This window comes from Hymenobacter nitidus, from assembly GCF_020447315.1.
Classification (GTDB): domain Bacteria; phylum Bacteroidota; class Bacteroidia; order Cytophagales; family Hymenobacteraceae; genus Hymenobacter; species Hymenobacter nitidus.
The window spans coordinates 1-112,903 of the sequence record NZ_JAJADQ010000008.1 but is presented as its reverse complement, the minus strand read 5'-3'; the positions used below and the strand labels follow the sequence as shown (position 1 = coordinate 112,903).

Below are 112,903 nucleotides of genomic sequence, written 5' to 3'. Positions count from 1 at the left end.
CCAGCACCGAGAGCAGCGCATCGGTATTGAAGCGCTGGTGAGCCTGCAAAGTGCCGCGCAGAAACTGCGTGTACTGCGTCACGAGCAGGGAGGCGCCGGTGAGGGCCAGCAGCGTAAGCGTGTGGCCCCGGTAGCCCAGCAGCCAGCCGCTGCCCACCATCAGCCCCATAAACAGCACCGAGAGCCAGCCCTTCAGCGGCAGCAGCGTGGGAAAGTACTCCGTCAGAAAATCCGGATTGGCCGCTACCCGCTTGGTCGTCAGCTGGGTGGTACCCAGGTCCGACACCGAGGCCACAATCAGCGTCCAGTTGAGTAACGCCGTGAAGGTGCCAAACACCGCGTGGCCCAGCCGGTCCTGCACCAGGTTTTCCACTACCACCCAGCCGGGCTTTACCAGCAGATTGAGCAGCACGACGAAGCTGATATTTCCAAAAAACTTTTTGATACGGCCTGGGCGTAGGTGGGGGCCAAAATTAAGTAAAAACCCGGGGGCCGGCCCATAATTACGGCAAAGCTTTGCGGCAGCCCGGTTTTCGGCCGTTACCCCAGGCACATTTCACCCGCCGGGCAGCAGTTTGCAGGCCGGGCGCTTTTCGTAGCCGGCGCCGCCTGCGGCCCTATTCAATGCGCGGAATTTGAAGTAGCTTTGCCCCCAATGCAGTTGGCCGAAAAACGGCCGAAACTGTGCCCGTTGTCCTTTTACTTGTTGCATGTCATCCCGCTCCTATTCGCTACTGGGCCTCTGGCCCGTTGTTAACCGCTGGAAATATCTCGTTGCCGGGGCCGCAGCATTGGCGCTCATTATCAGTGTGATTGTCAGCCTGATGATGCCGAATATCTATAAGTCCACGGCCGTGTTCTACCCCACCAACCCCAACACCACCGACCCCGACCGGATTGTGTCGGACGGGGGCAAGCTGGAGCTGGGCGGCCGGGCCGAAGACCTGGACCGGGTCATTACCATCGGCGAGTCGCAGACGCTGGCCGAGTTGATTATCAAGCGCTTCGACCTGCACAAGCACTACAAAACCGGCAAGGCCGGCGACGACCTGGCCGACCAGGCCGCCCTGGATGAGTTCAACGGCAACTTCACCATCGTGCACAACGACCGGGATGCTATTGAGGTGAACTTCCTCGACCGAGACAAGATACTGGCCGCCCGCGTGGCCAACGCTATTGTGGCCGCCATCGACTCGATTAACCAGCAGCTGACCTTCGAAAACCGCCGTACCATCATCAACCTCTACCAGGGCCGCAAGGAGTTTCTGGAACGTGAATACAGCGCCGCCCACGACAGCCTGCTGGCAGGCCGCCGCCGCTACGGCATCTACGGCATGGAAAACGAGTCGCGCTACCTGGGCCGGGCCATTATTGAAACCGAAACCAAGCTGCGCCAGGCCGAAGGCGAAGGCAACACGAGCAAGGCCGCCGGCTTGCGCAAGGCCCTGCGCGGCCTCACCCAGGCCGACGGCGGCAACTTCCTGAACCTGGAAAACTACGTGAAGGGCACCGACCGCATGGCCACCGTGTACGCCCGCTTTGCCGACATTCAGGGACGCCTGATTGGGGCCCGCAACGCCTACGAAACTGCCAAGCTGGGTATCAGCGGCAAGATTTCGTCGATTTACAGCGTGCAGAAAGCCTTTCCGGCAACCAAGAAAACCGCGCCCGTGCGCTGGCTGATTGTGGTGTCGTCGGTAGTCGTTACGCTGGCGCTGTCCATCATTTTCATCACGCTGCTGGAGCTGTACCGCGGCAACCTGAGCGTCGGCCGCCCCGGCTCCGAGCCCCAGTATTAACCTCCTCATGGCCGCTACTACCCTGCTGGCGCGCCTGCGCCCCCGCGACCCGGCCCAACGCCTGTACGTAGCTTTCATTGGGCTTCTGCTGGTCAGCGGCACGGCGGCGGCCCTGCTGGAGGCGCCCCTGTGGCTGGCGCTGCCCGTGGCGGGCCTGGGCGTGGGCGTGCTACTGGTCGACTGGCGCTGGGTGTATTACGCCCTGTTGCTGACGCTGGCTTTCTCGCGGGAAATCCCCTTGCCCGGCGGCCTGAGCATGGACGTGCCTTCCGAGCCGCTGATGCTGATTCTGCTCGTGTGCTTCGGGGTGAGTGCCCTGCTGGGCCGCACGGGCGTGCCACTCCATATCTGGCGGCACCCGCTGGTTATCATCATCGGCCTGGCCCTGCTGTGGTCCACGGTATCGACGCTGTTTTCGGTCAGTACCGTCAAGTCGGTGAAGTATCTGCTGGCCAAAACCTGGTACATCGTGCCCTTTGTCTTTGTCACGGTGTCCATCGTGCGGCGCCCCGCCGACGTGTGGCGGCTGGTGGCTTTCTACGTGGCCGGGGCGGCGGCTACGGTGGTGTATACCACGCTGCGCCACGCTACCAAGGGGCTGAGCTTTGATTCCATCAACTGGGCCATTCAGCCGTTCTACATCAACCACGTGATATACGCGGTGGTGCAGGCCCTACTGATTCCCTACGTATTCTACGCCGCCCGCGACGCGCAGGGCACCCGGCGTCTGCTCTGGCGCATTGCCCTGGGCGTGCTGCTGTTCGGGGTGCTGTTTTCCTACACCCGCGCCTCCATGGCCTCTTTGCCCATTGCCGGCCTGTTTTACCTGGCCCTGCGGTTGCGGCTCACCCGCGTTATTCTGGCCGTGGCGGCTATTGTCACGACTATGGGGGCCACGTATTACATGCACAACAACAACTACATGCTGTATGCGCCGGATTTTGAGAAGACGGTCTTCAACGGGCACAACTTCGAAAAGCACCTGGAGGCCACCTACAAGCTGCAGGACGTATCGGGCATGGAGCGGGTGTACCGCTGGGTAGCCGCCGCGCGCATGATCAGCGAAAAGCCCGTAACGGGCAGCGGCCCCAGCACCTTCTATCCCGAGTATAAGAAGTACACGGTCAAGAGCTTCCGTACCTACGTGAGTGACAACCCGGAGAAGTCGACCACCCACAACTACTTCCTGCTACAGCTGGCCGAGCAGGGCTTTCCGGGCTTTCTGCTCTTCGCGGTGCTTTTCGGTACGGCCCTCGTCACGGTCGAGAATCTCTATCACCGTAGCCGCTCGCCCCAGAACCGGCGCGTGGTGCTGGCCGCGGGCCTTTCCCTGGTCGTCATCATCTTCCACCTGCTGCTCAACGAACTGGTAGAAGTCGACAAAGTAGGTTCCTTCTTCTACATTGCCCTGGCCCTGCTCATGCGCGCCGAAGGCTGGATTGCGGAGGAAAAGGTGAGTTAGCGAGTTTGTTGTTCTATTCCTCCCGTCATACGCGTACGAAGCCGTCCTGCCTTTGACACGTTTTCACGACTCACTAAATTACTAACTCGCTAACTTACTTAAACCGGCAGCTGAGGATGGTGATGTCGTCGGCGAACTGGTTTTTGGTAACGCTGAATTCCTCGATTTCGCGGAGCATTTCCTTGTGCAGGGCCGTCAGGGGCAGGTAGCGGTTGCGGGTCATTAGCCGGATGAGGCCTTCCTCGCCGTACTCGGCCCCGGCTTCGTTGAACACTTCGGTCAGGCCGTCGGTGTAGCTGAGCAGCAAAGAATGCGGGGGCATCTGGGTTTCGCCGACGGTGAGCATGGGCAGCTTTTCCATGATACCCAGCATGACGGTGCCTTCCTTCAGGTACTGAATCGGGCCCGAATCGGGTATCAGAATCGGGTCGTTGTGACCGGCATTGACGTACTGCAGGTGGCGCGTGGTGCGGTTGTAGATGCCAAAGAACACGGTGATGAACTTCTCCCCGCCCGAGTTGCGGAACAGCAGGTGGTTGAGCTCGTGCACAATGGTGGCCAGCTCCACGTTCTGCCGCAGCAGGGTGCGCAGGCCGGCCTGGAAGTTCGACATCAGCAGCGATGCCGGCACGCCCTTGCCGCTCACGTCGGCCACGCAGAACAGAAACCGCTCCTTGTCGATGCTGACCACGTCGTAATAGTCGCCGCCGATGGCGGTGTGGGGCACGTAGCTGGCGTGCACGGCCACCTGCTCGTCGTTGGGCAGCTTGCTGGGAAAGAGCAGGTTCTGCACTTCCTGGGCAATTTCGATTTCCTTGCGCATGGCGGCCGCCGAAATCCGCTGGCGGTTCAGGCGGCGGTTTTCAATGGCCCCGATGAGGATGTTGCTCAGCGTTTCCAGAAACTTATTAGCCTCGTCGTTGGCATAGTCTTCCTGCACGCTGCCGATCATCACGTAGGCCGACACGGTATCCTGGTGGCCCACCGGAATGATGGTTTCGAGCTTCTGCCACTCCGGGCCGAGCGGCAGGCTGGCTACCGGGTAGGGGCCCGACAGGCAGGTGTCGATAATTTCGTCGGGCAGCTCAATCTTGCGAAAATCAGCCAGCTGGTGGCCGAAGGAAACCATGCACTGCCACTGGCCCTCATCCTTGACGTAGAGCACCATGCGCCGGATATTCAGCTGGCCGAGCAGGGTAAACTGGAAGATCTTGTAGAGTGTATCCTCGGTCGTATCCTGGTTAATGGCCTGCGTGATTTCCAGCAGCGCACTGAGCTCCTGCTTTTTCAGCAGCAGCATCTTGCGCAGGCTCAGCACATCGGGATGAACGTGGTTCGAATCAGGCATTTCAGTTGGTTTTTGGTAATTGGTTTCTGGTTTTTGGTTGTGAGGATTCTGACATGAGCCAAAAACCAGAACCAATTACCAAAAACCACTCAGCTTTCCAGCGGGGTTTTAGGGTCGTAAGCGTCGCGCAGGCCGTTGCCGAGCAGGTTGAAGCTGAGCACCAGCAAACTGATGGCCAGCCCCGGCAGCAGCGTCAGCCACAGGCCGGCCTCAGTGCCCAGCAGCTGAAAGCCTTCGTTCACCATCAGCCCCCACGAGGGAGCCGGCGGCTGCACGCCCAGACCCAGAAAGCTCAGGCCGGCTTCCAGCAATATTGCTGCCGCAAAGTTACTGGTTGCAATAACTATCAGCGGGCCGGTCATATTGGGCAGCAGGTGGCGGGCAATCAGGCGGCTCTGGGGCAGCCCCAGCACGCGTCCGGCCTCCACGAAGGTTTTTTCGCGCAGGCTCAGCATTTGGCCCCGCACCACGCGGGCCACATCCACCCACATGGTGAGGCCCACGGCCACAAATGACGTCCAGACGCCCTTGCTGTCGAGGGCCAGGGAAATGGCAATGACGAGCATAATGCCCGGAATGCTCCACACCACGGTCATCACGCCCATCAGCAGACTATCGACCCAGCCGCCCACGTAGCCGGCCACGGCCCCGATAAGCATGCCCAGAGCCAGAGAAATAAGCACCGCCACCAAGCCGATACCCAGCGAGATGCGCGTGCCCAGCAGTAGGCGGCTCAGCGTGTCGCGCCCGGCCTTGTCAGTGCCCAGCCAGTAGGTGCGCTTGATAATCCGCTCCTGCTCCACTACGCGGCGTAGCTCGGCCACCGAACCCGTTTGGCCCGCTACTTCCGCCAGTGAGTAACGCTGGGGCGCATCGGCCAGGGCGCTGTGGTTCTGGTAAGGCTGAATCAGGACCGAGTCGCCGACGCCCCGGTAGCCCCCGATGGGAGACTCCTCAAACCGGTTTCCGCGGCCCTGCCACCAGGTGCGCCAGATATTGTCGGGAGCGGTGGGGGCTTGCTGCAGGGGCCGGCGCAGAATGGTGGCCGTGAAGCCGGGCGGCTCCTTTTGCAGCTGCACCAGGCTGTTGTTGGCGTCGGGCGAGTTGTCGGGCAGCACCCAGTAGCCCAGCAGCGCCACCAGGGTGCAGAGCACAATAAAGCCCAGCCCCAGCATGGCGGGGCGGTTCTGGAGCAGGCGCTGGCGCACGTAGTAGCCCGGCGGCCGGGCCGGCGGCGCGGCGGCCGTAGCGCGAGAAGGGGCAGCGGTGGCCACCTTTAGCGGCTGTTGTGGGCCAGCAGGCCGGGCTTGGTGGCCAGGAAGTAACAGTCGCGGACCAGGGCGCCGAAGGAAGTGATTTCGTAGGCCAGCTCGGTATCCGGATCGGGGTAGAAGCACTTGATGTAGTCCTGCTCCAGCAGCAGGCGCAGGTTGCGCTCCAACTCAGAGGCGGGCAGCTTGGTTTTCTCGCTCAGGGTTGAGAAGGGAGCAACGAAGTAAAGCTCGTCGAGAATATCGTATTCGGTGTCGGTCACGGGGCAGCGGGGCAGGTGAAGAAAACAAATGTAACTCCGTGCGGCGGGAAAGGGAAATGCGGGCGCAGGTTCGGCGAGCGGATAAGCACACTGCCTCAACTAGCATGCAGCATTAGTGAGCCGTTGGAGCATAAGCAACAGATGGGGCCCGATCTGTCGTCGCCTCAATGTAGGCTACAATACTCTTGATTTGCTTATCCGATAATTGGAAGCTGGGCATCTGTTGCTTCTGATACTTATTAAAGATTTTCACACCGTACTCATCACCATTAGCTACCATTTTGCTGGAATTCTTCACCCACGGAATGATCCAAGCAATAGGCCGCCGCTCGGTGATACCCATTAGCGCCGGGCCCACGACAACATCCCGCAGGGCGTGGCACTGAGCGCAATTCTGTGTGAACAATGCTTGTCCGGCCTGAATTACGGCTACTTGGGAGGAATCACCACTTAATGGAACCTGTAGGGCTTGCTGTAGAGCCAGTGAGTCGGCAACGGAGGTGTCCATCACACCACACCCAGTTACTCCTAGCTCATCCGAATAAGTCTCTTGCTGCTTATTCAGGGGCACAATGGAAATCAGGCCGGCCGCACTCAGCAGCAAACTGCCAATAGCCACTACAATAGCCAGCATACACACGGGCAACATCCAGGCAAAGTCGTACTTACGCATCGGGTTGGCGGCTCATCGAGCCCATTATTTTACCAGATAAGTACGCCCAGGAATAACGGAGAAACAACTGATTACACCCTGTTTTAGGGAGTATTTCTGTCGTAGCTTGGCCGGTTTTTTTCCGCCTCCGGCCAGGGCAGCCGCGGGGCCCCAACGGCCTGCAGAGCTACCTGTTTTGTCAGAAAATCCCGGGCGGCCTGCAATTCGGGCCGGGCGGAGCCGGTGGGTTGGGTAAAGGAGAGCAAATGGCGGTAGTAGCGCCGGGCTTTGGCCTGGTTGCCACTTTCCTCAGCAGCCCGGCCGGCCCCGTACACGCCGTTGAAGCGGTTGGGATGCTTGCGCAGGCTGGCTTCGTAGGCAACTAGGGCGTTGGCCGGTTGGCGCAGGGCCAGCAGCATATCACCCAGCAGCTCGCGGGCCGGCAGCAGCTCACTGGGCGTCACAGGGTGCTTTTCGGTGGCGTCTTCCTGCTCGGCGGCCTGGGTCATGAGCGTCAGCGCCTCCTGGTTTTTTCCCTGCATCAGCTTTATCCAGGCCTGGCCGGTGGTCAGTTGAACAGCTACCTGCCGGGCTTTGTAGTCGTCCTTCTGCCGCACTAATTCGTCGTGCAGACGGGTCAGCTCCCGGAGTTCGGCCTCGGCCCCGGGCTGGTCGGCGGTACGGGCCGCGCCCAGCAGGCGGGTAAAGTGCAGCATAGCCGCCTGCCACGGATACTGGGGCCACGGGAAGTCGGCTGCGTGGCTTTGCAGGCGGGCGGCGTCGGGCCACTGCTTGTTTTCCAGTACGTAGCGCGCCGGAATAGCGGCAAAGGCGTAGGCTACCTTAAAGTTGACGGGCGACACCGTGCGGATGGTTTTCAGATACTCCCACTGCTGCCGGGCCCGGGCGTTGTCGCCGATTTGCAGGTAAGCATAAGTGAGGTAGTCGAGGCCGTGCAGCTCCTCATCCCAGTGGCCTTCGATTCCCGCCTGCTCGGCATAGCACTGCGCCGACGACACCGACGCCAGATTGGAGGCAATGCACTCCTGCCACATGCCCAGCCGGGTGAAAATATGGGAGGGCATGTGCAGGGCGTGGGCCGAAGATGGGGCCAGAGAAGCATACTGCCGTGCCGCCGGCACGGCCAAAGAAGCCAGCGTGGGCGTGTCGTAGGCGTGAATGAGGTAGTGCACCACCCCCGGATGCGCCGGGTTGCCAGCATAGAGGGCCGAGAGAATAGTGCCGGCCTTTTTTTGCCGGGCATACGTGGTATCGGTGGGCGAAGCAGCGGCCGTCAGGGCCAGGGCATACAGTACGGTGGCTTCCGTATCGGTGGGGTATTTGGCGGCCAACTTTTGCATGGCCTGCTCGAAGCGCAGACACCGGGTCGGGTGGGCGACGGTGGCCCAATCCTGGTAGAACGCAGTCAGGGCGGCTACGTAATCGGCTTCGCGTGGCGAGGAAGCCGGCAGGGTCTGGGCCAGCTTCAGGGCGGCGGCACCCTTGCGCAGCTCGGGTTCGGCAGGTGGCGTCCAGAGCGGATGGAAATTGCTCATGGCCACGCCCCAGTAGGCCATGCGGCAATCGGGCTGGCGGTAGAGAATGGCGGCAAAAACCTTTTCGGCCTCGTCATACTCAAAGGAATGCAGCAGCTTGAGCCCAAGGTTGAAATCGGCCTGGGTGGTGGCGCCGCACGACACGGGAAACTGCACCGAACCCAGCTTGGGCTCGGCGGGCCCGCAGCTCAGGCGCCGGCCCGCTTTCAGGCTCAGCTCGTTCAGGGCCTTGCGGGAGGGCACCGCTTTTTTCTCGGTGCAGCCCCAGCCCAGCCCCAACAAGAGCAGGGAGAGCACCGGCCGGCATAGCACAAGCAGGATTTTCATGATCGAACCTCGCAAAGGTGAAAAGATCATTCGCCCAGCCCCAGCGCCTCTTATTTTACCGCCACACTGCCGGGTCTTTCCCTGAAAATACGAAAATCTCAGGTCGTAACCGCGCGCTCTTTCCAAGTGTAGCGCCCCCGCAGCCCCAGCAGCCCGGTGGCCAAAGCATACGGCGCGTAGAGCACCTGCAGCAGCGCCACCCACCACAGCCACTGCCGCCGCCCCAGAAACCGCAGCACCAGCATCAGAAACCAGCTATCGGCCACCAGCTTCACAGCCCAGGCCGCCAGCACCCAGGGCCAGAGCGCCGGCCAGGCCACCATCAGCACCACCCCCAGAAACAGCGCCACGTTGGCTCCCAGCACCAGCAAGGCCAGCTGTTGCGAGGCCGCGTGCTGGTAGTGCCGCCACTTGCTGGCCCAGCGCACCCGCTGCGTGAGCAGGGCTCCAACCGTGGCTGGCGCTGCCGTGGAGACAATAGCGGCCGGGTTTTTCAGGAAGCGGATGCTGCCGGGAAAGGCCGCGTGCAGCTTGTGGAGCAGAAATTCGTCGTCGCCGCTGGCCAGGTGCTCGTTGCCGGCAAAGCCCCGCACGGCGGCAAAGGCGTCGCGGCGGTACGCCAGGTTGGCCCCGTTGCACATGGTAGGACTTTGCAGCCCGATACCGGCGGCCCCCACTCCTATCAGCCCCGCGAATTCGAGACCCATCAGGTGCTGCCAGGGCGTAGCAGGGCCGGTGAGCAGCACCGGGCCGCTGATGAAGCGGGCTTCAGGATCGGTGGAAACCACGGCGGCGTAGCTGCGCAGCCAGTCGGGGCCGAAGCGGCAGTCGGCGTCGGTGCAAACCACCCAGGGGGCGCGGGCGTGGTACAAAGCCGCCTGCAGCGCCGCTTTTTTACCGGTGCCCGCACCGGGCTGCTCCCTGAGCGACACCAGCCGCAGGGGAAACGGGCTGCTAGCCGCCGCGGCCACGATTTCGGTCGTGGCGTCGGTAGAATGGTCATCCACAATAAGCACCTCGAAGGAACCAGCTGGCAGCGTTTGCCGCGCCAGATCGGCCAGCAAGTGGGGCAGATTGGCGGCCTCATTACGGGCCGCTATCAAGACCGAAAACTGCGGACTACCGGCCTGAATGGACGCGGCAGTCAGCGGCACGGTGGGCAGCCGCGCCCAGGCCCGATGAAAAGCCACCATGCGCACCGCGTACAGGAGCGGCAGCGCCAGCAGCGCTATTCCGACCCACGCGCTGCTCATAGCGAAGCCGGTGTTGCGGCAGCCTTCTTGCGAAACACCTTCAGGCGCAGCACAAACAGCAAACCGGCGGCGCTGGGCAGGGCAATATTGAGCACCCACAAACTCAGGCTGGCGCTCAGCACCGGCAGCACGGGTTCCTGCAGCAGGCCAAACAGGTGGGTGGCCGACAGCTCCCGCACGCCCACGTCGGCCAGGGCATTGAGCGAGGGCACCAACGACTTCATCAGAAAGGTGCCGGCAATGGCGGCCAGCCCCGGCCCGATAGGCGGCGAGGCGCCATACGCCCACAGCAACAGGCCAAACTGGGCGCAGAACACCGCGTAGCGCAGCATCGACAGGGCCAGAATGGCGTGCAGGGCGTGGGCCGGGTAAGTGGGCATAACGGCTAGAAACCGCCGGAACCGCCGCAGGGGCCTGACGACCGTTAGGGCCGAGAGCAGCAGGCGGGAGCGGTAGAGGGGCAGAATCACGCCGGCATTCAGCAGCAGCGTCGCCACCACCAGGCCCAGACCGGTAGCCGGAAAGTCCTGCAGGTAAAACGTGAGCAGGAAGTAGAGCAAGCCCACCGTGCCAGCTACAACGGTAGCCACCAGTTGGCAGTAGCGCCCCAGAAATACCGCGCCCAGCGCATCGAGCCGGCGACTTTTCAGCTCCATGATGCGGCCGGCGTAGTCGCCCACGCGGTTGGGCGTCACGAAGCCCAGGGTGAGGCCCACCAGCACGGCCCGGAAGCAGCGCCGGAACGAAACCGGCTCGAGGTGCCGGGCCAGACGCCACCACTTCCAGGCTTCCAGGCCCCAGTTGACGGGTACCAGGGCCAGGGCCGCCAGCACCGGCCCGCGGCCCGAGCCGCTGAGCGTGGAGCTAAGCAGCTGCCGCCAGGCCGCGGCCGTAGCCGCGTCGGCAAAAACGGAGTGGTAGAGCAGGCCCAGCGTAAGCCCGGTGATGAGCAGCTTGCCCCCCACCACCAGCCCGCGCCGGCCGGGCGCAGGTTGTTCCGGCTTTTGGACGTAGTTTTGTAAGTTGGGCGGGGGCAAAATGGCGGCGCATTGATTAGCTTCGGCAAGTTACCGACGAAAATTCAACGGAACTCCACTTCCCTTCTTCGTCCCCGCGCTTCGTCTGTCTATGCTTCTTTCCTCTGCCTCCTCCCCCACCGACCTGCTGCCCAAGATTATTATGGGCGTAGACCCCGGCACCCAGATTATGGGCTACGCCGTCATTGAGGTGACCGGCTCCCGGGTGACGGTGCTGCGCTACGACGTAATCGACATGAAGAAGCTGGGCACCAACCACGCCCTCAAGCTTAAGAAGATTTTCGAGCGGATGCTGGAGCTGATTGACGAGTTTTTGCCCGACGAGCTGGCCATCGAAGCCCCGTTTTTTGGCGTGAACGTGCAGAGTATGCTCAAGCTGGGCCGGGCCCAGGGCGTGGCCATTGCCGCCTGCCTGTCGCGCCAGATTCCCTACGTGGAGTACGCGCCCACCAAGGTAAAGCAGGCTGTCACGGGCTCGGGCTCGGCCAGCAAGGAGCAGGTCGCCAAAATGCTGCGCCAAACCCTGAAGCTGCCGCCCATTGAAGAAGCGCCCAAGTTTCTGGATGCCACCGACGCCCTGGCCGTGGCCATGTGCCATCACTACCAGAAGGGCAACAACGTGAAGGCCGGCACCAAGAGCTGGGACAAGTTCCTCACCGACAACCCCGAGCGGATGGCCAGCGCCTCGGGCACCAAAAAAGCCCCGGCCAAGGCCAAGGCGAAGTAGCGCCTGGCGTGGCTTACTAGGCAAGCCAGGCGCTACTGCCAGTACACGGCAAAAAAGACCACCGTCAGGTACGTCCAGAGCAGCACAAAGCCGGTGTGCACGGCGGTTTCGAACCGCTTGCCCCGCCACAGTTCGGCCGAGTAGCCCACGAACTGCACCACCAGCCGCACCAGCCAGAAGATGCCGAAGCCCAGGGCTATAGTTTGCCCCAGCGGCGTACCCACCAGATCGGGCGCGCAGAGCAGGCACAGCAGGCCCATGAGCAACACCACCAAGGCAATAAAGAGGGTGTGCACGTACACCATTTGCCGGTTAATCAGGCTCAGGGTCTGCAGCTCGCCGCGCCAGTTAAAGTAGCGCGGAAAGCCCGCGTGCAGCAAGGCCAGCGGAATTAGCAGGCCACCAATGATTCTAAGCTGAGTCTCCATTTACTTCGAGCATAAAGGCGGATACAAACGGGGTAATTTTCTGTTCCTGCTCCACCCGAAAGCCGGCCTGGGCAAATACCCGCAGCCAGGTGCGACGGGAATAGAAATGCAGAAAGCCCACGGTATACGCCAAAAAGTTGGCCGAATCGCGCAGGTGCTCCACCACCACCACGCGGCCCCGGGGCTGCACCACCCGGCGCACTTCCCGAAAGAAAGCCACCCGCTGCGCCTGCGCACGGATTTCGTGGGCCGAGAGCAGCACCAGCACGCAGTCGATGCTACGGGTGGGCAGCGGCAGGTCCTGGGGCTGCACCGCCACCGTGCCCGGAAATGGTGGGTAAGCCGCCCGGGCCCGGCGAATGGAAGCTTCAGTGTGCAGCCGGGGGTCGTAAAAATCGAATACCCGCAGCTCGGCGCCGGCAAAGTGCTGGCCCAGCAGCCGGCTGGTTTCGTCGAAGCCAGCGTGAATGTTCAGCACTTGCCGGGCCGCTGGCGCAGGTGGTTCCAGCCAGCCAAAGCGGTACAGATCGGAGTAGTCGTACACGTAGTACGAGGCCAGCAACGAGGCGCTGAGGGGCAGGGCCGCCAGCGCCAGCAGCCCCCACGCGTACGGCTGCCAAGCGGCGGGAGCCGCTGCGGCCAGCAATGCCAGCAGCAGCAGCCCGCCCGCGGCCGCGGCGTAGAAGGGCCAGTTGAACCGCACCACATTCCCGACGCCTTCCAGGGGCTTCCTCACGCGGGCCATGTTTCCATTCGTCCTTTCTTCCAGCTGTAGGGAATATCCGTCATGGTAAAGGCACTGGCCAGGCGACACTCCCGAAACCCCAGCCCCCGCAAAAAGCCCACCTCAGCTGAGTGCACCCGCACGGGCCGGGGCTGCCAGTCCTCCCGCACCCCCTCCACAATCACGACCTGGCGCGTGGCGGGCGCGTAGGAAAAGGTGAAGGGCAACGGGCCTGCAAACCGCCGCGCCTGCTGCCAGCTCCCAAACGGCGACCCGTCGGGCAGGGCCGGCTCATCGGCGGGCAGTAGTTTCACCTGAATGTTTAGGGCGGCTTTTTCGGAGCGAAAGGCGAGCTGGCCGGCGGCTACGGTTTGCTGGATGTCGATGGTGCGGTAGGCGTAGCTGGTAAACAGGTTGCCCAGCCACTGCATCTTGCGCTTGTCGGTGTCCGAGCCCAGAATAAAGAGCCCGCGCAGCCGCTTGCCGGCCGGGGTGGTATAGCGCACAAACACCCGGTAGCCGATCAGGAAGAAGTTGTGGCCCAGCCAGGCCGGCAGCCCCTGGGGCCGCAGCTCCCGGGTTTGAACCAGCGCCACGGCCACAAAGCCCCAGGTATCGTCCAGGGTATCCAGCGTGAGGCACTCCGGCAGCAGGGACTGCAGCTCGGCTACGGGCACGGCAAACGTGAGCACCGTAGTGCGGCTCAGCCGGGCCTCGACGCCGAAAGGATGATGCGCAAGCCAGGCTGCCATAGGTAAAAATTAGTGGGAACGGGCAACAGGGGCCGACTGCCCGAAGCCGTAATAGTACAGCACCAGGACAAATAAGCTGGCGAAAACGGCATTAAACTGGTGCCACAGCAGCAAATCGGCGGCCAGCAGAAACTCCAACGCGTTCATGCTCATCACCAGCCCAATCTGGGTGACTACGCTCAGCCGCTGCCGGTACCCGCTCAGTACCCAGATAGCCACGCCGATTTCGCCCAGCCCGATTAGCCAGGTAAGGGGCGCGGCGTAGGTGGGGCCCAGAATGCGGGCCACAATGGTTTCGTGGCGGGGCACTAGGTGCAGCACTTTGCACAGGAGCCCGTTTGCCAGCCACACCCCGGCTATGGCGTAGCGCAGCCCGGCCCGGAGCCAGCCGGCCGATTTCATTGGTTGCCCAGCTCGATTTCACCCTTCAGATACGTCACGGCGTAACCGCTCATCAGGGCCCGGTCGCCGCGCAGCTCGCACCACAGGTCGCCGCCCCGGGCTGATACCTGGCGGGCGCGCAGCTTGGTTTTGCCTAGGCGCGCGGCCCAGAACGGAATCAGGGAGGCATGGGCCGAGCCGGTCACCGGGTCTTCGGGCACGCCCACGCGAGGGGCGAAAAACCGCGACACGAAGTCGATACCGTTGGAGCCGGGGGCGGTAGCAATAACACCTACGTACTCCAGGGCCGCTATTTTAGCCATATCCGGGTGCAGGGCCAGCACTTCGGCTTCCGAATTGAACAGGGCCACCAGGTCGCGGGAGGCCAGCACTTCCAACGGAGTAGCCCGCAGCGCGTCGAGCAGGCCGGTGGGGTGCGTTTCCAGAACCTGCGGGGGCCGGGAGGGAAAATCGAGGGTGAAACGGCCGTCGGCGGCGTGGCGCACGCGCAACGGGCCGCTTTTGGAGTGGAAGGTTATTTCCTCGCCCTGAAAGTTGAGGTGGCGAAACAAGACGTGGGCCGAGGCCAGGGTGGCGTGGCCGCAGAGGTCAATTTCGGCGGTGGGCGTAAACCAGCGGATTTCGTAGTCGGAGCCTTGCCGGGGCACGAAGTAGGCGGTTTCGGCCAGGTTGTTTTCGGCCGCTATGGCCTGCATGGTTTCGTCGGGCAGCCACTCGGTGAGCGGGCACACGGCGGCGGGGTTGCCGGCAAAGACTTTGTCGGTGAAAGCGTCGATTTGGTAGAGCGGAAGCAGCATGAGGAGCGCGAAAAAATGGAGTGGCCGCTAAAGGTAGAAGAAGAACTGGAGGAAGATGTGCCGCCAAGCCGCAGAATTTGCGGTTTTCAGCGTTAGGCAGCCGGCCAGAAATATTTCCACCCCCACGCAACGCTTGGCCGGGCCGGCTGGTCATGGGGGCAGAAAGCAGCTGCTCCCTTCTTTACCTCTCCTATTTGTCCCTGGCCTTTTGCGCCTGCATGCCGCACCTCGACGACATTTTGCAAGGCTGCAAGCGCGGCAACCCCAGCTCCCAACGGGCACTCTACGACCTGCTGGCCTACCGGCTGCTGGGCGTGTGCCTGCGCTACTGCCCCTCCCGGGCCGAAGCCGAAGATGCGTTGCAGAACACGTTCGTCAAGATTTTTACCCGCCTCGACCAGTACCGCGGGCAGGGCCCGTTCGAAGCCTGGGCCCGCCGCATTGCCGTGACAACGGCCCTGAACGCCTACCAGCAGCACCGCCAGCGGGGGCCGCAGGTGGAAGCTGATGAGGCCCACGACCTGACCCACCCCGACGGCACGCCCTTCGACCAGCTCTCGGCCGACGACCTGGTGCGCCTGATTAATACCCTGCCCGTGGGCTACCGCACGGTGCTGAACCTCTACGCCGTGGAAGGCTACACGCACGCCGAAATCGGGGCGCTGCTGGGCATTTCGGAGGGCACCAGCAAGTCGCAGCTTTCCAGGGCGCGCCACCTGCTGGAGCAGCGCCTGCTGGCCAACGACCGAATTCAACTCAACTAACGATGACCGAGCACGAATCAGAAGACCTCTACCAGGAGCTGCGGCGTAAGCTGGCCGACTACGGCAGCCAGCCCTCGGAAGAGGTGTGGGCCGGCATCCGGCAGCAGCTGCCGGCCATGCCCGTGGTGGTACCGGCGCGCCGCAGCCGGCGGGTGCTGTGGCGCAGCGTGGCAGCGTTGGTGCTGGTTGGCCTGGCGGTATTCTTAACGGTACTGGGCACCCGGCAGGGGCGCCGGTCCGGCCAGGCTCAGCAGCCGCTGACTCAGCGCGCAACCCAGCCGAAAAGCGCCGCAACAGCTTCCGCAGCAAGCCCGGTAGCGGCCACAGCTTCCTCCCGGCCTTCCGCAACTACATATCCCACCGCCCCAACAGTCACCACTGCCACGCCAGCACCACTTTCAAGGGCTAAAAACAACGCTTCGGCATCCACCACCTCAACCACTACCACAAACGCTCAGGCACCATCGGTACCGGCCGCTACTGGCCCGGCCCGTCGCTCAACAGTACCGACAGGAGCCGAAACCGTTGGCAATCAAAAGAGCGTTACCCGCCGGAATCTGGCTTCGGCACCCCGGCCGGCGGTGGCCGGCGCCTTGTCTGCGGAAGGTACACTTGCCGCTCATTCAGCCCGCCGCCAGTCCCTGCGAAACGGCACTTCTCAGCCCGAACTGCCTTTCCCCAGCTCTCCGCGCCGTACGCAGGAAACGTTGCATCAGCAAGAGCAAGCGGTCCGCCGCACTGCCGACCCAGCCCTTTCCCCGGGCGCAGAACCGGCTTCGGTAGCGTGGGGCAACGGTGACGCGGAAGGGCGCATTACGGCCCCGAACCTGCCTGGCAGCCCGGCCGCTTTTGCCGAAGCGGCTACTGTTGCGGCCCGCCAACCGCCGCCGGGCACTGCACCAGCTACTGCCAACACCACACCAACAGTACCCAGCAGTGCGACCAGCCCACAACCGGCTTTCACCTCTACGCTGAACTTGCGCGCCGTGCAGCCCGCACCCGCGTCGTTTCCCCTGCCCGCTCCCCTGTCGGGTGTGCTCCTAGATTCGACACGGCGCCAGATGGCGGTGGCTGGACGCTGGGCCGTGCAGCTGCTGGCCGGCCCGGCTTACACTTACCGGCAATTGAGCGGCCAACCCGAAACTTCCTCACCCCCGGTGGCGCCGCTGGAACGCGCCGCCGTGGGCTATTCGGCCCAGCTCAGCGGGCAGTACGCGGCCACGCCTCGCCTGGCCCTGAGCCTGGGCGCGGGCTACACCGAGTTTGCGACCCGCCTCAACCTGATTGTGCCGACTTACAAGCCGGAATACACCTCTTTCCGCTACACCAAAATCTTCTTCAACAACGGCCGCTACGACACGCTTCGGGTTTCGGACTCAACCATGACGATGCGGCGCGACAGTAGCCGCCTGGTGCGGCAGCGCGACACGTACCGCTTCCTGACCGTGCCCGTGCAGGTGCAGTACCGATTGGGCACCACGGGGCGGTTTTCTTACCAGGCCGTGCTCGGGGCCAGCCTGAACCTGTACGTGGGCGGGCGCACCACCCAAAACGGGGAGGACTGCCGCTGCGAGCAACGCACCTGGGGCCCCAGCGGCAGCCCGTTCCGCGTGGCCAACGTGGGTCTGCTGGCGGGGCTGGGCGTCGAGTACCGCCTCACCGGGCGCTGGCAGCTGCTGGCCCAGCCCACCTTTCACTACTCACTCACACCTGTTTCCCGGTCCAGTGAGGTCTATACCCGCCGCCCCTTCGGCCTGGGCCTGCAAACCGGCGTGCGGCTGCAGCTGCCATAACGCTTCTCTTTCTCACTTTTCACCTTTTTATTCCTATTCCATGAAGAACTATGCCCTGTATTTTCTCCTGCTGCTGACCGGTCTGTTGTCGGCCGGCTGCCAGAAAGACGCCGACCTGCTGGACTGCGAGCCTCCCGTAGTAGCCAGCGCGCTGCAAACCCTGGCCACCAAGCACGGCGTGCCCACCCACAAAGTGAACGTTCCAAACAATCAATACAACGTCATCCGCACTCCTAAGGGAGGAGTCATTGCGTTTAACGACAACTCCTTTGAATTCAAGGACGGACAGGCGCTACCCGCCACCGCGCAGCTAGAGGTCCGCTACCGGGAAATCTATGACAAGGCGGATATGATTCTGAGCGGGACGCCCACCGTGTCCAACGGTCAGCCCATCGAGTCGGCCGGGGAGTTTTATATCAAGGCCTTTTCCAACGGCAAGGAGCTGCGGCAGAAAAAAAACAAGAGCATCTTTATTAATACCCCCGTGCGCCGGGGGCAGACGCTGCCGGGCATGCAGATTTTCTTCGGCACCACCGCGGCCGATGGCAGCTTCAACTGGCTGCTGCCATCGGCTTCCGATACCCAATCCCGGGTATGGACCTCCACTGCCATCGATAGCGCCTTCTACAATCTGACGGTGGCCAACGATACGCTGGGCTGGATCAACTGTGACCGGTTTTTGAACCTGAGCCCGCTGACCAAAGTCGAAGTGACCGTGGCCGGGGCCTTGCCGAGCAATACGCTGGTTTACCTGGTATTCCGCAACCGCAACGCCGTTATGAGCGCCCGCTTCGACCCAGCGGCCAAAACCTTCACGGCCAGCAATATGCCCGAGCAGGAGCCGCTGTCGGTGCTGGTTATTCAGGAAGCTAACGGCAAATATTACTTCGCCCGCCAGGAGGTGACCATAACAACCAATATGCGACTGGCCCCCAGCTTGCAGGAAGTAAGCGAAGCTGACCTGGTGGCCAGAATAAAGGGTTTATGATAGGTTGCTCGTGTCCTATTCGACTAGATTCAGAATATTTATGCAATAGCAGGGGTGGCCGCCAGCAGCGGCCACCTTTTTGCGTTTTGGACCGGGTTAGCCGTGCTGCACCTGCCCGCCAATGACGACGTTGCGCACCGGGTTTTCGCCCAGCCAGTAGGGTATTTCCTGGTAGTCGGCCACATCCAGCACCAGCAGGTCGGCGCGCTTGCCCACTGCCAGGCTCCCGATTTCCGGGGCCAGATTCAGGGCCCAGGCCGCGTTGAGGGTGACGGCGGCAATGGCTTCTTTCGGCGTGAAGCCCATTTTTAGACAGGCCACCGACAAGGCCAGCCAGAGGTTTTTGCTCGGACAGGAGCCGGGGTTGAAGTCGGTGCTGAGGGCCACGGCCACACCCTGCTCGATGAGCTGGCGGCCGGGTGCGTACTTCTCCTGACGCAGAAACAGCGGTACCAGCGGCAGCAGTACGGCCACGGTGGGGGTGGCCGCCACGCCGGCCGCATCGGCGGCGTTGAGGTAGTCGCAGTGGTCGACGCTAATGGCGCCCAACTCGGCGGCCATAGCGCAGCCGCCCAGGTCGTGGAGCTGCTCGGCGTGAATTTTCAGGCCGAAACCCAGCTGCTGGGCCCGTTGCAGGTAGCGGCGCGAGTCGGCCACGCTAAAGGCGCCTTCCTCGCAGAAAATATCCACGAAATCAGCCTCGCCCGCCAGCTCCGGCAGCACTTCCCGGGTTAGAAAGTCGAGGTAATCGGCGGGGCGGCCTTTGTACTCGGGCGGCACCACGTGGGCGCCCAGAAAGGTGGGTACCACCCGCACGGGCTGCTGGCGGCCGGCCTGGCGGGCCACGCGCACCAGGCGCAGCTCAGTTTCCTTGTCGAGGCCGTAGCCGCTCTTGGCTTCCAGGGTGGTGATGCCGTAGCGCCGGAAATCCCGCAGGTGGCGCAGAGCAATGGCCAGCAGCTCGTCTTCCGCGGCGGCCCGGGTGGCGCGCACCGTGCTCAGGATGCCGCCACCCGAAGCCAGAATATCGAGGTAGGACTCGCCCTGCAGCTTGCGCTGAAACTCGTGGGCCCGGTTACCGGCAAAAACCAAGTGCGTATGGCACTCCACCAGCCCCGGCATCACGACTTTACCCGCGGCATCCAGCACTTTGGTTTCGGCCGAAATCTGCGCTTCATCCAGCTCGGCTATGCTGCCCAGCGCCACGATTTTATCGTCCTGGCAGGCCACGAAGGCGTTTTCCAGAATGCGCCAGCCGGCCAGGTGCGGGCCGCGCAGGGGTTGGTCGGTGGGGCCGCCAGCCAGGGTCAGGAGCTGGCCGCAGTTGCGGATGAGCAGGGAGTATGCCACGGAAAGAAGGCGGCCCGGGGTGGAAACAGGACGCGGCGCTAAACTAACTACATAAAAAAAGGATACGCCAGGGGCCGGCGTATCCTTTCCTGGCAAGCCTCGTCACCAGCTTCGTGGTCAGCGTCTTAGGTCCAGTACTGAATTGGGGCGTGGGGAAAGCGGCGCTGCCATTCCGTGAAAAAGAACTGCTTGAGCGTGCGCATATCCTCGGGCTGGTATACGTATTTGGTACCCCCGAACTTGTTACGCTTCACAGCCCGCCCCTCTTCCGCCAAGTCCAAGCTCGTATTGGGATACCACTGCAGCAGCACATCCTTGGAGCCGGGCGTGAAGCGGTGGCTGATCATCTCCACGGTCAGGTCGCAGGCGAAGTCGAGGGTGGCCGCCAGCCTATCGAGCAGGGCCGAGTACTGCTCCCGCCAGTTGGGAATGGGCATGATAGGCGCCAGCACCACGCCCACGGGGTAGCCGCCCCCGCCCAGCTCCCGCGGCAATGCCAGCTGCCGCAGGGCCTGCAAACGCGCCTCAATAGAAGCCGTGCCCCCTTCGAGCCGCCGCGCCACGGGCTCGGCATTCAGGCTGAACCGGGCGCGGGTATGGCCGTTGTGGGGCAGCTCCAGTAGCGAATCAACCTGGTTGTACTTGCTCACAAAGCGCAGCTGGGCCCCTTCGCGGGTGCCGTAGTAGCGGATGCACTCGGCCAGGCTGCCGGTCAGGTGCTCGATGCCTAGCACGTCGGTGTAGCAGCTCACTTCGAAACTGGTACGGCGGCCGGCCTGTTCGTAGGCGGCGGTGCCTTCCAGCAATTTGGGCAGGTTGGCGTAGGCCCGCACCACCGGCGGCCCCGGCAGACTGCCGGCCAAATAGCAGTACTGGCAGTGGGCCGGGCAGCCTTCGGCCAGGTTCATCTGCCAGTCGGCCGAGGGCGGGGTGGGCTGCAGCTTCAGGGCGCTGGGCGGGGCGCACACCACGGCCAGGGTGTTCTTGGCGTTGCGGTAGGTTTCGCGCACGTCGGCGCCGCGCAGGCCGGTCAGGCGGTTGCTTTTCAGCAGCTCGATATCCAGGTTGTGGGCCTCGGCCCGCTGCAGCATCTGCTGGCCGAAGGGCTCGTGGAGGGCATCGGGGGTGAAGAGCACGCGCTTAGGCAGCCACAACCGGGCCGCGTGCGTCAGGGGTTGCGGGGCGGATGTGGGCTGGTCGGTGAGCAGGGTATCGGAGAGGGAAACTAAGGCGCCGGATTCAAGCATCAAGTCAGGTAGCTGGTACGGGAATACAACACCTTTCGGGGGCCATAAAGTCCATCCGCACGCGTTTAAGACAATATTTTACTATCTGAAAATCAACAATTTATCGAGTTACGAACTGATTTCATGTGAAAATCTCACCGGGCCGGGCATCTATTGGAACCGCGGGTTGCATCTACTTTGGAAAGCCGCCGTTTTTAGCTAACCCAGTGTGCGTACTCTGTTGTCTCTGAGCCCAATGAAACTACTTTTCCTCCCTTCCGCCCTGCTCCTGCTCAGCCTCGGGGCCGCCGCCCAGCAGTCGGCGCTGGACGAGATGGTAGCCGCCGAGCGCAGCTTTGCCCAGGCGGCCCGGCAAACCAGCACCAAACAGGCCTTCGTGGCCAGTATGAGTGATTCGGCCATCATGTTCACCAACGGCAAGCCCGAGCTGAGCAAGCCGGCCTGGCAGCAGCGCCCCGAGCAGCCCAATGCGCCCCAGCTGATCTGGGGCCCGGCATTTGCCAGCATGGCCGCTTCGGGCGAGCTGGGCTACACCACCGGCCAGTGGTACATTGAGCAAACCGGCGGGCAGCGCGTGGCCCACGGCCAATTTTTCACGCTCTGGGGCCGGCAGCCCGACGGCCGCTTCCAGTTCCTGCTCGACGTGGGCGTGTCGCACCCAGACCCGGCTTCGTCGGAGCTACCCGCGCAGGTAGCCACGGCCCCACGCCCGGCCCGAACGGGCAAAGTCCGCCCCGCCAGCCTGCCCGCCTTGGACCAGCAGCTGACGGCGGCCGTGGAGAAACAAGGCGTTGCGGCCGGCTACGCCCCGTGGCTGAGCGCCCAGGCGCGGCTGCTGCGCGAAACCCACGCGCCCCTCACTACACCCGCCGCCATTGCCGCCGTGCTGGCCACCGACCCGGCCCGCCGCTTCACCGCCCAGGGCAGCCGCGTAGCCCGCTCCGGCGAGTTGGGCTACACCTACGGCACTTATCTTTCCGTCCAAACCCCAGCCGACCAGGGCGGTTATCTGCACGTGTGGCAACAGGAAGCCCGCGGCTGGCGTTTAGTGGCCGAAGTTCTTACGCCCGCAACGCCGCCTAAGCCCTGAACCGGCCGACTTTGCCTTATTCCCCTTCGTATGAAAGCCCTGTTACTGATTGATATTCAGCCCGATTTTATTCCCGGTGGCGCCCTGGCCGTGCCCGAAGGCGACGCCATCGTGCCCCTGGCCAACGCCCTGCAGCCCCACTTCGACCTGGTAGTAGCTACCCAGGACTGGCACCCGCCCCAGCACAAAAGCTTCGCGGCCAGCCACCCGGGCCGGCAGCCGTTCGAGGAAATTGATCTTAATGGGCTGCGCCAGGTGCTCTGGCCTGTGCATTGCGTGCAGGGCTCGGCCGGCGCGGGTCTGGCCGAAGGGCTGGACACGAACCGCATCGAAACCATCTTCCGCAAGGGCACCGACCCAGAAATCGACAGCTACAGCGGCTTCTACGACAACGGCCACCGCAAATCGACGGGGCTGGCCGAGTACCTGCGCGGCAAGGGCATCCGGCAGGTATACGTGGCGGGGCTGGCCGCCGACTATTGCGTGTATTTCACGGCCAAGGATGCCCTGCAGGCAGGCTTCGACACGTTTCTGATTGAGGATGCCACCCGCCCGATTTCACCCGAGGGCTTCGAGCTGGCCAAAGCCGACCTCCAGCAGCTGGGCGGCCACATCGTGCAGAGCACCAGCCTGCTTGCCTAACCCCGCCCCGGTATGACTTCTCCTCCTCCGCCCCCCGAGGCCCCGCTGATTCTGACCCTGGCCCTGGATGAGCTGACCAGCCGGTTTTTCAACGAGCTGCGCCGGGACCATTTTCCGCCGGCCCGCAACTTTCTGGCGGCTCACCTCACCTTGTTTCACCATCTGCCGGGCACCGAGCGGGCGGCCATCGAGCAGGTGCTGGCTGCTTACGTGCGCAAGCAGCCCTCCTTGGTGCTGCAGGTCAGCGGGGTACAGTTTCTGGGGCAGGGCGTGGCCTACCGCGTGGAAAGTGAGGCCCTTGAAGCCCTGCACCGCGACCTGCAGCAGCAGTGGTGGCCCCAGCTGACACCCCAGGATCAGCAGCGGCGGCGCCCCCACGTGACGGTGCAGAACAAGGTGCAGCCCGAGGTGGCGCGTGCCCTGCACCAGGAGCTGGCCACGGACTTCACGCCGTTTGCTGCCACCGGCACCGGTCTGCAGCTGTGGGCGTACCGCAACGGCCCTTGGGAGTGGCTCCGGGATTTTCCCTTTGCCAGCTGATTAGAACCGCAATATTAGTTTAGTTCTATTCTTTACTTCCGCATCTGGAACGAAGTTTGAGTGCGGCTGCTTGGTCGGCTGCCGGACGCTTTTGGCCAAAGAAAAACCCCGGCTTCACCGAATAACACCGCAGCACGTTTCCGCTAGAAGCCGCATTGAATTTACCCGAACCGTCAATAGCTTTGAGGTTCGCCCGCCCTGAACTACCTCACACTGTGCATGCAACATCTTTATTTTCTTATCGCGGCGGCGCTGCTTACCGGAGCCGCCCGACCTACGGTTGCGCAGTCCAGTAAAACCCGCTCCTCCGCTACTTCCTCAAAACATCCTATTCCGGCCCAGCCGGCGGTTTCGGTAGCTGAGGCCGTGGGCGGCACGGTACTCAGTAGCAGCGGCGAAGTTTTGCCCGGTGCCACGGTATTCATAAAAGGCTCTTTCATCGGCACCAGCACCAATGAGCTGGGCCGGTTCCACCTGCCTGTAGCTTTCGATAAAGGCTCCGTGACGCTGGTGGTAGCTTTCGTGGGCTACGAATCCCAGGAAATCACGCTGAGTGAAGCCGACTATGACCTGGTCGTGACCCTGGCGCCCAGCGCGGCGGCCGTAAATGCCACTGTAATATCGGCCTCGCGGGTAGAGGAAAACATCCTGCGCACGTCCGTTACGATTGATAAAGTATCGGGCCGGCAGATTGAGCGCATTAGCACGCCGGAAGTGCTGGCCGGGCTGGGCCAGCTGCCGGGCGTGGATGTGAACTCGGCCTCGATGCTGTTCACCAGCGTGAGCACCCGGGGCTTCAACACGGCCAAGAGCGAGCGGGTGATTCAGCTGGTCGACTACATGGACACGGCCCTGCCGAGTCTGAACCTGAGCCCGGGCAACCTGGTGGGCATCCCCGAGCTGGACATGGAGAGCATCGAGCTGATTCACGGCCCGGCCTCGGCTTTGTACGGAGCCAACGCCCTGAGCGGGGTCGTGTTGTTCAACAGCAAGGATCCGTTTGTGTATGACGGGCTGAGCGTGCGCCTGCGCGGCGGCCAGCGCGAGCTGCTCGACGGACAACTCCGCTACGCCAAAAAACTGGGTCAAAAGCTGGCGGTGAAATTTAACCTCAGCGGCTTTCAGGCTACCGACTGGGTTGCCCGCAACTTCGAAGCTACTTCGGCCTCCCTGAACCCGCAGGGCTCGCCCCTGGGCTACGACGCGGTAAACCGTTCGGGCGAAATGAGCTTTCAGTTTACGGCCGACCCCAGGCAGCAGCTGCCCGGCGGCACCCACCCCGACCTGTACGGCAAAACGGCGTATATGCCCGGCTTCACGGAGCAGGAGCTTATCGGTCCCGACCAGAAAACCAGGTCTTACCGCCTGCAGGGCGCCGTTTCCTACCTGATTAAGGACGACCTGAAGCTGACGGTGGAAGCCAAGCGCGCCACGGGCACGTCCACGTATCAGAACATCAGCCGCTTTCGGGTGAAAGACTTGGGTACCAACCAGTACCGGGCCGAGCTGAAGAGCAACCGGGGCTTTATCCGGGCCTATTCCACCGAAGACTTCACCGGCAGCAGCTACGAGCTGGCCCAGCTCGGCGCCCTGCTGCTGGGCGCTACGGCCCAGGAAAACAGCCCCTACGGCCCCTTGAGTTATACGCAGCTGTATTTCAGTACCTATAACTCGGCGTATTCGGAGGCCATCCGGCAGCCGGGCACTACGCAGCCCCAGGCCCTGGCCCTGGCCCAGCAGGCCGCCAATGCCACCCAGCTGCAAAGCTCGGACCCACGCTTTGCCACGTTGCGCGCCCAGATTATTGCCGACGACCAGCCCGGCCGCGGCGCCCGGCAGAACTTCAACTCTTTTCTCAACGACATCAGCGCCCAGCGCAGCTTCCGGGTGTCTGACTTCGGCACCGACCTGATTCTGGGCGGGGCCTACCGCGAATACCGCCTGGGTTCGGGCGGCAAGCTGTTCGACGACTTCAACCGGCCGCGCATCCGCAACTACGAGTCTGGGGCCTACGGACAGCTGACCCAGACCTTGCTGAACGAGCACCTGAAGCTGGCCCTGGCCGGCCGCGCCGACTACTTCCAGAACTTCTCCCCGGCGTTGTCGCCCCGCGCGTCGGCCGTGTATTCGTTCGGGGCCGAGCAGCGCCATAACTTCCGGGTTAGCTACGCCGGGGCTTACCGCAGCCCCTCCCAGCTGGAGCAGTACGCCCACTCCGACGTCACCTCGTTTATCGTGCTGGGCAACATCGGCAACGGCTTCCAGGGCTACGGCTTCACCGATGCGGCCGGCAACCCGTACGGCACGCCGGGTATCCCGCTTTCGGCCTTTGCCATGGCGCTGCCCACGCTGAAGCTGGAGCATTCGACCACCGTGGAGGCCGGCTACAAAGGCATGCTACGGCCCCGGCTGTACGCCGACGTGAGCTACTTCCGCAGCGCCTACAACGACTTTATTGGGGGCCAGCCGTTTGCGGGCAACGTGGATGGCAACCGCCCCACGCCGGCCCAGATTGAGGAAGGCCTACCCGGCTTCACGGACCGCACCAAGCCCACACGCATCATCTTTACCTGGTACAACAACGCCCGGCAGGTGCGCACCCAGGGCGCCACGCTGGGCCTGGCTTACCAACTGAGCAAGGCCCTGAACCTGACCGGCAACTACTCGCTCAACGTGCTGGACCGCCGCACCCTACCCGCGGGCTTCCAGACGTTTTTCAACACGCCGCGGCACAAATTCAACCTGGGCGCCCACGGGGTAGTGCTCCACCACCTGACCTACGCCCTGAACTACCGCTGGGCCGAGGGCCACCGCCAGGAACTGCCGTTTGCCACGGGCAACATTGCCAGCTACAGCTCCACCGATGCCTACCTGGGCTACGCCCTGCCCGCGCTGGCTACCACGCTGCAGGCCGGCGTGTCCAATCTGTTCAATGCCAACAACGTGCAGATCATCGGTGGCCCCCAGATTGGCCGGCTGGCTTTCCTGGGACTACTGGTAAATCTGCAATAACAGCCGGTTTTTTGGAACACGCAGCAAAGCCGGAGCAACTCGGAATTCTGGGTTGCTCCGGCTTTGCTGCCACCAGGGTTAGCGGTTGTTTATCAGCTGGAAACGGGCGTCCAGCTCTTGGCGGGAAGCCTGGCGGGCTTCCTCAGAGGTGCCATAGCCCACTTCCTGCTCCCCGTTGGCTAAGCGCTCCATAATGGAGTCGGCAAAGGCATCGACGGGTACGCCGAATGTGTGCAGGCCCGCCCCGCCCAGGTCGGTGTTCACGGCCGGCGGCACGATTTCCAGCACCTGAATCGGGGTGGACTGGGCCAGCTGGTGGCGCAACGACAGCGTGAAGGAGTGCAGAGCCGCTTTGGTGGCGCTGTAGATGGGCGCAAATGCCGCCGGCGCAAACGACAGGCCCGAGGTGACGTTTATAATGGCCGGGTTGGGCTGCTCGCGCAGGTGCGGAGTAAACAGCATGGCCAGGTGAATCGGGGCCTCCAGATTGATAACGATTTCCTGGCGGCGCGCTTCCCAGTCCTCCGCGTCGTCGGCCAGCTGCAGGCGGTTCTGGATGCCGGCGTTGTTGAGCAGCACGTTCACTTGCGGAAATTCTTGTTGCACCCACTGCAGCAGGGCGGTCCGCTCGGCGGCCTGGGCCACGTCGCACACCCGGGTGTGCAGGCCGGGCACTTGGGCCTGGGCTTCGCGCAGCTTGTCTTCGCGCCGCCCCACGACGATAACCTCACTGCCGGCCCGCACAAAACGCTCGGCCAGGGCCAGGCCAATGCCGGAGGCGCCTCCGGTAATCAAAATGGTATTTGCGGCTAGGTTCATACTGCGGAAGTAGTAGCGTGGCTGATTATTTAAACAGACTTCTAGTACCGGCTGCCCGCCCGTTTTGTTGGCCTGGCTCCCAGGTGGCGGGTGTTCAGGCGCTTTTGTAATGGGCGTCTTTCTTGGCAATTTTGCCGAATCATTTCCTGGCTTTTCTTATCCGCCGCCTGCTATTTGCCCCAATGCGCACTCTGTTACTTACGGTTTCCCTCGTCTTTCTCACAACGCTCAGCCAGGCCCAGGCCTTTGAGCCCGGCTTGCTCGTAACCGTCGCCAACGATACCCTGCGGGGTGAAATCGAAAACAGCCACTGGGTGGAAACGCCCACAAAGGTTCGGTTCCGGAACGCACCGGCCGCGGCTGTCACCACCTACGGGCCCGAGCAGCTGCGCCTGTTTCGCCTGACCGGGGGCCGCTACTTCCGCAGTGAGTTGCTGCCCGTGGACCGCACCGCCGAAACCCGCGCCACCTACCTGACCCAGGACAAAGCCCCCGACCAGCGCCCCGAAACCATCTTTGCCGAAGTGCTGGTGGAAGGCCCCGCCCCGCTGCTGCGCCTCGTCACGCCCGGGGCCACTCACTATTTCGTGCGCCGCGAAACCCAGGGCTACATCGAGCTGACCGAGCGCCGCCTGGTGCGGCCAGATGCCCAGGGCCGCCGCACGTACGTGGATGCCAACAACTACCGCAGCCAGCTCGCGGTGTTTTTCAGTGACTGCCCCGCCGCCACCCAGGCTGTTGCTACCGCCAGATTCACTGCTCCCGATCTGGCCGCCGTGGTACAGGCTTACAACCAGAGCTGCTCGGGCACGAAACAGGCCGTAGCCAGCTACCTGACCCCAACTAGGCGCCGCCGCAGCGTGGCCCTGGACGCGGGCGTGCTGGCCGGGGTGCAGCTGAACAGCTACGTGCTGCACCGCCAGGATGAACGCTCGGAGGAAGGCTACTCGCTCGATGGCCTGAACGTGGCCAGCCGCCCCCACCCCATCGGGGGCCTGTATGCCGACCTGTTGTTTGCCAGCCGCACCACCGCCCTGCACGGCGACCTGACGGTGAATACGGTCGGCAAATCGGGGTCGGTGGCGGCCCAGGGCCCTCTGCCCGCTGGCGAGTACCGCTGGAAAGGCATTGTGTACACGGCCCGACTGGGTGTGCGCTACTTCGTGCCCCTGGGCCAGACCACACGGCGCCTGTTCGTGGGCACGGGCCTGGCCCTGGACCTAATGCAAGTGAACGAAACCAGTCTGCGCTACGGCGACGGTCAGCCCCGCACGGGCGCCGGCGGCGTGCAGGTACCCGGCAGCGGCGCTTTTTTGGCGGTAAACAAGGGAAACAACTCCTTCCGGGGCTTCGATGGCGTGGGCAGCTCCCTGCCCTACCTGGAAGTAGGCTTGCGCCAGAACCGCTTTACTACGGCGCTGGATGTGCGCGCCCACTACGCAAACGCGTACCAGGATGAGCTGGCCGTGCAGGAGCCTACCTCCCTCGGCTCCACCGGCGGCTATTATGCGCCCAGCTACACGGGCCGCTTCTGGCTGCTGAATGCCACGGTGGGCTACCGCCTTAGCAAAGCCGACCAACAGCCGGAACGCTAGGCGCTTGGGAGCTTCGGCCGCGGCAGGCCGGGAGTTTTTCGGCAACAAAAGACCCTTTTTTCGCTTTTCGCCGTAGTCAATACCCTTTGCCTACCTCTTTGCTACGTCCCCCCTTATGAATACTACCGCTAACTCAACCGAAAGCACCGTCGATGTTGTGCTCATCGGCGCCGGCATCATGAGTGCCACGCTGGGCATGATGCTCAAGGAGTTACAACCCGATCTGACCATTACCGTGCTGGAGCGCCTGGATGTGGCCGCCGCCGAAAGCTCCGATGCCTGGAATAACGCTGGCACTGGCCACTCGGCCTTCTGCGAGCTGAACTACACGCCCCAGCGCCCCGACGGCTCCATCGACATCAGCAAGGCCATCGGCATTGCCGAGTCGTTCGAGGTATCGAAGCAGTTCTGGACGTTCCTGGCCGAGAAATATGCCGTGAAGGAGCTCCAGCGCTTCATCAACCACATTCCGCACATGAGCTTCGTGTGGGGCCCCGACAACGTGGAGTACCTGCGCAAGCGCCATGCGGCCCTTACCCAGTCGCCCTTGTTCGAGGGCATGGAGTATTCCGAAGACCGTCAGCAGATAGCCCAGTGGATGCCCCTGGTGATGGAAGGCCGCGACCCAAACCAGCAGGTGGCCGCCACCAACATGAGCCTGGGCACCGACGTGAACTTCGGCTCCCTGACTCGCGGCATGTTCTACCTGCTGCAAGAAAAGCCGGGCGTCACGTTCCACTTCAACCACGAAGTCACCAAGCTAAAGCGTCGCGACGACGGCCAGTGGCGCGTGAAAGCCACCGACCGCCTCACGGGCCAGAGCCGGAAAGTAACGGCCAAGTTCGTCTTCATCGGGGCTGGCGGCGGCTCGCTCACCCTGCTCGAAAAGTCGGATATTCCGGAGGGCCATGGCTTCGGCGGCTTCCCCGTGAGCGGGCAGTGGCTGAAGTGCGTCAACCCCGAAGTCATTGCGCGGCATCAGGCCAAAGTGTACGGCAAGGCGGCCGTGGGCTCGCCGCCCATGTCGGTGCCCCACCTCGATTCGCGCATGATTAATGGCCAGCGGGAGCTGCTGTTTGGGCCCTACGCGGGCTTTAGCACCAAGTTCCTGAAAAAAGGCTCATTCCTGGATCTGCCCGCCTCCATCCGGGCCGGCAACCTGCGCCCCATGATTATTGCCGGCCTCAAGAACATTCCGCTCACGCGCTACCTCATCAACCAGGTACGCCAGTCGCCCGAAGACCGCCTGGCCGCCCTGAAGGAGTATTTGCCCAATGCCCGCTCCCAGGACTGGGAGCTGGAAATTGCGGGCCAGCGGGTGCAGGTCATCAAGAAGCACGAGAAGGAAGGCGGCGTGCTGGAGTTCGGTACCGAAGTCGTGAGTGCCGCCGATGGCTCCATTGCGGCCTTGCTCGGGGCTTCGCCGGGCGCTTCCACGGCGGTTTCCATTATGGTTGGCCTCATCCAGAAGTGCTTTCCGGCCCAGGGTGCCTCGCCCGAGTGGCAGGCCCGGTTCAGGGAAATGATTCCTTCCTTCGGCCAAAAGCTCAACGACAACCCCCAGCTGCTGGAGCAGGTGCGCGCCCACACCAGCACTGTGCTCGGCCTCACCGAAACGGCCCCGGCTTCTGGAAATTAGGCTTTTGGTTTTAGTAGCAAAAGCCTCCTGACGCTCTGTCAGGAGGCTTTTCTCGTACTAGACTCTTGGGTAATCAGTGGCTTAGCAATACCACTCCACCCAGTCCTCACGGCTTCACCGCCACCACCGAATACACCAGCGGCACCCGGTTGCCGAGCGGGCCGATGCGGAAGGTGCCGTCGGGCTGGGCGACGGTGTGGGCAAAGCAGTTGTAGGGTGAGAAGTCGTACTCGGCAAAGCTGACGAGCTGCAGGCCCTGGTGCAGCAGGCTACCGAGCACTTCGCCCAGGCCGTGGTTCCAGGTTACGGACTGGTGCACGATGCCGGCCGCAGGGTCGGCGTAGGTGCCCACTTCTGTTTCCTCGATGGGCCCGGCGTTGAAGTAGCTGTATTGCAGGTGCGTAAAGTCGTTGTCGAACATCCACACCAGGGGGTGAAACTCGACGAGCACCAGCCGGCCGCCGGGCCGCAAGTAGCGGTGCACCAGCGCGGCCCAGCGGGCCAGGTCGGGCCACCAGTTCAGCACGCCGTAGGTCATATACACCATATCAAACGGCTCAGTATCGGGCAAATGCTGGGGCAGCGCGTGCACGTCGCAACAGATGAACTCGGCTGGCACACCCAGCTCGGCACTCAGGCTGCGGGCCGCCGCAATAGCCGCATCCGACAAGTCGACGCCGGTAACCTGGGCGCCCAGGCGGGCCAGCGAGAGGCTGTCCTGCCCGAAGTGGCACTGCAGGTGCAGAATCCGCTGCCCGGCCACGTCGCCCAGCTGGGCCAGCTCGATGCCGTTCAACGACGATTTACCCGCTTTGAATGCCTCCACGGCGTAGAAGTCGGAGGCCAGGTGCGGGGCCGTACGGGCGTTCCAGAGGGCGCGGTTCAGGTCGAGGTAATCTGGGCTGGTCGTCATGGCAGCGAGATAAAAGGCGTTTCGAATCAGGATTTTACCGGCAAAAACACCTCCGCCAGCATGCAGCGCGCACTGCCGCCCCCGATGGTTTCGATGGTGGGAATAGGCAGCGGCAGCAGCTCGCAGTAGCGGCCCAGCGTGGTGCGCTGCGCCGGCGTGAGGGCATCGTAAGCGCGCTGCGACATGGCCAGCAGCTCACGGGCCGGACCGGCGGGCTGCAGCGTAAGCATATTGCCGGCAAACTCGCCAACCTGGGCCAGCGAAATAGCCACGATTTCGTGGCCCGTGGCTGTCAGGGAATTCACCACGGTAGCCCGCTCGGCGGCGTCGGTTATGCTGTCGAGGCACACCACGGCGAATTCGGCGCCTATGCACATCATTACGTTGGTGTGGTAAATAAGCTCCCCCTGCGCGTCGTGGGCATGAAAAGCCACGGGCTGATAGCCCAGCCGGGCGGCGGCTTCGGCCAGCAGGCCCGCCTCGGTGCGGGCCGACAGGCAGGCGTAGACGAGGCGGTGCTGGTGGTCGAAAATGAGGCTGCCGGTACCTTCCAGAAACCGGTTCTGCTGCTCGCGGTGCGACAAATCCACGACTTCGCCCAGCTCGAACTCCTGGCTGAGTTGGGCCAGAATATCGGGGCGCCGCTCGGGGCGGCGGTTGGGGGCGCACATGGGGTAGAGCAGCACGCGGCCGTCGGCGTGAAAGGAGCCCCAGTTGTTGGGAAACACCGCGTCGGGCTTGGCGGGCTCCACAGTATCATCGAACACGAGCACCCGCATGCCCCTGGCCCGCAGCTTCTCGACTAGGGCATCAAACTCAGCAAACGCCTTTTCCTGCACCTGCGCGTCGGTCAGGCCGGCTATGGACTGCTGGAAATGGTTGGACGCGGCCGTTTCGGGATTAAATGAGAAGCGGACGGGCCGGACAAGAAAAACGGTGGTGGCAGATTGCATGGGATGGGCAGGGTCAGACACGCGCAAGTAGGCAAATGCCCGGCTGCCAAGCAACGCGGGGCCACATTCAGCCGAAGCAGGCCGAAAACAAAACTACTCCGGCAAAGAAGCGTGCCTCTTTACCGGAGTAGTGTATGGTGGTCGGGCGCCGCTATTTCGCGGCGGGGCCGGGCTTACAGGTAGATAGTATGGATGCCCTCACCCTGGCCTTTGGAGCCCACACCCGACACCGAAGCGTCGATTTTGACCGGGCTGCCCGAGTAGCTGAAGCTGAAGTTGGCCGTGGGCGTTGCCCAGCCGTAGGCCCACGTCAGCTGGGCGTAGGTGGCGCGCAGCACGTAGCGCTGCTGCCGGGCCTGGGCCGAACCGGCCGACATCCAGGCCGAAGCCGTGCCGGAGTTCGTCGTGATTCGGCCGCTGGCGTACAGGATGGTGTGCTTCACGGTGATGTGGCCCCGCTGGCTGCCCCACACCCAGTTAATATCGAAGTTGACGGCCGTGGCCGTGAAGGCCGACGTGGTGACTTTGGCCTGCTCACTGGCCTTTACCGTACCCATTTCATCCTTGATGGTAAACAGGTTAGCCAGGATATTGTCGTACACCAGCCCTTTCTCATTATAGAGGCAGAGCGAGGTAAACTGCTGCCCGTCCCGCTCCCAGATCAGCTCGACCTGGCCCAGACCGGGCTGCACTGTTTTGCTGAGGTAGTCGCTGATGCCGGCCTGCGCGTTGCTGGCGCTGCTACCGGCCTGCCGGGCACTTTCCTGCAGACTCACCAGCTCAAAAGAGGGCGTCTGGGTGCCTTTCCCGGCTTTTTGCAGGTCGCCGTACACCGGAATCACGCTGCCGGCGTCCATGATGCGGGCTTTGGCGGCATCCACTTCCTGGGCGCTCGTCAGCCGGTTGCGAAATGAGTAGGACACCAGCTTCAGGTTCAGCGCGGGGTTCGTGTTGGCAAAGGCAATGGTCGAGTCGAGCTGGCCCTGAATGCGCAGGTTGCCGGCCTGTACCACCGGGTCGAGGCCCCGGACGCTACTGTCCTGCTGAGTGGGCTCGGGCAGGTTGTGCTGCTCTTTCTGGCAGGCACTCAGGGACACGCCGAGCAGGGCTGCCCACAGCAGGGAAGTGGTAGTTGTTCTCATGGGGAATTGGTTGGGAAAAGGATGGAAGAATAAGGAATAATCAAATATGGAACCCAGCCCAATCCCCGGAAAGGAAATATATATCGAAATTATATATATTAAATATTTAATTAATAATATACTTAAATCAATAAACTTATTTAGGTGTCAACCTCCAGACCAGAGCTTTCGGCCCTGCTCCGCTGCTCTTTCCGGCAGTAAACACGCCGCGTTGTGACATGGCTAAACCACTAATGCTGAGCTTTGAACAACACATGGTGGATAACGGGAGCCCATAACGGCCGCTGGCCCACCCCGCCAGGAGATTTCCTACCGGAGTGGGCCAGCGGTACGCGGCGCGAGTCGGGCGGCTTAGAGCTGCTTGACGACCCGCACGCCGCCGTAGGAGTAGCCGTTCACGTTTACCCCTTGCAGCGGGCTGATGGACAGGCCACTGCGGCGGGAGGTTTTGTGCAGCTGCGGCACCACTACGCCCACGGTGGCCCCGATGGCGTAGCCCACCAGATTGTCGGAGAGGAAGTGCTTGCCGGCTTCGAGGCGGTAGTAGCCCACGGCGGCGGGTAGCAGGGCCGCAGCCCCCCACACAAAGGGCTGAGCCGGCGAGTCGGGGTTGTAGTCGTGGAACACCTTGGCCGCGAAGAAAGTGGCGGTGGCGGCGTGGGCCGTGTGGCCGGCAAAAAAGGAGTTGGTGGAAATCTTGCTGCTCCGCTCCCTCTCCGTGCCGTCGGGGCCGTAGAGGAAGGGCCGGTAGCGGTACACGTTGCCCACGGTAGAGGTGAAAATGGCCGCCGTGGTCGACATCGTTTCGAGGTAGAGCACCAGCACCTGACCGTAGTTGCTACGCATGGCGGGGTCGAGGGCCAGCAGGCCCGGGGCCACGGCCAGGGAGCCGTAGCAGAACAGGTCACTGGTGGTCTGGGCCGAAGTGCTGTAGTTGCCGGCCGAAAACCGGTCGAACCCGGGCACGTCGGCTTTCGACAGCGCCGCCTGCTCAGCTTCCGACAGGCCGTCTTTCTGCTGCACCCGGTACAGGCCAAACAGGCTGACGGCGCCCAGCCCCCCAATGATGGGCGCATCGACGGCAAAGCTGGTTTTGTAGGGCGAGCGGGGCGACACCTGGGCCGTAGCAGCCGGGGCAGCGGCAACGCACAAAGAGGCGGAAAGCAAGAGTGGAGTTAGAAACTTCATGGATGAGCTTTGGGGAGAAAGTGAGGCTGAAACGGGCAACCCCAACGCAAGGTTGGCGGCCCGGCCGCAGCTCACCTACCCCTCCCGCCGCCAGACCGCACGAAAGCGGCTGGTGAGCAAGGCCATGGGCTGGCCAATGCACCGCATCAGGATAGCCATGCCGGCCGCGGCGCCCCCTGCCGTGAGCGGCAGCCAAGACACCCCAGACAGCGGCAGCCCAACTAGCTGATACTCCACGCATTGCCGCCAGCCCAACTCCAAAAGCGCCGTTCAGGGGAGATTGCTCTACCGGGGCTCTTCCACCTGAATCCAGGGTCGGACCGCGGCTACGATATCGGAGTTGTTGAACGTAAGCTCAGTATAGGCCGTGGGGCTGGTCTGGATGCGGGTGGTGTAGAAGGTCGTCCAGAAGACCTTTTCGGCCTGCAAAGGTCCCAGCGCCGACCACGGAATCAGCAGGGGCTCATGCCCCACCCGAAACAGAGAAACGGCGGCCAGCCCCAGCCCCTCCGGTGTTACGGCCGCGTCAACGGCTCCGCGGTAGCTGACGACACCCAGCCGCGCCTGCCCCAGCCCGAACCGGGGGCCGGCGGGCAGCTCGGCCACGGCAAAGTGCCGGGCCAGCGGCTGCCAGGCTACCAGGGAAATCAGCTTGACGACCAGGCACCAAAACCCGACAAAGAAGCCGATGCCCACCGGAATCAGCAGCAGATAGTAGTAATTCATGCCTGCTCATACGGCACCTCGTCCGGAAAGTCACGCGCGGGGCCCGGTTCAGCGGCGGTACTCCCGGTGGGCTATGCCGCCGGGGGCACTGCCCATCACCTGCCGGGCCAGCAGCGTCAGGGGCTCGTCGGTGCCACGGGCTACCTCCTGCCGGAAGCTGGCCGCCTCGGCCGCCGTCAGCAGCAGGCACATCTCATACCAGGCGCTGGTGCCGCACACCACCCGCAGGTAATAGCGGCCGGTTTGCTCATCGAGCAGAAAGTCGTACATCCAGTCGGCGTTGCGGTACAGCAGGGTCATGAGGTTCAGGCCAGAGCTGAGGTTAGGGTCCGGGCCGCAAACATACGTCTTGGGTCCGGGCTAACCTTTCAGCCGTGGCGGGGGTACACGTGGTTCACTTGCCCACTGCCGGCGGCTCTGCCGGCGCGGCCGTTGCCATGAAAGAACAAGCTGCTCACCTGCTCTCCCACTTTCCCGACATTTTCACCTCCCTGGGCATTCTGCTGGGTGGACTGGCGCTGGGCTTGGTGGTCAAATATGTTGTTTTTCGGGTGCTACGGGCCTTTGCCCGGCGCGAAGACTCGACCCTGGCCCGCTCCGTGGAGCGGCACCTGAGCCAGGCCAGCGCCGTGTTTTTTCCCGTGCTGGCCGTGTCGCTGCTGCTGCCGCTGGTGCCGCTGCCGCCCAAGCCCTTCGAGGTGCTGCGCCGCTTGGTCGAGTTTGTGCTCATTCTGACTTTCGCCTGGGGCCTGATTAAAACCCTGGACGTGCTGCAGGATTTGGTGCAGCGCCGCTACCCGCTGGGCTCCGACGACAACCTGCGGGTGCGCAAGCTGTTCACCCAGCTGCAGTTTCTTAAGAAGCTGGCCATGTCGCTCATTGCCTTCGTGGCCGTGGGTTTGGTGCTCATGAGCTTCGAAACGGTGCGCCGCCTGGGCACGGGCCTGCTCACCTCGGCCGGTATTGCCAGCGTTATTGTGGGCTTTGCGGCCCAGCGCTCCATCAGCAACCTGCTGGCCGGCTTCCAGATTGCCTTCACCCAACCCATCCGCATCGACGACGTGCTGGTGGTGGAGGGTGAGTGGGGCCGGGTCGAAGAAATCACCTTTACCTACGTGGTGCTCAGCATCTGGGACGAACGGCGCCTGGTGCTGCCGCTCAACTACTTCATCGAAAAGCCCTTCCAGAACTGGACCCGCACCAGTGCCCGCCTCACCGGGGCCGTGCACCTGCAAACCGACTATACCGTGCCCGTGGAGGCCGTGCGGGTTGAGTTGCGCCGCATTCTGGAATCCCACCCGCTCTGGGACAAGCGCGTGGCCGTGCTGCACGTCACCGATGCCAAGGAGCGCACCCTGGAGCTGCGCGCCCTGGTAAGTGCCGCCGATGCGGGCTCGGTGTGGGAGCTGCGCTGCGCCGTGCGCGAGCAGCTGGTTACGTTTCTGCAGCGCAACTACCCCGGCTGCCTGCCCCACACCCGCGTGCTGCTGGCAGGCACGGGCAGCACTACGGTCTAAGTTCCGCTGCCCTGGCTTCTGTCCTGCTTGTCAGCTTCTGTCGGGATTTGCGGCCTCGTCAGCCACGTGTTGAGCACCGTACTACCGGCCCTTATTCGCCCAGGTCCAGCGCGTCTTTTTTCATCCACCCCCGGGTCGTTACTTTTTCCCAGTTAGTGAAAGTGACGTACACGGCCTCGCCCTGCTCCTGGCCCAGCCGCACTTTGTCGCCCCGTACGCAGTGGGCCTTGCGGGGCTGCGCGAGGTCGGGTGAAGCGTAGAAGTAGGACCGGGCCGCCCGCACAACGGCTGCTTGCCCCGCCCCCGCAGAAACCGGGGCCGTAGCCGCCGGCGCGGGGACTTCAGGGTCGTACTCAGCCGGCGCGGGCGCTACCGGCCGACTACGGGCGGGCTGTTCCGGCGCGCTTTCAGTCAGGCCGCTCAGGTCCTGCGCTTTCAGCCAGCCCGTTACGGTGCTGCCCTGCGGGTTCACGAAATTGGTTTTAACGAAGCCGTTGCCTTCGTCCTGGCCGTAGAGCACGTCGCCGCGCCGCAGGTAGCTGCCGCCGGGTTTGGCCTTTTCCGGCGAGTCGTAGAAATACGCCGTTTCGGCCCGCACCCGGTAGCGGCGGCCGGAGCCGGCGGGTATGGCCGCCGCGGCCGCCGCGTTTTCGGCCTCCATCACGCTGGGCCGGCGCGGGGCACTGCCCGGCGACTCGACGCGCAGCTCGGAGCTTTGCCGGCGCGCCTCGTCATCGGAGCAGGAAACCAGGGCAGTTATGCCCAGGGCCAGCAGTAGGACATGCGGCAGAGCTTGCCGGGAAGGTGTCGTTTTTTGACCACCGGTCCAGGCCATTACGGCACGGCCCAGGCGGAACGGGAGGGAATCAGGCGGGTTGGTGAGCATGGGAGTGGTGGGCAAGGCCCGGTTGCTGCTTCTGTCTGGTACGTAGGCCGGCCCGATTCCGGTGGTATTGGCCCCGCTACTACCGGCTTACCGCATAATGATGTGATGCTGAGGGCGGCCCTGGCCACGCAAAGCGCATTCTTACGAGGTGGAAGGCATCGACCACATTAAAATGCTATATCCCGCAGGGGTTAAGTCCTATTAAACTTGTGGCACCAACCCGGCCGTTTCCTACTATTCCGGCCGCGGCCCGGTGCCTTCTCCACTCCTTTCCTACCAGCTATGAAAACATCTCCCTTCTTTCCCTCACCCACAGTAGCCATTATTGGCGGCGGTCCGGCCGGAATTGCCGCCGCCAAGTCGCTGCTCGAAGACGGCCTTACCCCGGTACTGATTGAGCAAAGCAGCGGCCTGGGTGGGCAGTGGAACCAGGGCGCGCCCCACAGCGGCCAGTGGCCCGGCATGCACGCCAACTCCTGCCACATCAAAATGTCGTTTTCGGACCTTGACTACCCGGCCGGCACCCAGATGTTTCCGACCAACCAGGAAGTGCTGGCCTACCTCACCGAGTATGCCCGCCACTACGGCGTACTGCCCCACGTGCGCTTCAACACCCGGGTGGAGATGATCAGCCTGGGCTCCGACGGGCAGTACATCATCCAGACGGTAAACCCGGCCGGGGAGCGGCGCACCGAGTTTTTTACCCGCGTGATTGTGGCCTCGGGCCGCTACAACCAGCCCCGCTACCCCCGCACGCCGGGCCTCGACCAATTCCGGGGCCGGGTGCTGCACTCCTTCGACTACCGGGGCCGGCACGATTTCCGGGGGCAGCGCGTGCTGGTGGTCGGTAACAGCATCAGCGGGCTCGAAATTGCCAGCGACCTGGCCCAAAACGACGACACCACCGTGCTGTCGTCGAGCCGCAAGCCGCGCTACATTGCCCGCAAGATCATGCACGGCCTGCCCACCGACCAGCTGGCCTTCAGCCGTTTCGGAGCCTACATCAACCAGGCCCTGCCCCCGGCCGAAGCCGCCGCCGGGTTGAAGGAGTTGATTCTGAGCGCCGTGGGCAACCCGGCCGACTATGGCGGGCTGCGGCCGGCCGACGACATTCTGGAAGCCGGCGTGTCGCAGTGCCAGGACTACCTCGACCACGTGGCTGCGGGCCGTATCCGCACGCTGCCGGGCGTGCAGGAGTACACGCCCACCGGTGCCGTACTGACCGACGGGCGGGAAGTGCGCGTGGATGTGGTGCTACTAGCCACGGGCTACGACCTGAGCCTGCCCTTCCTGCACGAAGACATCCGCCGGGCCGTTAACGCCAATGAGGAGCATCTCGACCTGCACCACTTCACCTTCCACCCCGCGCTGCCCAATTTCGCCTTTATGGGCCTCTACCAGCAGATCGGCTCCTACTTTGTGACGGCCGAGCTGCAGGCCCGCTGGATTGCGGCCTGCTGGAGTGGGGCCTGCGCCGCGCCCACCGAGGCAGAAATGGCCACCGGCCTGGCCGAGTTCGAGCAGTTCAAGCAGTTTCGGGGCATGGCCACCTGCCAAGAAGTAGCCGAAATGCTGGCGGCTGATATGGGCGTGGCTCCCACCCTGCCCCGCTACCCCGAACTGACTCAGGAGCTGTTTTTCGGGCTGCTGGCTCCGGCTCAGTTCCGCATGGAAGGCCACGGCAAGCGCCCCGACGCCCGCACCCGCTTCGAGCGCAACGCCCGTCACTTCACCGGCGGCCAGCCCACGCCCCTTACCGAGCAGCAGCTGGGCAGCCTGCAGATGCTGGCGACCCGGCTCCCGCACCACTCCCTGCTGCAACAGGTGGTGCAACAGCTGCAGCCCGAGCCCAGCGTGGCGTAAGCTCGGCCCGCCGTGCCCAAACCCAACGCCGAGCCGCCGGACTATATCTGGCGGCTCGGCGTGTTTCCTGGCCAGGTCTGCCTTTATTCGTCTATCCCCGGACTGTTCTGTTGCGCCGGCCGATAACCTTATCCGGCTGAAACTGTACTAGTAGCTGTTGATGAGTGGCCGGAATGAGCCTGCTGCGCAAGAACGCGGGCTGGGCCCGCCGCTACCGACCTATCCACAACCGCTTTACAGACCCTATTTTGGCCGAGCAGAACCCCACGCACCCGCATTCTAACCCAACCGATTCTGCCACTATCGTGCTGGCCGGCGCCACCGGGGCCCTGGGCCTGCTCATTGCCCACCACCTGCGCCAGCGCGGGGCCACGGTGCGGGCCCTGGTGCGCCCAACCGCCAGCACCGGTCCGGAGGCCGAGTCGCTGCGGCTGCAGGGGGCGGAGGTGGTAGCCGTGGATTATAATAACGCCGCCGAGCTAACCAAGGCCTGCCAGGGCGCTTCCTGCGTCGTGTCGACCGTGTCGGGGCTGCGTGCGGTGATTGTGGACACGCAAAAGCGGCTGCTGGCGGCGGCCGTTGCCGCTGGCGTGCCGCGCTTTATTCCTTCCGACTTTTCTATCGACTTCACCCGCCTGCCCGAGGGCTCGAACCGCAACCTCGACCTGCGCCGTGAGTTCCAGCGCCACCTCGACCAGGCGCCCATTCAGGCCACGTCCGTGCTCAACGGTATGTTCTCGGAGCTGCTGAAGGGCACGGCCCCGGTAGTGCTGCCGGGCCCCAAGCGGGTGGTGTACTGGGGCGACGCCGACCAGCCCCTTGACTTCACCACGATGGTAAACACCGCCGAGTTTACGGCTGCTGCCGCCCTGGACCCCACCACGCCCCGCTACCTGCGCGTGGCCGGCGACGTGGCCAGCATCCGGGGGCTGCAGGCGGCGGCCGAGCAGGCCACAGGCCAGCCCTACAAGCTGTTCCGGGTCGGTGGCCTGGGCGCGTTCGGGAAGGTAATTACGGTAACCAAAACCCTGATGCCCGCCTCCGACGACGTGTTTCCACCCTGGCAGGGCATGCAGTACCTGCACAATATGTTCACGGGCCTGCCCAAGCTGAAGTCGCTGGACAACGACCGGTACCCGGAAATCCGGTGGACCAAGGTGCGGGAAGTATTGGCTCCCAGCAGGTAGGTCTGCCCATTGCCCCGGCCCGTATTCAGCCCCGATACGGGCCGGCGGTTGCAAAGACTACCGCAGTTCCACCCCCGGCCACTCTGCTGGCTGGGGCACCGGTGCTGCTACGCCTGGGGGCGGGCCGCCACCGGCCGGATGCCCAGTGCCAGGCGCAGGCAGAGCAACGTGAGCAGCAGCGTGACGGGCGTAAAGACGGCTTTTTCCACGGCGCTGGTCGACAGCAGGTTGCCCACGGTGTTGAGCAGAAACAGCCCGGCCATCAGCCAGAGCGCGATGCGGAGTATCCGCGGATTCAGAGCTACTTTCCAGCGCCCGGCCCAGGCGGCTACCACACCCAGCATCAGCCCGTTCAGCAGGATCGACAGGGTTTCGAATACCAGCATCTGCTCCCGGGTTTGCAGGCGCCCGCCCCACACCATCCCGAACGGAATGACGCCCGTGATAATCAGGCCGTGAAAAAGCACCGTCAAGGCAAAGATGACCAGCAGGCAGGTGGCGGCCAGGCGTTCGGAGAGCAGCTTCACGGCAGGGATAAGAAAGGTGAAATAGGATCAGGCGACAGGGGGCAACTACCGGGTACCAAGGCCCGGCCATTGGGTGCGAAGTAAACGGTTTGGCCGCAAGATAGGCACCGGCGGCCCCCTGCCGCAGTCGGCGTTTGTGGCTCAGACGGGCGGGGTCTGGTGCGCAACCGGCCTGCAGCCTTGGGCGGATTCGTCTTGAAAAGGCTTATTTGCGTACGCTGAACCTGCCGGCCCGGTCCCGGCAAGGTACGACCCGCGCTACTTTCCTATGGACATTCGCCCGCGTGACAACGCTTCTTCCTGGCAGCAAAAGGCTTACCGCGTCATCTTCGAATCGGACACGCGGGCCGGGCAGCTCTTCGATATTGCGCTGCTGATTGCCATTGTGCTGAGCGTGGTAGCCGTGATGCTGGAGAGCGTAACCAGCATCAGTGCCCGCTACGGCTCTATCCTGCGGGCGGTGGAGTGGGTCTTTACGGGCCTGTTCTTGTTCGAATACCTGATGCGCCTGCTGGTGGTGCGCCGCCCCCTGAACTACGCCCTGAGCTGGCTGGGTATCATCGACTTTCTGGCCATCGTGCCCACGCTGGCGGCCCTGGTGCTGGCCGGCAGCCGCTACCTGCTCGTGATTCGGACGCTGCGGCTGTTGCGGGTGTTCCGCATCTTCAAACTGGGCCAGTTTATCGGCGAGGGCGAGTTCATCATCAGCGCCCTGCGGGCCAGCCGCTTCAAGATTCTGGTGTTTCTCAGTTCCGTCGTGACGCTGGCCGTGGTGGTGGGCACACTGATGTACGTGGTGGAAGGTGGGCAAAACGGCTTCACCAGCATTCCCAAAAGCATCTACTGGGCCATCGTGACGATGACGACGGTGGGCTACGGCGACATTTCGCCAGTCACGGTGCTGGGCCAGACGCTGGCATCGGTGCTGATGATTCTGGGCTATGCCATCATTGCCGTACCCACCGGCATCGTGTCGGCCCAGATGGCACTGCCCGCGGGTGGCCGCCCCAGCTACAAGCGGGTCGTGTGCCACGTGTGCCAGGCTACCGACCACCGCGACGATGCCGACTTCTGCTGGCACTGCGGGGAGAAATTGTAGGGCCCCCGCTGTATTTGCCGGGCTCACAGACTGCCCTGCTTACAGGTACGACAGCCACCAGTAGGTATGCCGCTGTTTAAAGCGCTGATACCAGCGGCACGGCCAGTACATAGTCAGCACTACCAGGGCCCACACCAGGTAGGCCCGGGCCAGGCTGGGCCCGTAAGTCGGGGGCCAGTCCTTGACGTCGGCAAACGCGAAGTTCACCGCCCGGCCAAAGGCCAGAGTCGTCCACACCCAGGCGGCGCTGCTGATCAGAGCGAAGTGCAGCACGTAGTAGAAAAATGGCACCTGCCCAAAGGTGCGCAGGATTTGGCTGAGCCGGCCGGCCGCCGTTTCTACCCAACTGAGCACCAGCAGCGCTACGCCCAGGGTCAGGCTCACAAAGAGCAGGGACGGCGGCGACTTGGTAACGTTGAGAAAAGACAGCACCGTGTATAGCAGGCCCCGCGGCTGTTCGCTCCAGGGCCCCGGGTCGCCGTACCAGTTGGTGGCCCGCAGCAGCCCAAACAGCACCAGCAGCCCGGCTCCGACCCAGCGCAGACGACGGTTCCGCTCGGGCAGGGGCAGCTCAAACCACGGCCCTATCAGGTAGCCGGCCAGCATCACGCCCAGCCACGGCCCCACCGAATACGCCACCAGCACGGGCTGCCCCAGCACCGGTAGCACAAACGGCCCGTTGTGCAGCAGTGCCCACCCGGCGTTGGCGGCCGTGATGGGCTGAAAGGGCGGCGCCATATTATGGCCGACCAGAATACCGAATGCCAGGGCCACCAGCAACCAGCGGGGCAGCCAGAGCAGGCCCGCCAGCAGCACCATGCCGGCCCCAATGGCCCAGATTACCAGCAGCAGCGTCAGCTGGTAGCTCCAGGCGAGAATAAAGGTGAGCAACACTACTTCCAGCAGGATCAGCCACAGGCCCCGGGTGAGCAGGAAGCGGCTGACGGCCGGCAGGTTTTGCCGCTTTTGCGCGTACAGATACACGCTGCACCCCGACAACAGCACGAACGTGGGCGCGCAGAAGTGCGTAATCCAGCGCGTGAAAAACAGCAGCGCCGGGACCTGGGCCACATCCTCAGGCCGCACGGGCGTGGCATTCCAGAAGTCGCGGCTATGGTCGAGGGCCATGATAACCATGACCAGGCCCCGCACAACGTCCAGGGCCTGCACGCGGGGCGTAGCGGCGCGGGGCGTAGCGGCAGCAGGAGTAACAGAGGGAAGCATGGACGGCATGGGCAGCAGGTTCGCAGGTAGTCGTTGGTGAAGGCGGGGGCCGGCTCCCGCCCTATTGACTTCCAGGCCGCGGGTATCTGGTTGTAGGTACAGCCCCCGGGCGGCCCCTACTGCTGCGCCGGCTGAAACCAGCGCTGATACGCCGGAGCCACCAGCCGCTGCCACTCCGGGTGGCGCTTCAGGTAGCTGGTCACGAACGGGCACAAGGGAATCAGCTGCTGCTGCTGCCGCTCGACTTCGGCCAGCACTTTTTCCACCAGGGCCGAGCCCACTCCCTGCCCTTCCAGCTGGCCCGGCACTTCGGTGTGGAATAGCACCAGGGCTCCTTCCCGCTCGCCATACTCCATGAAGGCGGTGGCGTGGTTCACGGTCAGCTCGAAGCGGTGGCTGCCGCTGTTGTCGATAAGCGGGAGGTCTTGCAGTTCGGGTTTCATAAAGGCAGGAGCAAGTAAAGTACACACATGGTCTTCCGGCGCGGGCGGGGCTGCCTAAATCTACTGAAGGCTTGGCAAAATAGCGCACCCCTCAATGGGGCCGCCCTATGGGCAGCTCGGGGCTGGCTGAAGAATAGCTCAGGCATCGGGAGCCGGCAGCTGCCAGCCTACTTTCTCGGCCCACAGCGAAGCGGCTTCGTAGAGCAGGTGAAACACGGGCTCCTTTAAGTGCAGGTACCCGTCGATGTTGTCGGGGAATAGCTCGGCGGCGCGGACTTTCAGCAGCTCATACTCGGTGCGGGCTACCTCACTGGCGCGCAGGTAGTCGCGAAACAGCAGAGCGTAGCGGGCATTGAAGTGGCCGGCCTGCCGAATATGCAGGTGCGCAGTACGCTCCCCGCCCGGCTCCCGCATGTAGCGTTTGCCCAGCTCGGCCGAATCGGCGGGCAGAAAATGGTAGACATCCTGGAGCAGAACTTCACCCTGCCGAAAGCCCGCTTGCCGCAGCGTCGGCACGAGGGCCCCGACGGCCAGCAGGTCGGGCACGGTCAGCTGCAGATCCAGCACGTCTTTGGCGCGTAGCCCGGGCACGGCCGTGGAGCCAATGTGGTCGATGCGCAGCACGGCCGGCCCCACCAGCGCCCGGAGGCGACGGGCCAGCACGGCAAACTCGGTGGCCCACTCCGGGCGGTAGGCTACCAGCACCACGGGCTTGCGCTTGTCGAAAGGATTTACGTTGGGCATGAGGTTGTCCGCAAAGTCAGAACTCAAAGGTACGCTCCGACAGGCTCGGCCAAAGTCCCGGGAACCGACCAAGCGGAGCATTGCTTGCACCACCAGGATGAAGCGGCAGCAGGCAGAACGAAAAGCGCCGCCCCGGAATCCGGGACGGCGCGTTGGTTGGCTAGTCGAATAGCCGGCAGGAAGCTGCCGTATTGCGGCTGCGCGGGGCAGCATTCAGCCTGCCCTTCCGAATAGACCATAGGCCCTTTTCAGCCGGAGTTATTGGCTATTTCAGCGAGATGCCCTGGGCGGCCATGGCCTGCTCCTGCTGGGCATGGTTGGCCAGGAACTCGGCGTGCTGGGCCTCGGTGCGCTCGGTACCGAGGCTGGTCAGGTGCTCTTTCACTTGGTCGGCGGGCAAATCGTTGCAGTAGATGGGGCCGCCGGGCTGCTGCCGCCACGACTCGCGCATGGTGCCGCCGTCCACGGCGTCGAAGCCCAGCTCTTCCACCAGGGCCATTACTTTCTGCTTGGCCGCGGCATCGTCGGAGGCCACGGGCAGGCCGATGCGGCCGGGGGTGCCGGCGGGCTGCCCGTTGTTTTCGAGGTGGTCGGCCAGGATGTTGTTGAACACCTTCACCACCGGGCGGCCCAGGTGCTGCTGCACCCAGCCGCTTTCGGTCTGGTCGCCGGTTTCCAGCTCGGGCATCTGGCCGTCGCGCAGCAGCGGGTAGTAGTTGCTCGTATCGATGATGGGCACCTCGGCCGGCACGCCCGCCAGCAGGTCCTGGGGCAGGTCGGGAATGTTCTTGAGCGGAATGGTCACCACGAGTAAGTCGGTGCCGCGCTGGGCGGCTTCCTGGGCCATAACGGCGGTAGCGCCGGTTTTCTGAGCCACGTCCGTCAGCGTCTCGGGACCGCGGGAGTTGGCAATGTAGACCGTATGGCCGAGGCTGGTGAGCCGCACGGCCAGGGCGCTGCCGATGTGGCCGGCGCCAATAATTCCAATGTTCATACTCGGGATAGTTTGCGTGGTTCCAGCGCCGGCAACGTGCCGGTGCAGGTGGTTAAACAGCGCCGGCGGGATTTTGCTTTTTTTGGCGGGGATACGGCCGGGCAACCTGGCCGGTCTCTCACACAAGCGCCCGGCCTCCCCTACTGGGAAACCGGGCGCCGGATAGCTGCAATAGAATAGTACGGATAAAGGAGGTGACGCCAAGCGGGCAGGCCGGGCTAGCGGGCTTCACCGCCGTAGTCTTGGCGGCCGACTGGTGCTGGTTGAAGTACTTCCGGTCGAAGTAGGTGCTGGCCTGTTCGGGGTGCGCATCGAAGGTAAGCCCCAGCTGGCGGTCGTTGCGCGTGAGCTGCCGGGTGAGCAGGTCGGCCTCGAACTTGGTGCCCAGCTCGGCCAGGGCCTTGTCTAAGCGTTCCAGCAGGCCGGGCCACTCGGGGTAGTCGGCCTGGTGGTACTCGGAGGCGCCCTTCGGATAGAAGCGCAGGCGCTGGGCTTCGTCCTTGAGTTTGTAGTGGACGTATTCGCGCCCCTCGCCCGTGAGCCACTTGCGCACGGCTCCGCGGGCGGCCTCCAGCGTCAGTGTCTGGCTTTTGCCGGCGCTGAGGCCCGTACTCACGTCGCTGCGGTAGCCGAAGTACGCCGCGAAGCGGGCCTCGGTAGCGACAATGAGCGTCGCAAAGCGCCCGGCCTCGGCGCCTTGCCGTTGACGGTAATCGTATTCGGATCGATATACTCCGCATTGGCCGACTCGGCAGCGGCTGGAGCTGGCTTGGTGGCCTTGGCGGCCGGCACTTCAGGCGTGGCTGCCTCGGTAGTGGAGGTAGTAGAGCTGCTTTGGCAGGCGGCCAGCAAGAGCAGCGCGGGAACGAAGAAAAAGGATTTCACGAAGAGTAGTAAACGCACCAAAATAAAGGATAAAAAGGGCAGAAACAAGCCCAACAGGCCCGCTCCCGCCCCAGAAATCTGCACGCCGCCCTATTAGGTTGCCCGAATTAACTGTACCTGCGGCTGGCATGCGTAATTTCAAATTCAGCAGGATTCTCCCTATCGTACACCACCGTTACGGTAGCGCCTTCGGAATATCCGGGTATGGCAGAGGCCACTCCGTGGGCCGCCAGTGCTTCAATTGTTTGTCCTTCCTGGGTTACAAACCGCACAATAGGGCGCACGGTAGTGATTCTTCCCCACTGAATCTTATTGCGCACCACGACTCCTTGGACACGTACTCCGTGCGTCTGCATTCTAGCATTGTGCTTTTTGGTGCGCGAGTAAGCCACTACCGCAGCCGTGCCCATGACAACCAGGATGAGGATGGTGAAGGTATCCGGCTGGAATTCCATAGGCTAGTTTGGTATCAAATGAGTTATTCCCGACCCGGAATCTGCACGCCGCGCTCCTGGGCTACCTGCTGGGCCAGCTCGTAGCCCGCGTCGGCGTGGCGGAAGACGCCCATGCCGGGGTCGGTGGTCAGGACACGGCGCAAGCGCTCGGCTTTTTCGGGGGTGCCGGTGGCCACGATGACCATGCCGGAGTGGGTGCTGTTGCCGATGCCCACGCCGCCGCCGTTGTGCAGGCTCACCCAGTCGGCGCCGCTGGCGCAGTTGGCCAGAGCGTTGAGCAGGGGCCAGTCGGCCACGGCGTCGGAGCCGTCCTTCATGCCTTCGGTTTCGCGGTTGGGCGAAGCCACCGAGCCGCAGTCGAGATGGTCGCGGCCGATGACGATGGGGGCCGAGACTTCGCCGCGGGCCACCAGGTCGTTGATGACCAGGCCGAACTTTTCCCGCTCGCCGTAGCCCAGCCAGCACACACGGGCGGGCAGGCCGATGAAGGGCACTTTGGCCTGGGCCTTTTCAATCCAGCGGGCCAGCATCTTGTTGTCGGGGAAGGTTTCGAGCAGGGCCCGGTCGATGCGCAGAATATCCTGGGGGTCGCCGCTGAGGGCGCACCAGCGGAAGGGGCCTTTGCCTTCGCAGAACAGCGGCCGGATGTAGCCGGGCACGAAGCCGGGGTACAGGAACTGACCGTTGTCGTCGCGCACTTTCAGGCCGCCTTTCTCGGCCTGTCCGCGCAGGTTGTTGCCGTAGTCGAGGGCCACGGCGCCGGCGGCCTGCATGTCGATAATAGCCTGGCAATGCTTCACGATGGACGCCAGGGCCTGGCGCTTGAACTCCTCGGGGTTCTGGGCCCGTAGCTTCAGCACCTCCTGAATGTCGCCCTCGGGAATGTAGTCCATCAGGTCGTGGGCTGAGGTCTGGTCGGTCACGATGTCCACTTTATACCCGAGGTGCAGCAGCTCGGGCAATACCGTGGCCGCGTTGCCGGTGAGGCCGATGCTCCAGCCTTTACGCTCGGCTTTGTACTGCTCGCACAGCTCCAGGGCGTGGCTTAGGTCGCGGGCCTGCTCGTCGAGGTAGCCTTCGCGCACCTTCTGCTTCACCCGCTCGTCGATGGGTTCAATCACCAGGCACACGCCGTCGTTCATGGTCACGGCCAGGGGCTGGGCGCCGCTCATGCCGCCCAGGCCCGCCGTAACGGTGACGGTGCCAGCCAGGCTGCCGCCGAAATGCTTATCTCCTACTGCGGCGAAGGTTTCGTAGGTACCCTGCAGAATGCCCTGGGTGGCAATGTAAATCCAGGAGCCGGCCGTCATCTGCCCGTACATCATCAGGCCCAGCTTGTCCAGCTCATCAAAGTACTCCTGGGTACTCCAGGCGGGCACGATGTTCGAGTTGGCAATGAGCACCCGCGGGGCGTGGGCCCAGGTGCGCAATACGCCCACCGCCTTGCCACTCTGCACCAGCATGGTTTCGTCGGGCTCCAGGTTTTTGAGGGTGCGCACGATGGTCTGGTACTCCTTCCAGTTGCGGGCGGCGCGGCCGGCCCCGCCGTACACAATCAGCTCGTCGTAGACCAGGCTCACGGCCGGGTCGAGGTTGTTTTCCAGCATGCGCAGGGCCGCTTCGGCCTCCCAGGTTTTGCAGCGCAGCGTGGTGCCGTGCTGGGCCTTCACCGTTTGCTCGGGCTTGTACTCGTAGTACATCGGGCGGCCGTTGCTGGGGGTGTTGGGGATGGGCATTACCGGTGCGGGCGTGTGGTCGGAGTGGCTGTTGGCTTCCAGGTTGAGTTCGGGCGTATCGGTGGCGGCGGGGTGCTGAGACATGGGTGGAAAGTCTGGTGAAGAAGTGGGTGGAACGGCGAATATAGCGTTTTCGGCGCGGCGCAAAGCAGTATTTCAACGGCGGTTCGTCCTCCGCACCGGGCCGGCTTTTTCAGGATTGACGCTCGTTACTACCGGGCGGGCGCTGTACCTCCTCCGCAAAACCGGAAGTGCACCGGCACCGGCATTAAGCAAGCTCAACATTAGAATAGTCTTACTACAATGCCCAACAGATGAGCTTAATCATATCCTATCAAAAAAACTTTATAAAAACGGGTTACTGATTCTCAAACCACAGTATAAAGCTTCCGAAGCCCTCTTTGCGAGGCACCAATCACCACCATACACCTCACCAAACCATTATTCTATCATGAAAAAGACCTTGTTTTTCGCTCTGGCTGCGGCCTCGCTCACATTCGCCTCGTGCGGCGGCAACAATCAGGAAGGAGGAGCCGGCGGCTCGACCAGCGGCGCCGGCACCGAAGGCACGGGCGCTTCCTCCGACGCGGCAAGCTCCGACATGGGGGCCAACTCCGACATGGGCGCCGATACCTCGATGAGCGGCGGCGTAGGTGGCACCACGGCCGGCACGGCGACTGGCACTACCTCGGGCACCAGCACCTCGGGCAGCACCGGCGGTAGCAGCACCGCTGGCAGCACGGGCAACGACATGGGCGGCGGCTCTACTACCGGTAGTGGTTCGACGGGCGGTAGCACGGCGGGCAGCGGCTCGACGGCGGGTGGCAGCACGGCCGGTGGCACGGGCAGCACGGGTGGTGGCACCACCGGCGGCCAGTAGCCCAGCACCATTTGGATATGAAAAGAGCTCCTCGTTTCGCGAGGGGCTTTTTTTGTGACCAGGGCTGAAGTGTAACCCGGCAAAGCCTCTGCCAGCAGTACGTGAAGCCGGCAGCCGGAAGGGTGAAAAATCCGGCAAGGCTATCCTCCGGCCGGAATTATGCGTAGTTCCATTTCCGTCCAACCAACTCCTCGACCCTATGAAACAAGTAGCATCTGGTGTGCACCAGCTTACGATTCAGCGCTTTGTCAATCTGTATTTCGTGGAAACCGGCAAATCGGGCGAATGGGTGCTGGTGGATACCGGCCTGCCCGGCGCGGCCCAGGACATTATTGCCGCGGCCAACCAGCTGTTCTACCCCGGTACCCATCCGGAGGCCATTATCCTGACCCACGGCCACATGGACCACGCCGGCAACGCCCGCGAGCTGGCCGAGCACTGGAAAGTGCCGGTAGTGGCCCACGCCTTGGAAATGCCCTTTCTGACTGGCAAAGCCGTGTATCCGCCCGCCGACCCGACCGTGGAAGGTGGCGGCTCCCTGGCTTTCGTCGCCCGGTTTTTCCCGCCCCAGTCGTTTCAGCTGAGCGACATTGTGCAGACGCTGCCCGCGGGCTCGGATGAACCGCCCTACCTGCTGGGTTGGCGCGTGCTGCACGTGCCCGGCCATGCCCCCGGCCAGATTGCCCTGTTCCGCGAGTCGGACCGCACGCTGCTGGGCGCCGACGCCTTTGCCACTGCCAACCACGAATCGGTGCCGGCGCTGCTGCTGCAGCGGCCCTGCATCAGCGTGGCCGGCGCGCCCTTCAACTATAACTGGGAGCAGGTGCGCGAGTCGGTGCAGACGCTGGCAGCCTTGCGGCCCCAGGCCATTGGCTGCGGCCACGGCCCCGTAATTCAGGGCCCCGAAGCGGAGGAAGGGCTGTCGGCGCTGGCGGCCAATTTCCCCATGCCTACATACGGCCGCTACGTGCTGGAGCCGGCCCGCACCGACGAAAGCGGCGTGCAATACATTCCCAACGCCCCCATCGACACGCTGCCCGCCAAGCTGGCCCTGGTGGGAGCCGGCATCGGGCTGGCCGTAACGGCCGCAGCCCTGCTTTCGGGCCGCAAAAAGAAGAAAAAGAAGTCCGGCCGCCGCACACCAACCCAGCCGGCCTCGTATGGCTACGCCAGCAGCTTCGAAACCCGCTACGACGACTACGAGAACAACTACGGCGAGCGGGCGGCCGACGGCACCATCGTGGGCCCCGGCCCCAGCCGCCCCGAGTGGCGCAAGGGCGGCGTCGGCGACTAGGAAACGGGTTTTTACTAACCTATTAGAACTCAAAAAGGCCGCGGCAAGCACATGCTTGCCGCGGCCTTTGCGTGTAGTATAGTCTGGTGCTACAGCTGCGTGAGTTTGATGCTGCCCTTCGTGGTTACGGCTTTGAGCGGCGCGCCGCCCTGGCCCAGCGTGGCAGTTACCACCTTTTGCAAAGTTTCGGAGCTGGTGACGGGCAGGCGGCCGGCGCTGATGGAGCCCACGGTGGTGGCGGCGTAGAGCCGGGCCGAGTAGTTTTTGGGCAAATCCCAGGTGATGCTGCCGTTAATGGTCGAAACGTCGAGGCCCTCGCCCACCCATTTGGGGCCGGCCAGCTTGATTTTCACGCCCCCGTTCACGGTGCGGCCCTTCACGTTGCCCTGCACGTTGGTCAGGGAGATACCGCCGTTGGCGGCTTCGAAGGTAACGTCGCCCTGCACGTCGCTCAGGTTGATGCCGCCGTTGAGTGTGCGCAGCGTCAGGGCCATGGCGCGGGGCACGAATACCTCGTAGCTCACGGCCCAGCCCAGCTCGCCGGGCGCCGAGCTTTCGGCGCGCAGGGTGTAGTCTTTGGCCATGATGGTGACGCTCTTGCCCAGCTTGCGGGCCTCGTCGTCGGTTTTGCCCCAAGCCAGAATCTTGGCCCGCACCCGCACCTCTTTGCCGTCCCAGCCCTTCACCGTGATACCGCCGTTGGAGCGCCCGTCGATGGTGATGCCCTGCCCGGCCGGGGCGGGCAGAATTTTGTCGCGGGTTTCGCAGTAGCGCTTACTGCTGCTGCTGGTAAAGGTGCCGTCGCCGCAGGTGGAGGTGAACACGGGGGCCGTCTGGGCCTGGGCCGATAGAGTGGCAGACAGGCTCAGGAGCAGAGCCAGAAACGGGGTTTTCATGGGGAGCAGCGCGGAAAGGCCAATGCGGCCGCACGGCCGCTGCTGCCCACAAGCACAAATGCCGCCAATAAGTTGCCAACCGGGCCCCGATTTGCGGGCCGCGCGCAAAAAAGCCGCGCACCCCGGACGGGATACGCGGCTTGGCAGGTGTGCTTGTTGAGCGCTACTGCTGCTTTACCTTGATGCCGCCGTTGGTGGTCACGGCCTTTACCGGAGCACCGCCCCGGCCCAGATTGGCCGTTATTTCCTTGTGCATAAAGCCGGACTTGGTCACGGGAAGCTTGTCGGAGGAGATGGAGCCGATAGTCGTGCTGGTGTAGAACTGAGCCGAGTAGTCTTTGGGTAAGTCCCAGGTGATGCCGCCGTTGGTGGTAGCCACATCGAGGCCCTGGCCTTCCCACTTGGTGCCGGCCAGCTTGATGTGCAGCCCGCCATTGACGGTGTTGCCTTTCACCTGTCCGCTCACGTTGGTCAGGTTCACGCCCCCGTTTACGGCGTCGAACTTGATGGTGGAATCCAGGTCCTTCAGGGTGATGCCGCCGTTGACGGTGCGCAGGGCCAGGGCCGTTTTGCGGGGCACGAATACCTCGTAGCTCACGGCCCACCCGTCTTCGCCCTGGTTGGGGCCATCGGCGCGCAGGTCGTTGCCAGCCGATTTGACCGTTACTTTCTTGGCCAGCGCACTGGCGGCCTCGTCAGATTTGGCCCAGGTGCTCACCTTGGCGCGCACCAGCACTTGGCTGCCATCCCAGCCCTTCACCGAAATGCCGCCGTTGGCTTCCCCGTTGATGTTCAGGGTTTGGTTGCCGGGGCTGGGCAGCGTCAGGTCGCGGGTTTCGCAGTAGCGCTTGTTGCTGTTGGGGCTGCTGTAGGTACTGCCCTCGGTGCAGGTCGAGGTAAAGGCGGGGGCGGTTTGGGCCTGGGCCGAGAAGCAGGCCAGGGTCAGCAGCAGGGCGGCGGAGAAGGTTTTCATAACGCAGAAAAGCAAAAGTGAAGTGTTGACGAAGGGCCAGTTCCCGCGGGCGGCCTGTTGAGTAGAAGCAAGGAAGAAGCAAAGCGTTGCCTGACGAAAGGCCGGGCGCCGATTTTTGCGCAATGGCGGCCGGTTACTGGGCGCGCTTGATGGAAATACCGCCGTTGGTGGTTACGGCCTTGATGGACGCGCCGCCCTGGCCCAGGTTTACGGCTATTTCCCGCCCAATTTTGCCCTTCACCGCCGTATCAAAGTCGGTATCGACGGAGCCGTGCTGGGTGCTGCTGTAGAGCTGAGCAGAGTAGTTGGCGGGCAGCTTCCAGGCAATGCGGCCGTTTTGGGTGGCTATGTCGAGGCCTTTACCCTCCCACTTCTTGCCGGCCAGCGTGATGTTCAGGGCGCCGTTCTGGGTGCGGCCGCGCACGTCGCCGCCCGAGCCGCTGATGGTGACCGAGCCGTTCTGGGCCGCAAACGTGACGGGCCCGCGCAGGTCTTTCAGGCTGATGCTGCCGTTGTGCGTTTTCAGGTCCAGAGCCATTTTCTCGGGCACGAATATCTCGTAGCTCACAGCCCACTCCTGGTGGGCGGCGGTGGGCGGCGTAACCTGCAGGCGGTTGTTGATGGTCGAAATCTGCAGGTTGGCGGCCTGGGCTTTGGCAGCAGCTTCGTCGGAGCCCCAGGTCTGGACACGGGCCCGGATGCGCACATCCTTGCCGGCCCAGCTTTTCACCGAAATACTGCCGTTGCGCTGCCCGTCCACCGTCAGCGGGCCCGACTTGGGCGCACTCATTGTCAGGTCGCGGGTTTCGCAGTGGCGCTCCAGCCCGTTGTTGTAGATTCTGTCTTCGCCGCAGCTGGAAGTAAAGGCTGGGGCCGACTGAGCTGCGGCCGAGAGGGCAGCCGTGGTGAGTAATAAGGCGGTAAGCAGGTTTTTCATGGGAGTGCTGATTGGGGAGGGAATTTAGCTAACAGACGCCGCCGATGCGGAACCGCTGCGCAACCAACGAAATATTTCGTATTTAATCACGAATTATTTCGTACTTCTTTTCCCGCAGCCTCTACTCCATGATTTACAAACGTGTTTATCAAACAATTACCTTCCCGATATTTCTTTCGCTGCGCCCGTTATAAACGCGGTTATAATAGTAGCCGCCAGCCGGGCCGTCTGATTGTCGCGGTCGAAGACGGGGTTTAGCTCCACTACTTCAAACAGGCGCACACCGGCATGGCGGCCCGCCAGAAAAGCCGCCTCCACGGCCTGGCGCGGCGTGAAGCCATCGGCGCTCGGCGCCGACACGGCCGGGGCATAAGCTTCGGCGCAGCCATCGATGTCGAAGCTCACAAAAGCGGGCCCTGTGGCGGCAGCGCGGTGCAGGGCCCGCTCCATAAAGAGCGGCATGCCATCCTGCTGCACGTGGGCCAGCGGCACGATGGTGGCCTGCTGCTGGTGCAGAAAGTCGACGTCTTCCTTAGTATTGAGGTTAGAGTGCAGGCCAAGCTCGGTGAAGCGAGGCCCGGCCAGCACCTTTTCGCGCAGCAGCTTACCGAAGGGCGTCCCGCTGCTGATCAGGTCGGGCCGGTCTTTCACGTCGGCGTGGGCATCGAGGTTGATACCGCCCACGGGCTGCCCACCCGTGGCATCGGAAAGGCCCCGCACGGTGCTGTAGGTACCGTCGTGGGAGCCGCCCAGCACGACTACGCGCGGGTACTGGCGTGACAACTCGCCGAGGCGGCGGCGGATAGTGTCGTGGTTGATGGTGTGGCTGGGGTCTGCAAGACTCAGGTTGCCGGCATCGGCGATGCGCAGGGCTGAGAGGTCCACGTTGTGCTCCAGGTTGTAGGTTTTGTGGTAGCGGCGCAGCTCGCGGCGCATGGCGTCGGGGGCGTGCACGGCGCCGGCGCGGCCGCCTTCGAGTACGGTGCCAAAGTCGAGGGGCAGGCCCACCAGGCAGAGGTCGGCTTCGGGCAGCTCGGCGGCGGGGCGGATCAGTTCGCGCAGAAACGTAGGCATAAGAGCGGGTGGCAAGGACGGAAAACGGCGAAATGTAGGCGAACTTCGGCATTTGCCCGACCCTGGCCCACCGAAAACCACCCTGCGGGCCCGTAGTTCGTACCTTGCTGTATGCTAACCCGTGTTTTTCTCTTTTGCACCCTGCTGGCGCTGCTGGGCGCGGCCCCGGCGGCGGCCCAAAAGCCCAAGCCCAAAGCCGCACCGGTGCTGACGGCCTCGTTTTTCCGGTCCTACACCTACCTCTCCTACGCCATTGTGGACCGGGAAACCAGCGCCAAGCCGATGGCGGCCCAGGGCGTGGGCGGTACCCTCACCCTGCACCCCGACGGCACCTACCAGAAACGCCTGCAGCTCTCGGGCAACGGCGGGGTGATAAACTTCAGCCAGGACGGCCGCTTCACCTTCTCCGGCGACCAAATCACCTTCAGCTACACCGACGGCAAGGGTCAGGCCCGCACCGACCAGGGCACCTTCCTGTTTCAGCCCAAGGCCCGCACCCTCACGCTCACGCTCATCGGCTACCCGGCCGGTAATAAGGGCATTTACACGCTCAGGGCGGATTGAAGTTTGATTGTTAGGAGTTGAGTGTTAAAAACGCATCAGAACTTCCAACAATCAACTCCTAACAATCAACAATCCTCCCAATTGCGCCCCGCCGCCCTTTCTGCTAACTTGCGCCCCCTTTCCGGGCCCAGGCCCGCCTAACCCAACTCACTAAATCACCATTTCACTAATTCACATAAATGGGAAGAGCATTTGAATTCCGCAAAGGCCGGAAGATGAAGCGCTGGGACAAGATGTCCAAGGACTTTACCCGCATCGGCCGGGAAATCGTGATGGCCGTGAAGGAATCGGGCCCTAACCCGGATACCAACTCCCGCCTGCGCACGGCTATGCAGAACGCCAAGGGCGTGAACATGCCCAAGGACCGCGTGGAAGCCGCCATCAAGCGGGCCAGCAGCAAGGAGGAAAAAGACTATCAGGAAGTGGTGTACGAGGGCTACGCGCCCCACGGCGTGGCCGTCGTGATTGAAACCGCCACCGACAACCCGACCCGCACCGTGGCCAACGTGCGCATGTACTTCAACCGCGGCAACGGCGCCCTGGGCACGGCTGGCTCTTCGGACTACACCTTCACCCGCAAGGGCGTGTTCCGCCTTGCCGCCGAGGGCCTCGACCTCGACGAGCTGGAGCTGGAGCTCATCGACGCCGGTGCCGAGGACGTGTACGCCGACCAGGAGGAAGACGAGCACGGCGTGGTGAAAGACTTCATCGTGGTGGAAACCGCCTTCACCGACTTCGGCCAGATGCAGAAAGCCTTGGAAGAAAAGCACCTGAACGTAGTGTCGGCCAACCTGCAGCGCATCCCCAACACGACCGTGACCCTGGAAGGCGAGCAGCTGGAGGAAGTAATGAACCTGATTGAGAAGTTCGAAGAGGACGACGACGTGCAGGCCGTGTACCACACGCTGGGCTAAACCACGGATTGGCTGCGCCGGCCTTCGGTTACAGCCGATTAGCAACGTACAGACGCGGGCCGCTCCGGTTGGGGCGTCCCGCGTTTGGTTTTAGCGGGAGCCGCCGTCACTTCCTGACTTTCGGGCGCTTAGCTTTGTTTCATGCTTTCTATCCTGCTGACTGTGCTGACGGCTTACCTGCTGCTGGGCATCATCTACTTCGGCTTCCGGCGGCCCGGCTACTCGCACCTGCGCCACACCATCAGTGAGTTGGGTGAGGATGGAGCGCCAAACCGCCTGACGGTAAGCTGGGGCCTGTTCTTCCCAATCGGGGTGGGCCTGCTGCTGGGTGCTATGCTCACCACAAACCCACCGTTGCGCGGCTTGCTTGTGTGCCTGGGAATCGGCTACGTAGTCGCGGCTGTGTTTCCCTGCGACGTTGGCTCGCCTTCCGGTGGTTCGGCCAAGCAGACCGTGCACAACCTGGGCGGCGCGGTGGAATATATCGGGGGTATTTTCTTCCTGAACCAGGCCCAGAAGGCGCTGTTCCTGCAGCAGGTAGTGCCGGCCAATGCACAGATCGGGCTGCTTATCGGCTGTCTCGTGGCCGTTTCGTTGCCGGGCTTCCCCTGGCGCGGTCTGGCCCAGCGCGTGGCCGAAGTCCTGCTGTTTGGCCAGGCTCTTTGGCTTAGCATGCCCTAACATTGCTTCTCTACTGTCTAGCTACCCGCTACTCTTTGCGGCTCTCAAATGAAAAACATCCTCACGCTGGCCCTGCTGTTCTGCTCCTTTCTGGCCACGGCCCAGCAAGCCGAGCTGACGGCCCTGCTCACCAAGCAAAACGTCACCGGCATCCAGCTGATCTACACCAAAAAGGGTGAAATCAAGCAGTATAGCCTGGGGCTGCGGCAGGCCGGCACCAGCCAGGGTATGGAGGCCACTACCATCGTACAGGCCGCGTCCCTGGGCAAAGTGGTGCTGGCCTACACCGCCCTGCGCCTCCACGACCAGGGCCGGCTCGATCTGGACAAGCCCCTGCTGACCTACTACGCCTATCCGCGCGTGACAGACGAGCCCCGCGCCGCCCGCATCACGGCCCGCATGGTGCTGGGCCACACCACGGGCCTGCCCAACTGGGCTGGCTACCCGCTGGCGGAAAGCTGGAAAACCTCGGCTCTGCGCCTGAACTTTGCGCCCGACAGCTGCTGGAGCTACTCCGGCGAAGGCTACGTGTGGCTGCAGCGTACCCTGGAGCACCTGACCGGCAAAACGCTGGAGCAGCTGGCCCAGACGGAAGTATTCGGGCCGCTGAAAATGAAAAACAGCTCCTTTATCTGGCAAGCGCGCTTCGAGAAAAACGCCGCTGTCGGCCACGACAAAGCCGGCCAGCCCACCGAAATTAAGCGCTTCGCCGAGCCCAACGGCGGCTTTAGCCTGCTCACCACCGCTGCCGACTACAGCCGCTTTCTGCTGGCCATTATGAGCGGTAAAGGCCTCAAGCCCGCTACGGCCCGGCTGCTGACCACGGCCGCCAACGAGGCCAACCGCTGCACCACGCCCAGCACCGCCACCGATGCCAGCATTGCCTGGGCCTGCGGCGTGGGCTTGGCCACCACCAGCCACGGCCCGGCCCAGTGGCACTGGGGCGACAATGGCGACTTCCGCGGCTTCTTCATGACCTTCCCCGACACCAAGGAAATGCTGCTCTTCCTGACCAACAGCGCCAACGGCCTTAACATCACCGATGGAGTCCTGCGCCTTTTCATCGGCCCCGGCCAGTACCAGGCCATGCAGTGGCTGGCCGAGGGAAAATAGCGCCCGTAGCGTACATGCCTGTTTTTATCATCAGGCTCCCCTCTCCTTTTTTGGAGAGGGGCCGGGGGTGAGGCCCCCGTCAGAACGAACCTGAGCACTATTACCCATGACCGAAGAACAACCCGAAGCCGAGCCCACCATCGTCCACCGCCACTTTATGGTGCACAAGCCCTGGGGCTACATGAGCCAGTTTGTGTGCGAGCTGAAGAAGAAAAAGCTGCTGGGCCTGCTCCACGACTTCCCGGCCGGCACCATGTCCATCGGCCGCCTCGACGAGGCCAGTGAGGGCCTGCTGCTGCTCACCACCGACGGCAAAACCAGTGAGCGGATCCGCGACAAAAAGATCGAAAAGGAATACTACGCCCAGGTCGATGGGCTAATAACCGACGAAGCGGTGGCCCAGCTGCGGCAGGGCGTGGAAATCGGCCTGCACGGCGAGAAGTACCAGACCCTGCCCTGCGCGGCCTTCCGCCTTGAAACTGCGCCCAGCTTCGGCGACCGGGGCCGCAAAATCCGCGACGACCGGCACGGGCCCACCAGCTGGGTTTCCATCATCGTGACGGAGGGCAAGTTTCGGCAGGTGCGCAAGATGACGGCCGCCGTGGGCTTCCCCACCCTGCGCCTGGTGCGGGTGCGCATCGGCGGCATCGAGCTGGGCAGCCTGCCGGCGGGCGGCGTGCAGGAAGTCGAGAGCTTCTTCCCGCTGGCCACCGAGCGGCGGGGCCTCGTGGGGGCCGCCGCGCAGTAGCCGGGCCGCTTTTGGGAAGGCCGGATTTATCGGTAGGTTTAAAGCCCTGACGCGCCTGCGGCACCGGTTTCCCCCTCCTTCTTTCCCCGCCATGACTCCACGCAAATTACTCGGCTGCGCCCTGCTGCTGGCCGGCCTCGGCACCGCCGCCTGCACCCAGCAAACTAAAACTACCGATACCGCCGCTGACGCCGCCCCGGCCGCGGCTTATTTCCAGCCCACCGAGCCGGGCGTGCAAGACGGCGGCGTGCAGGTTATTCCCATCACCACGCCCAAGGGTACGTTCAACGTCTGGACCAAGCGTTTCGGCCACAACCCCACCATTAAGGTACTGCTGCTCAACGGCGGGCCCGGCGCCACCCACGAGTACTTCGAGTGCATGGAAAGCTTTCTGCCCAAGGAAGGCATCGAGTTTATCTACTACGACCAGCTCGGCTGCGGCAACTCCGACAACCCCAAGGACACGGCCATGTGGAGCCTGCCGCGCTACGTAGAGGAAGTGGAGCAGGTGCGCCAGGCCCTCAAGCTCGATAAAGACAACTTCTACCTGCTGGGCCACAGCTGGGGCGGCATCCTGGCCGCCGAATACGCCTTCAAGTACCAGCAAAACCTCAAGGGCCTTATTATTTCCAACATGATGATGAGCTGCCCCGACTACGGCCGCTACGCCCAGGAAGTACTGGCCAAGCAGATGAAGCCCGAGGTGCTGGCCGAAATCCGCCAGATCGAAGCCCGCAAGGACTTTCAGAACCCGCGCTACATGGAGCTGCTCATGCCCAACTTCTACGCCGAGCACATCTGCCGCCTGCCCCTGGACCAGTGGCCCGAACCCGTGAACCGCTCCTTCGCCAAGATGAACCAGTCGCTCTACGTGACCATGCAGGGCCCCAGCGAGTTTGGCATTTCCGGCAAGCTCACCACCTGGAACCGGGTGCCCGACCTGCCCAAGCTTACGGTGCCCGTGCTCAGCATCGGGGGCCAGTTCGACACCATGGACCCGGAGCACATGCGCATGGTGGCCCAAAAAGTACAGCACGGCACCGCCCTGATTTGCCCCAAAGGCAGCCACATGAGCTTCTACGACGACCAGCAAACCTACATGAGCGGCCTGATTACGTTTCTGAAGGGCGTGGACAAGGGCGAGAAAAAGGTGCAGCTGTAGCTTGTCATTGCCACCCCATCTGTCATCCTGAGCCTGCGAAGGACCTTATTACGCTCCCATGAAAGTAGAGCTGATACCCGTTGTGGAAGTAGATACCCGAATTGAAGCGGTAGCATTTGCCTCGGCCACGCCTTTCTCCCCTGGTCTTCCTTTTTACAGAACTACCGACTTAACTCCCAGCGCTGTTCTGGCCCTGACCAAAGCGCATCTGCAAAGCTACTTCGCCGGGACATCGACCCTTGAGGAGCAACTCAGCCTTTATGGCGGGTACGTGCTGCGCATCGACGGCCAAAACGCGCTATTTCCGCAGTGCTGCGGCCAGCTAGCCGATATTATTTATTGGAAGCACGTAGCCAAGTGTGGTACCGATGCTTATTATGAGGGCCACCCCGCCCCCGTTGCTACGTTCACACCCGACGAAGTTATTCTGCACTGCCACAACGAGCACGAAGCTTTTTACCCGAACACCGCGCCCGAAATCAGACTTAACCGCCAGGCATTAGCGGCAGCTTACGATAAGGCGGTTCAGGAGCTAGGTATACTGGCCGCACCTATTACCCAGGTTGGCAAAGAGCTGGGCCTACCAGTAGAGGACTTAGCCCAAATGCTCATTTTCCACAACCCGGAAATGCCGGATGAACGTCCTTAGGCGCGTAGCCGCCCGCTCACAGGGGCTCCGGGTATTCCACCCGAAGCAGCCCCACGGGCCGGCTGCCTGTCTGTAGCTCATCCCCTTACTTCCTCCTGATGCAGACAACCTACTACCCCGACGCGGCGGTGCTGGTACTCCGGCTTTTTCTCGGCGGCGTGCTGGTCTACGGCGTGCTCGATAATGTGGTCAGCGCCGAGCGGATGATGGAGTTTGAGAAGTTTCTGGCCCAGCACCAGTTTCCGCTGCCGCCGGTGGCGGCCCGCTTGTCGGTGTATGCCCAGCTCGGGTGCGGGTTGCTTATCGGTCTGGGACTATTTACCCGGTTCGCGGCGGCAGTCATGATTGTCAACTTCCTGGTGGCCCTGCTCATGGTTCACCAGGGCCTGCCTTTCGCCCAGAATATTGCGCCCCTGGCAATGCTTATGGGCAGCATCTCAGTGGCGCTCAGCGGGCCGGGACGCTACGCCGTAGCCCCTCGCCCGGCTATGCCACATAACGCCTGAGCAACTCTGCTGTACATTCGCGCACCCATTTCTATTGCTCTTCCTTATCGTTCCCATGTCCATTCCCTACCGCACCCTCTACTTCCTCGACAACGCCACCACCAGCATCGTGGAAGTAAAGCGTCTCGATTTGCCCGCCGAGCAGGAACCCGGCAAGCTCTACTTCTGGCTCCTGTTCGACAAGGCCGCCCAGGCCCTCACCCAGCTCGAATTCCGCTCCATGAACTCCCTGCCCCAGGCCGAGGAGCGCGAGTTTGCGCAAGGCAGCCTGCGCTTCGACCCGCACACGGGCGCCTACACCAGCGCCAGCACCGGCCACACCCAGCAGCTGGCCGCCGGCCGCCACACCGAGCTGCCCCGGCCCCTGGCTAAGGCGGTAGAAGCCTTTTTGCAGGGTTTATAGCTGGCACGTCAGCCCCGGCGAGGTTTTCCGCTACCAAGGCAAAACACCCTTGGAGCAACAGAAAACACTCCTCGACTGACACGAAACACCCCACGACTAAACCCAAACACCCTCTGGCCAAAGCGAAACACCTCCTGACTATTCGAAAACACTTCCCGAGCAAGGCAAAACAGGTCCCGCGCAGCACGAAACACCCTCCGACCATTCGTAAACCCGTCCTGCCCGAAGCGAAATACCTCCTTAACTATCGGGTAGCCTTGTCCATGTTCCTACCTGACATGTAATGCGGATTGCTACGTAATCTGTCATCAGGCTTCTCCTCTCCCTTTTCGTAGAGGAGCCGGGCGTGAGGCACCCAGCCCGCTTCTGCGTAACTTGCAGGCCCGCTTGCCACCTCGGCGGGCGTTTCACCTTTTTGCTGCCGTTTGCCCTATGCCCAGTTCCGAAACCACGCGCCTCAACAAATACATCAGTGAAAGCGGGGTCTGCTCCCGCCGCGAGGCCGATAAATTCATTGAGCAGGGCACCGTGTTTGTGAACGGCAGGCGCGCCACTATCGGCACCCAGGTCAGCAGCAAGGATAAGGTTATCGTCAACGGCAACCTTATCGAGCCCCGCGCCCCCGAAGACGCCATCTACATTGCCTTCAACAAGCCGCCGGGCATCACCAGCACCACCGAAACCAGCGTCAAGGACAACATCATCCGCTACATCAAGCACAGTGAGCGGATTTTCCCCATCGGCCGCCTCGACAAGGATTCCCAGGGCCTGATCCTGCTGACCAGCAACGGCGACATCGTCAACAAAATCCTGCGCGCCGGCAACAAGCACGAGAAGGAGTACATCGTGATGGTCGACAAGCCCATCCGCGACGAGTTCATCGAGGGCATGAGCAAAGGCGTCTCCATCATGGGCATCATGACCCAGAAGTGCGAGGTCAAAAAGGAAACCAACTATATCTTCCGCATCACCCTCATCCAAGGTATGAACCGCCAGATTCGCAAGATGTGCGAAGCTTTTGGCTACGAAGTCGTGCAGCTGGAGCGCATCCGGGTGATGAACATCACCCTCAAGGGCCTGGGCGTGGGCGACTGGCGCGAGCTAACGGAGAAGGAGCTGGCCGGCATTCTGGAGATGACCAAAAACTCGTCGGGCACCAAGGAAGCCTCCCTTCCCAAGCGCCGCGCCCCCGTGGTGAAGCAGCTGGGCTGGGACGTGAAAGGCCCGCGCACGGCCGAGGAAGGCGCTTTCGAGCAGCCCGCCCGCACCCCACGCGCCCCCAGAACGGCTGGTGGGGCCAAGCCTGCCCCCCGCAAACCTGCCAGCAAGTCGGCCGCCCCGAAAGGCAAAGGCAAGGGCAAGCCAGCCCCCGATCCGGACTTCTTCGACGGCCAGCCCGCCAAGCCTACCCGAAAGCAAGCAGCCAAAGCTGCCCGGCCCAGCGTGGCTGGTGGCAAGCTCCGGCCCGCCGCCAAAACTCTTAATCGGGCCCCCAAAGGCAACGCCGGCCGCCGGGGCAGCAGCCGCACCAAGCGGTAAAAGCCGCTCTGCAAGTTATAGAGGCAAGGCTATATAGCATGTCACAATTAGAGGAACTATGGCCTGGTTTCAACCGGCAATAGGGGCTAGTATTGCGGCATCCATTCACCCTATCGACTTTCATTGTTATGAAAAAGTTAGCCGTTTTTGCCTGCCTTCTCTTCGCCGGAGCTTCCTGCTCCAAGGAAAATGCCGCTCCTAAGCCCGTACAGGCGCAAGCCAGCTCCGATGCCAAAGGCGACAATATCCAATGTCCGGATGTGTACGCCCCGGTGTGCGCCAACGGCGTGACCTACCCCAATGCCTGCTACGCGGGCAAAGCCGGTGTCACAACCTACACCCGCGGCGCCTGCGACGGCACCGGTGGCCCCATCTAAGCTTCGGGGAGCATTCCGCACAAAAAGAAACGGCCCGACTGTATAATACAGTCGGGCCGTTTCTGTGTACTGGCAGCCTGTTCTGGCCGCTAGTGGTGCTTACTTCACGTTCACGAGCACGCCCAGGTAGGCCAGGCGCCCCAGCTGCGGGCCCCCGATAATCTGGGTATTGTTCGTGTCGAACAGGTTCGAAACCCCGGCCTGCAGCGTGGTAGCCAGCTTGGGCACGGTGTAGCCCAGGTAGGCATCGGTGGAGCGGTAGGTGCGCACGTAGCCGTTGGCGAAGGGCAGCTCCTGGTTGTGGCCTTCCACCCAGCGGTAGTTCAGCGAGTAGCTCAGGTTGCGCAGCACGGTGCCACCCACGTTCAGGTTGTACTTGTGCTTGGGCGTGTTGAAGTACGTGCGGAAGTTGGCGGGCAGGTTGCTGCGGTCCAGCACGTTGAGCGAGTAGTTGCCGCCAATGTTCAGGGCCTTGTGCAGGTAATAGGTGATGCCCACCGTGGCGCCCTGGGTGCGCACTTCCTGGCTGTTGTTGTGGGCCGCGAAGATGATACGGGCCGGGGAAGCCGCGGGATTGGTGAAGTTAGACGCCAGACCGGCATTCACCTGCTCCTTTGTGGGGCGGGTGCCGTCGACGAGGCCCACGAAGGCCGTGCCGCCGATGAAGTCGTTGTAGCGCGAGCGGAAGTAGCTGGCGTCCACGTACACGTTCGGAACAATAGCGCCTTTGTAGCCTACTTCCACGGTATTTACGCGCTCCAGCTTCAGCTTGTGCAGGCTCAGCTCGTAGCCGGCCAGCGAAGCGCCGGGCGTGTAGCTTTTGCCTTCGGCGTTGGTGAAGTTGTAGCCCTCAAAGCCGTTCAGGTTGCCCAGCAGAATGAAGGTCCGCACGTCGGAGCGCAGGTACTGGTCAGTCTGGGAGGGGCTGCGGAACGCCTGGCCGTAGGAGGCGCGGAAGTTGTGCTGCTTGTCTTTACCAAACGAGTACACGGCCGAGGCCCGGGGCGAAAACGAGGGGTCGAAGTTCTGGAACATATCGACGCGACCGGCCAGGGCCAGCTTCAGGTGGTCCTGCAGCAGGGTCTGGGTCAGCTGCCCGTAAGCGCCGTACTCGTAGTTGCGGATGCGGCTGCCATCGGTGTCGGAAAACAGCTTGCCGCCCGAGCCCAGGCGGTATTCGCGGTAGGCCCCGCCCAAAATCAGGTCGGTGCCGGCATCCGAGAGGTGGAAGCTGCGCTGGGCGCTGATGTCGTTGAGGAAGGAGTTGAAGTTCTGCTGGGCGCCGCGGCCGGGCTGGTCGTCGGCAATAATCTTGGAGCGCAGCTCGGCAAAGCGCGGATCCGAGCCTTTCAGCTGGGTAGCATCAGCCGCAGCTTTGGCCGCCAGCTGGGCCTCAACAATACTAAGCTTATTGACTTCCCGGGCCTGGGTGTAGGCCTGGTTGAAGGTGTAGAAGTACAGCTGATTGTAGCGCGTGCTGCCGCCTTCCGTCGTGGGCGAGTTCTGAATCAGGGCGCTGAGCTGAGTCAACTCGTAGCTGTTGCCGGTGAAGTCTTCGGTGGAATAGGCCCGGATAAAGCCCTTGCTGCTTTTCAGCTCGGCCCGGTACTGGTTGGTGCCCAGGTCTTTGATGCGGAAGCGGCTCTGGTTCTGGTAGGTCGAGGTACCCACGCCGCGCTTGGCTTCCACCGTCAGCTTCAGGTCGTCCTTAATCAGGTAGGAAACGGCGCCCTGCACGCGGTAAGACCTGGTTTTCTGGTCGGGGCCGATGAGTTCCTGCTCCGTGAAGCCGGGCATGTGCACCGTCTTGCCATACAGCTCGGGGTTCACCTTGTATTCGGGCGTAGTGGGCGTGGCGGGCCGGTTCTGGAAGGGCGAAAACAGGTTGCTGATTTCCCCGTAGCTGCTCACCGCATCGTAGCCCAGGGGCGAACCGGCGGGGTTGGAGGAGAAGCTGGCCGCGTCGCGGTTATTGGCAATCCAGTCATTGGCCTGAAAGGCGCTGGCATTGAGCTTGATAGCCCATTTCTCGCCCAGTTTTTTGGCGTAGCGGAGTTGTCCGTCGAGCAGCTCGCGCTGGCCGCCGCGCAGGCGCACGCTCAGCCCGTCATACACAAACGGATCCTTGCTGTTGAACAACACGACCCCGCTCAGGGCATTGGCTCCGTACAAAGCCGAGGCCGGGCCGTGAATCAGCTCGATGCTCTCCATGTCCAGCTCGGGGATGCCCACCAGGTTGCCCGGGCTCAGGTTCAGACTCGGCAGGGCCGTGTCCATGTAGTCGACCAGCTGAATCACCCGCTCGCTCTTGGCCGTGTTGAAGCCCCGGGTGCTCACGCTGGTGAACAGCATCGAGGCCGAGTTCACATCCACGCCCGGCAGCTGGCCCAGCCCGGCCAGCACTTCCGGCGTGCTAATGCGCTCAATCTGCCGGCCCGATACTTTATCGATGGTTACCGGGGCGCGCAGGATATTTTCCTCCACCCGCGAGGCCGATACCACGGTTTCGTTCAGCAGCGTGGCGCTGGGGGCCATCACCACGTTCAGCAGGTTATCGGGCTGGGCAACTTTCACCAGCTGGGTTTCGAAGCCCACGTAGGCCACCAGAATTTCCACCGGGCCATTCTCGAAGCTGGCGTTCAGGCTGAACTTGCCGAGCTGGTCGGTGCTGGTGCCAATGAAAGTACCTTTGATGAAGATGGTAGCGCCGGGCAGCGGCTCACCGGTATTGGTGAGAATAACGCCGCCAATGGTAGCTTCGGCGGGGTCGGGCAGCTTAGCCGCAATCTTGTGCTTGGCTTTGGCCGTGGCTTTTGGGCTGGCTTTAGCAGCCGTAACGGGAGCGTCGCCCCCGCTCGTCGGCGCGGCTGCCAGGGCAGTGGTCTGCAGCAGAGTTGCAGCCAGCAAAACAGGATAAATTTGTTGCATTCGGTGAGGTATTAGCAGATCAGAAACCCAAACCTAGGGCTGGCCCCGCAGCCGATGCCGGGCGGCTGTGCGAATGCCGGCCCCGGCTGGCTGAACAAAGCCCTGGGCTGTCCGAACGAAAAACATCCGAGACGTATCAGGCCCCCGCCAGCCGTTTCCCGGAGGCGGCGGCAGAAGTCAATTTGCCGGTGCTAGGCAAGCCCGGGCACAGATAATCGGCTTCTCGCGTAACTTGCGGCCCCTAGCGTAGTTTTCATCCCACCAGCGGGCCGGCCGCCAGGCCGCCGCCTTCCCTCCTTTCCAACCGAACTCTTTCCGCCCCATGCTCCGTACCGACTGGACCCTAGACGAAGTAAAAGCTATTTATTACCAGCCCGTTCTGGAGCTGGTTGCCCAGGCTGCCGAGGTGCACAAGCAGCACCAGGCCACGGGCGAAGTGCAGGTGTGCACGCTGCTGAGCGTGAAAACCGGCGGCTGCCCCGAAGACTGCGCCTACTGCCCCCAGGCCGCCCGCTACCACACCGGCGTGCAGGCCCACAAGCTGCTGCCCGACGCCGAGGTAATTGCCGCCGCCCAGCGCGCCAAGGACTCGGGCTCGACCCGCTTCTGCATGGGCGCTGCCTGGCGCGAAATCCGCGACAACCGCGACTTCGACCGGGTACTGGGCATGGTGGAGCAGGTAAATGAGTTGGGCCTGGAAGTGTGCTGCACCCTGGGCATGCTGAACGAGTACCAGGCCGAGCGCCTCAAGCAGGCTGGCCTCTACGCCTACAACCATAACCTGGATACCAGCGCCGAGCACTACTCCGAAATTATCACCACCCGCACCTACGACGACCGGCTGAACACGCTGGAGCACGTGCGTAAGGCTGGTATTTCGGTGTGCTCGGGCGGCATCATCGGCCTGGGTGAAACCGACGAGGACCGCATTGCCATGCTGCACACGCTCTGCACGCTGCCCGCTCACCCCGAAAGCGTGCCGGTGAATGCCCTGGTGCCCGTGGAAGGCACGCCCCTGGCCGAGCAGCCCCGCGTGAGCGTGTGGGAAATGCTGCGCATGATTGCCACGGCCCGTATTCTGATGCCCGGCACGATGGTGCGCCTCTCGGCCGGCCGCCAGGAAATGCCCATCAGCGAGCAGGCCCTGTGCTTTCTGGCCGGTGCCAACTCCATCTTCAGCGGCGAGAAGCTGCTGACCACGCCCAACCCCGACTTCGACGCCGACAAGCAGATGTTCAGCCTGCTGGGCCTCAAGCCCCGCCAGGCGTTCAAGGATGTGCCCGTGGGCGCTACGGTGCTGGGCAAAGAGCTGGTTTAGTTTTTCCGCAGCCTTCATGCAAGCCCTGGGCCCGCCGGCTCAGGGTTCTTGGTTTCTTTCCTGCTTTACGGCCCCTGCTATGACCATTACGTTCGACTTAAACCTAGACCACGCCTACGCCGAATCGTTGCGGGAGCAGCACGGCTCCCACGCCGCCCAGGAGCTGATCAGCGACCTGGAGGATAAAATCGGCTCGGCCCTGAACCTGGTCGTGCAGCGCCACGGCGTGCTGCCCGCCGTCGGCGACCGGGTCGAGGTCGACTTCGAGTGGGTGGTCATTACGGCCCGCACGTTTGGCCAGGATGGCACGGTGTGGCTGTCGGCCAATCGGTTTGCGGTGTAACTCTAAGCACTAGCGCGGATGCCCCCGGAATCGTCTCCCCTGCTGACCCGCCTCACCCTGGAGCTGGCCCAAAGGGAAGCCGCGGGTACCCGGCGGCGCCTGAGTGTGCCCGCGCCCGGCCGCATCGACTTCAGCTCGAATGACTACCTGGGCCTGGCGCGTTCCGGGGCGTTGCACACGGCCTTGCAGCAGAGTCTGCAAGATCAGACTTTGCCGGCCGGCAGTACCGGCTCCCGCCTGCTCACCGGCAACTCGGCGGCCACCGAAACGTTGGAAGCGCAGCTGGCCACTTTTCACCGGGCCGAAGCGGCTTTGCTGTTCAACTCGGGCTACGGGGCCAACCTGGGCTTTTTCCAGGCCGTGCCCCGGCGCGGCGACACGATTCTCTACGACGCGGCCAGCCACGCCTCCGTAAAGGACGGCATCCGCAGCAGCTTTGCCACCGCCTACAGCTTCCGCCACAACGACTTGGCTGACCTTGAAAAGCGCCTAGCGCGGGCCACGGGTGAGGTTTTCGTGGCCGTGGAAGCCTTATATTCCATGGATGGCGACCAGGCCCCGTTGCGGGAGCTGGCGGCGTTCTGCCAGCCGCGCGGCCTGCATCTGGTGGTCGATGAAGCCCATACCAACGGGGTGTACGGCCCCAATGGCGAAGGTCTGGTAGTGGAACTGGGGCTCGAACACGCCGTTTTTGCCCGCATCGTCACCTTCGGCAAGGCCCTGGGCAGCCAGGGTGCGGCTGTTACCGGGCCGGCCGTGCTGCGCGACTTTCTGCTCAACACCAGCCGGCCTTTCATGTTCACCACGGCCCTGCCACCCTTGTCCATCGTGGCCCTGACGGCGGCTTACGAGCTGCTGCCCACCCTGCATGCCGAGCGGCGGCAGCTGTTTGCCTTGTCCGGGTTGCTGAAGCAGAAGCTGGCGGCCGTGCCGGGCCTGCACGTCGGGGCCGACAGCCATATTATTCACCCCATCTTTTTCACCCAGCCGGGGCCGCAGCAGGTGCGGGCGGTGGCCGCCGCCGTGCAGCAGGCCGGCTTCGACGTGCGGCCCATCGTAGCACCCACCGTACCCGCTGGCACCGAGCGGCTGCGCCTGATTCTGCACAGCTACAACACGGAGGCTGAGCTGGACGGGCTGGCTGCCGCGCTGAGCAGTCTGAGCCGGATTTGACAGCTGGCTGGCAGCGGCCCAAACAACCGGCCCAGACTATGGTATTTCTTTCTGTATGAGTGTTTCCTCTTTGCGGCCCGAGCGGCTGTTTGTTACCGGTATCGGCACCGACGTCGGCAAAACCGTAGTGGCCGCCATTCTCACCGAAGCTCTGCAGGCCGACTACTGGAAGCCCGTGCAGGCCGGCCTGGAGCCCACCACCGACACGGCCACGGTGCGGAGCCTGGTCAGCAACTCCCGGTCGGTTTTTCACCCCGAAACCTACCGGTTGCAGCTGCCGGCCTCGCCCCACAAGGCCGCCGCGGCCGAGCACGTTACCATTGCCGCCGAGGCTTTCCGGCTGCCCGCTACCAATAACCACCTTGTAGTGGAAGGCGCCGGCGGCCTGCTCGTGCCCCTGGCCCCGGGCCTGCTCCTAGCCGATTTGATTGCGCCTCTCGAACTGGACGTAGTGGTGGTTTCACGGCACTATCTGGGCAGCATCAACCACACGCTACTCACGCTGGAAGCCCTGCGCCAACGCGGCCTGCCGGTGCGCGGGCTGGTGTTCAACGGGGAACCCAACCCGGCCACTGAAGACTTCATCAGCCAGCATACCGGCGTGCCCATCATGCCCCGCGTGCAGCCCGAAACAGAAATTTCGCCGGCCACCGTGAGTCGCTACGCCCCCGCCTTCCGCGCCTGGTTCAACCAGTAGAGTTCGGCGAACCTATGCAGACCTCTGCGGGAACCGTCGCCGGCCGGGAGTGCAGCACCCGGAACCGACAGCCGCCCGGCCGGTTGTAGCTTTGCCGCCCCCATCGGCCTTCACGGGCAGCGTATCAAGCAATAAAAACAGTGAAATCAACAGCACCCAGTTCTTCCCTGGCCGCGCGTGACCACGCCGTCGTCTGGCACCCCTACACCCAGATGCAAACCGCCCCGCTCCCCATTCCCATCGTGCGCGGTGAAGGCTCGTGGCTCTACGCGGAAGACGGCACCCGCTACCTCGACGGTATTTCGTCGTGGTGGGTGAATCTGCACGGCCATGCCCATCCCCACATTGCGGCCCGCGTGAGTCAGCAGCTCAGCACCCTGGAGCACGTGCTGTTTGCCGGCTTCACCCACCCTGCCGCCGTGGAGCTGGCCGAAGAGCTGCTCTCCCTGCTACCGACCACCCAGGCCCGGGTATTCTACTCCGACAATGGCTCGACGGCCGTGGAAGTGGCCCTGAAAATGGTGCTGCAATACTTTCACAACCAGGGCCAGCCCGAGCGGCGCACCTTTGTCTGCTTCCAGAACTCCTACCACGGCGACACCTTCGGGGCCATGGCCGTGAGCAGCCGCGGGGCCTTCACCCAGCCCTTCTGGCCCCTGCTCTTCGACGTGGAGTTTCTCGACGTGCCCGTGCCCGGCCACGAAGCCGAAACCCTCGCCCAGCTTGATGCCCTGCTGCTACGCCCCGACGTGGCCGGCTTCATCTTCGAGCCCCTGGTGCTGGGCACGGCCGGCATGGTGATGTACGAGCCCGACATGCTGAGCGAAATGCTGCGCCGCTGCCACCAGCGCGGCGTGCTTTGCATTGCTGATGAGGTCATGACTGGCTTTGGCCGCACCGGGCCGCTGTTTGCCTCCGAGCTGCTAAGTGAGCAGCCCGACATCATGTGCTTTTCCAAGGGCCTCACCGGCGGCACCCTGGCCATGGGCCTGACCACCTGCGCAGCGCCCATCTACGCGGCCTTTCTGAGCCAGGACAAGATGCGGGCCCTGTTTCACGGGCATTCCTACACGGCCAACCCCGTGGCCTGCGCCGCTGCCCTGGCCAGCCTGGAGCTGACGCGGGCGGCCCTGTGCACCGAGCAGCGTCAGCGCATCGAGGCAGCGCACGCTGCTTTCCGCCGGGAAGTTGAAGGTCAGCCCGGCATTCGGGCCGTGCGCCACCGGGGCACCATTCTGGCTGTGGAGTACGACCCCGGCGAGGGCACCAGCTACTTCAGCCGCCTGCGCGACGCCTTCTACCAGCTGGCCCTCGACCACCACGTGGTGCTGCGCCCCCTGGGCAATGTGGTGTACCTGCTGCCACCCTACTGCACTACCCCCACCGAGCTGGAGCTGCTCTACACCGTGCTGCGCCGCATGCGCGAGTTGGTGCTCGACTTCATTCCGGCGCCCAACCTGCCCGAAATCCTGCATGACTAATTCCACCGCCGACTCCCTGATTGTCATTCGCGGCCGGGGCCGGGTGTCGGCCCTGGGCGTGGAGGCGGCACCCGGCAGCGGCGCGGCGCCTTTCACCACCCATACCAGCGGCTTGCCCGTGGCCGCCCTGCCGGCTGCCGCCGAAACTGCCCTGGCCACCCTACGCCGCAGCAACCCCGCCTACCGCGCCCTCGACCGCACCGTGCTGCTGGCGTTGCTGGCGGCGCGCCACGCTACCGCGCAGACAAGCTGGCTTCCGCAGGACTCGGTCCTGCTGGGCGTCAGCATCGGTTCGTCCCGCGGGGCCACCAGCCGGCTTGAGCAGTTTCACCAGGAGTTCCTGACCGAGGGAACCGTACCCGTTGCCGCCTCACCCCTTACTACCCTGGGCAACGTGGCCAGCTGGGTTGCTTACGACGCGGGCACGACCAGCGGGGCCGCCCTAAGCCACTCCAGCACCTGCAGCAGCGCGTTTCAGGCCCTGGGCAATGCGTTGGCTTGGCTGCGGGCGGGCATGGCCGAGCGGTTTCTGGCCGGCGGCACCGAGGCGCCGCTGACCAGCTTCACCCTGGCCCAGATGCACGCCCTGGGCATTTATTCGCCTTTCGCGGCCGCCGACTTCCCGTGCCGGCCGGGTGCGGGCAAGCCCTCGACGTTCGTGCTGGGGGAAGGCGCGGCGGTATTTGTCCTGGAAAAGATGAGCCGGCAGCAACTACTGGCTGAGCGCGCCGACCAGCCTGCGGCCGCGCCTATTTTCTGCCTGGAAGGCGTGGGTTTTGGCTTTGAAGCTATAAGCAGCAAAACCGGCCTTTCGGCCGCCGGGCAGCATTTCCAGACGGCCATGCGCGCCGCCTTGCAGGCTGCAGGCTGCTCCGCCGCGGCCATCGATGCGGTGGTGCTGCACAGCCCCGGCACGCCGGCCGGCGACGCAGCCGAGCGGGCGGCCCTGCGCGCGGTATTCAGTGGCAGCCGCCCCGACCTGGTATCCAACAAATGGCTGCTGGGCCACACGCTGGGCGCTTCGGCTGCCTTGAGCCTGGATTTTGCCTGCCATATCCTGACAACCCAGTCCTGGCCCACGCCACCTTTCGCCACCGACCTGACGCCCGCTCCTACGCGCCTGGTACGGCGCGTGCTCATCAATGCGGCGGGCTTCGGAGGCAACGCGGCCAGCGTGGTGGTGTCTGTGGTGTAAGTTTTCGGCACACCAGCCTTTTTTAGGTGGCGGGGCCGTACTTTTCGTACTGATTTCCAACCGCGACTATTTCGCGCCGTTCTGCTCTTTCTTGCCTTTCCACTCCATGAATTTACGTTTCGCGCTGCTGCTCTCCGCCAGCCTTGCCCCCTTCACCGTTTTTGCCCAAACTGCTCCCGCTGCCACTCCGGCCCCCGACCCTGCTATCAAGCAGATGGTGGAAGCCGTATCGGCCAAAAACCTGGAGGAAGATATCCGCAAGATGGTGTCGTTTGGCACCCGCCACACCCTGAGCGACACCAAAAGCAAGAAGCGCGGCATCGGGGCAGCCCGCAACTGGGTGGAAAGTGAGTTTCGCAAGTACGCCAAAGCCAGCGGGGGCCGCCTCAAAGTGGAGCAGGATACCTTTCTGGTGAAGCCCGACGGCCGCCGTATCGACAAGCCCGTCATCATGGCCAACGTCATGGCCACGCTGCCCGGTACCGACCCCACGGATACGCGCGTGTTCATCGTCAGCGGCCACCTCGACTCGCGCGTAACCGATGTGATGAACGCCACGGCCGACGCGCCCGGCGCCAACGACGACGCCTCGGGCGTGGCCCTGGTCATGGAAATGGCCCGCATCATGTCGCAGAAGCAGTATCCGTGCACGCTGATTTTCGTGGCCGTGCAGGGCGAAGAGCAAGGCCTCTATGGCTCGACGCACCTGGCCAAGCGCGCCAAAAAGGAAGGCTGGAACCTGACGGGCATGCTCAACAACGACATCGTAGGCAACTCGAAAGGCTACGACCCGGAAATTTCCGACAATAAGCACATCCGCATTTTCAGTGAGGGCGTGCCGGCCACCGAAACGCCCGACGAGGCCAAGCTGCGCCGCACCCTGAGCAGTGAAAATGACTCGCCCAGCCGCCAGCTGGCCCGCTACAGCAAAACCGCCTGTGAGCAGTACGTCAACGACTTCGGGGTGCTGATTGAGTACCGCCCCGACCGTTTCCTGCGCGGCGGCGACCATACTCCCTTCAACCAGCAGGGCTTCACGGCGGTGCGCTACACGGAAGTCAACGAGAACTTCAACCACCAACACCAGGACCTGCGCACCGAAAACGGCATTCAGTACGGTGACTTGCCCGAGTTCGTCGATTACGAGTACCTTCGCAAGAATACCGGCGTGAACCTAGCCACCATGGCCAGCCTGGCCTTAGCTCCGGCCTCGCCCGAAAACGTGGGCGTACTCACGGCCAAGCTCACCAACCGCACCGAGCTGAAGTGGGATGCGCCCAAAGTGGGCGAAAAGCCCGCCGGCTACGTGGTGCTGATGCGCGAAACCTCCTCGCCGGTGTGGCAGCAGCGCTTCCCCGTGACAACGACCACCGCCGACTTACCCCACAGCAAGGATAACTTCATCTTCGGCGTGGCCGCCGTGGATGCCGAGGGCCACGAAAGCCTGCCGGTTATTCCCAAGCCGGTGCGGTAACCAACTGCCGCAAAATACCCACATGTTGGTATTTCAAGTGGTATTGGGCTTGCCTAAACTTGCACTTGCCAAGCGGAACCGGTTCCGCATTGGCGACAAGGTATTACAGTACAAACAAGCTCTTTTACACACCTATTGCACCCAGGGCCCGGACGATTCTCGTTCGGGCTTTTTGGTTTTTAGCCCTGCTCATCTACTGGTGAAATCGGGGCGTTGGGCAGCCAGACTTTCAATGGATGATGATACCGCATAGAAAATTTCGGCAGCTCATATCGATACTTTAAAATTCCTGCCCGTACTTGCGGCCGCAAACAGCAGCTGGCGGCGCGTTGCCCCGGCCCGTTTCTTATTCATGAATACTTCCTGCTTCGGTTTTTCTGCGGTGTTTTCGGTGGCCTCGGCTGGCCGTACCACCGTGGCTCAGCCCCTGGCAGCCAAGCGCGTGATGCGGAAGAAATGCTTCAAACGGCCCTCGACCTGACCGTCGCACTTCTTCATGCTTCCCTCCCCCATAAGCATCAAGCGCCGGTCCTCCCAGACCGGCGCTTTTTGTTTGTCATTTTCGTACTAATCTCTCCGCCCGTTCACTTTTTGGCTAACCCCATTTTTTCACTGATGAAAGTTCTCAAGTTTGGCGGCACCTCCGTCGGTTCGGCCGAGCGCATGCGCGCGTTGCCCGCTCTCATTCAGGGCCCGGAGCCCCGTATCGTTGTGCTGTCGGCTATGTCGGGCACCACCAACGCGCTGGTCAATATTGCCAAGCTGCTCTTCGAAGGCGAAACCACGGCCGCGACCTACCAGACCGAAATCCTGCGTCAGCACTACCTCATCGTGGCCCGGGAGCTGCTCACCGACCCGGAAGTTGCCGCCGAGGCCATTTCCCACCTCGACTCCTCGTTCAAAACAATCTTCAACCTGACGCGCCACCCGCTGTCGGCCTCCGGCGAGCGGGTAATTCTGGCCCAGGGCGAGCTGCTGAGCACCCTGCTGTTTCACCGCTATTACACCCGCGTGCTGGGTCAGGAAGCCGTGTTGCTGCCCGCTTTGGACTTCATGCGCCTCGACAAGAACGACGAGCCCGACGGCGACTTTATCGAAGAGCACCTGGCCCGGGTGCTGGCCCCGCACGCCGGGCAGCAGCTGTTTATTACCCAGGGCTACATTTGCCGCAATGCCAACGGCGACATCGACAACCTTAAGCGCGGCGGCTCCGACTACTCCGCTTCGCTGATCGGGGCGGCGGCCCACGCCGAGGAAATCCAGATCTGGACCGACATCGACGGGCTGCACAACAACGACCCGCGGGTGGTGGAAGGCACCTACCCGATTCGGGAGTTGTCGTTCGACGAGGCCGCCGAGCTGGCCTATTTCGGGGCCAAGATTCTGCACCCCAGCTCCATTCTGCCCGCCGCCAAGCACGGTATTCCGGTGCGGTTGCTCAACACGATGCAGCCCGAAGCGCCCGGCACGCTGATTTCGACCAAAACCGGCGACGAAGCCATCAAGGCCGTGGCGGCTAAAGACGGGCTGGTGGCCATCAAGATCAAGTCGAGCCGCATGCTGCTGGCCCACGGCTTTCTGCGCAGCGTATTCGAAGTCTTTGAGCGTTACCGCACCCCCATCGACATGATTACCACCTCGGAAGTGGCCGTGTCCTTGACCATCGACGACGCGACGCACCTGCCCGAAATATTGGAGGAGCTGCGCAGCTTCGGCTCAGTAGAAGTCGATGAGCAGCAAACCATTGTGTGCCTGGTCGGCAACCTGATTCAGGAAAACAACGGCTCGGCCTGGCTGGTCTTTAATGCCCTGAAGGATATTCCGCTGCGCATGATTTCCTACGGCGGCTCGCCCAACAACATCAGCATCCTGATTCATACCAGCCACAAGGTGCGCGCCCTGCAGGCCCTGAATCAAGGGCTGTTTAGCCAGAAAGCCGTGGAGGCTTAACCTCAACTATTACCGCAGACTCCCTGGCTGGCGCGGCCTATTCTTTCGTTATTTAGTACCCGATTCATGAGTTTTTCCCTTCCGGCCGACGCGGCAACCCGCCCGACGCCCTTCTACCTCTACGACCTGGCTTTGCTGGACCGCACCCTCACGGCAGCGCAGCAGGCGGCCCAGGCGCGCGACATCCACGTGCATTACGCCCTGAAAGCCAATGCCAACGCCCCGATTTTGGAGCGCATCCGCCGGCACGGCCTGGGCGCCGACTGCGTGAGCGGCCCCGAGGTGCAGCGCGCCCTCGATACCGGCTTCACGCCCCGGGACATCGTATTTGCTGGCGTGGGCAAGTCGGATGCGGAAATAAACCTGGCCCTGGCCGCCGACATCTGGTGCTTTAATGCCGAGTCGGTGGAAGAGCTGGCGGTGCTCAACGAGCTAGCCGGCGCCCAGGGCCGCCGCGCCCGGGTGGCGCTGCGCATCAACCCCAACGTGGACGCGCATACGCACCACTACATCACCACCGGCCTGGATGCCAATAAGTTCGGAATCGGCCTGAACGACCTGGCCGGCGTAATTGAGCAGTTGGGTACGCTGCCGCACCTGGAACTGGTGGGTCTGCACGCCCATATCGGCTCCCAGATTACCAACCTGAGCGTATTCGGGGAGCTGAGCCGCAAGCTGAACGAGCTGCAAACCTGGCTGGAAGGGCTGGGCCACCACCTGCCCCACCTCAACGTGGGCGGCGGCCTGGGCATCGACTACCACAACCCCGACACGCAGGCCATACCCGATTTCGAGGCGTATTTTCGCATGTTTGAGCAGCACTTGGTGCGCCGGCCCGGCCAGCAGGTGCACGTGGAGCTGGGCCGCTCCATCGTGGCGCAGTGCGGGGCGCTGGTGAGCAAAGTGCTGTATGTGAAGCGCAGTCAGCAAACCAATTTCGCCATTCTGGACGCGGGTATGACCGAGCTAATCCGCCCGGCCCTCTACGGCAGCTACCACCAGATTCAGAACCTGAGCAGCCAGGGCTCCAAGCAGCTCTACGACGTGGTGGGCCCTATCTGCGAGTCATCGGATACGTTTGGCCGCGAAGTAGCCATGCCCGAAACCCGCCGCGGCGACCTGGTTGTGATTCGCTCGGCCGGCGCCTATGGTGAGGTCATGGCTTCCAACTACAACCTGCGCGAAAAGGCGGAAGCGGTGTACGTGGGGTAGTTTTCGGTGAATAATAGACCGTCATGCTGAGCGCAGTCGAAGCATCTCTACCGCAGTACTAATTAATTTTAGTGTTGCAGTAGAGATGCTTCGACTTGGCTCAGCATGACGGTCTTTTTTGCTTTAATTTTCAGCTACTTCCAGCCGCTGTAGTAGATGGTCCAGGGGCCGAGGTGGTGCTGCTGGGGAAAATAGGGCAGCATCCAGGCCCGGAAATCCTCCAGCTCGCCGCGCACCACCAGCACCGGGCTTTGCCGCAGCAGGCCGCGCAGCTGCACCTGCCGGGAGGAGTCGTTGACGTTGATCAGCAGGTTCTGCCAGCGGGAATCGGCCTCAAACTGGGTTTCGCGCTTCAGGTTGTCGTTGTCGTGCACCAGCGTGATGGGCATTGTGTTCAGCTCGAAGGCCAGGGACGGCAGCATTTCGTCGTAGACCAACACTTGGCGCTGGTCGAGCTGGTGGGCTTGCAGCCACTGGGCCAGCGGGCGGGTGCTGCTGCCTTCGAGCTGGTTTTGGCGCAGCAGGGGCTTGGCCGTGAGCAGCAGCGTGACGCTGAAAATGACGGTGAGCACCAACAGCCGCGGCGCCACCCGCACCTGGCTCCAGAGCATTTGCTGCAGCACCAGAGCCACGATGCCGGCCGCCGGCCACAGGGAAGTCAGCGGATGAATTTCCAGGCTCAGGCCCAGGGCTCCGTTCAGCGCGGGCAGCATGCAGAGGGCGGCCATGAGCAAGGCTAGCAGCCCGCTCATCACCACGTACCAGCGGTAAAGGGCCGCATCGGTCAGCTGGCCCAGGTAATACACCGTGAGCAGGACCACGCCGGGGTACACGGGCAGCAGGTAGAGCAGCAGCTTGGACTTGGCCAGGGAAAAGAAAATCAGTGGCACGACCACCCAGAATACCAGCACGTTGCGCCACTGCCGGGGCACGGCCGCCCAGCGCGTGCGCGCCACCTGCACCAGCAGCGCCACGGCCCACGGCAAAGCGCCCACCGGAGCCAGCACCAGGTAGAACCACCACGGCTTGGCCCGCTTGAACGTGTCGGCGTTGGCAAACCGCTCGGCCGTCTGCTTCCACAGGAAGTAATCCAGGAACGCGCGGTTTTCGGCTACCAGATACAAGTACCAGCCCAGGCCGATGGTCAGCAGCAGCAGAAAACCCAGCACGTGGTGGATGGTAAACGGCCGCCGGGCCTGGCCCTGCCGGAAGTAAAACCCGACCACCGTCATTAGCGGCAGCACAGCGCCTACCGGCCCTTTGGTAAGGAAGGCCAGGCCCAGGGCCACCCAAAACAGGTAGAACCAACGCCAGCCGCCCCCGTGGAAGTAGCGCAGAATGCCGTAGGCCGCCGCCAGCTCCCAGAGCATCAGGTAAGCGTCGGTGGTAACGTTCAGGGCCGAAATGAGCACCACCGGCAGCGTGCCGTAGACCACGGCGGCGGCCAGGGCGTGGCGCTTGTCGTGGCGGAACAGCAGCCGGCCCAGCCCATACACCAGTAGCACCTGCCCCAGCACGGCCAGCACGGCCGGCAGCCGCGCCCCGGTGGCCGTGGGGCCCAGCACGGCCAGGCCCGCCGCCGTCAGCCAGTACGTTACCGGGGGCTTGTGGAAGTGCTGAATGCCCAGCAGCCGCGGGTGCAGCCAGTCGCGCGAGACCAGCATTTCGCGGCTGATTTCGGCGTAGCGGGCCTCACTGCTTTCCACTACGCCCCAGCTGCCTAACCCCAGCAGCAGTGCGCCGCCCAATACCAGTACAAACAACCAAAGCCAGGTACGGGAGGAAAAGGAAACGGGCATGGGCAGGAAGAAGTGAGATACCGAGCCACGAAGGTAGCCACAATGGCCCGCTGTGCGCATCCATAACCAAACCCGGCGCGTGGAGTTGTACCTGAGTACCTCTCCGCCCGCTCTATGAAAATCCTGCTCACTGGTGCCAATGGCTACATCGGCCGCCGTTTGTTGCCCTTGTTGGCCGAAGCCGGGCACGAGGTTGTCTGCCTGGTGCGCGACCCGCGCCGCTTCGAGCTGCCCGAGCGGCTGCGCGCCCAGGTCACGGTGTGCCAGGGCGACCTGCTGCAACCCGAGAGCCTGCAGAGCCTGCCCCGCGACATAGACGCGGCCTATTATCTGGTGCACTCCATGAGCGGCCACGACCAGGATTTCTTTCGGGCCGAACAGCTGTCGGCCCGCCACTTCACCGACTACCTCGACCAGACCACCGCCCGCCAGGTTATCTACCTCAGCGGCATTGCCAACGACCGGGCCCTGTCGGCCCACCTTCGCTCCCGCAAGGCCGTGGAAAATGTGCTGCGCAAAGCCCGACACGCGGCCGTTACGGTGCTGCGGGCCAGCATTATCATCGGCTCGGGCTCGGCTTCGTTTGAGATTATCCGAGACCTGGTGGAGAAGCTGCCCGTGATGGTGACGCCGCGCTGGCTCAACTCCCGCTGTCAGCCCATCGGCATCCGCGACGTGATGCACTACCTGCTGGCCGTGCTCGACCACCCCGACTGCCTGGGCGAAACCTTCGACATCGGCGGACCCGACGTGCTGACCTACAAGCAGATGCTGCTGGGCCTGGCCGCCGAGCGGGGCTACCGGCGCTACATCATCACGGTGCCGGTGCTCACGCCGCGCCTCTCCTCGTGGTGGCTGTTTCTGGTTACGCGCACCACGTTTTCCCTGGCCCAGAGCCTGGTAGAAAGTCTGCGCAACGATACCATCGTGTCGCTCAAGCGCAGCATTACGCAGGTGCTGCCCCACCAGTGCATGAGCTACCGCGAAGCCCTGGCCCTGGCCTTCACCCGCATCGAGCAGAACGAGGTGGTCAGCAGTTGGAGCGACGCGGTGAGCAGCGGCGTGATGGAGAAAAACTACATGGACTTCGTCCAGATTCCGCAGCACGGCATGCTCACCGACCGGCAGCAGCTGCGCTTCACCCACTCGCCCGAGGTAGTGCTGCAGAACATCTGGAGCATCGGTGGGCAGCGCGGCTGGTACAAGGTCGACTGGCTGTGGCGCATCCGGGGGCTGATGGATAAGGCAGTGGGTGGCGTGGGGCTGCGCCGGGGCCGCCGCTCGCCTACCAGCCTGCGGGCCGGTGACCCGCTCGACTTCTGGCGCGTGCTCGTGGCCGACCGCGCGGGCCGGCGGCTGCTGCTCTACGCCGAAATGAAGCTACCCGGTGAAGCCTGGCTGCAGTTCCGCATCATTGACAACCCTGACGGCTCGCACACGCTGGAACAGCTGGCTGCCTTCCGCCCCCAGGGCCTGGCCGGCCGCCTGTATTGGTACTCGCTGGTGCCTTTTCACTTTGTCATCTTCAAGGGCATGGTCGAGAACATCGTGCACTACAGCGCCACTGCCAAGGCCCGCTAATAACCACACCAGGGCCCGGCCGGCGGCCGTTGCTCGTCGAAATAATCGTTTTATAAAGTCTGATACCCAACTGTCAGATTGGTTATTATCAGCTTCATAAGAAGAAAAATCGTAGCCATTTAAAATCTATCAGGTTCAGAAAGTGGAAAACGGTATTGGTTGCGAAACCTCTACGTTCGTGTCGTCTTACATGCCGGGCTCTACCGGGCATTTCGAACCACTACATTTTTCCGCTACCTGTTGTATGACCACGCTATTTGCCTTTTGCCGGTATCCCAAGCTGCTGCCGGGCCTGGCATTGCTCCTTACCTTGGGCTTTAACAGGGAAGCTACGGCCCAAACCGATTCCCTGGGCGCCCAGCCAAAGCGGCGGCCAGCGACGACCTTCAGCATTGGGGGCAGCGGCGGAGTTTCCGAGCAATATTATAAGGTGCGCTCCTATGCCAAAAATGCGCCGGTGCCGGAAACCTACCAGCAGCGCTACCAGGTAGCCGGCTTTGGCATGGCCCGCACCCTACCGATTCTTAGGCGCAGCACGCTGACGCTGGAGCTGCAGGGCGCCGCCGGCCAGACCCGCCTATACGCCAATAAGCCCGACCAGGCCACCACGCGCAAGCTCTACAGCCTGAGCCCCTACGTCGAAATCGGCCACCCGCAGTACTTTCGGTTGGGCCTGGGCGCTCACCTGGGCCATGCAGCCTACGACTTTGTGTATAAGCCCGAAAAGCGGAGCACCGCCCGGCTGCAGGTGCTGGTCGAGGGCGGCCGGTTCTCCCTGTTCTACGTGCACGCCAGCTTCAACCGCGGCCTGCTGGGCCTGGGCAACGGCACGGCCGTATTCGGGCTGGGCTCCGGGTTTGGCAGTACCCGCCACCGCTTGCTGCTGGGCGCCGCTGTCGTCAATAGCGAAGCAAACGCCAGCATCCTGAGCAGCACCACTTCCACCTTTATTCCGGTGGCGCAGGCGCACATCGGGTTGGGTAGCCACTGGGAGCTGGAGCCGCACCTGGCCAGCAACTTCCAAGATGTGTACCAGGCCCGCCTGCTCCTGAACTACCGCCTCACAGGCCGTACTACCCGCTAGGCCGACTGCCACCGCCTTATTCCCCGTTCGATACACTCTCAATACCTCCTCCCCACCCTATGCTGCTGGCAACACTGATTGTCCCTACCGGCCCGGGGTCCGGACGGACGCTACGCCGCAGCTGCTACTGGAAATCGGCAATTTTTCCCGGCTCTATTTTCACACCAGCGCCTATTATGGGTTGCAGGGGCTGGGCAACGGCACTGCTACGCTGGGAGCCGGCTACGGCTTTGGGGGTAACGACTTCCGGCTGCTGGGCGGCTTGGCGTTACCCAACAGCAAGCTCAAAGACGTGAAGGGCGGAGACACCGGCACCGACTTCGCCCTAAGTTTCGTGCGGGCTTCGCTGCTGGCTCAGGAGCGCTGGCACATAGAGCCCTTCATAGCCACCAATTTTGGTGATATATACCAGTTATCCGTTCAGACGAGCTACCGCCTGCCCGGCAAAAGCCGCTAGCCCAGCCGCCGTACCAGCCACAGAATCAGGCTGAACACAATGCTGACTAGGAGCATCGACATCAGCGGGGCGTAGAAGCGGAAGCCGGGCCGCTCGATGCGGATGTCGCCGGGCAGGCGGCCAAACCAACCCAGCAGACTGCCGCCACCCAGCCACAGAAAGGCGCCCAGGGCTACCGCCACCAGGCCCAGCAGCACGAGGATTTTACCGAGTTGGGGAGTCATCAGCGGAAGAAATTGGTTGCCGGGTTTAGGTAGCGCGCCAACTAAAAATTAGGCAAGCCCTAGTGCCAATACGGAATACTGAGGGCCAGGGCGGCCACAACCAGCGCGTATACGCCCAACGCCAGCCACTCACCCCGGTTTTTGAAGTCGTAGGCAAACCGCTTCTGCGCGGCCTGCTGCAGCTGAATGGAGAAGTACAGCCCACCGGCCGTCAGGGCCAGGGCCACCCACTGCGGCACTGCCTGCCGAAACAGCAGCAGCATGCCTATCATGGGCAGCAACCCCACCAGATAGCCCAGGATGCGGGCCTTGAACAACGCGGCCGGTGGCGCTGGGGGTGGCGGCAGCAGCGGCTGGGGCTGGGCCTTTGGTGGTTTCTTAGGCATCGGACATTTCTATAAAAGCAGAACTATTGGCGCAATTCTACAGACTGCAGCCTGTAGAATTGCGCCAGGCTAAATACAACTTACCCCTTATCAAACACCGGCTCAATGCGCCCTTCCGCATTCACCTGCAAAGCTGCCTCGTAGCGGTTGCCGGTTTTGGTCGATAAGAACCCACGGATGACGCCGGTTTTGCCTTTACGTAGCAGCTGGTTCATCTGGGTTTCGCTCAACGTTTTGCCGCCCCACTCGAACGGCGCCCGGAACTGACAGTCCTCGCGGAAGCGGGAGCAGCCCCAGGCCGCTTTGCCGCGCAGCATGGTGCCGAGCTTGCACACCGGGCACGGAATGATGCCGGGGTCGGCGGGGGTGGTGGGCTTGCTTTCGGCGGCCCGCACCAGCTCCAGCCCGTGCTCGGGCGTGAGGCGCACGGCCGCGTCGAACTTGTTGCCCATCTCATCCACGTAGCCCTTGATAACCGGGGTGCGGCCCTTGGTGAGTAAGGCCGAAACCTGCTTGTCGGTCAGGTTCTTACCCTCGAACTGGGCCGGCAGGCGGAACTGGCAATTCTCGCGGAAGCGGGAGCAGCCGAAGGCCGTTTTGCCCTTCAGAATATGGCCCGCCTTACAGGCTGGGCACGAGCCCAGACTGCCGGGCACGGCCGGCGTGGCCGCCGCGGGCTTGATGGGCAGCACCGCTGCCGGGGTAGCGGCCGAAATGCCCGCCCCGGCTACCGTAATCGAGCGGCGGGACCCATCCTGCTTTACTTCCTGCACCATTTCGCGCACCAGCATCTTGAGCTCGTCCAGGAACAAACCCGAGTCGAGGTTGCCGCTCTCAATCTGGCGCAGCTTCCGCTCCCACTGCCCCGTCAGCTCGGCCGACTTCAGCGTGGGGTTGCGGATCAGGCCAATCAGTTCGACGCCGGTGGCGGTGGGCACGATTTTCTTCTTGTCGCGCCGGATGTAGCCGCGCTTAAACAGGGTTTCGATGATGGCGGCGCGGGTGGAAGGCCGACCGATGCCGTTTTCCTTCATGGCCAGGCGCAGCTCGTCGTCGTCCACGTTGCGGCCGGCGGTTTCCATGCCGCGCAGCAGCATGGCCTCGGTGTAGTCGCGCGGGGGCTGGGTCTGCTTCTGGTCGAGGCGGGGCTTGTGGGGGCCATTTTCGCCCTTCTCGAAGGCAGGCAGAATGGTGCTCACCACATCGTCGTCGCCCTCGCCGGGCTTGGCCGTGCTGGGGGCCTGCTGCTGGGTCGGGTCGCCGTACACGATGCGCCAGCCGGGGTTCAGAATCTGCCGGCCCCGGACCCGGAACGGATGATTGGCCGCCTCGGCCGTGACGGTCGTGTTCGAAACTTCGCAGTCGGGATAAAACGCGGCCAGGAAGCGGCGCACGATGATGTCGTACACGCTCTGCTCGGTGCCGCCCAGGCCGCCCGCCGAGGCCCCGGTGGGGATAATGGCGTGGTGGTCGGTAACCTTGTTGTTGTTGAAGACCTTGGTGCTCTTCTTAATCTTGGTCGCCAGCAGCGGCTCGGTGAGGCTATGGTAGGCTCCCAGTCCCCGCATGATACCGGCAATTTTGGGGTACTGGTCGTCGGGCAGAAAAGTAGTGTCCACACGCGGGTAGCTCACCACTTTCTTCTCGTAGAGGGCCTGCACGGTCTTGAGCGTGTCGTCGGCGGAAAGGCCCAACTGGTTGTTGCACTGCACCTGCAACGAGGTCAGATCAAACAACGAGGGCGGCGACTCCAGCGCCTTCTTGATTTCGACGCCCGTCACGGTCAGGGGCGCGTCCTTCACGGCGGCCATGGCCGCGTCGGCTTCCTCCTGGCTCACGAAGTAGCCCCGGGCTTTCAGGCGGGCCTTTTCGTCGGGCTCATCGTCGTCCTTGCCCTTCTTGACCAGGGCCACGTGGCTGAACATGGTGCCGCGGTACTCGGTGCGCAGCACCCAGTAGGGCTCCGGCCGGAAGTTCTGGATTTCGTGGTAGCGGTCGACCAGCAAGGCCAGCGTGGGCGTCTGCACCCGCCCGATGCTGAGCACCTGCTTCTGGCCGGCGGCGTACTTAAGGGTAAACAAACGCGTGGCGTTCAGGCCCAGCAGCCAGTCGCCGGCGGCGCGGCTCTTGCCGGCCTGGTAGAGGTTGTCGAACTCCGAGCCCTCGCGCAGGTTGGCGAAGCCCTGGCGGATGGCATCCTCGGTGAGCGACGAAATCCAGAGGCGCTTGAAGGGCTTGCGGTACTTGGCTTCCATCAGCACCCAGCGCTGAATCACCTCCCCTTCCTGCCCGGCGTCGCCGCAGTTGATAACTTCCTCGGCCCCGGCCAGCAGGTTTTTAATCACGTTGAACTGCCGTACCACCCCGTCGTCGCGGCGCATGAGCTTGATGCCGAAGTTGTCGGGCACCATGGGCAAGTCGTGGATGCTCCAGCGCTTCCACTCGGGGCGGTAGTCCTCGGGCTCGCGCAGCTGGCAGAAGTGCCCAAACGTCCAGGTGACCTGGTAGCCGTTGCCCTCGAAGTAGCCATCCATCTTGCGGCTGGCGCCCAGCACCTGGGCAATTTCACGGGCGACGCTGGGCTTTTCGGCAATACAAACTTTCACTAGGCTGATTCTCGCGGGTGGGTGATGCAGCCGGCCCAAAGCCGGCAGGGAATCAACAAAGATACGGCGGGAAAAGGTCGTTTCGGTGGGTTGGGCAGCATTGCCTAACCAAGGGAATCTTCGCTACAGATGCCGTCTATTTCGGTTCTTTGTGTTACCCAGAACAGAATATGTATTCAGCACCGGTGCATCGGCTTCACCATCCCTTTAATAATGACTCGTTTCGAGAAGATTTTCCTATCAGTTCTGGCAAGTATATCGGTGTTGGGTTTAAGTGGAGAAACCGACGCTTTTCTGACGACAAGCATCTGGCTGCTGGGCCTAGCCTACGCCACAGCAGCGTATTGGCTGTTCCGAACGCGGCCGACAGCGCCGGCCGCATGGGTACGCATCATCAGTGGACTCTGCTTTGGGGCCGCTCTTTTCCAGCTTCAGGACAGCATCCGGCTACAACATGACCTCTACGAACAGGTGCTGCCAGCCTTGGCTGGCCTGCTCGGTGCTGGGCAGGGAGCCTATGTATTCGTCAGGCGCCGGCAGCCGGAGCAAGCAGCGGCCTACCGACCCTTGTTCATCCGGACTGCAATACTCTTCGGCGTGTGCGCCTTCTTCGCCTACACTCCTATTGCGTTTTCTCCCTACCGGTCTATTCTGCTGGTGCTCAACCAAAGCAACTCAACGCTGACGCAGAATATATTGATGCACGAATACGCGCAGCGCAGCGACGAGGCCCTGGCAGAAAATGACTGCCCCCAGGCCATAACGTACGCCCGCCAAGCCTACGCGGCAGGCAATAAGTGGCTGGCCGAAGACTCCGTTGGCACACGTCATTTGATTAATGGCACTTATTCGACCCTGTATAAAGCCTACCGCTGCCGGGCCGATGCCAAGTACGACCAGCGGCACTACCAGCAGGCGCTGCATAGCTATCAGCTAGGACACGCGGTGCTGATGCGCGGCGACTACCGGGCAGACACAGCGGACAGCTCCGACAGCTACTGGGTGGAGCAGGAAGTATGGTCGCTCAATGATATGGCCTACTGCTACCTCCGAATGCAGCAGTTGCCGCAAAGTGATTCGCTGTTTATCCGGGCCCTGAAGCTCTACAATCAGCGGCACCCCACGCCAACGGCCGAAACCGCCCGCCTGTTGAGCAGCCTGGCTACCTCCCAGGCCGCCGGTCAGGAGTGGAATATTTCCTCCCTCCTTTTCAAGCGGGCCAACCGGATTTACGCGAAATTTCCTGCCCGCTCAACCAAAGCAGCCGTAGTGGAAAATGGTGTTGAGCTTGCCCGGAATTACCTGATGCAGGATAGTCTAAGGGCGGCTTTGCAGCAACTGCGGGCTATTCAGTTTACAGCTGACGATTCAATTGATTGGGCCAAGGCGCACTTATACGCTGGCACTTGCTACTATAGACAAAGCCGGTATGCCCAGGCCGATTCGGTACTGCTGATGGCGCGGCGCTATTACCGGGCCCACGGCACCGCAGAATGGGCCGGCGAGGCTGGTGCTGAATTGCTGCTCGCCACTAACAACTTGGCCCTGGCGGCCTATCCGCGAGCTAAAGCATCCGTCATTGCCGCTCAGGCCCTGCTGGCGCCCCACGTGGGGCCGACCTCCCGACAACTCACCTGGTGCGTGCAAATACTGGCGGCCGTACACAAAGCTCTGGGGCAGTACGAAACAGCCGAGCAGCAGTACACCCAAGTAGTTGCGCGGTATCAGCAGAAGGATATTCGGGGCTCAACCCTTGCAGTGGCCCTAATGGAGCTGGCCGATCTGAATGCTACCCTGGGCAACCTGCCCGCAGCGGATACTAACCTGGCGGCCGCCTTCGCGCTGGCTAACCCGGATGGCAAGCTCACCTACCCCAGCCAACCCCCGCTGCTGCTTACTGCGGCCTACGTCGATTATGCATCGGGGCGGCTGGCCGCCGCCCGCGCCCGCTACCGGCAGGTCTTGGCTATCAACCGTCGGCTTGGCCAGGCTAAGACGCTCACCACGGCAACTGCCTGGAATGGGTTGGGGCTGCTGGCTGCCGGGCAACAGCAGCCGGCGCAGGCCGACTCCTTGTTTGCGGCGTCAGTGGCTTTGCACGAGAAGCTGCTCGGCACGCAGCATCCTGCCACGGCTACTGTGTACCTGAATTATAGCCTGCTGCGGCTACAGCAAAACCGGTTGCCGGAAGCTGGTATGCTGATCCGAAAATCCCAACAGAGCATCCACGCTATTCTGCTCGCTGACCATGACTTATTCGGTGACCTTAATGCAGCCTTGGGTGACCTGGCACAGCGGCAAGGTCAAGCAGCACAGGCCCGTACCTATTACCGGCAGGCCGGTGCCATTTACTCAAAAAAGTTTGGGCCGAATTACTGGAAGATAAAGGCTCTCAAACAGAGAAGAACCACTTGACTCTATAGCACCTTTGTAGCAGCCGACTGGAGGCCGGAAACTGATAAATACGTCTGGAGTGAGCATGATTACACAGATGTATATAGGAGCATGGCAATGCTACGCTACTATCCATCAACACTCTATGTCTCGTACAGTTGAGAATACTTTTCTCCTCTTCCCTCCGACTATATATGTGGATTGTTTTTTCGTTGCTGGCCGCCTTGTCGGCGGCTGTGGTGGTAACCCTGTCGAAAGTGGGCGTGAAAAACGTGGAGCCCAGCGTGGCTTTCGCCGTGCAGTCAGTGCTCATCATCGTGGTGGCCTGGGGCGTGGTGGCGTGGCAGGGCCACCTGCCCACCGTGGCCCAGATTGAAGCCCGGACCTGGGGCTTTTTGGTAGCGGCTGGCATTATCACCTGCGTGTCGTCGCTGCTTTCCTTTCAGGCCCTGAAGCTGGGCCAGGCCTCCCAGACGTCCTCGTTCGACAAAATATCCCTGGTGTTCTCCATTATTCTGGCCGTCGTTTTCCTCAAGGAAAAGGTCACCTGGCAGCTCGTGGTGGGCGCGGTGCTGATGGCCGGCGGCGCCATCCTGATTGCCTTCTCCAAGCCTGAGGCCGGTTAATGTGGAGAATGTGGAAAATATGTCATTGCGAGCCTGCGAAGCAATCCGTCCTCTGCGAAGAACGCAATGACCTTTTACTAGAAAGCCCTTTATTCCTCGTAGAATAAAGGGCTTTTCACATTAGAAGGCTCAGTACATTTCAGCGGACGGATTGCTTCGCTCTGCTCGCTATGACACGGTTAGAAAACCGCCAGAACAACAACTCACCATTTCACGAATTCACCATTTCGCCACGCAGTCTAGAACAGCTCGGTAATTAGCTCATGGTTTAGCATGGCACCGGCCTTTCCGCCCGCGGCTACTGCCATGGATACCGCCCGCATGGGCGTGGTGGCATCGCCGGCGGCAAACACGCCCGGCACGCTGGTGCGCTGCATCTCATCTACCTGCACCAGGCCGGTGTCGGTGAGGGCGCAGCCCAGGCTAACGGGCAGCTGGCTGTGCAGGGCAAATGGCACCCGGGCGAAAAGCGCCGTCAGCGGCACCCGCCGGCCCGATGCCAACACCACGGCGCGCAGCTGCCCCTGCTGCTGCTCCAGCGCCCGCAGCGGCTCCTGCTCGATCCTGATTCCGTGGTGAAGCAGTTGATCGGCTTGCTCGGGACTGAGCGTCGAGGGCCCATCCGTAAGTAAGGTCAGCATCGGCGTCCAGTGCGCAATCAGACGGGCAAATTCGAAGCCCAGGCCCCCGTTGCCCAGCACGCCCAGGGGCTGGTCGCTCACTTCGTAGCCGTGGCAGTACGGGCAGTGCAGCACCGAAACGCCCCAGCACTCGGCAAAGCCCGGCAGCGTCGGCAGCAGGTCTTTAATGCCGGTGGCAAGCACGAGCTTGGCCGCCGTTACCGTGCCGCCAGCGGCCGTCGTGACGACAAAGCCCGCGCCCTGCTGCCGAGCAGTTATTGCTTCATCGGCCACCAGCGTCACGCTGGGATACGCCAGCACCTGCGCCCGGCCTTTGGCCCGAATAACGTCCGGCGCCTCGCCATCCTGCGTGAGGAAATTGTGGGCGTGGGGCGTCTGCCGGTTGCAGGGCTGCCCGCTATCCAGCACCACAACGCGCCGCCGCGCCCGGCCCAGCGCCAGGGCCGCCGACAGTCCCGCGTAGCTGCCGCCAATAATCAGTACTTCGGTTTGCAGATGCTTTTCCATAAGCAGAGGTAGATTTTAAGGCCCCAACCCCATGCCAGCCCGGGTATCAGGTAGCTGGGAATCGGAGTAAAACAAACGAAGGTACACAAATGCAACATAGTTGCATTTGTGTACCTTCGTTTGTCGTTAAAAGAACTTACTTCCTACTCCACCGTCAGCACGATTTTGCCGGCGGCGCGACCGGCCTCGCTGAGGCGGTGGGCTTCGGCGGTTTCGGTCAGCGGGAAGGTTTTAGCAATGATGGGCCGAATCGTGCCGGCCTGAAGCCAGGCCGACAGCAGAGCCATATCGGTGCCCCGGTTGGCGGCCAGCAGCATGCTCATTTTCTTGGTCGAAAACACCGATACCAGGGCACCAGCGGCTACGTCTTTGGGCTCGGGGGCGGTGGTTACGTAGCGGCCATTGCGACGCAGAGCTGCTTTGCTGGCCAGGTAGCTGCTTTTGGCTACCGCGTCGAAGATGATGTCGTAGCGGCTCAGCTCCCGGGTGAAGTCCTGTTCGTGGTGGTTCAGTACCCGGTCGGCGCCCAGGCTACGCACCAGTTCGGCATTATCGGGGCCGCACACGCCGGTTACCTCCCCGGCGCCCAAGGCCTTGGCCAGCTGCACGGCAAACGTACCGACCCCGCCCGAAGCCCCATTAATCAGCACCCGGTCGCCGGAGAGCAGCTGGCCTTTGTCGCGCAGGGCCTGCAGGGCCGTAATGGCGCCGAGCGGTACGGCGGCAGCTTCCTCAAAATTCAGCGTTTCGGGAATGAAAGCCGCCGCCTCGTGGGGCAGCAGGGCGTACTCAGCATTGGCCCCCCCCACCCCGTCGGGCATGCCGTAGACCCGGTCGCCGGGCTGGAAGCGCGTCACGTTTTCGCCCACGGCCGCCACTACGCCGGCCACATCGCGGCCCGGAATTTTGGGGAAGCTCTGGCCCGTCAGCAGCCGAAGGCTGCCGTCGCGCACTTTCCAGTCGACGGGATTGACGCTGCTGGCCCGCACGTGCACCAGAATCTGGTCGGGCTGCGGGGAGGGCGTGGGCTGCTCGCCGTAGCGCAGCACCTCGGCCGGCCCGTAGTGTTCGAAGTAAATGGCTTTCATCAGGATAGATAAACGGTGATACCCGGGGCTTACGTAGAAAGCGCGCCTTGCTGTTGTGCTGCCGCTGGCGGGCCGGCGTAGTACAAGGTCGGCCGAGCGAAAAAAAGCCCAGCCGCCTGTAGGCATCGGTGGGCAGCCTTGCGCGAAATCAACTGCTGCCATCGTCCACATCTTGGCTGCTACACTGCCTCCGCATACACTTAGCTGACGGCTGAACCTCACCGCACGGCGCACTATTTAGGCCGGTTTGGTGTCTCTGAACTAGCGCCACCGGGGGCCAGGGCGGCTGCTCTGCATCGGTCCGGTGGCTTCACTATCTGCTCTGATGCGCACGAAAAGGCCTTTCCAGCTCTGGCTTATCTTTTACTGTCTGCTGGCAACGCTGTGGCCCCGCCCCGCTGCGGCCCAAGCGCTGCCAGCAGCCCTGAAGCTGCAACCGGCAACAACTGTATTTCCCACCACGGAATTTTACGTGGCTCAGGTACTGGACCAACGCCCCCAGCCGGCGGCTGTGGCTTGGCTGCTGACGGCGGCCCCCAAGCCTGGTCAGCCCGCCATAATGCGGGCAGTGGACCTGCTGGGCGGCGGACTGGCGGCGGTGCGCGCTTTTATAGGCCAAAGCCTGCCCCGCACCGGCCGCCGGCCGCTCACGGTGCGGCTGCTCGAATGCCGGGTATCGGAAAACACAACGCCGGGCCAACCCGCGCAGGTAGATGGGCGCGTGGAAATCAAAATGGCGTTTGAATGGCAGCGCGAAGGCAAAACCGTATTCCTGACCGACTACTACGGCGCAGCCCGCTACCAGCGGCCCCTGGCCCAAACCGCCGTGGTGGAGCCGGCCCTGCGCCAGGCCCTGACGGAGGCCGTGCGCTACCTGCACCAGTGGGTGCAGGCGCAGGCGCCTACCAGCCTGAAGCTGGCCACGGGCCTGCGCCTGCGCTTCACCGACGCTACCGAGCAGACCCAGCCCGACACGCTGTTCTACGACCCGGCCCGCCCCCTACGCTTCGCCGACTTTACGGCCCCGCCGCGCACGGGGCCCTACGCAGCGGCCGTGTTTCCGAGCTTTGCCTACGCCGGGCAGCCCCGCGTAGTACATGGCGTGCTGCAGCTCGATCTGCAGCTGAAAGTGTTCGTGGTGCGCAGCTCGTCGTGGGCCGCTTCGCAGGATGCCTACACCCTGAACCACGAACAGCGCCACTTCGACCTGGTGAAGCTGGTGGCCGAGCGGTTTAAGCGCCGCCTCACCCCCGAGCGGATGAATCTGCAGGACTACAACAGCATTCTGCAGTATGAGTACCTCGTGGCGTTTCAGGAAATGAACCGCTTGCAGGAGCAGTATGATGCCGAAACCCGCGGCGGGCAGGACACGGCCGCCCAGGAAAGCTGGAACCAGCGCATCGAGCGGGAACTGCTCCAGTACGGCGTAAAGCGCAGCGGCAAGCTGAGCGCCGCCACGCCCGAGCCAGGGCCGTAGCCTTGCCCTACTGGCGCACTAGCTGCCGCAGCACCACGCCCTGCGGCGTAAGCAGCCGCACCGTGTAAACCCCGGCGGCCAGCGTGCCGACTTCCAGGGTAGCCGTCAGCCGCCCTTGCTGTACCTGGGCTTCGCCCCGCTTTACTACCTGCCCCAGGGTGTTGAGAATTTCGACCGGTACGGCAGCCGCAGCACCCACCGGTGCATTCACGACCAGCGTTACGGTGGAAGTCGCGGGGTTGGGGTACAGGTCGGTGGCCACGCTCAGGATCGACTGGCGGCGGGCGGCCAGCGTTACGAAGCTGGCATAGTAGTACTTCTCGAAAGGAAGATACGCGCCCACCTGCTCGTCGTACTGCGAGTCGAGACGGCGCAGGGCAGAGGTGCCGGCCGCGTTGTAGGTAATGGTGGCGCGGTAGCCCCGCAGAATAGCCCAGTCGGTGCCCGGCTTTTCCTCGAACGTATCCACCAGTAGATTGCCCAGATCGTCGAAGATGACGGTGGTGCGGTAGTAATCCTCCCAGGCATTATTCAGGAAATACTGGTCGTAAGCCAGAAAAGAGCCGTTGGGCTGCCAGGTAGCCCGCACCCTAGAGTCCGTTTCCCAGGCGGTGCCATTCCAGAGCTGAATGTCGTAGCTGGTGGGCCACTGCTTTTCCCAGTTAAACCAGACCAGGTCCGTTATCCGATCCGTATTCACCCAACTGCCGTTCTCGTACTCTTGGCCCGTAACGGAAGTGGAGCGGTTGCGGGCGTCGTAGGTATACAGATGGCGGTTGGTGAATGCAAAGGCACCCTGGTTCAGCTTTTCCTGCACTTCTTCTAGCTTAGCGCCGCTGCTGGAATAGGTATAGGCAATCCGGTCGGCATCGTAGGTTTCCCAGGCATTGTTCCGCCACAGCTGATATTGAATCAGCGTGTAGTTGTCATAGGCATCGTAGGTCCACAGCACCCGTAGCCGGTTGAGCCAGGGCGCCGTCGGGTTGACACGCCCCTGAATGAGTTGCTCCACCAGGTTTCCCCGGCTGTCGTAGCTGAGCCGCTCCAGGTTGGTGCCGTTAGTACCAGCGGCCGAGTCGCCGTTTATGGTGAGCGTCGGCCGGCCGGCCGCGTCGTAGCTGTAGGTATAGAGCAACGGAAACGTCCACCGCTGCCCTATTCTGTCCCAGGAGTAGCGCATGGCCTGGCCGGGCAGCACCACCGCACTATTAGTGCCACGGGCTTGGTCGGCGGTAGCCCGCTTGGCCAACTGCAGCAGCTCGGGTGCGGCGGGCCGCGTCGTAGACCGGCGGGGGCGCAGTTGCTGCGCCTGAACAGTAGAAAAGGTGAGCAGGGCAGCGCAAAGCCCGAAGATGAATTTGAGACGAGCGTAAAAATCAGTCATTGTAGCGTAGGTAGAGCAGGATATACAGGACAAAGCTAAGCTGATTCACTGGCACTTCTATACCGCCCGGTAAAGTTTGGCTCTTCCCTGTTTCCAGCCTCACCTACCAGCCAAAAAAAGGCCGCAGCCAAGGGCTGCGGCCTTTTCAACCACACATAGACTATATACCGGGCAGCCAGGTTGTCAGCAGCTGACGTGGTACTACCCGTGTTTTTCCGGCCGGAACCGATGGTTTTTTCAACGGGCGGTGTGTACTACACCTTGCCCTGCTGCGCTTTCTCAACTGCTTCTTCGGCGTGCTTGATATCTTCAATGCCGTAGATGTGCTGGAACTCGTTGATGGTATCGGTTTCCACGTTCAGGTTGTGCAGCACACCGTCCTGAATGTCATACACCAGACCGTGCAGACGGGGAGGATTTTCGCGCTGCAGGGCGTTCTGAATAATGTTGGTCTTGGTCAGGTTGCGCACCTGCTCAATAACGTTGAGCTCCACTAGACGACGTAGCTGCTTTTCCTTGTCGGTGATGCTCGTGAATTCGGTTTCGTGCAGGCGCACCACGTCTTTGATGTGGGTCAGCCAGTTGTCGATTAGCCCGAACTGCTTGTTGGAAGCTGCCGCCGCCACGCCGCCGCAACCGTAGTGGCCCACGACCATGATGTCTTTCACGCCCAGGACCTCTACGGCGTACTGCAGCACGGCCAGCAGGTTCATATCGGAATGCACCACCAGGTTGGCAATGTTGCGATGCACGAACATCTCGCCGGGGCCGGTGCCGGTAATGGCGCTGGCCGGTACCCGCGAATCGGAGCAGCCAATGAACAGGTAGCGGGGCTGCTGGCCTTTCGACAGGTTATTGAAGAAGTCGGGGTCAGCGGCTTTCTTGCCTTCAACCCACTTGCGGTTATTTTCCAGAATCTCGTTCATCCCCGTGGATGAAGAATCATTAGCAGAAGCACTCATGTAGGGTGGTTTTCGGGTAAATGGGAATTGGAAAGATCGAAGCGCAGGCAGCCTAGTGACCCAGAACCTCTACTTGCGGAATGCCCCGCAGTTCGAGCTCAATGCCACGTTCGGCGGCCGTCAGGCGGAAGTTCTCAATGGCTTCCAGTACGTCGTAGTCAATTACTTCCGACTCAGTACCATCCAGAATCACCTTCGTATTCGGCGCCAGACGCTCAAACGTGGTAACGATGCTGGCCTTGTTCAGGAAGGAGACATGCTCACTGAGCTTGATGTGCATCACGCCGGGCTCGTGCGTGGGCTCGTTGTGAAAGAAGTAAGCCGATTCGAGGTTGGCTTTCAGGATGTAGAACACCCCCACAGCCAGACCAACCGCAACGCCCTTGAGCAGGTCGGTAAACAGGATGGCCACGACCGTCACGATAAACGGCAGGAACTGGTCCCAGCCCAGGCGCCACTGCGTGCGGAACAAGGCTGGCTTAGTGAGCTTGAAACCCACCATCAGCAGCACGGCAGCCAGAGCCGACAGCGGAATCAGGTTCAGTACCGAAGCCAGGAACAACAGGCTACCCAGCAGCAACAGGCCGTGAATAAAGGCCGACATGCGTGTTTGACCACCGGAGTTGATGTTGGCCGAGCTGCGCACGATAACCGCCGTGAGGGGCAGGCCACCGAGCAGGGCGGCCACAATGTTGCCCACTCCTTGGGCCTTCAGCTCGCGGTTCTGGGGCGTATGGCGCTTGTGCGGATCAAGCTTATCGACGGCTTCGACGCTAAGCAGCGTTTCGATGGACGCCACAATGGCAATGGTGAAAGCTACGATGTAAGTGCTGCCGCGCGTCAGGGCCGACCAGTCGGGGAAGGACAGCTCGCGGGTCAGGTCGGCGAAGGACGAAATCTGGGGCAGCTTCACCAGGTGCTCGGGGCGTACCTGCAGATCGGGCGCCATGCTGCTGAACAGCAGGTTCATCAGAATGGAGAGCACCACCACAATCAGAGCGCCGGGCACCAGCTTGAGGGCCGCCACGCTTTTCACGGGCTTGCTTTCCCAGATTATCAGCACAATCAACGACACTACACCAATGAGGGCCGAGCCCCAGCTGATGGCGTTGCTGGCCGATACGATGGCGCTAAAGGTGTTCTGCCCGTCGAACTGCAGGAAGTTCATGTCCTCGAAGTAGTCGGTATCGGCGCCGAGGAAATGAGGTATCTGCTTGAGAATCAGAATCAGGCCAATGGCGGCCAGCATGCCCTTGATAACGGACGAGGGAAAGTACATGCCGATGATGCCGGCCTTCATAAAACCCAGGGCCAGCTGAATCAGACCGGCCACGACGGTAGCCGTCAGTACGGCTTCGAAGCTACCCAGCGTGCTGATGGCCGTCAGCATAATGGCCGTGAGGCCAGCGGCCGGGCCACTCACGCTCAGCTGTGAGCCGCTCAGCCAGGACACCAGCACTCCACCGACGATGCCGGTAATAACGCCCGCGAGCAACGGGGCACCCGAGGCCAGGGAAATACCCAGGCATAGCGGCAGCGCCACCAGAAATACAACCAGGCCCGCCGGGGCATCTTTGCCCAGCGACTTTAAATAGTTCGCCGAAGGCGGAGTAGGAGAAGTAATGGGAGCAGCCGGAGGGGCCGTTGCAGTTTTCATCATAGGAGTGGGTCATATAGTAGAAGAATATCTACCCACCAAGGCAGAAGTTCGCTACAATACGCTGCAATACTACCTTTGGGCAGTTAAGACCAGGTTAAAAGAGAATTAAAAGCACATTAAAACGTTTTTAAGCGGCCTTAAGCGCCCGCCAGCGGCAATTGCAAGGTTACTTGCGTGCCCATTCCCAGCTCACTATCCACGCGGATGCTGCCCCCGTGCAGGGCCATAATCTTGGCCGTGAGCGGCAGCCCGATGCCGTGGCCAGGCACGTTGCGGACCATTTCGGCCCGGAAGAACGGCACGAACACCTGCTGGCGGTCGGCCTCGCTCATGCCCACGCCCTGGTCCCGAATCTGAAGCTGCACGTGCCGGCCCAGGCAGGTAACAATGGCCATGATAGGCTGCTGGCTGTCTTTGGAAAACTTGCAGGCATTTTCCAGCACGTTCAGCGCGGCCGACAGCAGCAGGGGCTCGTTGCCCATCACCCCGAAGGCTACGCCCTGGCTGTTGGGCTCACCAAATTCCAGGTCGATGCGGCAGGTGGGCTGGCGGCGTAGTACTTCCTCGTGGGCCTGCAGCAGCAGCTCGTCGAGGCGCACCATGGCCAGGGGCACCTGCGAGGGGTCGTCGGAGGCGCGGGCAATCTGGAGCAGGCCGTTGGTGAGGGCCGTGAGCATGCGGGCCGCGTCGAGGGTGCTTTGCAACACGCGCCGGTATTCGCTCGGACTGCGCTCCTGCAGCAAAGCCACTTCCAGCTCCCCGGTCAGCACCGTGAGCGGGGTGCGCAGCTCGTGGGAAGCATCCCGCACGAAGGTGCGCTGCCCGGCAAAGGCCGTTTCGAGCCGGTCGAGCAGGCTGTTGAAACGCTGGGCCAGGTGCGACACCTCATCCTGCCCATCGGCCTGGGAGAGGCGGCGGTGCAGGTCGAAGGCCGTGATGGTGTCTACTTCCTGCACGATACGCTGCATGGGCCGCAGAGCCTGACCGGCAAAAAACCACCCCCCGATGCCCACGATGCCGAAGCTGATAAGCAGGCCCCCGGCCAGAATCTTGCGCAGGGTGCGTTGCTCCACCTGGCTGTCGGCATCCACGGAGGAAGCCACCACCACGAAGTCGCCGCGGCGGGCGTCGCGGTAGAGCATTCCCACGGTCTGGGCATGGTCACTCCCCAGGTTTACCAGGCTGCCGGTCTGGCGCACTTTGCTCAGCAGGCTGGCCGGCACGGGCACGCCGGTTTGCTGGCCTTCTCGGAATACCACCTGGTTGCGGGCATCATAAACGCGCACTTCCTCGGCGGGCAGGGTGCGGTAAAACTGCCGCAGGTAGCGCCGGTAGGAGGCCCGGCTGGCTTCGTCGCCGCGGTTGGTGCCATCCAGGTAGACGTGGGCCACAATGCGGGCCCTGGCAAAGAGACTATCGGTGAAGGAATTGCGGCGCGACTGGTAGGTAAAAAAGTAGATTACCAGGGAAAACAGCAACAGGGTCACCGCTAGAATAGCCGCAAACTGCAGGGCCAGGCGGGTGCGTATCGTCACGGAACGGATGGTCAGAAGTGAAGACAAAATCAGGGAGAGTAGTAAGTAACCCGCAAGGGGTCAAAAGGTCTGCCGGAACGTAGCGGTTTTCGCCCGTCCGCACGGCGCAAATTTACTGGCAAGTTGCCAAAGCCGCCGCCCGGCATTGGCGCGGTACTATATAGAGGCGAAAATCAGCCGGCGGGCTTACTTTCGTGCGGGCATCCTGCTGCCCCTGCCCTGCCGCCCGATGAACGACCCGCACATTCGCGCCCTGCTCTACCCGCTGCTCACCGAAGGCATCTACGTCGATGAGCTGCCCACCGGCTCGACCCGCGCCGACGTGGTGCACATCACGACCGAATACATGCACGGCTACGAGGTAAAAGGCGACGGCGACACGCTGCAGCGCGTGGCAAACCAGCTGCGCTGCTACGCCGAGGTATACGATTTCGTCACGTTCATCGTCACGGAAAAGCACCTGAGCAAGCTGCTGCCCCTGCTGCCCGAGTGGGTGGGCGTGCTGGTGGCCTCCGAAAAAGAGCTGCGCACGCACCGCGCGGCCGGCTACAATGCCACCGTGGAGCGGGCTCCGCTGGCGGCCCTGCTACTGCTGGAAGAAGTAAAGCAGTTTCTGCTGGCGCGCGGGCTGCGGGGCGTCAGCCAGCTGCGGCGGGCCGAGGTGATGAACCTGCTGCGCACCAGCCACACCATTCCGCTGTCCAGCCTGGCCCAGTTTGCCCGCGAGCGGCTGATGCTGCGCATGCCCCAGCGCCTGCTCGACCGGGCCGAGCGGAAGCTGGAGCGCCAGCGCCTAGCCCCGCTGCGGGCCAAGCGCCGCAAGAAGCAGGCGGCCACCCACGGCAAGCGCCGCAAGGCTACCGCGAAAAAGCGGGCGGCAACACCTAAAAAATAAGTGTCAGCTGCTGGCCGGCCGCGGCTTCGAGCGGGCTCAGGTTCGAAACCGACACACCCAGCAGCCGCACGCCTTTGGGCAGGGGAATCAGCGGCTGCAGCAGCTCGCGGCACAGCTGCTCCAGCAGTTCCTTGCTGCTGATGGGTAGCAGCGTGGTGCGGCTGCGCGTGATTTGCTGGAAGTCGTCGTACTTCACTTTCACCGTCACGGTACGGCCCCACACGTCGGTGCGCTGGCAGTAGTCCCATACCGATTCCAGCTCGGGCTGCAGGCCGGCCACCAGCTCGTCGTAGGTCAGTAAATCCTGCTCGAAGGTATTTTCCGAACCGATGGACTTGCGCAGCCGGTCGGGCTCCACGGGGCGGTGGTCTTCGGCCCGGGCAATGGCGTAGTAGTAGCCGCCGGCCTTGCCGAAGTGCTGGCGCAGAAAGGCTTCCGACTGCTGCCGCAAATCGAGGCCGGTGAAGATGCCCAGGTTGTTCATCTTGGCCGCCGTGACGTGCCCGATGCCGTGAAACTCCCCCACCGAAAGGGTTTCCACGAAAGCCAGCCCCTGCGCGGGCTTAATCACGAACTGCCCGTTGGGCTTGCGGTAGTCGGAGGCCAGCTTGGCCAGAAACTTATTGTAGGAGATGCCCGCCGAGGCCGTCAGCCCGGTTTCGGCCAGAATGCGCGCCCGGATTTCCTCGGCAATGCGCGTAGCCGAGGGCATGCCCTTCAGATTGTGGGTTACGTCGAGGTAGGCCTCGTCCAGCGACAGGGGTTCGACAAGGGGCGTATAGTCGGCGAAGATGGCCCGGATTTGGCGCGAAACGCCCTTGTATACCTCAAAGCGCGGCTTTACAAAAATCAGGTGGGGACACTTGCGCTGGGCCACCATCGAGGCCATGGCCGAGCGCACCCCAAATTGGCGGGCCTCGTAGCTGGCCGCCGCCACCACCCCGCGCTGCCGCGAGCCGCCCACGGCCACGGGCTGGCCGCGCAGCTCGGGGTTGTCGCGCTGCTCCACCGAGGCATAGAAGGCGTCCATGTCGAGGTGAATGATTTTCCGGTTTTCTGCCGCCGCCACGCTTCTCTTGCTTTAGACGGCAAGTTACGGCCTCCGGCAACAGAAAAGAACGCCCTAGGTTGGGCTGGCCGACGCCTGACGTTCTCCTTTATAGTGCAGTGCGCCGCAGCCAAACGGCCCGCCACCCGCATATCTTACTCCTCACGCATCACATAGCCCATGCCCACCAGGGTATGAATCAGCTTGGGCGTGAAGTCCTTGTCTACTTTTTTGCGCAGGAAGTTAATGTACACGTCGATGACATTGGAGCCCGTGTCGAAGCTGGTTTCCCAGACCTGCTCCAGAATATCGACCCGCGACACGACCCGACCCTGGTTGCGCAGCAGGTATTCGAGCAGGGCAAACTCGCGGGCGGTGAGCTGCACGGGCTGGCCGGCGCGCTGCACCAGCTTGCGGGAGGGGTCCAGGGTGAGGTCGGCCAGACGCAGCAGGGTTTCGGTGGCCGGACCCTCGTGGCGGCGGCGCACCAGCGCCCGGATGCGGGCCAGCAGCTCCTGAAAGGCAAAAGGCTTGACCAGGTAGTCGTCGGCGCCGGCGTCGAGGCCCCGGATTTTGTCGTCGGTTTCGCCCAGGGCCGTCAGCATCAGAATGGACACCGAGGAGTTTTGAGTGCGCACCTGCCGGCACACTTCCAGCCCGCTCAGGCCGGGCAGCAGGTTGTCCAGAATCAGCAGATCGTAGCTGTTGCTCAGCGCCAGGCGCAGGCCCGTGACGCCGTCGGTGGCGATGTCCACGTTGTGGGTTTGCTCCGTCAGGCCCCTATGGATAAACGAGGCCACTTTCGGCTCATCTTCTACCAGCAGAATTTTCATGCTTTGAACTTTCAGTGAATACAGCCCGCCAAGGTAAGATGTTCGGGGCGGACTGTTGAGGCCAGGAGCCTGCCGGAGAGTAAGGCGAAAACAAGGCCTCTATCACATCATTATGCAGTACAAATAATTATGAGAATTATTTAAGTTTAACTTGACTTTATCAAACATATACAATACGTTTAAGGAAATATTCTATTACCAATAAGAAGTGCGCGTTTCTGTTCCGCTTCCTCTTTCCGGGGTTTTCTACCTGCTTGAAATGAAGCGGCTTTCTCTGGCCTTTACCAACTCCTCCGTATGCCCGCTCTCTCTACTACCTCCCGCCTCCGTTTTGGTCTGCTAGCAATCCTGTGGTGGCTGAGTGGCTGCGTGGCCCAGCAAAAGCTGCCCTACCTGCAAAGCAAGGAATACTCGACCTCGGCGCCGGTGAACGTGGCCAACGAGCCCCTGGACTACCGCATTCAGCCCAGCGACGTGCTCAGCATCCGGGTGCAAAGCGTGCAGACCAACCTGAATGAGATTTTCAACATCACCGACAACCGCGCCATGTTCTCGGGCGACCCCAGCACGCTGTTTCTGAGCGGCTACTCCGTGGATGCCACAGGCTTTATCAACCTGCCCACCGTGAATAAGGTGAAAGTGCAGGGCCTGACGCTGGACGAAGCCCAAGCCGTGATTCAGAAGGAGGTCGGCAAGTTCGTGCGCGACGCCAACGTGCTGGTCAAGCTGCTCAGCTTCAAGATAACGGTGCTGGGCGAGGTGCGCAGCCCGGGGCGCTACTTTATCTATAACACCCAGGCCACGCTGCTCGAAGGGCTGGGCCTGGCCGGCGACCTGACCGAGTTCGGTAACCGCCAAAACGTGAAGCTGATCCGGCAGACCGCCACCGGCTCGGAAGTGGTACTGCTCGACCTGACCAACCCCGAGCTGCTCAAGTCGAAGTACTACTACCTGCTGCCCAACGACGCGCTGTACGTGGAGCCCATGGCCGCGCGCACCAACCGCGGCAACGCCAACAACCTGGGCCTCGTGTTCGGCGGCGTCTCGGCGCTGGTGCTGCTGCTTAGCTATCTGAAAGTTTTCTAGCCCCTCTATTCCTCTCTTTGGCTGTAGCCATTTTAAAACCACCTGTAGCATGGAACAACGCGTTACTTCCCCCGCCGACGAAATTGACCTGCACGAGCTGTTTTTCCGCCTGCGCAACCGCTGGCCCCTGTTTGTGGCCTCGCTGCTGCTGGCCGGGCTGCTGGCCTTCCTATATCTGCAGGTAAAAGCGCCGGTGTACGACTTCCGCTCGTCCATGCTGCTGGGCAACCAGGGTTCGGGCTCGAAGCGGGCCCAGGAGCTGCTCCAGATTCTGGAGGTCAAGGAGAAGGGGATGAAGATGGAGGACGAAATCGGGATGCTCAGCTCCACCGACGTGGTGCAGCGCGCCCTGACCCGCCTGCCCTTCGCCGTGTCGTACTACGCCGTGCCCGACAACTGGCTGAACTCGGTTAAGGAGGTGCAGGTGCGGGAGCGGCCGGTGGGCGCCGTGCCGTTCCGCGTTATTCCCGACCCTAAGACGCCTCAGCTCACGGGCGTAAACATCGCCGTGGAACCCCAGTCCGACGGGCGCTTTCGGGTGCGGGCCCAGGCCAAGCGCGGCCAGCTCTACAACCTGCAAAGCGGCGAGATGATCCGGGACCTGCTGGACGTGAACCTGGACCAGATAGTGGCCGCCGGCGACACGCTCCGCTCGCCCCTGCTCACGGCCGTTATCGAGGCTGAGCCCGGCTACCCCGCCGGCACGGCCAACGAGCGGTACTTCTTTACTCTGAACGACTTGAACAGCCTTACCAGCCGCTACCAGGGCAGCCTGGCCGTGCGCCCCATCGAGCACGACTCCCGCATCGTGGAGCTTACCCTCAAGGATGTGGTGCCGGCCAAAGCCACCCAGTTTCTGGATACGCTCATGGCCGTCTACATTCAGGATGACCTGCGGGAAAAGAACATCACGGGCTACAAGACGGTGGAATTCCTGGACAAGGAAATCGACAAGCTTTCCGATTCGTTGCGCCACTCGGCCGCCGCGCTTAGCTCATTCCGGGCCTCGCGGGGCGTGGTAGACGTGGACGCTCAGTCCAACGAGGGCATCCGCCAGCTCAGCGACCTGGGTATGATGCGGGCCCGCGCCGCCACCAACCGCAAGTACTACCAGAACATGCTGAGCTACCTGCGGGCCAACCAGGGCGCGGCCCAGATGGCCTCGCCCAGCAGCGTGGGCATCGAAGATCCGGTCATCAACAACCTGATTATGCAGCTCACCGACCTGAACAGCCAGCGCGCGGCCCTGGGCGTGAATGCCAGCACCACCAACCCACTGGTAACGGTGCTGGATGAGCGCATCTTCACGGCCAAGCAGTCTCTGATGCAGACCTTAAACAATATGATGCGGGCCACCGACATCACCCTGCGCGACCTGGACCAGCAGCTCAGCCAGGTGCGGGGCACCATCAGCGCCATGCCCGAAAACGAGCGGCAGCTGGCTTCCCTCAAGAATAAGAGCGACTTCAACGACAAGAACTACAACTTCCTGGTCGAGAAACGTGCGGAAGCTGCCATTGCGCTGGCTACCAACGCCACCGATAAGAAGGTAATCGACAACGCCAAGATGAGCAGCGGCCTGCCCTCGGCCCCCAAGCCGGGCCTGGTGGCCCTGATTGCGGCCCTGGCCGGCCTGGGTATTCCCTTCGCCCTGACGCTGGTGATGGACAAAGCCAACCGCCGCATTCAGAGCAAGGAAGACCTGGCCCGCATCACCGGCATTCCGATGCTGGGCGTGGTGGCCCACGGCACCCGCGCCGACAAGGAAAATATGCTGCGCGACCCCAAAGGCCCCATTGCCGAGTCGTTCCGCTCGATTCGGGTGAACCTGCAGTACCTCTCGGCCGGCCTCGACAAGAAGATTATCGGCGTCACCTCCTCGGTGCCGGGCGAGGGCAAAACCTTCTGCGCCGTGAACCTGGCCGCGGAGCTGGCCCAGAGCGGCCGGCGCGTACTGCTGCTCGAGTGTGACCTGCGCCGCCCCACCGTGGCCACCTACTTTGGCCTCGATGCCGGCTACGAGCACGGCCTGAGCTCCTACCTGATTGGCAACAGCACCCTGAGCGAGGCCGTGCAAACCAGCGGCGTCCGCAACCTGGACGTGATATGCTGCGGCCCGATTCCGCCCAACCCCACCGAGCTGCTGGAAACCGAGCGCATGGACGACCTGCTCAGCCTGCTGCGCACCGAATACGACTACGTGCTGGTCGATACCCCGCCGGTGGGCTACGTGGCTGAGTTTTTCGTGCTGCTGCGCCACCTGGAAGCCAACATTTACGTGGTGCGCCAGAACTACACCGACAAGGGGCTGGTCAGCCAGATCGACGAGCTGCACCAGCAGAAGAAAATCAAGCAGATCTACATCGTTATCAACGACATGCACTTCACCAAGACCTACGAGTACCGCTACAAGGAAAAAGCCTACGCCTACGGGCAGTAACCCGTGGTGCACCGCAGCTTCCGCATTCTGCCCTATTCGCTTCGTCTATGTCCTCGACCAAAAACCTGACTACCACCACGCTGCACAGCATGACCTGGACCACGGCGGCCACCATCGTCACGTCGGTTATGCAGATTGGCTACACGGCTATCATGGCGCGGCTGCTGCCTCCGGCGGCCTTCGGGCTGGTGGCCCTGGCGGGCGTGGTGCTGCGCTTCGGCGGGTATTTTGCCCAGATGGGCATGGCCCAGGCCATTATTCAGAAGCCCGAGCTGACGGAGGAAGACATTCGGGCCGCGTTTACCTCGTCCACGGTGCTGGGGGCTTTGTTTGCGGGCTTTATGGTGCTGGCCGCGCCCCTCACCCACTACCTGTTCGACCAGCCCGAGGTGGTGCCGCTGGTGCGCGTTATGGCCCTGGGCACGTTTGTAGCAGGCGCTATTGCCACCGCCATGAGCCTGCTGCGCCGCCGCATGGAGTTCCGAAAACTCGCCATTATGGACATCATCACCTACGTGGTGGCCTACGGCGTTATCGGGGTGGGTTTGGCCTGGCAGGGCTTCGGAGTATGGAGCCTGGTGCTGGCCAGCCTGAGCCAGGGCCTGATTCTGGGGGTAATGGCCTACGCCAGCACCCGGCACAACGTGCGCCTGTATTTCAACTGGGAGCAGTACCGTCCCCTGCTTTCCTACGGCGGCCGGATTTCCTTCACCAGCTTCCTGGAGTTTATCACCAGCTCACTCGATACGATGGTTATCGGGCGGGTGCTGGGCGCCGCGCTGCTGGGTATCTACAACCGCGCCTACATGCTCATCAGCCTGCCGCTGTATCTGATTACGACGAGCGTTTCCAAGGTTATCTTTCCGGCTTTCAGTCAGTTGCAAACCAACCTACCCAAGCTGCGGGCCGTATATCTGGCCAGCATCACGCTGGTAGCGGCGGTGGTACTGCCCCTGAGTGCGGGCATGGCCGTGGCCGCCCCCGACCTGGTGCTTTCGCTGCTCGGCCCCGGCTGGGACGCCTCGGTGCCGGTGCTGCGCATGATGAGCCTGCCCGTGTCGATGAGCCTGGTCACCATGTTTGCCGGAGTGATGTGCGACGCCCGCGCCCAGCTCAACAAGAAGATTGTGGTCAACATCATCACCCTGGTTACCCTGGTGGTCATGTTCTGGCTGCTGCGCGGCTACGGGCTGCTGGGCTTTGCCGGGGCCTTGCTCCTGAACGAGTTTTTCCGCATGGGCCTGTTTATGCTGCTCATGCACCAGGACCTGGGTATCAGCTACGTCCGGCTGCTGGCCACCTACCTGCCCGGCGTGTGGCACGCGGTGGCCGTGGGCGGGGCTTTGTTCGGGGTGCAGCTCCTGCTCACGCCCCTGCACCTGCCCGCGCCGGTGGCCCTGGGCCTGCTGGTGCTGACCGGGGCCGTGGTGCTGGGCGTGCTGGTGCTGGTGCTGCCCCTGCCCCTGCTGCGCCACGAGATGCACACTTTCCTGAGCCGCCTGCACCTCTCGGGCACGGCCGGGCGCCTGCTGGCCCGCTACACCCGCTACCTAGACCGCACCCCGGAAACCAGCTCCGACTTTCAGAACGCCTCTTCGCCGCTGCTGCCGTGAATATTCTGCTCGTATCCTTTATGCAGCCCGATGCGCCCTCCGGGGTGCGCGTGCACTACCTGCAACTGGCCGACCTGCTGCGGCAGCGCGGCCACCGCGTCGATGTGGTTACGCCGGCCTCGCTGAGCGGCTGGCGGCGGCACGTGGTGGCGGCCGTGCGGCACGGCTTTTACCGGTTGGGAGCCACCGGCCGGGCCCTGGCCATGGAGGCCGACAACTTCCTGCGCGTACTCTGGAGCGTAGACGCCAGCCAGCCCTACGACCTGGTGCACGCCCACGATGCGGGCAGCGGCGCGGCGGCCGGCCGGGCACTGGGCGGCCGGGTGCCGGTAATAGTGACGGGCCACTTCAACGACCACCCCGGCGAGGAGCTGGTGTTACAATATAGCCTCAACGGCCGGCCCGCCCGCCAGGTACTGCGCTGGCACAATTATCTGCTGGCCCACACCCGCTACTTTCTGGGCGTGTCGGAGTACGTGCGGCGGCGCACGGCCCCGTGGCTGGCGCCCGGGGCCCTGCACACGGTTATTCACAATGGCATCGACCTGACCTCCTTCGCCCAGGCCCCCGCCGATGCGCAGCTGCAACAGCTGGCCCGCGGCCGCCACGTGCTGCTGAACATCGGCCACCTGGAACCCCGCAAAAACCAGCGCTTTCTGCTGCGGGTAGCGCGGGTGCTGCGCACGTACCGCCAGGATTTCGTGGTGGCCCTGGCCGGCTACGGCCCCGATGAGGAGCTGCTTCGCCAGCAGATTGCGGCCCACAGCCTGCAGGAAGTAGTCGTGTTGCTGGGTCAGCGCGAGCAGGTGGCACCCGTGCTACACGCCAGCACGCTGTACGTGCACGTGGCTACCCGCGAAAACTGCCCCCTGGTGCTGCTGGAAGCCATGGCCTGCCGGGTGCCCGCCCTGGCCCTGGCCGTGGGCGGCGTGCCCGAAGTGCTGGCCACCACGCCCGAAGCCCTGCTTCCACCCGACTCGACGGCCGAATCGGTGGCCGGCCGCCTGCACGAGCTACTGGGCTCGGCGGCGGCCCGCGCGGCGCTACAGCAGCGCCAGGCCGCCGCCGTTGCCGCCCACTTCGAGGTGCACCGCATGACCGACGCCACCCTGGCTTTCTATCAGGATGCCCTTCGGCACTTCCGGTCCGCCACAAGCCGTGCCGCCGCGCCGGCTACGCGGCCCCTCACATTTCCCGTGCCCGATGAGGGCAACTCCCTGACGGCCTAGCTTTTTCGGGCTCCAGCCCACTCGTTCCCGCTCTTGCCTTTCCTGCCATGAAACTGAACCTGCGCTTTCTGTACCTGCTGCCCCTGCTTGCCATCCTGCTCACCGACCGGGCTCTGGGTGAGTTTGTGTTTGGCACCGAGGAAGTGCGGCCGGCCGAGTACCTGTTTGTATACGCGCTGATGGGCATTTCTATTTTCCTGGGGCTGCGCTACTACCGCCGGTTCGAGCCGGTTATGCGCTGGTGGTTTCTGGCGGTGCTGGCCGGCATCGGGATGCTGTGCCTGGAATCGTACGGGGGCTGGAACACGTGGGCCAAATACCCGCACGTCTTCAGCAAGCTGAGCGTGATATTGCCCCTTTTCGGCTTATATGCCTACTACCGGCGCTACCCCGAGCCCTCTTACCGCCAGCTGGTAGCCGTGCTGTTTCCGACGTTGCTGCTAAGCCTGGTGGTCTTTCACCGGGATGCCCTGAGTTTGGGCTCCTTTCTGGACACCGAGCGGGGCTTCGGCGTAAACTCGGCCTACCTGCTGCTGCCCGTGGCGCTGCTCTGCCTGAATTGGTACCTGACCCGGGGCGAGATGCTCAGCGGCCTGAGCTTTTTGCTGGCGTTGGCCCTGATTGTGTTTCTGCAGCACCGCACCGTCTGGATTTGTGCGGCCCTGGCCCTGGCCCTGAACCTGGGGCTGCTGGCCATGCGCGTGCCCCAGGCCCGGCACATGGGCCGCCGCCTCTCGGTGCTGGGCACCATGGCCCTGGCCGTGGGCCTGAGCAGCGGCCTAGCCGTGGTGCTGGACAACCCCGCGGTGGTGCAGAAGTTTGCCGCCAACCTCGACGACCTGCTGCACCCCACCACCCAGGGCACGGGCAGCTTCCGCATGCACCAATACGAGGCCTACATGCCCTTGGTAGATGAGCGGCCCCTGGCCGGCTGGCGCCTCGAAGGCTTCGAGCTGCCCATTCAGCTCTACGACGAGGCCGGCGCCCAGCTCTGGCCCGACTTCACCGGCCACCACTTCCACAGCTTCTACCTCGACCGGCTCTTTTACTTCGGCTGGCTCGGGCTGGCCCTGGTTATCGTGGTGCCCCTGGTGTCGCTGTTGCGGGTGCTGCGCCAGCCCGGCCCGATTACGCCCGAGCTGGCTGCGCTGCTGGCCTTCACCAGCACCTTTTTCCTGTTCGGCTTTTCCTACGACTGGCCCGCCTACGTCTACGGCCTGCTGGGGCTCACGCTGGCCGCCATGTCGTTCCGAACGGCGCCGGCGCCAGTACCCGCCCGGCCGCGCATCCACGAGCCCGAATCTGCTATTTCCCTGCCCTCTCCTGCCTAGCCATTTTGTCTCCTATCTGCTTCTCTCTCAAGCTTCATCCGCTATGAAAGTTCTCTGGCTTGCTGCTTTTCCCTCGCCGCACGAAACTCATCCTTCCACCGTACCCTGGATTATGACCTTGGCCGATATGGTGGCCCGGCATCCGGACGTCGAGCTAACGATTCTCAACTTCGCCGGCGACCTGAAAAAGCCCATCAACGAGTTCGACAGCAACGGCATTCACTTTATTTATCTGCGCGTGCCGGGCTGGCGCCCCGATATCCTTTCGCTCTACCAGTGGCGCATTGCCATTATGGCCAAGTACATGCGCGAGCATTACCACGAGTACGACCTGATTCACGTGCACGGCTCCGAGCTGCAGTACCAGGTGGCCACCGCCGGCCTCGATATTCCGCAGGTACTCTCGGTGCAGGGCCTCGTGTCGGAATACGCCAAGGTAGTGCCCAACCCGGTGTCGAAGCTGAAGTTTCTGTGGACGCTGGCCGGCTACTACGAGTGCAAGTACATGCCCCACATGCCCCACTTCTCGTGCCGCACGCACTGGGATAAGTCGCACGTGGCCCGCCTAAACCCGCGCGGCACTATTCATCACAACTGGGAGATGCTGCGGCCCGAGTTTTTTGCCACGCCCGCTCCGGCCGCGCCCAACGGCCGGCCCCAGGTGCTGTTTCTGGGCGGCCAGCAGATCATGAAGGGCTTCCGCGAAACCCTGACGGCCTTCGACCTGGCCCGCCAGAAGCAGCCCGACCTGAAGCTGGCCTTTGCCGGCCGCGTCACGGCCGCCGACGTGCAGAAAGCTGTGCAGCAGGCCGGGCTGCAGCACATCCGGCCCCAGGACGTGGAGTGCCACGGCTTTTTGTCGGCCGAGGGCCTGGCCCAGCTCTGCCACGCCTCCCTGTGTTTGCTGCACCCCTCCTACATCGACAACAGCCCCAATACCATCTGCGAGGCGCAGGTGGCCGGTCTGCCCGTCATTGCCTCCAACGTGGGCGGCGTCAGCTCCCTGATTGAGCACGACCAGACCGGCGTGCTCACCGACCTGAACCCGCGCCACCTGGCCACCGAGATGCTGCGCCTCCACGACGACCCGGCCCTGCGCCAGCGCCTGGCCCAGCAGGCCCAGACCGTGGCCCAGGAGCGCCACGACCCGCAGGCCATTCTGCAGAAAACCATCGACATCTACCACGCCATCCGCTAAGGACGCCGCTGCCTATGCCACACTCAGCTGCCTCCGCCCCGGCCACGCCCGCCGTGCTGCTGCTGCTCTTCAACCGGGCCGAAACCACCCGGGAAGTATTTGCCGCCATCCGCCAGGCCCGGCCCGCCCGCCTGTATCTGGCCGCCGACGGCCCCCGCCCCGGCCACCCCACCGACGCGGCTACCTGCGCCGCCGCCCGCGCCGAAGTGGCCCACATCGACTGGCCCTGCGAGGTGCGCACCCTGTTTCAGACCCGCAATCTGAACTGCGGGGTGGGCCCGGCCACGGCCATTACCTGGTTTTTCAGTCAGGAAGAAGAGGGCATTATTCTGGAAGACGACTGCGTGCCCAGCCCCGATTTCTTCCGCTTCTGCGCCGAGCTGCTGCCCCGCTACCGCCACGATACCCGCGTGCTGCACATTGGCGGCAACAACTTCGGCAGTGAAGCCCGCCAGCCCCTGGCGCCCGGGGCCGAGTCGTACTACTTCTCGGGGCAGGTAAACAGCTGGGGCTGGGCTACCTGGCGCCGCGCCTGGCGCCTCTACGACTTCGAAATGGCCCGCTTCGATACGCTGGGGCCGCAGGGCAAACTGCGCCCGCACTACAGCAGCTGGCTGGAGGAGCGCTACTGGCGCCGGCAGTTTGCGGCCGTGCGCCGGGCGGCCTCCCCACCCGACGTGTGGGACTACCAGTGGCACTTTACCATCGCCGCCCACGACGGCCTGGCCATTATGCCGGCCGTGAATCTGGTGGGCAACATCGGCTTTGGGCAGCACGCCACCCACACCCACGATGCCGCCGACGACTTTGCCGCCGTAGCTACCGGCGCCCTGCCCACGCCGCTGTGCCACCCCGCGGCCGTGCAGCGCCACTGGCGCCGCGACCGGCGCCGGTTCCGGGAGTTTCTGGCCGGGCGCCTGACGGCCAAGGTGCGGCGCCTGTTCCGGGGCCCGGGCCGCGCTACCGCACCGGTCACGCCGGCCGCGGCCCCCGTGCTGCCGGCGCCACCACCGCAGCTCGTACCACCGCTACCGGCCCCGGCCGAGTCGCTGGCCCAAGTCTGATTTACTGATCTGCCTCCTTTCCACACCGCACCTCTACTCTCTCTTTCCGATGCTGTACATCGTTATACCCGTTTTCAACCGCTTGAAATATACCCGGGAGTGCCTGCAGTCGCTGCGCGCCCAAACCCGCACCGACTTCCGCGTGGTGGTCGTGGATGATGGCTCGACCGACGGCACCGACCGAATGCTGGCCCAGGAGTTTCCGGAAGTAGCCGTGGTGACCGGCAACGGCAACCTGTTCTGGACGGCGGGTGTGAATGCCGGCATCCGGCACGCCCTTACGCTGGGCGCTACCCGCATCATGACCATGAACAACGACGTGCTGGTGCTGCCCGACTTTGTGGAGCGCATGCTGTTCTGGGCCGAGAAACACCCCCGCGCCGTGCTGGGCGCCCTGGAGCTGGACGTAGCGACGGGCCAGCCCGTGTACGGCGGCGAGCGGCTCGACTGGCGCACCAACACCCGCCACGACCTGCTAACCGAACTGGACGCGGCCGACCACCACGGCCTGCACCCGGTAACCTACCTGCCGGGCCGGGGCCTGCTGATTCCGCTGGAAGTCATTGCCAAAATCGGGCTGTTCGATGAGAAGCGCCTGCCCCACTACCTGGCCGACTTCGACTATACCAGCGTGGCCCGTCTGCACGGCTTTCCGGTGTACTGCAACTACGACGCGCGCCTGAGTACCTACCCCGACGAGAGCGGGCAGGAGCAAACCCGCCGCCGCCGCAGCGTGAAGGGCTATTTTCAGCACCTGTTCGGTATTCGGGGTGGAGGTAACCTGCGCAACTTCACCCACTTCACGCTCAAAAACTGCCCGCCGCGCTACATGCCCTACTACCTGCTCAATGGCTATGCCCGGCGGCTAGTAGGCTATTTCCTGCACTAACCCTGGCCTGCCTCCTGCTGCTCTATTCCTCTCACTCCCAGCGTGCCTTTGCTGGACGCCCGCCCCGGCGGCGGGCCGGGCACCTTTCCGCTATGGTTATCCTCACGAAAGACTTCAACGGCTTCGGCAACCACCTGCTGCTTACCTCCCACTTCATTGCCAACACCGCCGAATACAACTACGAGCTGCTGATTCCCAACTTCGGGCCCTACGCCGAGTACTTTGAGGGTACCACCCGCAACGAATTTGGTAACCTGCCCGTGCGCCAGCAGCCCGCCCCCGACGACCACCTGGGCCACGCCCTTTTCCGGGTGCTGCAGACGCGCTGGGGCGGCGGTATTCTAAAGCGCCTGCCGTGGGTGCAGCGCCTGATGGGCGTGCAGCTCATCGGCGACGAAAAGGATACCGACCAGGACCTCAACAACCCGGCCTTTCTGGAGCAGGCCCGCCACGGCAGGCTGTTCGTGCACGGCTGGATGTTCCGCGACAAAACCCACTTTGCCAAGCACGGCCCGCTGCTGCGCCGGATTTTCCGGCCCGTGGCCAAGTATCAGCAGAACATTGAGCAGGTGCTGGCTACCAACCGGGAGCAGGCCGATGTACTGGTGGCCGTCCACATCCGGCGCGGCGACTACGCCAGCTGGTACGGCGGGGCCTACTTCTACGACAACGCGACCTACGCCCGGGCCATGCGGGATATGCAGGAGCGGTTTCCGGCCCACACGCGGGTGCGGTTTCTGCTGTTTTCCAACGAGGCCATTCCCGCCGCCGACTTTGCCGCTTTCGACACGGGCCGCTCCACCAACCACCCCCTGGAAGACCTTTACGCCATGGCCGGCTGCGACTATATCATCGGCCCCCTGAGTACCTACTCGATGTGGGCATCCTTCTACGGCGAAACCCCGCTCTTCCACCTGCACCGCCCCGACCAGCCCGTTCCTGCTCTCGACGACTTTGTGGTGTTTGAGGACCAGAAAACCACGCAGTGGCAGTCGAGCCTGGTGTAAATGCTTTTCCCTAAAGCGCCAGGCCATCTTTTACCTTTCTTCCCACCCTGTGTGCCATGCCGCTCTACCGCTCTACTTCCCTCTCGCGCCACGTAGTGCGGCCCCGGGCCCCACGCCAGGCCTTCTATAGCTGGTTCTGGCTGGCGCCCCTCGCCGGCCTAGTGCTGCTGCTGGGCCCCTCCCAGGCCCTGCCGCCGACCACTCCCGGGCCGGTGGTCATCCGGCAGGGCGGCGTATACACAGGCACCTTCCGCAGCACCGATTCTAGCGTGCCCTGCGTTACCATCGACACCACCGAGCCCGTGACCCTGCAAAGCTGCGTGCTGCAGGGCGCCGGCACCCTGATTCAGGCCGACCAGGGCTGGGCCCAGCTGACGGTCGTCAACTGCCGGGGCTACGGCCTGCGCCCCTCCCGCGACCAGGTGGCCCGGGGCTTGTTTCTGCGGGCCGGGTCGGCCAAGTCGCTGCGCATCGAGAACAACTACATGGAGCACACGACCGGCATCAGCATTCACCGGTGGAACGGGGACGGGTCGGCGGCGCAGACGCTGACGGTTCGGTATAACCAGGCCAAGAACATCGATGCCCGCTACCGCAACGGCGGGGGCACCTTCGCCGA

General features: G+C 63.0%; 103 protein-coding genes and 1 pseudogene (1 of these 104 cut by a window edge). 55 read left to right on the top strand and 49 right to left on the bottom strand.

Annotated features, from left to right (window positions below; genetic code table 11):
• Positions 1-553, bottom strand: partial view of an oligosaccharide flippase family protein gene (locus tag LGH70_RS23865; RefSeq protein WP_348533750.1) — the 5' end (the start) only. It extends 971 nt beyond the left edge of the window; the window shows 553 of its 1,524 coding nt (coding positions 1-553); it begins with the start codon at positions 551-553; its stop codon lies off the left edge, out of view.
• Positions 554-710: 157 nt separating this feature from the next.
• On the opposite strand from LGH70_RS23865, the gene LGH70_RS15655 reads away from it, so the two are divergent.
• Together LGH70_RS15655 and LGH70_RS15650 are read left to right on the top strand one after the other, a co-directional pair.
• Positions 711-1,799, top strand: coding sequence for a GumC domain-containing protein (locus LGH70_RS15655; protein ID WP_226187422.1), 1,089 nt, complete (start codon positions 711-713; stop codon positions 1,797-1,799).
• 7 nt (positions 1,800-1,806) lie between these two features.
• Entirely contained in the window at positions 1,807-3,261 is a 1,455-nt protein-coding gene (locus LGH70_RS15650) for an O-antigen ligase family protein (RefSeq protein WP_226187421.1), read from the top strand.
• Between the two features lie 94 nt (positions 3,262-3,355).
• Here the strand turns inward: LGH70_RS15650 and LGH70_RS15645 are convergent, their stop codons facing one another.
• The 7 genes from LGH70_RS15645 to LGH70_RS15615 form a co-directional block, all read right to left on the bottom strand.
• Positions 3,356-4,609: a PP2C family protein-serine/threonine phosphatase gene (locus tag LGH70_RS15645; protein WP_226187419.1), complete on the bottom strand. Its 1,254-nt coding sequence runs from the start codon at positions 4,607-4,609 to the stop codon at positions 3,356-3,358.
• An 89-nt stretch (positions 4,610-4,698) separates the two neighbouring features.
• Positions 4,699-5,883 carry an ABC transporter permease gene (locus LGH70_RS15640; protein WP_226187416.1) on the bottom strand — a complete coding sequence of 395 codons (1,185 nt, stop codon included), beginning with the start codon at positions 5,881-5,883 and terminating at the stop codon, positions 4,699-4,701.
• Positions 5,884-5,885: 2 nt separating this feature from the next.
• Positions 5,886-6,143 (bottom strand): hypothetical protein, encoded by a 258-nt coding sequence (locus LGH70_RS15635; RefSeq protein WP_226187413.1) that lies wholly within the window; start codon positions 6,141-6,143, stop codon positions 5,886-5,888.
• Positions 6,144-6,255: 112 nt separating this feature from the next.
• Positions 6,256-6,777 carry a c-type cytochrome gene (locus tag LGH70_RS15630; RefSeq protein WP_226187410.1) on the bottom strand — a complete coding sequence of 174 codons (522 nt, stop codon included), beginning with the start codon at positions 6,775-6,777 and terminating at the stop codon, positions 6,256-6,258.
• A 122-nt stretch (positions 6,778-6,899) separates the two neighbouring features.
• Positions 6,900-8,678, bottom strand: coding sequence for a tetratricopeptide repeat protein (locus LGH70_RS15625; RefSeq protein WP_226187407.1), 1,779 nt, complete (start codon positions 8,676-8,678; stop codon positions 6,900-6,902).
• Positions 8,679-8,776: 98 nt separating this feature from the next.
• Positions 8,777-9,931, bottom strand: a complete 1,155-nt coding sequence (locus tag LGH70_RS15620) for a glycosyltransferase (RefSeq protein WP_226187405.1) — start codon at positions 9,929-9,931, stop codon at positions 8,777-8,779.
• A complete protein-coding gene (locus LGH70_RS15615) occupies positions 9,928-10,968 on the bottom strand; it encodes a lysylphosphatidylglycerol synthase transmembrane domain-containing protein (RefSeq protein WP_226187403.1) in 1,041 nt (346 codons plus the stop codon). The genes LGH70_RS15620 and LGH70_RS15615 overlap by 4 nt, the downstream gene beginning before the upstream one ends.
• Before the next feature lie 91 nt (positions 10,969-11,059).
• Between LGH70_RS15615 and ruvC the strand changes: the two genes are divergently transcribed.
• Positions 11,060-11,695, top strand: coding sequence for a crossover junction endodeoxyribonuclease RuvC (ruvC, locus tag LGH70_RS15610; protein WP_226187402.1), 636 nt, complete (start codon positions 11,060-11,062; stop codon positions 11,693-11,695).
• Between the two features lie 32 nt (positions 11,696-11,727).
• Here the strand turns inward: ruvC and LGH70_RS15605 are convergent, their stop codons facing one another.
• Genes LGH70_RS15605 through LGH70_RS15585 form a run of 5 tightly spaced genes read right to left on the bottom strand, consistent with a single transcriptional unit; the run spans position 11,728 to position 14,798 of the window.
• A complete protein-coding gene (locus LGH70_RS15605; protein WP_226187401.1) occupies positions 11,728-12,123 on the bottom strand; it encodes a hypothetical protein in 396 nt (131 codons plus the stop codon).
• Positions 12,107-12,859 carry a class I SAM-dependent methyltransferase gene (locus LGH70_RS15600; protein ID WP_431357427.1) on the bottom strand — a complete coding sequence of 251 codons (753 nt, stop codon included), beginning with the start codon at positions 12,857-12,859 and terminating at the stop codon, positions 12,107-12,109. Before LGH70_RS15600 ends, LGH70_RS15605 begins: the two co-directional genes overlap by 17 nt.
• Positions 12,856-13,599, bottom strand: a complete 744-nt coding sequence (locus tag LGH70_RS15595) for a DUF2071 domain-containing protein (protein WP_226187399.1) — start codon at positions 13,597-13,599, stop codon at positions 12,856-12,858. Before LGH70_RS15595 ends, LGH70_RS15600 begins: the two co-directional genes overlap by 4 nt.
• Positions 13,600-13,608: 9 nt before the next feature.
• On the bottom strand, positions 13,609-14,001 hold the full coding sequence (locus LGH70_RS15590) for a DoxX-like family protein (protein ID WP_226187398.1): 393 nt from the start codon (positions 13,999-14,001) through the stop codon (positions 13,609-13,611).
• Entirely contained in the window at positions 13,998-14,798 is an 801-nt protein-coding gene (locus LGH70_RS15585; protein ID WP_226187397.1) for a PhzF family phenazine biosynthesis protein, read from the bottom strand. Before LGH70_RS15585 ends, LGH70_RS15590 begins: the two co-directional genes overlap by 4 nt.
• A gap of 194 nt (positions 14,799-14,992) precedes the next feature.
• On the opposite strand from LGH70_RS15585, the gene LGH70_RS15580 reads away from it, so the two are divergent.
• From LGH70_RS15580 to LGH70_RS15570, 3 genes are read left to right on the top strand one after another with little or no spacing between them, the layout of a single operon-like run.
• Positions 14,993-15,562, top strand: a complete 570-nt coding sequence (locus tag LGH70_RS15580; protein WP_226187394.1) for an RNA polymerase sigma factor — start codon at positions 14,993-14,995, stop codon at positions 15,560-15,562.
• Between the two features lie 2 nt (positions 15,563-15,564).
• Complete coding sequence (locus LGH70_RS15575; RefSeq protein WP_226187392.1) at positions 15,565-17,355, top strand: outer membrane beta-barrel protein; 1,791 nt, start codon at positions 15,565-15,567, stop codon at positions 17,353-17,355.
• 40 nt (positions 17,356-17,395) lie between these two features.
• Positions 17,396-18,343, top strand: coding sequence for a hypothetical protein (locus LGH70_RS15570; RefSeq protein WP_226187390.1), 948 nt, complete (start codon positions 17,396-17,398; stop codon positions 18,341-18,343).
• A gap of 96 nt (positions 18,344-18,439) precedes the next feature.
• Here the strand turns inward: LGH70_RS15570 and hutI are convergent, their stop codons facing one another.
• Both hutI and LGH70_RS15560 read right to left on the bottom strand, forming a co-directional pair.
• Complete coding sequence (hutI, locus tag LGH70_RS15565) at positions 18,440-19,693, bottom strand: imidazolonepropionase (protein ID WP_226187388.1); 1,254 nt, start codon at positions 19,691-19,693, stop codon at positions 18,440-18,442.
• A gap of 125 nt (positions 19,694-19,818) precedes the next feature.
• Entirely contained in the window at positions 19,819-20,940 is a 1,122-nt protein-coding gene (locus LGH70_RS15560) for a spore photoproduct lyase family protein (protein WP_226187386.1), read from the bottom strand.
• A 235-nt stretch (positions 20,941-21,175) separates the two neighbouring features.
• On the opposite strand from LGH70_RS15560, the gene LGH70_RS15555 reads away from it, so the two are divergent.
• The 4 genes from LGH70_RS15555 (at position 21,176) to LGH70_RS15540 (ending at position 26,224) form a co-directional block, all read left to right on the top strand.
• Positions 21,176-22,030, top strand: coding sequence for a DUF4440 domain-containing protein (locus LGH70_RS15555; RefSeq protein ID WP_226187383.1), 855 nt, complete (start codon positions 21,176-21,178; stop codon positions 22,028-22,030).
• A 30-nt stretch (positions 22,031-22,060) separates the two neighbouring features.
• Positions 22,061-22,672 carry a bifunctional nicotinamidase/pyrazinamidase gene (pncA, locus tag LGH70_RS15550; protein ID WP_226187380.1) on the top strand — a complete coding sequence of 204 codons (612 nt, stop codon included), beginning with the start codon at positions 22,061-22,063 and terminating at the stop codon, positions 22,670-22,672.
• Positions 22,673-22,684: 12 nt separating this feature from the next.
• The gene (locus tag LGH70_RS15545) at positions 22,685-23,212 is read left to right on the top strand and encodes a 2'-5' RNA ligase family protein (protein WP_226187377.1); all 528 of its coding nucleotides are present in this window, start codon (positions 22,685-22,687) and stop codon (positions 23,210-23,212) included.
• 219 nt (positions 23,213-23,431) lie between these two features.
• Positions 23,432-26,224, top strand: coding sequence for a TonB-dependent receptor (locus tag LGH70_RS15540; RefSeq protein WP_226187374.1), 2,793 nt, complete (start codon positions 23,432-23,434; stop codon positions 26,222-26,224).
• A gap of 78 nt (positions 26,225-26,302) precedes the next feature.
• On the opposite strand, the gene LGH70_RS15535 is transcribed toward LGH70_RS15540, so the two are convergent.
• Positions 26,303-27,043, bottom strand: coding sequence for an SDR family oxidoreductase (locus LGH70_RS15535; protein WP_226187371.1), 741 nt, complete (start codon positions 27,041-27,043; stop codon positions 26,303-26,305).
• Between the two features lie 182 nt (positions 27,044-27,225).
• Between LGH70_RS15535 and LGH70_RS15530 the strand changes: the two genes are divergently transcribed.
• Positions 27,226-28,638: a hypothetical protein gene (locus LGH70_RS15530; RefSeq protein WP_226187368.1), complete on the top strand. Its 1,413-nt coding sequence runs from the start codon at positions 27,226-27,228 to the stop codon at positions 28,636-28,638.
• A 115-nt stretch (positions 28,639-28,753) separates the two neighbouring features.
• Positions 28,754-30,277 carry a malate:quinone oxidoreductase gene (locus tag LGH70_RS15525; protein WP_226187366.1) on the top strand — a complete coding sequence of 508 codons (1,524 nt, stop codon included), beginning with the start codon at positions 28,754-28,756 and terminating at the stop codon, positions 30,275-30,277.
• A 106-nt stretch (positions 30,278-30,383) separates the two neighbouring features.
• Here LGH70_RS15525 and LGH70_RS15520 read toward each other — a convergent pair whose 3' ends face one another.
• The 6 genes from LGH70_RS15520 to LGH70_RS15495 all read right to left on the bottom strand — a co-directional run bounded on the left by LGH70_RS15520 (position 30,384) and on the right by LGH70_RS15495 (position 35,499).
• Entirely contained in the window at positions 30,384-31,190 is an 807-nt protein-coding gene (locus LGH70_RS15520; protein WP_226187364.1) for a class I SAM-dependent methyltransferase, read from the bottom strand.
• Between the two features lie 26 nt (positions 31,191-31,216).
• Entirely contained in the window at positions 31,217-32,143 is a 927-nt protein-coding gene (gene ctlX / locus LGH70_RS15515) for a citrulline utilization hydrolase CtlX (RefSeq protein ID WP_226187362.1), read from the bottom strand.
• A gap of 173 nt (positions 32,144-32,316) precedes the next feature.
• On the bottom strand, positions 32,317-33,285 hold the full coding sequence (locus LGH70_RS15510) for a hypothetical protein (protein ID WP_226187360.1): 969 nt from the start codon (positions 33,283-33,285) through the stop codon (positions 32,317-32,319).
• Positions 33,286-33,636: 351 nt separating this feature from the next.
• Complete coding sequence (locus LGH70_RS15505; protein WP_226187359.1) at positions 33,637-34,473, bottom strand: phosphatase PAP2 family protein; 837 nt, start codon at positions 34,471-34,473, stop codon at positions 33,637-33,639.
• A gap of 285 nt (positions 34,474-34,758) precedes the next feature.
• A complete protein-coding gene (locus LGH70_RS15500) occupies positions 34,759-35,199 on the bottom strand; it encodes a hypothetical protein (RefSeq protein WP_226187358.1) in 441 nt (146 codons plus the stop codon).
• A 48-nt stretch (positions 35,200-35,247) separates the two neighbouring features.
• Complete coding sequence (locus LGH70_RS15495) at positions 35,248-35,499, bottom strand: hypothetical protein (protein ID WP_226187356.1); 252 nt, start codon at positions 35,497-35,499, stop codon at positions 35,248-35,250.
• A gap of 137 nt (positions 35,500-35,636) precedes the next feature.
• On the opposite strand from LGH70_RS15495, the gene LGH70_RS15490 reads away from it, so the two are divergent.
• Positions 35,637-36,716 carry a mechanosensitive ion channel family protein gene (locus LGH70_RS15490; protein WP_226187354.1) on the top strand — a complete coding sequence of 360 codons (1,080 nt, stop codon included), beginning with the start codon at positions 35,637-35,639 and terminating at the stop codon, positions 36,714-36,716.
• A gap of 91 nt (positions 36,717-36,807) precedes the next feature.
• Here LGH70_RS15490 and LGH70_RS15485 read toward each other — a convergent pair whose 3' ends face one another.
• The gene (locus LGH70_RS15485; protein ID WP_226187352.1) at positions 36,808-37,617 is read right to left on the bottom strand and encodes a hypothetical protein; all 810 of its coding nucleotides are present in this window, start codon (positions 37,615-37,617) and stop codon (positions 36,808-36,810) included.
• Positions 37,618-37,884: 267 nt separating this feature from the next.
• On the opposite strand from LGH70_RS15485, the gene LGH70_RS15480 reads away from it, so the two are divergent.
• Together LGH70_RS15480 and LGH70_RS15475 are read left to right on the top strand one after the other, a co-directional pair.
• The gene (locus LGH70_RS15480) at positions 37,885-39,465 is read left to right on the top strand and encodes a flavin-containing monooxygenase (protein WP_226187349.1); all 1,581 of its coding nucleotides are present in this window, start codon (positions 37,885-37,887) and stop codon (positions 39,463-39,465) included.
• A 173-nt stretch (positions 39,466-39,638) separates the two neighbouring features.
• Entirely contained in the window at positions 39,639-40,652 is a 1,014-nt protein-coding gene (locus LGH70_RS15475) for an NmrA family NAD(P)-binding protein (protein WP_226187347.1), read from the top strand.
• Positions 40,653-40,759: 107 nt separating this feature from the next.
• Here the strand turns inward: LGH70_RS15475 and LGH70_RS15470 are convergent, their stop codons facing one another.
• The gene (locus LGH70_RS15470; RefSeq protein WP_226187346.1) at positions 40,760-41,179 is read right to left on the bottom strand and encodes a hypothetical protein; all 420 of its coding nucleotides are present in this window, start codon (positions 41,177-41,179) and stop codon (positions 40,760-40,762) included.
• 268 nt (positions 41,180-41,447) lie between these two features.
• Between LGH70_RS15470 and LGH70_RS15465 the strand changes: the two genes are divergently transcribed.
• Positions 41,448-42,278 carry an ion transporter gene (locus LGH70_RS15465; RefSeq protein ID WP_226187345.1) on the top strand — a complete coding sequence of 277 codons (831 nt, stop codon included), beginning with the start codon at positions 41,448-41,450 and terminating at the stop codon, positions 42,276-42,278.
• Positions 42,279-42,317: 39 nt separating this feature from the next.
• On the opposite strand, the gene LGH70_RS15460 is transcribed toward LGH70_RS15465, so the two are convergent.
• From LGH70_RS15460 to hutU, 8 genes are all read right to left on the bottom strand, one after another.
• A complete protein-coding gene (locus tag LGH70_RS15460; protein WP_226187344.1) occupies positions 42,318-43,502 on the bottom strand; it encodes an acetyltransferase domain-containing protein in 1,185 nt (394 codons plus the stop codon).
• A 116-nt stretch (positions 43,503-43,618) separates the two neighbouring features.
• Entirely contained in the window at positions 43,619-43,945 is a 327-nt protein-coding gene (locus LGH70_RS15455) for a GNAT family N-acetyltransferase (RefSeq protein ID WP_226187343.1), read from the bottom strand.
• A 138-nt stretch (positions 43,946-44,083) separates the two neighbouring features.
• Complete coding sequence (locus tag LGH70_RS15450; RefSeq protein WP_226187342.1) at positions 44,084-44,689, bottom strand: GrpB family protein; 606 nt, start codon at positions 44,687-44,689, stop codon at positions 44,084-44,086.
• 265 nt (positions 44,690-44,954) lie between these two features.
• Entirely contained in the window at positions 44,955-45,788 is an 834-nt protein-coding gene (locus LGH70_RS15445) for an NADPH-dependent F420 reductase (protein WP_226187340.1), read from the bottom strand.
• A gap of 13 nt (positions 45,789-45,801) precedes the next feature.
• Entirely contained in the window at positions 45,802-46,299 is a 498-nt protein-coding gene (locus LGH70_RS15440; protein ID WP_226187338.1) for a hypothetical protein, read from the bottom strand.
• Positions 46,296-46,586, bottom strand: coding sequence for a hypothetical protein (locus LGH70_RS15435; RefSeq protein ID WP_226187334.1), 291 nt, complete (start codon positions 46,584-46,586; stop codon positions 46,296-46,298). Before LGH70_RS15435 ends, LGH70_RS15440 begins: the two co-directional genes overlap by 4 nt.
• An 89-nt stretch (positions 46,587-46,675) precedes the next feature.
• Positions 46,676-47,023: a DUF3592 domain-containing protein gene (locus tag LGH70_RS15430; protein WP_226187332.1), complete on the bottom strand. Its 348-nt coding sequence runs from the start codon at positions 47,021-47,023 to the stop codon at positions 46,676-46,678.
• Between the two features lie 23 nt (positions 47,024-47,046).
• A complete protein-coding gene (hutU, locus tag LGH70_RS15425; protein ID WP_226187330.1) occupies positions 47,047-48,843 on the bottom strand; it encodes a urocanate hydratase in 1,797 nt (598 codons plus the stop codon).
• Positions 48,844-49,210: 367 nt separating this feature from the next.
• Here hutU and LGH70_RS15420 point away from each other — a divergent pair, with 367 nt between their 5' ends.
• The gene (locus LGH70_RS15420) at positions 49,211-49,639 is read left to right on the top strand and encodes a hypothetical protein (protein WP_226187328.1); all 429 of its coding nucleotides are present in this window, start codon (positions 49,211-49,213) and stop codon (positions 49,637-49,639) included.
• A gap of 199 nt (positions 49,640-49,838) precedes the next feature.
• Positions 49,839-50,933 carry an MBL fold metallo-hydrolase gene (locus tag LGH70_RS15415; RefSeq protein WP_226187325.1) on the top strand — a complete coding sequence of 365 codons (1,095 nt, stop codon included), beginning with the start codon at positions 49,839-49,841 and terminating at the stop codon, positions 50,931-50,933.
• A gap of 89 nt (positions 50,934-51,022) precedes the next feature.
• Here LGH70_RS15415 and LGH70_RS15410 read toward each other — a convergent pair whose 3' ends face one another.
• The 4 genes from LGH70_RS15410 to LGH70_RS15395 all read right to left on the bottom strand — a co-directional run bounded on the left by LGH70_RS15410 (position 51,023) and on the right by LGH70_RS15395 (position 54,813).
• Positions 51,023-51,829, bottom strand: coding sequence for a DUF4097 family beta strand repeat-containing protein (locus LGH70_RS15410; RefSeq protein WP_226187323.1), 807 nt, complete (start codon positions 51,827-51,829; stop codon positions 51,023-51,025).
• 163 nt (positions 51,830-51,992) lie between these two features.
• Entirely contained in the window at positions 51,993-52,802 is an 810-nt protein-coding gene (locus tag LGH70_RS15405; protein WP_226187321.1) for a DUF4097 family beta strand repeat-containing protein, read from the bottom strand.
• Positions 52,803-52,935: 133 nt separating this feature from the next.
• Complete coding sequence (locus tag LGH70_RS15400) at positions 52,936-53,739, bottom strand: DUF4097 family beta strand repeat-containing protein (protein ID WP_226187319.1); 804 nt, start codon at positions 53,737-53,739, stop codon at positions 52,936-52,938.
• A gap of 156 nt (positions 53,740-53,895) precedes the next feature.
• On the bottom strand, positions 53,896-54,813 hold the full coding sequence (locus LGH70_RS15395; protein ID WP_226187316.1) for an arginase family protein: 918 nt from the start codon (positions 54,811-54,813) through the stop codon (positions 53,896-53,898).
• Positions 54,814-54,924: 111 nt separating this feature from the next.
• Between LGH70_RS15395 and LGH70_RS15390 the strand changes: the two genes are divergently transcribed.
• The 11 genes from LGH70_RS15390 (at position 54,925) to LGH70_RS15340 (ending at position 63,469) form a co-directional block, all read left to right on the top strand.
• Positions 54,925-55,377: a copper resistance protein NlpE gene (locus LGH70_RS15390; protein ID WP_226187314.1), complete on the top strand. Its 453-nt coding sequence runs from the start codon at positions 54,925-54,927 to the stop codon at positions 55,375-55,377.
• 179 nt (positions 55,378-55,556) lie between these two features.
• Positions 55,557-56,291 carry a YebC/PmpR family DNA-binding transcriptional regulator gene (locus LGH70_RS15385; RefSeq protein WP_226187312.1) on the top strand — a complete coding sequence of 245 codons (735 nt, stop codon included), beginning with the start codon at positions 55,557-55,559 and terminating at the stop codon, positions 56,289-56,291.
• A 141-nt stretch (positions 56,292-56,432) separates the two neighbouring features.
• On the top strand, positions 56,433-56,972 hold the full coding sequence (locus tag LGH70_RS15380; protein ID WP_226187308.1) for a DUF998 domain-containing protein: 540 nt from the start codon (positions 56,433-56,435) through the stop codon (positions 56,970-56,972).
• A 48-nt stretch (positions 56,973-57,020) separates the two neighbouring features.
• On the top strand, positions 57,021-58,085 hold the full coding sequence (locus LGH70_RS15375) for a serine hydrolase domain-containing protein (RefSeq protein ID WP_226187305.1): 1,065 nt from the start codon (positions 57,021-57,023) through the stop codon (positions 58,083-58,085).
• Between the two features lie 106 nt (positions 58,086-58,191).
• Positions 58,192-58,833, top strand: a complete 642-nt coding sequence (locus LGH70_RS15370) for a pseudouridine synthase (RefSeq protein WP_226187302.1) — start codon at positions 58,192-58,194, stop codon at positions 58,831-58,833.
• 91 nt (positions 58,834-58,924) lie between these two features.
• Positions 58,925-59,995 (top strand): proline iminopeptidase-family hydrolase, encoded by a 1,071-nt coding sequence (locus tag LGH70_RS15365; protein WP_226187299.1) that lies wholly within the window; start codon positions 58,925-58,927, stop codon positions 59,993-59,995.
• Positions 59,996-60,053: 58 nt separating this feature from the next.
• Positions 60,054-60,644, top strand: coding sequence for a hypothetical protein (locus tag LGH70_RS15360; RefSeq protein WP_226187296.1), 591 nt, complete (start codon positions 60,054-60,056; stop codon positions 60,642-60,644).
• Between the two features lie 98 nt (positions 60,645-60,742).
• Positions 60,743-61,150 carry a DoxX family protein gene (locus LGH70_RS15355; protein WP_226187294.1) on the top strand — a complete coding sequence of 136 codons (408 nt, stop codon included), beginning with the start codon at positions 60,743-60,745 and terminating at the stop codon, positions 61,148-61,150.
• Positions 61,151-61,205: 55 nt separating this feature from the next.
• Positions 61,206-61,553, top strand: coding sequence for a hypothetical protein (locus tag LGH70_RS15350; RefSeq protein WP_226187291.1), 348 nt, complete (start codon positions 61,206-61,208; stop codon positions 61,551-61,553).
• Positions 61,554-61,985: 432 nt separating this feature from the next.
• Positions 61,986-63,092 carry a 23S rRNA pseudouridine(2604) synthase RluF gene (rluF, locus tag LGH70_RS15345; RefSeq protein WP_226187288.1) on the top strand — a complete coding sequence of 369 codons (1,107 nt, stop codon included), beginning with the start codon at positions 61,986-61,988 and terminating at the stop codon, positions 63,090-63,092.
• A 128-nt stretch (positions 63,093-63,220) separates the two neighbouring features.
• The gene (locus LGH70_RS15340) at positions 63,221-63,469 is read left to right on the top strand and encodes a Kazal-type serine protease inhibitor family protein (protein WP_226187285.1); all 249 of its coding nucleotides are present in this window, start codon (positions 63,221-63,223) and stop codon (positions 63,467-63,469) included.
• Between the two features lie 99 nt (positions 63,470-63,568).
• Here LGH70_RS15340 and LGH70_RS15335 read toward each other — a convergent pair whose 3' ends face one another.
• Positions 63,569-66,397, bottom strand: coding sequence for a TonB-dependent receptor (locus tag LGH70_RS15335; RefSeq protein ID WP_226187283.1), 2,829 nt, complete (start codon positions 66,395-66,397; stop codon positions 63,569-63,571).
• Between the two features lie 322 nt (positions 66,398-66,719).
• Here LGH70_RS15335 and bioB point away from each other — a divergent pair, with 322 nt between their 5' ends.
• The 9 genes from bioB to lysA all read left to right on the top strand — a co-directional run bounded on the left by bioB (position 66,720) and on the right by lysA (position 77,240).
• Complete coding sequence (bioB, locus tag LGH70_RS15330; protein WP_226187281.1) at positions 66,720-67,715, top strand: biotin synthase BioB; 996 nt, start codon at positions 66,720-66,722, stop codon at positions 67,713-67,715.
• 79 nt (positions 67,716-67,794) lie between these two features.
• Entirely contained in the window at positions 67,795-68,058 is a 264-nt protein-coding gene (locus tag LGH70_RS15325; RefSeq protein ID WP_226187279.1) for a hypothetical protein, read from the top strand.
• An 18-nt stretch (positions 68,059-68,076) separates the two neighbouring features.
• On the top strand, positions 68,077-69,231 hold the full coding sequence (locus LGH70_RS15320) for an aminotransferase class I/II-fold pyridoxal phosphate-dependent enzyme (RefSeq protein ID WP_226187277.1): 1,155 nt from the start codon (positions 68,077-68,079) through the stop codon (positions 69,229-69,231).
• Between the two features lie 55 nt (positions 69,232-69,286).
• Positions 69,287-69,928, top strand: coding sequence for a dethiobiotin synthase (gene bioD / locus LGH70_RS15315; protein ID WP_226187275.1), 642 nt, complete (start codon positions 69,287-69,289; stop codon positions 69,926-69,928).
• Positions 69,929-70,068: 140 nt separating this feature from the next.
• The gene (bioA, locus tag LGH70_RS15310; RefSeq protein WP_226187272.1) at positions 70,069-71,409 is read left to right on the top strand and encodes an adenosylmethionine--8-amino-7-oxononanoate transaminase; all 1,341 of its coding nucleotides are present in this window, start codon (positions 70,069-70,071) and stop codon (positions 71,407-71,409) included.
• Positions 71,402-72,604, top strand: coding sequence for a beta-ketoacyl synthase N-terminal-like domain-containing protein (locus LGH70_RS15305; RefSeq protein ID WP_226187269.1), 1,203 nt, complete (start codon positions 71,402-71,404; stop codon positions 72,602-72,604). The genes bioA and LGH70_RS15305 overlap by 8 nt, the downstream gene beginning before the upstream one ends.
• A 106-nt stretch (positions 72,605-72,710) precedes the next feature.
• On the top strand, positions 72,711-74,078 hold the full coding sequence (locus LGH70_RS15300; RefSeq protein ID WP_226187266.1) for a M28 family metallopeptidase: 1,368 nt from the start codon (positions 72,711-72,713) through the stop codon (positions 74,076-74,078).
• A gap of 615 nt (positions 74,079-74,693) precedes the next feature.
• A complete protein-coding gene (locus LGH70_RS15295) occupies positions 74,694-76,028 on the top strand; it encodes an aspartate kinase (protein ID WP_226187263.1) in 1,335 nt (444 codons plus the stop codon).
• Between the two features lie 66 nt (positions 76,029-76,094).
• Entirely contained in the window at positions 76,095-77,240 is a 1,146-nt protein-coding gene (lysA, locus tag LGH70_RS15290) for a diaminopimelate decarboxylase (RefSeq protein ID WP_226187261.1), read from the top strand.
• Between the two features lie 134 nt (positions 77,241-77,374).
• On the opposite strand, the gene LGH70_RS15285 is transcribed toward lysA, so the two are convergent.
• Entirely contained in the window at positions 77,375-79,039 is a 1,665-nt protein-coding gene (locus tag LGH70_RS15285; protein WP_226187259.1) for an ArnT family glycosyltransferase, read from the bottom strand.
• A gap of 114 nt (positions 79,040-79,153) precedes the next feature.
• Here LGH70_RS15285 and LGH70_RS15280 point away from each other — a divergent pair, with 114 nt between their 5' ends.
• From LGH70_RS15280 to LGH70_RS15270, 3 genes are all read left to right on the top strand, one after another.
• A complete protein-coding gene (locus LGH70_RS15280) occupies positions 79,154-80,620 on the top strand; it encodes an SDR family oxidoreductase (protein WP_226187258.1) in 1,467 nt (488 codons plus the stop codon).
• 244 nt (positions 80,621-80,864) lie between these two features.
• Entirely contained in the window at positions 80,865-81,704 is an 840-nt protein-coding gene (locus LGH70_RS15275) for a hypothetical protein (protein WP_226187256.1), read from the top strand.
• A 181-nt stretch (positions 81,705-81,885) separates the two neighbouring features.
• A complete protein-coding gene (locus tag LGH70_RS15270; protein WP_226187255.1) occupies positions 81,886-82,161 on the top strand; it encodes a hypothetical protein in 276 nt (91 codons plus the stop codon).
• Here the strand turns inward: LGH70_RS15270 and LGH70_RS15265 are convergent.
• The 3 genes from LGH70_RS15265 to LGH70_RS15255 all read right to left on the bottom strand — a co-directional run bounded on the left by LGH70_RS15265 (position 82,158) and on the right by LGH70_RS15255 (position 85,377).
• The gene (locus LGH70_RS15265; protein ID WP_226187254.1) at positions 82,158-82,385 is read right to left on the bottom strand and encodes a DUF2905 domain-containing protein; all 228 of its coding nucleotides are present in this window, start codon (positions 82,383-82,385) and stop codon (positions 82,158-82,160) included. The two genes, LGH70_RS15270 and LGH70_RS15265, sit on opposite strands and share 4 nt — an antisense overlap.
• A 59-nt stretch (positions 82,386-82,444) precedes the next feature.
• The gene (locus LGH70_RS15260; protein WP_226187253.1) at positions 82,445-82,771 is read right to left on the bottom strand and encodes a hypothetical protein; all 327 of its coding nucleotides are present in this window, start codon (positions 82,769-82,771) and stop codon (positions 82,445-82,447) included.
• Positions 82,772-82,851: 80 nt separating this feature from the next.
• Complete coding sequence (locus LGH70_RS15255; RefSeq protein WP_226187252.1) at positions 82,852-85,377, bottom strand: type IA DNA topoisomerase; 2,526 nt, start codon at positions 85,375-85,377, stop codon at positions 82,852-82,854.
• Positions 85,378-85,590: 213 nt separating this feature from the next.
• On the opposite strand from LGH70_RS15255, the gene LGH70_RS15250 reads away from it, so the two are divergent.
• Both LGH70_RS15250 and LGH70_RS15245 read left to right on the top strand, forming a co-directional pair.
• Positions 85,591-87,792 carry a tetratricopeptide repeat protein gene (locus LGH70_RS15250; RefSeq protein ID WP_226187250.1) on the top strand — a complete coding sequence of 734 codons (2,202 nt, stop codon included), beginning with the start codon at positions 85,591-85,593 and terminating at the stop codon, positions 87,790-87,792.
• A 173-nt stretch (positions 87,793-87,965) separates the two neighbouring features.
• The gene (locus tag LGH70_RS15245; RefSeq protein ID WP_226187248.1) at positions 87,966-88,397 is read left to right on the top strand and encodes an EamA family transporter; all 432 of its coding nucleotides are present in this window, start codon (positions 87,966-87,968) and stop codon (positions 88,395-88,397) included.
• Between the two features lie 239 nt (positions 88,398-88,636).
• Here the strand turns inward: LGH70_RS15245 and LGH70_RS15240 are convergent, their stop codons facing one another.
• Both LGH70_RS15240 and LGH70_RS15235 read right to left on the bottom strand, forming a co-directional pair.
• Positions 88,637-89,545 carry an NAD(P)/FAD-dependent oxidoreductase gene (locus LGH70_RS15240; protein WP_226187246.1) on the bottom strand — a complete coding sequence of 303 codons (909 nt, stop codon included), beginning with the start codon at positions 89,543-89,545 and terminating at the stop codon, positions 88,637-88,639.
• A gap of 143 nt (positions 89,546-89,688) precedes the next feature.
• Entirely contained in the window at positions 89,689-90,633 is a 945-nt protein-coding gene (locus tag LGH70_RS15235; protein ID WP_226187245.1) for an NAD(P)-dependent alcohol dehydrogenase, read from the bottom strand.
• A gap of 325 nt (positions 90,634-90,958) precedes the next feature.
• On the opposite strand from LGH70_RS15235, the gene LGH70_RS15230 reads away from it, so the two are divergent.
• Positions 90,959-92,110, top strand: coding sequence for a hypothetical protein (locus LGH70_RS15230; RefSeq protein WP_226187243.1), 1,152 nt, complete (start codon positions 90,959-90,961; stop codon positions 92,108-92,110).
• 7 nt (positions 92,111-92,117) lie between these two features.
• Here the strand turns inward: LGH70_RS15230 and LGH70_RS15225 are convergent, their stop codons facing one another.
• The 4 genes from LGH70_RS15225 to LGH70_RS15210 all read right to left on the bottom strand — a co-directional run bounded on the left by LGH70_RS15225 (position 92,118) and on the right by LGH70_RS15210 (position 97,678).
• Positions 92,118-93,494: a T9SS type A sorting domain-containing protein gene (locus LGH70_RS15225; RefSeq protein ID WP_226187242.1), complete on the bottom strand. Its 1,377-nt coding sequence runs from the start codon at positions 93,492-93,494 to the stop codon at positions 92,118-92,120.
• A gap of 254 nt (positions 93,495-93,748) precedes the next feature.
• Entirely contained in the window at positions 93,749-94,456 is a 708-nt protein-coding gene (locus LGH70_RS15220) for a carbonic anhydrase (RefSeq protein WP_226187240.1), read from the bottom strand.
• A gap of 52 nt (positions 94,457-94,508) precedes the next feature.
• Positions 94,509-96,116 (bottom strand): SulP family inorganic anion transporter, encoded by a 1,608-nt coding sequence (locus LGH70_RS15215; RefSeq protein WP_226187238.1) that lies wholly within the window; start codon positions 96,114-96,116, stop codon positions 94,509-94,511.
• A 137-nt stretch (positions 96,117-96,253) separates the two neighbouring features.
• Positions 96,254-97,678, bottom strand: a complete 1,425-nt coding sequence (locus tag LGH70_RS15210; RefSeq protein ID WP_226187236.1) for a sensor histidine kinase — start codon at positions 97,676-97,678, stop codon at positions 96,254-96,256.
• Between the two features lie 202 nt (positions 97,679-97,880).
• Between LGH70_RS15210 and LGH70_RS15205 the strand changes: the two genes are divergently transcribed.
• Positions 97,881-98,546 carry a sce7726 family protein gene (locus LGH70_RS15205; RefSeq protein ID WP_226187234.1) on the top strand — a complete coding sequence of 222 codons (666 nt, stop codon included), beginning with the start codon at positions 97,881-97,883 and terminating at the stop codon, positions 98,544-98,546.
• Here the strand turns inward: LGH70_RS15205 and dinB are convergent.
• On the bottom strand, positions 98,536-99,615 hold the full coding sequence (gene dinB / locus LGH70_RS15200) for a DNA polymerase IV (protein ID WP_226187231.1): 1,080 nt from the start codon (positions 99,613-99,615) through the stop codon (positions 98,536-98,538). The two genes, LGH70_RS15205 and dinB, sit on opposite strands and share 11 nt — an antisense overlap.
• A gap of 134 nt (positions 99,616-99,749) precedes the next feature.
• Positions 99,750-100,427, bottom strand: a complete 678-nt coding sequence (locus LGH70_RS15195) for a response regulator transcription factor (protein WP_226187228.1) — start codon at positions 100,425-100,427, stop codon at positions 99,750-99,752.
• A gap of 297 nt (positions 100,428-100,724) precedes the next feature.
• Here LGH70_RS15195 and LGH70_RS15190 point away from each other — a divergent pair, with 297 nt between their 5' ends.
• The 10 genes and pseudogenes from LGH70_RS15190 to LGH70_RS15145 form a co-directional block, all read left to right on the top strand.
• The gene (locus LGH70_RS15190) at positions 100,725-101,513 is read left to right on the top strand and encodes a polysaccharide biosynthesis/export family protein (protein ID WP_226187226.1); all 789 of its coding nucleotides are present in this window, start codon (positions 100,725-100,727) and stop codon (positions 101,511-101,513) included.
• Positions 101,514-101,562: 49 nt separating this feature from the next.
• The gene (locus LGH70_RS15185) at positions 101,563-103,953 is read left to right on the top strand and encodes a polysaccharide biosynthesis tyrosine autokinase (protein WP_226187224.1); all 2,391 of its coding nucleotides are present in this window, start codon (positions 101,563-101,565) and stop codon (positions 103,951-103,953) included.
• A gap of 47 nt (positions 103,954-104,000) precedes the next feature.
• On the top strand, positions 104,001-105,566 hold the full coding sequence (locus LGH70_RS15180) for a lipopolysaccharide biosynthesis protein (RefSeq protein WP_226187223.1): 1,566 nt from the start codon (positions 104,001-104,003) through the stop codon (positions 105,564-105,566).
• The gene (locus LGH70_RS15175; RefSeq protein WP_226187221.1) at positions 105,563-106,795 is read left to right on the top strand and encodes a glycosyltransferase family 4 protein; all 1,233 of its coding nucleotides are present in this window, start codon (positions 105,563-105,565) and stop codon (positions 106,793-106,795) included. The genes LGH70_RS15180 and LGH70_RS15175 overlap by 4 nt, the downstream gene beginning before the upstream one ends.
• A gap of 47 nt (positions 106,796-106,842) precedes the next feature.
• Positions 106,843-108,126: an O-antigen ligase family protein gene (locus LGH70_RS15170; protein ID WP_226187219.1), complete on the top strand. Its 1,284-nt coding sequence runs from the start codon at positions 106,843-106,845 to the stop codon at positions 108,124-108,126.
• Positions 108,127-108,169: 43 nt separating this feature from the next.
• Positions 108,170-109,324 (top strand): glycosyltransferase family 4 protein, encoded by a 1,155-nt coding sequence (locus tag LGH70_RS15165; protein ID WP_226187216.1) that lies wholly within the window; start codon positions 108,170-108,172, stop codon positions 109,322-109,324.
• A 14-nt stretch (positions 109,325-109,338) separates the two neighbouring features.
• A complete protein-coding gene (locus LGH70_RS15160; RefSeq protein WP_226187213.1) occupies positions 109,339-110,388 on the top strand; it encodes a nucleotide-diphospho-sugar transferase in 1,050 nt (349 codons plus the stop codon).
• Positions 110,389-110,437: 49 nt separating this feature from the next.
• Positions 110,438-111,277 (top strand): glycosyltransferase family 2 protein, encoded by an 840-nt coding sequence (locus tag LGH70_RS15155; RefSeq protein WP_226187211.1) that lies wholly within the window; start codon positions 110,438-110,440, stop codon positions 111,275-111,277.
• A gap of 92 nt (positions 111,278-111,369) precedes the next feature.
• Complete coding sequence (locus LGH70_RS15150) at positions 111,370-112,284, top strand: alpha-1,2-fucosyltransferase (RefSeq protein WP_226187209.1); 915 nt, start codon at positions 111,370-111,372, stop codon at positions 112,282-112,284.
• 56 nt (positions 112,285-112,340) lie between these two features.
• Positions 112,341-112,903 (top strand): annotated as a pseudogene (locus tag LGH70_RS15145) (hypothetical protein); the annotation flags it as partial.

What these genes read in the sequence shown, in the direction of transcription:
- LGH70_RS15655 (WP_226187422.1), top strand. Translation starts at nt 711, where the DNA reads ATGTCATCCCGCTCCTATTCGCTACTGGGCCTCTGGCCCGTTGTTAAC.
- LGH70_RS15650 (WP_226187421.1), top strand. Translation starts at nt 1,807, where the DNA reads ATGGCCGCTACTACCCTGCTGGCGCGCCTGCGCCCCCGCGACCCGGCC.
- LGH70_RS15645 (WP_226187419.1), bottom strand. Translation starts at nt 4,609, where the DNA reads ATGCCTGATTCGAACCACGTTCATCCCGATGTGCTGAGCCTGCGCAAG.
- LGH70_RS15630 (WP_226187410.1), bottom strand. Translation starts at nt 6,777, where the DNA reads ATGCTGGCTATTGTAGTGGCTATTGGCAGTTTGCTGCTGAGTGCGGCC.
- LGH70_RS15625 (WP_226187407.1), bottom strand. Translation starts at nt 8,678, where the DNA reads ATGAAAATCCTGCTTGTGCTATGCCGGCCGGTGCTCTCCCTGCTCTTG.
- LGH70_RS15620 (WP_226187405.1), bottom strand. Translation starts at nt 9,931, where the DNA reads ATGAGCAGCGCGTGGGTCGGAATAGCGCTGCTGGCGCTGCCGCTCCTG.
- ruvC (WP_226187402.1), top strand. Translation starts at nt 11,060, where the DNA reads ATGCTTCTTTCCTCTGCCTCCTCCCCCACCGACCTGCTGCCCAAGATT.
- LGH70_RS15605 (WP_226187401.1), bottom strand. Translation starts at nt 12,123, where the DNA reads ATGGAGACTCAGCTTAGAATCATTGGTGGCCTGCTAATTCCGCTGGCC.
- LGH70_RS15595 (WP_226187399.1), bottom strand. Translation starts at nt 13,599, where the DNA reads ATGGCAGCCTGGCTTGCGCATCATCCTTTCGGCGTCGAGGCCCGGCTG.
- LGH70_RS15590 (WP_226187398.1), bottom strand. Translation starts at nt 14,001, where the DNA reads ATGAAATCGGCCGGCTGGCTCCGGGCCGGGCTGCGCTACGCCATAGCC.
- LGH70_RS15585 (WP_226187397.1), bottom strand. Translation starts at nt 14,798, where the DNA reads ATGCTGCTTCCGCTCTACCAAATCGACGCTTTCACCGACAAAGTCTTT.
- LGH70_RS15575 (WP_226187392.1), top strand. Translation starts at nt 15,565, where the DNA reads ATGACCGAGCACGAATCAGAAGACCTCTACCAGGAGCTGCGGCGTAAG.
- LGH70_RS15570 (WP_226187390.1), top strand. Translation starts at nt 17,396, where the DNA reads ATGAAGAACTATGCCCTGTATTTTCTCCTGCTGCTGACCGGTCTGTTG.
- LGH70_RS15560 (WP_226187386.1), bottom strand. Translation starts at nt 20,940, where the DNA reads ATGCTTGAATCCGGCGCCTTAGTTTCCCTCTCCGATACCCTGCTCACC.
- LGH70_RS15555 (WP_226187383.1), top strand. Translation starts at nt 21,176, where the DNA reads ATGAAACTACTTTTCCTCCCTTCCGCCCTGCTCCTGCTCAGCCTCGGG.
- pncA (WP_226187380.1), top strand. Translation starts at nt 22,061, where the DNA reads ATGAAAGCCCTGTTACTGATTGATATTCAGCCCGATTTTATTCCCGGT.
- LGH70_RS15545 (WP_226187377.1), top strand. Translation starts at nt 22,685, where the DNA reads ATGACTTCTCCTCCTCCGCCCCCCGAGGCCCCGCTGATTCTGACCCTG.
- LGH70_RS15540 (WP_226187374.1), top strand. Translation starts at nt 23,432, where the DNA reads ATGCAACATCTTTATTTTCTTATCGCGGCGGCGCTGCTTACCGGAGCC.
- LGH70_RS15535 (WP_226187371.1), bottom strand. Translation starts at nt 27,043, where the DNA reads ATGAACCTAGCCGCAAATACCATTTTGATTACCGGAGGCGCCTCCGGC.
- LGH70_RS15530 (WP_226187368.1), top strand. Translation starts at nt 27,226, where the DNA reads ATGCGCACTCTGTTACTTACGGTTTCCCTCGTCTTTCTCACAACGCTC.
- LGH70_RS15525 (WP_226187366.1), top strand. Translation starts at nt 28,754, where the DNA reads ATGAATACTACCGCTAACTCAACCGAAAGCACCGTCGATGTTGTGCTC.
- LGH70_RS15520 (WP_226187364.1), bottom strand. Translation starts at nt 31,190, where the DNA reads ATGACGACCAGCCCAGATTACCTCGACCTGAACCGCGCCCTCTGGAAC.
- ctlX (WP_226187362.1), bottom strand. Translation starts at nt 32,143, where the DNA reads ATGCAATCTGCCACCACCGTTTTTCTTGTCCGGCCCGTCCGCTTCTCA.
- LGH70_RS15510 (WP_226187360.1), bottom strand. Translation starts at nt 33,285, where the DNA reads ATGAGAACAACTACCACTTCCCTGCTGTGGGCAGCCCTGCTCGGCGTG.
- LGH70_RS15505 (WP_226187359.1), bottom strand. Translation starts at nt 34,473, where the DNA reads ATGAAGTTTCTAACTCCACTCTTGCTTTCCGCCTCTTTGTGCGTTGCC.
- LGH70_RS15500 (WP_226187358.1), bottom strand. Translation starts at nt 35,199, where the DNA reads ATGAATTACTACTATCTGCTGCTGATTCCGGTGGGCATCGGCTTCTTT.
- LGH70_RS15495 (WP_226187356.1), bottom strand. Translation starts at nt 35,499, where the DNA reads ATGACCCTGCTGTACCGCAACGCCGACTGGATGTACGACTTTCTGCTC.
- LGH70_RS15490 (WP_226187354.1), top strand. Translation starts at nt 35,637, where the DNA reads ATGAAAGAACAAGCTGCTCACCTGCTCTCCCACTTTCCCGACATTTTC.
- LGH70_RS15480 (WP_226187349.1), top strand. Translation starts at nt 37,885, where the DNA reads ATGAAAACATCTCCCTTCTTTCCCTCACCCACAGTAGCCATTATTGGC.
- LGH70_RS15475 (WP_226187347.1), top strand. Translation starts at nt 39,639, where the DNA reads ATGAGCCTGCTGCGCAAGAACGCGGGCTGGGCCCGCCGCTACCGACCT.
- LGH70_RS15465 (WP_226187345.1), top strand. Translation starts at nt 41,448, where the DNA reads ATGGACATTCGCCCGCGTGACAACGCTTCTTCCTGGCAGCAAAAGGCT.
- LGH70_RS15460 (WP_226187344.1), bottom strand. Translation starts at nt 43,502, where the DNA reads ATGCTTCCCTCTGTTACTCCTGCTGCCGCTACGCCCCGCGCCGCTACG.
- LGH70_RS15455 (WP_226187343.1), bottom strand. Translation starts at nt 43,945, where the DNA reads ATGAAACCCGAACTGCAAGACCTCCCGCTTATCGACAACAGCGGCAGC.
- LGH70_RS15450 (WP_226187342.1), bottom strand. Translation starts at nt 44,689, where the DNA reads ATGCCCAACGTAAATCCTTTCGACAAGCGCAAGCCCGTGGTGCTGGTA.
- LGH70_RS15430 (WP_226187332.1), bottom strand. Translation starts at nt 47,023, where the DNA reads ATGGAATTCCAGCCGGATACCTTCACCATCCTCATCCTGGTTGTCATG.
- hutU (WP_226187330.1), bottom strand. Translation starts at nt 48,843, where the DNA reads ATGTCTCAGCACCCCGCCGCCACCGATACGCCCGAACTCAACCTGGAA.
- LGH70_RS15420 (WP_226187328.1), top strand. Translation starts at nt 49,211, where the DNA reads ATGAAAAAGACCTTGTTTTTCGCTCTGGCTGCGGCCTCGCTCACATTC.
- LGH70_RS15415 (WP_226187325.1), top strand. Translation starts at nt 49,839, where the DNA reads ATGAAACAAGTAGCATCTGGTGTGCACCAGCTTACGATTCAGCGCTTT.
- LGH70_RS15410 (WP_226187323.1), bottom strand. Translation starts at nt 51,829, where the DNA reads ATGAAAACCCCGTTTCTGGCTCTGCTCCTGAGCCTGTCTGCCACTCTA.
- LGH70_RS15405 (WP_226187321.1), bottom strand. Translation starts at nt 52,802, where the DNA reads ATGAAAACCTTCTCCGCCGCCCTGCTGCTGACCCTGGCCTGCTTCTCG.
- LGH70_RS15400 (WP_226187319.1), bottom strand. Translation starts at nt 53,739, where the DNA reads ATGAAAAACCTGCTTACCGCCTTATTACTCACCACGGCTGCCCTCTCG.
- LGH70_RS15395 (WP_226187316.1), bottom strand. Translation starts at nt 54,813, where the DNA reads ATGCCTACGTTTCTGCGCGAACTGATCCGCCCCGCCGCCGAGCTGCCC.
- LGH70_RS15390 (WP_226187314.1), top strand. Translation starts at nt 54,925, where the DNA reads ATGCTAACCCGTGTTTTTCTCTTTTGCACCCTGCTGGCGCTGCTGGGC.
- LGH70_RS15385 (WP_226187312.1), top strand. Translation starts at nt 55,557, where the DNA reads ATGGGAAGAGCATTTGAATTCCGCAAAGGCCGGAAGATGAAGCGCTGG.
- LGH70_RS15380 (WP_226187308.1), top strand. Translation starts at nt 56,433, where the DNA reads ATGCTTTCTATCCTGCTGACTGTGCTGACGGCTTACCTGCTGCTGGGC.
- LGH70_RS15375 (WP_226187305.1), top strand. Translation starts at nt 57,021, where the DNA reads ATGAAAAACATCCTCACGCTGGCCCTGCTGTTCTGCTCCTTTCTGGCC.
- LGH70_RS15370 (WP_226187302.1), top strand. Translation starts at nt 58,192, where the DNA reads ATGACCGAAGAACAACCCGAAGCCGAGCCCACCATCGTCCACCGCCAC.
- LGH70_RS15365 (WP_226187299.1), top strand. Translation starts at nt 58,925, where the DNA reads ATGACTCCACGCAAATTACTCGGCTGCGCCCTGCTGCTGGCCGGCCTC.
- LGH70_RS15360 (WP_226187296.1), top strand. Translation starts at nt 60,054, where the DNA reads ATGAAAGTAGAGCTGATACCCGTTGTGGAAGTAGATACCCGAATTGAA.
- LGH70_RS15355 (WP_226187294.1), top strand. Translation starts at nt 60,743, where the DNA reads ATGCAGACAACCTACTACCCCGACGCGGCGGTGCTGGTACTCCGGCTT.
- LGH70_RS15350 (WP_226187291.1), top strand. Translation starts at nt 61,206, where the DNA reads ATGTCCATTCCCTACCGCACCCTCTACTTCCTCGACAACGCCACCACC.
- rluF (WP_226187288.1), top strand. Translation starts at nt 61,986, where the DNA reads ATGCCCAGTTCCGAAACCACGCGCCTCAACAAATACATCAGTGAAAGC.
- LGH70_RS15340 (WP_226187285.1), top strand. Translation starts at nt 63,221, where the DNA reads ATGAAAAAGTTAGCCGTTTTTGCCTGCCTTCTCTTCGCCGGAGCTTCC.
- LGH70_RS15335 (WP_226187283.1), bottom strand. Translation starts at nt 66,397, where the DNA reads ATGCAACAAATTTATCCTGTTTTGCTGGCTGCAACTCTGCTGCAGACC.
- bioB (WP_226187281.1), top strand. Translation starts at nt 66,720, where the DNA reads ATGCTCCGTACCGACTGGACCCTAGACGAAGTAAAAGCTATTTATTAC.
- LGH70_RS15325 (WP_226187279.1), top strand. Translation starts at nt 67,795, where the DNA reads ATGACCATTACGTTCGACTTAAACCTAGACCACGCCTACGCCGAATCG.
- LGH70_RS15320 (WP_226187277.1), top strand. Translation starts at nt 68,077, where the DNA reads ATGCCCCCGGAATCGTCTCCCCTGCTGACCCGCCTCACCCTGGAGCTG.
- bioD (WP_226187275.1), top strand. Translation starts at nt 69,287, where the DNA reads ATGAGTGTTTCCTCTTTGCGGCCCGAGCGGCTGTTTGTTACCGGTATC.
- LGH70_RS15305 (WP_226187269.1), top strand. Translation starts at nt 71,402, where the DNA reads ATGACTAATTCCACCGCCGACTCCCTGATTGTCATTCGCGGCCGGGGC.
- LGH70_RS15300 (WP_226187266.1), top strand. Translation starts at nt 72,711, where the DNA reads ATGAATTTACGTTTCGCGCTGCTGCTCTCCGCCAGCCTTGCCCCCTTC.
- LGH70_RS15295 (WP_226187263.1), top strand. Translation starts at nt 74,694, where the DNA reads ATGAAAGTTCTCAAGTTTGGCGGCACCTCCGTCGGTTCGGCCGAGCGC.
- lysA (WP_226187261.1), top strand. Translation starts at nt 76,095, where the DNA reads ATGAGTTTTTCCCTTCCGGCCGACGCGGCAACCCGCCCGACGCCCTTC.
- LGH70_RS15285 (WP_226187259.1), bottom strand. Translation starts at nt 79,039, where the DNA reads ATGCCCGTTTCCTTTTCCTCCCGTACCTGGCTTTGGTTGTTTGTACTG.
- LGH70_RS15280 (WP_226187258.1), top strand. Translation starts at nt 79,154, where the DNA reads ATGAAAATCCTGCTCACTGGTGCCAATGGCTACATCGGCCGCCGTTTG.
- LGH70_RS15275 (WP_226187256.1), top strand. Translation starts at nt 80,865, where the DNA reads ATGACCACGCTATTTGCCTTTTGCCGGTATCCCAAGCTGCTGCCGGGC.
- LGH70_RS15265 (WP_226187254.1), bottom strand. Translation starts at nt 82,385, where the DNA reads ATGACTCCCCAACTCGGTAAAATCCTCGTGCTGCTGGGCCTGGTGGCG.
- LGH70_RS15260 (WP_226187253.1), bottom strand. Translation starts at nt 82,771, where the DNA reads ATGCCTAAGAAACCACCAAAGGCCCAGCCCCAGCCGCTGCTGCCGCCA.
- LGH70_RS15250 (WP_226187250.1), top strand. Translation starts at nt 85,591, where the DNA reads ATGACTCGTTTCGAGAAGATTTTCCTATCAGTTCTGGCAAGTATATCG.
- LGH70_RS15245 (WP_226187248.1), top strand. Translation starts at nt 87,966, where the DNA reads ATGTGGATTGTTTTTTCGTTGCTGGCCGCCTTGTCGGCGGCTGTGGTG.
- LGH70_RS15240 (WP_226187246.1), bottom strand. Translation starts at nt 89,545, where the DNA reads ATGGAAAAGCATCTGCAAACCGAAGTACTGATTATTGGCGGCAGCTAC.
- LGH70_RS15235 (WP_226187245.1), bottom strand. Translation starts at nt 90,633, where the DNA reads ATGAAAGCCATTTACTTCGAACACTACGGGCCGGCCGAGGTGCTGCGC.
- LGH70_RS15230 (WP_226187243.1), top strand. Translation starts at nt 90,959, where the DNA reads ATGCGCACGAAAAGGCCTTTCCAGCTCTGGCTTATCTTTTACTGTCTG.
- LGH70_RS15225 (WP_226187242.1), bottom strand. Translation starts at nt 93,494, where the DNA reads ATGACTGATTTTTACGCTCGTCTCAAATTCATCTTCGGGCTTTGCGCT.
- LGH70_RS15220 (WP_226187240.1), bottom strand. Translation starts at nt 94,456, where the DNA reads ATGAGTGCTTCTGCTAATGATTCTTCATCCACGGGGATGAACGAGATT.
- LGH70_RS15215 (WP_226187238.1), bottom strand. Translation starts at nt 96,116, where the DNA reads ATGATGAAAACTGCAACGGCCCCTCCGGCTGCTCCCATTACTTCTCCT.
- LGH70_RS15205 (WP_226187234.1), top strand. Translation starts at nt 97,881, where the DNA reads ATGAACGACCCGCACATTCGCGCCCTGCTCTACCCGCTGCTCACCGAA.
- LGH70_RS15195 (WP_226187228.1), bottom strand. Translation starts at nt 100,427, where the DNA reads ATGAAAATTCTGCTGGTAGAAGATGAGCCGAAAGTGGCCTCGTTTATC.
- LGH70_RS15190 (WP_226187226.1), top strand. Translation starts at nt 100,725, where the DNA reads ATGCCCGCTCTCTCTACTACCTCCCGCCTCCGTTTTGGTCTGCTAGCA.
- LGH70_RS15185 (WP_226187224.1), top strand. Translation starts at nt 101,563, where the DNA reads ATGGAACAACGCGTTACTTCCCCCGCCGACGAAATTGACCTGCACGAG.
- LGH70_RS15180 (WP_226187223.1), top strand. Translation starts at nt 104,001, where the DNA reads ATGTCCTCGACCAAAAACCTGACTACCACCACGCTGCACAGCATGACC.
- LGH70_RS15170 (WP_226187219.1), top strand. Translation starts at nt 106,843, where the DNA reads ATGAAACTGAACCTGCGCTTTCTGTACCTGCTGCCCCTGCTTGCCATC.
- LGH70_RS15165 (WP_226187216.1), top strand. Translation starts at nt 108,170, where the DNA reads ATGAAAGTTCTCTGGCTTGCTGCTTTTCCCTCGCCGCACGAAACTCAT.
- LGH70_RS15160 (WP_226187213.1), top strand. Translation starts at nt 109,339, where the DNA reads ATGCCACACTCAGCTGCCTCCGCCCCGGCCACGCCCGCCGTGCTGCTG.
- LGH70_RS15155 (WP_226187211.1), top strand. Translation starts at nt 110,438, where the DNA reads ATGCTGTACATCGTTATACCCGTTTTCAACCGCTTGAAATATACCCGG.
- LGH70_RS15150 (WP_226187209.1), top strand. Translation starts at nt 111,370, where the DNA reads ATGGTTATCCTCACGAAAGACTTCAACGGCTTCGGCAACCACCTGCTG.